General features: G+C 41.6%; 86 protein-coding genes and 3 tRNA genes (2 of these 89 running past the window's edge). 59 read left to right on the top strand and 30 right to left on the bottom strand.

Annotated elements, in window-relative coordinates:
* The 10 genes from QEP08_RS18275 to QEP08_RS18230 all read left to right on the top strand — a co-directional run.
* Positions 1 to 2,639, top strand: partial view of a SusC/RagA family TonB-linked outer membrane protein gene (locus QEP08_RS18275; RefSeq protein WP_285060079.1) — the 3' portion only. The gene continues 913 nt to the left of window position 1, outside the view; the window shows 2,639 of its 3,552 coding nt (coding positions 914–3,552); its start codon lies beyond the left edge, outside the window; it ends in the stop codon at positions 2,637 to 2,639.
* Positions 2,640 to 2,650: 11 nt separating this feature from the next.
* Entirely contained in the window at positions 2,651 to 4,018 is a 1,368-nt protein-coding gene (locus tag QEP08_RS18270; RefSeq protein WP_285060078.1) for a RagB/SusD family nutrient uptake outer membrane protein, read from the top strand.
* Positions 4,019 to 4,036: 18 nt separating this feature from the next.
* Entirely contained in the window at positions 4,037 to 5,311 is a 1,275-nt protein-coding gene (locus tag QEP08_RS18265) for a TlpA family protein disulfide reductase (RefSeq protein ID WP_285060077.1), read from the top strand.
* Entirely contained in the window at positions 5,308 to 6,450 is a 1,143-nt protein-coding gene (locus tag QEP08_RS18260; protein ID WP_285060075.1) for a TlpA family protein disulfide reductase, read from the top strand. The genes QEP08_RS18265 and QEP08_RS18260 overlap by 4 nt, the downstream gene beginning before the upstream one ends.
* Positions 6,447 to 6,896, top strand: coding sequence for a protein-disulfide reductase DsbD domain-containing protein (locus QEP08_RS18255; protein ID WP_285060074.1), 450 nt, complete (start codon positions 6,447 to 6,449; stop codon positions 6,894 to 6,896). The genes QEP08_RS18260 and QEP08_RS18255 overlap by 4 nt, the downstream gene beginning before the upstream one ends.
* A gap of 55 nt (positions 6,897 to 6,951) precedes the next feature.
* Positions 6,952 to 9,435, top strand: coding sequence for a zinc-dependent metalloprotease (locus QEP08_RS18250; protein WP_285060073.1), 2,484 nt, complete (start codon positions 6,952 to 6,954; stop codon positions 9,433 to 9,435).
* A 113-nt stretch (positions 9,436 to 9,548) separates the two neighbouring features.
* On the top strand, positions 9,549 to 9,677 hold the full coding sequence (locus QEP08_RS18245) for a hypothetical protein (protein ID WP_285060072.1): 129 nt from the start codon (positions 9,549 to 9,551) through the stop codon (positions 9,675 to 9,677).
* The gene (locus QEP08_RS18240; RefSeq protein ID WP_285060070.1) at positions 9,674 to 9,865 is read left to right on the top strand and encodes a hypothetical protein; all 192 of its coding nucleotides are present in this window, start codon (positions 9,674 to 9,676) and stop codon (positions 9,863 to 9,865) included. Before QEP08_RS18245 ends, QEP08_RS18240 begins: the two co-directional genes overlap by 4 nt.
* A gap of 467 nt (positions 9,866 to 10,332) precedes the next feature.
* Positions 10,333 to 10,671 carry a hypothetical protein gene (locus QEP08_RS18235; protein WP_285060069.1) on the top strand — a complete coding sequence of 113 codons (339 nt, stop codon included), beginning with the start codon at positions 10,333 to 10,335 and terminating at the stop codon, positions 10,669 to 10,671.
* 204 nt (positions 10,672 to 10,875) lie between these two features.
* Positions 10,876 to 11,511: a Crp/Fnr family transcriptional regulator gene (locus tag QEP08_RS18230; RefSeq protein ID WP_285060068.1), complete on the top strand. Its 636-nt coding sequence runs from the start codon at positions 10,876 to 10,878 to the stop codon at positions 11,509 to 11,511.
* 235 nt (positions 11,512 to 11,746) lie between these two features.
* Here the strand turns inward: QEP08_RS18230 and QEP08_RS18225 are convergent, their stop codons facing one another.
* Positions 11,747 to 12,235 carry a hypothetical protein gene (locus tag QEP08_RS18225; RefSeq protein WP_285060067.1) on the bottom strand — a complete coding sequence of 163 codons (489 nt, stop codon included), beginning with the start codon at positions 12,233 to 12,235 and terminating at the stop codon, positions 11,747 to 11,749.
* 405 nt (positions 12,236 to 12,640) lie between these two features.
* Between QEP08_RS18225 and tcmP the strand changes: the two genes are divergently transcribed.
* From tcmP to QEP08_RS18205, 4 genes are all read left to right on the top strand, one after another.
* Positions 12,641 to 13,759, top strand: coding sequence for a three-Cys-motif partner protein TcmP (gene tcmP, locus QEP08_RS18220; protein WP_285060066.1), 1,119 nt, complete (start codon positions 12,641 to 12,643; stop codon positions 13,757 to 13,759).
* The gene (locus QEP08_RS18215; RefSeq protein WP_285060065.1) at positions 13,760 to 14,521 is read left to right on the top strand and encodes a DUF5131 family protein; all 762 of its coding nucleotides are present in this window, start codon (positions 13,760 to 13,762) and stop codon (positions 14,519 to 14,521) included.
* Between the two features lie 115 nt (positions 14,522 to 14,636).
* Complete coding sequence (locus QEP08_RS18210) at positions 14,637 to 14,999, top strand: hypothetical protein (protein WP_285060064.1); 363 nt, start codon at positions 14,637 to 14,639, stop codon at positions 14,997 to 14,999.
* Between the two features lie 65 nt (positions 15,000 to 15,064).
* Positions 15,065 to 15,709 carry a DUF6266 family protein gene (locus QEP08_RS18205; protein WP_285060063.1) on the top strand — a complete coding sequence of 215 codons (645 nt, stop codon included), beginning with the start codon at positions 15,065 to 15,067 and terminating at the stop codon, positions 15,707 to 15,709.
* A gap of 278 nt (positions 15,710 to 15,987) precedes the next feature.
* On the opposite strand, the gene QEP08_RS18200 is transcribed toward QEP08_RS18205, so the two are convergent.
* From QEP08_RS18200 to murQ (QEP08_RS18190), 3 genes are read right to left on the bottom strand one after another with little or no spacing between them, the layout of a single operon-like run.
* Positions 15,988 to 16,749 carry a Bax inhibitor-1/YccA family protein gene (locus QEP08_RS18200; RefSeq protein WP_285060061.1) on the bottom strand — a complete coding sequence of 254 codons (762 nt, stop codon included), beginning with the start codon at positions 16,747 to 16,749 and terminating at the stop codon, positions 15,988 to 15,990.
* A 49-nt stretch (positions 16,750 to 16,798) separates the two neighbouring features.
* Entirely contained in the window at positions 16,799 to 17,368 is a 570-nt protein-coding gene (locus tag QEP08_RS18195) for a hypothetical protein (RefSeq protein WP_285060060.1), read from the bottom strand.
* A 10-nt stretch (positions 17,369 to 17,378) separates the two neighbouring features.
* Positions 17,379 to 18,185 (bottom strand): N-acetylmuramic acid 6-phosphate etherase, encoded by an 807-nt coding sequence (gene murQ, locus QEP08_RS18190; RefSeq protein WP_285060059.1) that lies wholly within the window; start codon positions 18,183 to 18,185, stop codon positions 17,379 to 17,381.
* A gap of 367 nt (positions 18,186 to 18,552) precedes the next feature.
* Between murQ (QEP08_RS18190) and QEP08_RS18185 the strand changes: the two genes are divergently transcribed.
* On the top strand, positions 18,553 to 20,130 hold the full coding sequence (locus QEP08_RS18185) for a S41 family peptidase (RefSeq protein ID WP_285060058.1): 1,578 nt from the start codon (positions 18,553 to 18,555) through the stop codon (positions 20,128 to 20,130).
* A gap of 2 nt (positions 20,131 to 20,132) precedes the next feature.
* Here the strand turns inward: QEP08_RS18185 and der are convergent, their stop codons facing one another.
* Positions 20,133 to 21,434, bottom strand: a complete 1,302-nt coding sequence (gene der, locus QEP08_RS18180) for a ribosome biogenesis GTPase Der (protein WP_285060057.1) — start codon at positions 21,432 to 21,434, stop codon at positions 20,133 to 20,135.
* Between the two features lie 47 nt (positions 21,435 to 21,481).
* Positions 21,482 to 22,360: a GTPase Era gene (gene era, locus QEP08_RS18175; protein ID WP_285060056.1), complete on the bottom strand. Its 879-nt coding sequence runs from the start codon at positions 22,358 to 22,360 to the stop codon at positions 21,482 to 21,484.
* Positions 22,361 to 22,470: 110 nt separating this feature from the next.
* On the opposite strand from era, the gene QEP08_RS18170 reads away from it, so the two are divergent.
* The 6 genes from QEP08_RS18170 to QEP08_RS18145 all read left to right on the top strand — a co-directional run bounded on the left by QEP08_RS18170 (position 22,471) and on the right by QEP08_RS18145 (position 25,671).
* A tRNA-Met gene (locus QEP08_RS18170) sits at positions 22,471 to 22,543 on the top strand.
* 44 nt (positions 22,544 to 22,587) lie between these two features.
* Positions 22,588 to 22,659, top strand: a tRNA-Glu gene (locus QEP08_RS18165).
* 311 nt (positions 22,660 to 22,970) lie between these two features.
* The gene (locus tag QEP08_RS18160; protein ID WP_285060055.1) at positions 22,971 to 23,822 is read left to right on the top strand and encodes a helix-turn-helix domain-containing protein; all 852 of its coding nucleotides are present in this window, start codon (positions 22,971 to 22,973) and stop codon (positions 23,820 to 23,822) included.
* Positions 23,823 to 23,885: 63 nt separating this feature from the next.
* Positions 23,886 to 24,719 carry an NAD-dependent epimerase/dehydratase family protein gene (locus QEP08_RS18155; protein ID WP_285060054.1) on the top strand — a complete coding sequence of 278 codons (834 nt, stop codon included), beginning with the start codon at positions 23,886 to 23,888 and terminating at the stop codon, positions 24,717 to 24,719.
* Positions 24,720 to 25,000: 281 nt separating this feature from the next.
* On the top strand, positions 25,001 to 25,246 hold the full coding sequence (locus tag QEP08_RS18150) for a DUF6364 family protein (RefSeq protein WP_285060053.1): 246 nt from the start codon (positions 25,001 to 25,003) through the stop codon (positions 25,244 to 25,246).
* Positions 25,247 to 25,263: 17 nt separating this feature from the next.
* Positions 25,264 to 25,671, top strand: a complete 408-nt coding sequence (locus tag QEP08_RS18145) for a PIN domain-containing protein (RefSeq protein ID WP_285060051.1) — start codon at positions 25,264 to 25,266, stop codon at positions 25,669 to 25,671.
* A 254-nt stretch (positions 25,672 to 25,925) separates the two neighbouring features.
* Here QEP08_RS18145 and QEP08_RS18140 read toward each other — a convergent pair whose 3' ends face one another.
* Complete coding sequence (locus QEP08_RS18140; protein WP_285060050.1) at positions 25,926 to 27,053, bottom strand: formylglycine-generating enzyme family protein; 1,128 nt, start codon at positions 27,051 to 27,053, stop codon at positions 25,926 to 25,928.
* A 109-nt stretch (positions 27,054 to 27,162) separates the two neighbouring features.
* On the opposite strand from QEP08_RS18140, the gene QEP08_RS18135 reads away from it, so the two are divergent.
* The 3 genes from QEP08_RS18135 (at position 27,163) to QEP08_RS18125 (ending at position 31,471) form a co-directional block, all read left to right on the top strand.
* Entirely contained in the window at positions 27,163 to 27,882 is a 720-nt protein-coding gene (locus tag QEP08_RS18135; protein WP_285060049.1) for a 3-keto-disaccharide hydrolase, read from the top strand.
* A gap of 19 nt (positions 27,883 to 27,901) precedes the next feature.
* Positions 27,902 to 28,882, top strand: coding sequence for a GlxA family transcriptional regulator (locus tag QEP08_RS18130; RefSeq protein WP_285060048.1), 981 nt, complete (start codon positions 27,902 to 27,904; stop codon positions 28,880 to 28,882).
* Between the two features lie 117 nt (positions 28,883 to 28,999).
* Positions 29,000 to 31,471: an ATP-binding protein gene (locus tag QEP08_RS18125; protein WP_285060047.1), complete on the top strand. Its 2,472-nt coding sequence runs from the start codon at positions 29,000 to 29,002 to the stop codon at positions 31,469 to 31,471.
* On the opposite strand, the gene QEP08_RS18120 is transcribed toward QEP08_RS18125, so the two are convergent.
* Entirely contained in the window at positions 31,456 to 32,784 is a 1,329-nt protein-coding gene (locus QEP08_RS18120; protein WP_285060046.1) for a sigma-54-dependent transcriptional regulator, read from the bottom strand. The two genes, QEP08_RS18125 and QEP08_RS18120, sit on opposite strands and share 16 nt — an antisense overlap.
* A gap of 154 nt (positions 32,785 to 32,938) precedes the next feature.
* Here QEP08_RS18120 and QEP08_RS18115 point away from each other — a divergent pair, with 154 nt between their 5' ends.
* The 3 genes from QEP08_RS18115 to QEP08_RS18105 all read left to right on the top strand — a co-directional run bounded on the left by QEP08_RS18115 (position 32,939) and on the right by QEP08_RS18105 (position 35,829).
* Positions 32,939 to 33,445 carry a GbsR/MarR family transcriptional regulator gene (locus QEP08_RS18115; protein WP_285060045.1) on the top strand — a complete coding sequence of 169 codons (507 nt, stop codon included), beginning with the start codon at positions 32,939 to 32,941 and terminating at the stop codon, positions 33,443 to 33,445.
* A 208-nt stretch (positions 33,446 to 33,653) separates the two neighbouring features.
* A complete protein-coding gene (locus tag QEP08_RS18110; protein WP_285060044.1) occupies positions 33,654 to 34,091 on the top strand; it encodes an RrF2 family transcriptional regulator in 438 nt (145 codons plus the stop codon).
* A gap of 142 nt (positions 34,092 to 34,233) precedes the next feature.
* Complete coding sequence (locus tag QEP08_RS18105; protein WP_285060043.1) at positions 34,234 to 35,829, top strand: S8 family peptidase; 1,596 nt, start codon at positions 34,234 to 34,236, stop codon at positions 35,827 to 35,829.
* 60 nt (positions 35,830 to 35,889) lie between these two features.
* On the opposite strand, the gene QEP08_RS18100 is transcribed toward QEP08_RS18105, so the two are convergent.
* A complete protein-coding gene (locus tag QEP08_RS18100) occupies positions 35,890 to 38,418 on the bottom strand; it encodes an NACHT domain-containing protein (protein WP_285060042.1) in 2,529 nt (842 codons plus the stop codon).
* Between the two features lie 303 nt (positions 38,419 to 38,721).
* Between QEP08_RS18100 and QEP08_RS18095 the strand changes: the two genes are divergently transcribed.
* The 4 genes from QEP08_RS18095 to QEP08_RS18080 all read left to right on the top strand — a co-directional run bounded on the left by QEP08_RS18095 (position 38,722) and on the right by QEP08_RS18080 (position 50,670).
* Entirely contained in the window at positions 38,722 to 47,079 is an 8,358-nt protein-coding gene (locus tag QEP08_RS18095; RefSeq protein ID WP_285060041.1) for an Ig-like domain-containing protein, read from the top strand.
* A gap of 57 nt (positions 47,080 to 47,136) precedes the next feature.
* Positions 47,137 to 48,132, top strand: coding sequence for a PorP/SprF family type IX secretion system membrane protein (locus tag QEP08_RS18090; protein WP_285060039.1), 996 nt, complete (start codon positions 47,137 to 47,139; stop codon positions 48,130 to 48,132).
* Positions 48,133 to 48,164: 32 nt separating this feature from the next.
* The gene (locus QEP08_RS18085) at positions 48,165 to 50,165 is read left to right on the top strand and encodes an OmpA family protein (protein WP_285060038.1); all 2,001 of its coding nucleotides are present in this window, start codon (positions 48,165 to 48,167) and stop codon (positions 50,163 to 50,165) included.
* A 151-nt stretch (positions 50,166 to 50,316) separates the two neighbouring features.
* Entirely contained in the window at positions 50,317 to 50,670 is a 354-nt protein-coding gene (locus QEP08_RS18080) for a hypothetical protein (protein ID WP_285060037.1), read from the top strand.
* Positions 50,671 to 50,697: 27 nt separating this feature from the next.
* Here QEP08_RS18080 and QEP08_RS18075 read toward each other — a convergent pair whose 3' ends face one another.
* A complete protein-coding gene (locus QEP08_RS18075) occupies positions 50,698 to 53,919 on the bottom strand; it encodes a DUF8693 domain-containing protein (protein WP_285060036.1) in 3,222 nt (1,073 codons plus the stop codon).
* A gap of 157 nt (positions 53,920 to 54,076) precedes the next feature.
* Here QEP08_RS18075 and QEP08_RS18070 point away from each other — a divergent pair, with 157 nt between their 5' ends.
* Entirely contained in the window at positions 54,077 to 54,217 is a 141-nt protein-coding gene (locus tag QEP08_RS18070) for a PID-CTERM protein-sorting domain-containing protein (protein ID WP_285060035.1), read from the top strand.
* Positions 54,218 to 54,220: 3 nt separating this feature from the next.
* Here QEP08_RS18070 and QEP08_RS18065 read toward each other — a convergent pair whose 3' ends face one another.
* From QEP08_RS18065 to QEP08_RS18050, 4 genes are read right to left on the bottom strand one after another with little or no spacing between them, the layout of a single operon-like run.
* Positions 54,221 to 55,075, bottom strand: coding sequence for an N-acetylglucosamine kinase (locus tag QEP08_RS18065; RefSeq protein WP_285060034.1), 855 nt, complete (start codon positions 55,073 to 55,075; stop codon positions 54,221 to 54,223).
* A gap of 17 nt (positions 55,076 to 55,092) precedes the next feature.
* Positions 55,093 to 56,412 carry a TolC family protein gene (locus tag QEP08_RS18060; RefSeq protein ID WP_285060033.1) on the bottom strand — a complete coding sequence of 440 codons (1,320 nt, stop codon included), beginning with the start codon at positions 56,410 to 56,412 and terminating at the stop codon, positions 55,093 to 55,095.
* A 10-nt stretch (positions 56,413 to 56,422) separates the two neighbouring features.
* Entirely contained in the window at positions 56,423 to 59,527 is a 3,105-nt protein-coding gene (locus QEP08_RS18055; RefSeq protein ID WP_285060032.1) for an efflux RND transporter permease subunit, read from the bottom strand.
* Positions 59,524 to 60,603 (bottom strand): efflux RND transporter periplasmic adaptor subunit, encoded by a 1,080-nt coding sequence (locus QEP08_RS18050; protein WP_285060031.1) that lies wholly within the window; start codon positions 60,601 to 60,603, stop codon positions 59,524 to 59,526. Before QEP08_RS18050 ends, QEP08_RS18055 begins: the two co-directional genes overlap by 4 nt.
* 222 nt (positions 60,604 to 60,825) lie before the next feature.
* Between QEP08_RS18050 and QEP08_RS18045 the strand changes: the two genes are divergently transcribed.
* Together QEP08_RS18045 and QEP08_RS18040 are read left to right on the top strand one after the other, a co-directional pair.
* Positions 60,826 to 62,577, top strand: a complete 1,752-nt coding sequence (locus tag QEP08_RS18045) for a M61 family metallopeptidase (protein ID WP_285060030.1) — start codon at positions 60,826 to 60,828, stop codon at positions 62,575 to 62,577.
* A gap of 4 nt (positions 62,578 to 62,581) precedes the next feature.
* Entirely contained in the window at positions 62,582 to 62,719 is a 138-nt protein-coding gene (locus tag QEP08_RS18040) for a hypothetical protein (protein ID WP_285060029.1), read from the top strand.
* On the opposite strand, the gene QEP08_RS18035 is transcribed toward QEP08_RS18040, so the two are convergent.
* On the bottom strand, positions 62,716 to 63,180 hold the full coding sequence (locus QEP08_RS18035) for a hypothetical protein (RefSeq protein WP_285060028.1): 465 nt from the start codon (positions 63,178 to 63,180) through the stop codon (positions 62,716 to 62,718). The genes QEP08_RS18040 and QEP08_RS18035 overlap by 4 nt on opposite strands.
* 492 nt (positions 63,181 to 63,672) lie before the next feature.
* Here QEP08_RS18035 and QEP08_RS18030 point away from each other — a divergent pair, with 492 nt between their 5' ends.
* The 7 genes from QEP08_RS18030 (at position 63,673) to QEP08_RS18000 (ending at position 72,976) form a co-directional block, all read left to right on the top strand.
* On the top strand, positions 63,673 to 65,448 hold the full coding sequence (locus QEP08_RS18030) for an AMP-dependent synthetase/ligase (RefSeq protein WP_285060027.1): 1,776 nt from the start codon (positions 63,673 to 63,675) through the stop codon (positions 65,446 to 65,448).
* 156 nt (positions 65,449 to 65,604) lie between these two features.
* Positions 65,605 to 66,063 carry a MarR family winged helix-turn-helix transcriptional regulator gene (locus QEP08_RS18025; RefSeq protein ID WP_285060026.1) on the top strand — a complete coding sequence of 153 codons (459 nt, stop codon included), beginning with the start codon at positions 65,605 to 65,607 and terminating at the stop codon, positions 66,061 to 66,063.
* Entirely contained in the window at positions 66,041 to 68,404 is a 2,364-nt protein-coding gene (locus tag QEP08_RS18020) for a 3-hydroxyacyl-CoA dehydrogenase/enoyl-CoA hydratase family protein (RefSeq protein WP_285060025.1), read from the top strand. Before QEP08_RS18025 ends, QEP08_RS18020 begins: the two co-directional genes overlap by 23 nt.
* A gap of 22 nt (positions 68,405 to 68,426) precedes the next feature.
* Positions 68,427 to 69,605, top strand: a complete 1,179-nt coding sequence (locus tag QEP08_RS18015) for an acetyl-CoA C-acyltransferase (protein ID WP_285060024.1) — start codon at positions 68,427 to 68,429, stop codon at positions 69,603 to 69,605.
* A gap of 40 nt (positions 69,606 to 69,645) precedes the next feature.
* On the top strand, positions 69,646 to 71,436 hold the full coding sequence (locus QEP08_RS18010) for an acyl-CoA dehydrogenase FadE (RefSeq protein ID WP_285060023.1): 1,791 nt from the start codon (positions 69,646 to 69,648) through the stop codon (positions 71,434 to 71,436).
* Positions 71,437 to 71,558: 122 nt separating this feature from the next.
* On the top strand, positions 71,559 to 72,053 hold the full coding sequence (locus QEP08_RS18005; RefSeq protein ID WP_285060022.1) for an FKBP-type peptidyl-prolyl cis-trans isomerase: 495 nt from the start codon (positions 71,559 to 71,561) through the stop codon (positions 72,051 to 72,053).
* Between the two features lie 53 nt (positions 72,054 to 72,106).
* The gene (locus QEP08_RS18000; RefSeq protein ID WP_285060021.1) at positions 72,107 to 72,976 is read left to right on the top strand and encodes an FKBP-type peptidyl-prolyl cis-trans isomerase; all 870 of its coding nucleotides are present in this window, start codon (positions 72,107 to 72,109) and stop codon (positions 72,974 to 72,976) included.
* A gap of 10 nt (positions 72,977 to 72,986) precedes the next feature.
* Here QEP08_RS18000 and QEP08_RS17995 read toward each other — a convergent pair whose 3' ends face one another.
* Positions 72,987 to 73,895 (bottom strand): TIGR01777 family oxidoreductase, encoded by a 909-nt coding sequence (locus QEP08_RS17995; protein WP_285060020.1) that lies wholly within the window; start codon positions 73,893 to 73,895, stop codon positions 72,987 to 72,989.
* A 152-nt stretch (positions 73,896 to 74,047) separates the two neighbouring features.
* Here QEP08_RS17995 and QEP08_RS17990 point away from each other — a divergent pair, with 152 nt between their 5' ends.
* From QEP08_RS17990 to odhB, 4 genes are all read left to right on the top strand, one after another.
* Complete coding sequence (locus tag QEP08_RS17990; protein ID WP_285060019.1) at positions 74,048 to 75,325, top strand: DASH family cryptochrome; 1,278 nt, start codon at positions 74,048 to 74,050, stop codon at positions 75,323 to 75,325.
* Between the two features lie 77 nt (positions 75,326 to 75,402).
* Positions 75,403 to 76,281 (top strand): MerR family transcriptional regulator, encoded by an 879-nt coding sequence (locus QEP08_RS17985; RefSeq protein WP_285060018.1) that lies wholly within the window; start codon positions 75,403 to 75,405, stop codon positions 76,279 to 76,281.
* Positions 76,282 to 76,346: 65 nt separating this feature from the next.
* On the top strand, positions 76,347 to 79,142 hold the full coding sequence (locus QEP08_RS17980) for a 2-oxoglutarate dehydrogenase E1 component (RefSeq protein WP_285060017.1): 2,796 nt from the start codon (positions 76,347 to 76,349) through the stop codon (positions 79,140 to 79,142).
* 19 nt (positions 79,143 to 79,161) lie between these two features.
* Positions 79,162 to 80,391 (top strand): 2-oxoglutarate dehydrogenase complex dihydrolipoyllysine-residue succinyltransferase, encoded by a 1,230-nt coding sequence (gene odhB / locus QEP08_RS17975; RefSeq protein WP_285060016.1) that lies wholly within the window; start codon positions 79,162 to 79,164, stop codon positions 80,389 to 80,391.
* Positions 80,392 to 80,462: 71 nt separating this feature from the next.
* On the opposite strand, the gene QEP08_RS17970 is transcribed toward odhB, so the two are convergent.
* Both QEP08_RS17970 and QEP08_RS17965 read right to left on the bottom strand, forming a co-directional pair.
* Positions 80,463 to 82,121, bottom strand: a complete 1,659-nt coding sequence (locus QEP08_RS17970; protein ID WP_285060015.1) for a M1 family metallopeptidase — start codon at positions 82,119 to 82,121, stop codon at positions 80,463 to 80,465.
* Between the two features lies 1 nt (position 82,122).
* Positions 82,123 to 84,000, bottom strand: a complete 1,878-nt coding sequence (locus QEP08_RS17965) for a CocE/NonD family hydrolase (protein ID WP_431844619.1) — start codon at positions 83,998 to 84,000, stop codon at positions 82,123 to 82,125.
* A gap of 156 nt (positions 84,001 to 84,156) precedes the next feature.
* Here QEP08_RS17965 and lpdA point away from each other — a divergent pair, with 156 nt between their 5' ends.
* The gene (gene lpdA / locus QEP08_RS17960) at positions 84,157 to 85,563 is read left to right on the top strand and encodes a dihydrolipoyl dehydrogenase (protein WP_285060014.1); all 1,407 of its coding nucleotides are present in this window, start codon (positions 84,157 to 84,159) and stop codon (positions 85,561 to 85,563) included.
* 19 nt (positions 85,564 to 85,582) lie between these two features.
* Here lpdA and QEP08_RS17955 read toward each other — a convergent pair whose 3' ends face one another.
* The 6 genes from QEP08_RS17955 to QEP08_RS17930 form a co-directional block, all read right to left on the bottom strand.
* The gene (locus tag QEP08_RS17955) at positions 85,583 to 86,404 is read right to left on the bottom strand and encodes a hypothetical protein (protein WP_285060013.1); all 822 of its coding nucleotides are present in this window, start codon (positions 86,402 to 86,404) and stop codon (positions 85,583 to 85,585) included.
* A 96-nt stretch (positions 86,405 to 86,500) separates the two neighbouring features.
* Positions 86,501 to 89,692 carry an efflux RND transporter permease subunit gene (locus QEP08_RS17950; protein WP_285060012.1) on the bottom strand — a complete coding sequence of 1,064 codons (3,192 nt, stop codon included), beginning with the start codon at positions 89,690 to 89,692 and terminating at the stop codon, positions 86,501 to 86,503.
* A 6-nt stretch (positions 89,693 to 89,698) separates the two neighbouring features.
* Positions 89,699 to 90,760 carry an efflux RND transporter periplasmic adaptor subunit gene (locus QEP08_RS17945; RefSeq protein ID WP_285060011.1) on the bottom strand — a complete coding sequence of 354 codons (1,062 nt, stop codon included), beginning with the start codon at positions 90,758 to 90,760 and terminating at the stop codon, positions 89,699 to 89,701.
* Positions 90,757 to 92,118: a TolC family protein gene (locus tag QEP08_RS17940; RefSeq protein ID WP_285060010.1), complete on the bottom strand. Its 1,362-nt coding sequence runs from the start codon at positions 92,116 to 92,118 to the stop codon at positions 90,757 to 90,759. The genes QEP08_RS17945 and QEP08_RS17940 overlap by 4 nt, the downstream gene beginning before the upstream one ends.
* A 17-nt stretch (positions 92,119 to 92,135) precedes the next feature.
* On the bottom strand, positions 92,136 to 92,741 hold the full coding sequence (locus tag QEP08_RS17935; protein ID WP_285060009.1) for a TetR/AcrR family transcriptional regulator: 606 nt from the start codon (positions 92,739 to 92,741) through the stop codon (positions 92,136 to 92,138).
* 111 nt (positions 92,742 to 92,852) lie between these two features.
* Complete coding sequence (locus QEP08_RS17930; RefSeq protein WP_285060008.1) at positions 92,853 to 93,461, bottom strand: TetR/AcrR family transcriptional regulator; 609 nt, start codon at positions 93,459 to 93,461, stop codon at positions 92,853 to 92,855.
* 156 nt (positions 93,462 to 93,617) lie between these two features.
* On the opposite strand from QEP08_RS17930, the gene murB reads away from it, so the two are divergent.
* From murB to QEP08_RS17915, 4 genes are all read left to right on the top strand, one after another.
* A complete protein-coding gene (gene murB / locus QEP08_RS17925) occupies positions 93,618 to 94,634 on the top strand; it encodes a UDP-N-acetylmuramate dehydrogenase (RefSeq protein WP_285060007.1) in 1,017 nt (338 codons plus the stop codon).
* A 171-nt stretch (positions 94,635 to 94,805) separates the two neighbouring features.
* Complete coding sequence (locus tag QEP08_RS17920; protein ID WP_285060005.1) at positions 94,806 to 95,336, top strand: RNA polymerase sigma factor; 531 nt, start codon at positions 94,806 to 94,808, stop codon at positions 95,334 to 95,336.
* Positions 95,337 to 95,486: 150 nt separating this feature from the next.
* Complete coding sequence (locus QEP08_RS20925) at positions 95,487 to 96,119, top strand: lycopene cyclase domain-containing protein (RefSeq protein ID WP_431844618.1); 633 nt, start codon at positions 95,487 to 95,489, stop codon at positions 96,117 to 96,119.
* 8 nt (positions 96,120 to 96,127) lie between these two features.
* Positions 96,128 to 96,364 carry a cytochrome b5 domain-containing protein gene (locus QEP08_RS17915; RefSeq protein WP_285060004.1) on the top strand — a complete coding sequence of 79 codons (237 nt, stop codon included), beginning with the start codon at positions 96,128 to 96,130 and terminating at the stop codon, positions 96,362 to 96,364.
* A 77-nt stretch (positions 96,365 to 96,441) separates the two neighbouring features.
* On the opposite strand, the gene QEP08_RS17910 is transcribed toward QEP08_RS17915, so the two are convergent.
* Complete coding sequence (locus QEP08_RS17910; RefSeq protein ID WP_285060003.1) at positions 96,442 to 97,362, bottom strand: PfkB family carbohydrate kinase; 921 nt, start codon at positions 97,360 to 97,362, stop codon at positions 96,442 to 96,444.
* A 131-nt stretch (positions 97,363 to 97,493) separates the two neighbouring features.
* Here QEP08_RS17910 and QEP08_RS17905 point away from each other — a divergent pair.
* A tRNA-Asn gene (locus tag QEP08_RS17905) sits at positions 97,494 to 97,567 on the top strand.
* A 566-nt stretch (positions 97,568 to 98,133) separates the two neighbouring features.
* Here QEP08_RS17905 and QEP08_RS17900 read toward each other — a convergent pair.
* Positions 98,134 to 99,156 carry a GntR family transcriptional regulator gene (locus QEP08_RS17900; RefSeq protein WP_285060002.1) on the bottom strand — a complete coding sequence of 341 codons (1,023 nt, stop codon included), beginning with the start codon at positions 99,154 to 99,156 and terminating at the stop codon, positions 98,134 to 98,136.
* 161 nt (positions 99,157 to 99,317) lie between these two features.
* Here QEP08_RS17900 and murQ (QEP08_RS17895) point away from each other — a divergent pair, with 161 nt between their 5' ends.
* The 5 genes from murQ (QEP08_RS17895) to QEP08_RS17875 all read left to right on the top strand — a co-directional run bounded on the left by murQ (QEP08_RS17895) (position 99,318) and on the right by QEP08_RS17875 (position 109,063).
* A complete protein-coding gene (gene murQ, locus QEP08_RS17895; RefSeq protein WP_285060001.1) occupies positions 99,318 to 100,136 on the top strand; it encodes an N-acetylmuramic acid 6-phosphate etherase in 819 nt (272 codons plus the stop codon).
* On the top strand, positions 100,133 to 101,428 hold the full coding sequence (locus tag QEP08_RS17890; protein ID WP_285060000.1) for a sugar MFS transporter: 1,296 nt from the start codon (positions 100,133 to 100,135) through the stop codon (positions 101,426 to 101,428). Before murQ (QEP08_RS17895) ends, QEP08_RS17890 begins: the two co-directional genes overlap by 4 nt.
* A 77-nt stretch (positions 101,429 to 101,505) precedes the next feature.
* Complete coding sequence (locus tag QEP08_RS17885) at positions 101,506 to 103,740, top strand: alpha-L-fucosidase (protein ID WP_285059999.1); 2,235 nt, start codon at positions 101,506 to 101,508, stop codon at positions 103,738 to 103,740.
* Positions 103,741 to 104,004: 264 nt separating this feature from the next.
* Entirely contained in the window at positions 104,005 to 107,292 is a 3,288-nt protein-coding gene (locus tag QEP08_RS17880; RefSeq protein WP_285059998.1) for a SusC/RagA family TonB-linked outer membrane protein, read from the top strand.
* A 1-nt stretch (position 107,293) separates the two neighbouring features.
* Complete coding sequence (locus QEP08_RS17875; protein ID WP_285059997.1) at positions 107,294 to 109,063, top strand: RagB/SusD family nutrient uptake outer membrane protein; 1,770 nt, start codon at positions 107,294 to 107,296, stop codon at positions 109,061 to 109,063.
* 145 nt (positions 109,064 to 109,208) lie between these two features.
* On the opposite strand, the gene QEP08_RS17870 is transcribed toward QEP08_RS17875, so the two are convergent.
* From QEP08_RS17870 to QEP08_RS17855, 4 genes are all read right to left on the bottom strand, one after another.
* Positions 109,209 to 110,807, bottom strand: a complete 1,599-nt coding sequence (locus QEP08_RS17870) for a sialidase family protein (RefSeq protein ID WP_285059996.1) — start codon at positions 110,805 to 110,807, stop codon at positions 109,209 to 109,211.
* A gap of 260 nt (positions 110,808 to 111,067) precedes the next feature.
* Positions 111,068 to 111,406 (bottom strand): hypothetical protein, encoded by a 339-nt coding sequence (locus QEP08_RS17865; RefSeq protein WP_285059995.1) that lies wholly within the window; start codon positions 111,404 to 111,406, stop codon positions 111,068 to 111,070.
* Positions 111,407 to 111,428: 22 nt separating this feature from the next.
* On the bottom strand, positions 111,429 to 111,650 hold the full coding sequence (locus tag QEP08_RS17860) for a hypothetical protein (RefSeq protein WP_285059994.1): 222 nt from the start codon (positions 111,648 to 111,650) through the stop codon (positions 111,429 to 111,431).
* Between the two features lie 344 nt (positions 111,651 to 111,994).
* Positions 111,995 to 112,498 carry a DUF6265 family protein gene (locus QEP08_RS17855; protein WP_285059993.1) on the bottom strand — a complete coding sequence of 168 codons (504 nt, stop codon included), beginning with the start codon at positions 112,496 to 112,498 and terminating at the stop codon, positions 111,995 to 111,997.
* 100 nt (positions 112,499 to 112,598) lie between these two features.
* Between QEP08_RS17855 and QEP08_RS17850 the strand changes: the two genes are divergently transcribed.
* From QEP08_RS17850 to QEP08_RS17840, 3 genes are all read left to right on the top strand, one after another.
* On the top strand, positions 112,599 to 113,828 hold the full coding sequence (locus QEP08_RS17850; RefSeq protein WP_285059992.1) for a hypothetical protein: 1,230 nt from the start codon (positions 112,599 to 112,601) through the stop codon (positions 113,826 to 113,828).
* The gene (hisD, locus tag QEP08_RS17845) at positions 113,821 to 115,098 is read left to right on the top strand and encodes a histidinol dehydrogenase (protein WP_285059990.1); all 1,278 of its coding nucleotides are present in this window, start codon (positions 113,821 to 113,823) and stop codon (positions 115,096 to 115,098) included. Before QEP08_RS17850 ends, hisD begins: the two co-directional genes overlap by 8 nt.
* Positions 115,099 to 115,189: 91 nt before the next feature.
* Positions 115,190 to 115,343, top strand: partial view of an RNA polymerase sigma factor gene (locus tag QEP08_RS17840; protein WP_285059988.1) — the beginning only. Its footprint extends 401 nt past the window's final position; the window shows 154 of its 555 coding nt (coding positions 1–154); the start codon lies at positions 115,190 to 115,192; its stop codon lies off the right edge, out of view.

Here is a 115,343-nt window from a genome sequence, read left to right as displayed (position 1 = left end):
ATAATATCAACCCCAACGATGTGGAAAACATCACCATTCTACGAGATGCAGCGGCAGCCTCCATCTGGGGGGCCAAGGCTGGTAATGGTGTAATAGTAATTACAACCAAGCAAGGAAAGTACAGCCAGAAGGCACAAGTGTCATTGACATCAAGCATTGGTTTAGCTGGTAAACCTGATCTATTTAAATTACCAATAGTATCTACAAGTGAAATAGTGGATTTGGAACAATTCCTATATGAAAAAGGAACCTATAACTTTTCATTAAGCGATCCCATGACTCCTGTATCAAAAGTAGCCATGATTTTGGATCAACAAAAAAAAGGTATGATATCACAGGAGGAATCAGACCGGCAATTAGATATATTAAGGAATACAGACGTAAGAAATGATTATTTAAAATACGTTTACCGAAACTCTGTTAATCAAAGCCATGCCTTGAACATTTCTGGAGGAACCAGTGTCATTAAATATTTTATATCTGCCGGGTATAATAATGATCTAGGTTCACTTAAGCGCAACGACAATACCCGTTTTACACTAAGTTCTAACAATACTATTCAATTGTCGAAAAAATTGGAAATTCAAACTAGCGTTAATTTTAGTAATAGTCTTGTTTCAAACAATAATTTCCTTGCCTACAGTTCTCTAACAATCCCGAATTATTACAATCTGGCCGACGCCGAGGGAAATTCACTATCGTTACCCCGTTACTTTAAGCAGTCTTTTACAGATACAATTGGAGGCGGAAAGTTGTTAGACTGGAATTACAGACCCTTAGAAGATGATCTTAAAAATCAAAATAACACCAACAAAAGCCAGCGTTTTTCAGGCCGAATAGGCTTAAATTATGACTTAATAACAGGACTGAAAATTAATATAGACTATCAATATTCAAAAGCGACTGGGCTAGGAAGAATCTATAATTCCATTGAATCTTATTATACCAGAGATCTAATTAATTACTATACCAATTTAACACCAAACATCCCGCTTAATAAAAGATATCCCGTACCTATGGGAGGAATTCTTGATCTGAGAAATACTGAACTATCTGATCATAAGCTGAGGTCTGGTTTTAGTTTTAGTCAGGACTGGAATAATAAACATCAAATTAATGTTACCGGAGGAGCCGAGATGAGTGAAAAGAAAACCAGTTATAACGCGAGTAGGAATTATGGTTACACTGATGAATTATCGACAACTACTTTGGTTGACAATGTGAATCCATATCCGGTTTATCTGTATAGTGGATTTTCAGAACGCATTCCGGATCTTACTAATAATAAAATCAATAATCAGAATAATAGATTTACCGCATTATATGCCAGTGGGTCGTATACTTATAATAGTAAATATATAATCTCAGGAAGCATTAGAAAGGATGCTGCTAATGTACTGGGTGTAAATACAAATCAAAGAGGTCGGCCATTCTGGAGCTCTGGAATATTATGGAAAGTAAACAAAGAAAATTTCTATGCATTAGGATTTTTACCTTCTCTTAATTTAAGAGCGAGTTTTGGAAATGGTGGTAATACTAGCTTCAATACTTCTGCCAATCCCTTAATCACTTATTTTCCCTCCTCATTTAATCCGATTGTTAATTTGCCATATGCACAAATTTCGTATGTAGGGAACCCGGATTTGAGATGGGAAAAAGTCCGCACAGTAAATGTTGGCATTGACTTTGGAATTAAGAATGATCGGATCAGTGGTAGCATTGAATATTATAAAAAGCAATCTACTGATGTTTTGGCTTATCTACCACTTGATCCGACCATGGGTTATGGCTTTATTCTAGCGAATTCAGCAAGTATAAAGGGAAGTGGTATTGATCTCAGTGTCAATTTTAAAATTATCAAATCCACATCTTTCAATTGGAATTTATTAGGCGGTTTTAGCACAGCAAAATTCATTGTTCACGAATACCTGTTTGAGCAAAATTTAAATGCATTTGGAATTTCAGAAGGGAACCTTTCTCCTATTAAGGGTTATACTCCGTATTTATTAACAAGTTACAAATGGATGGGATTAGATCCTGCAAACGGTGACCCCAAAGGAGTAGTTAATGGACAGGTCAGTAAGGATTGGAACTCCATAACTAATTCAACACCTTGGGATGAATTGGTTAAACATGGCTCTTCAGTGCCTGTATCCTATGGCAATTTTTTGAATAACATCTCCTACAAGGGCATTACATTGTCAGCTAATATAATATATAAATTTAACTATTATTTCCGAAGACCGTCATTCTCCTATTTCCAAAATCAAGTACAGGCCGGGATATCTGGGCTTAGTAGCGAATACAACGAAAGATGGAAGGTGCCAGGAGACGAAAAACATACGAATGTTCCCTCATTCTCTTACCCTTTCTCGGTCAGCAGAGATATATTTTATGCAAGTTCAGAAGCTAGGGTCGAGAGAGGAGATCACATAAGGATTGATGACTTCTCATTGTCTTATGGCATTAATAGCTTGAATTTTAAACGGCTACCATTTAAAAACATGAGCTTAACTGCTAATGTCGGTAACCTAAATTTAATTCTGTGGAAAAAAACGAAAACAGACTTAGATCCTGAAAATCCTGCTGGGAACATTGCCGGCAAAAGAATTTCTGTAGCAGTTAATTTAACTTTTTAAGAGATCAGACAATGAAAGGAATAATAAAAATGAGAATTATACTAGTAGCGGCATTTCTACTATGTTTGTCATGTAAGAAATTTTTGAACGAAAAGCCTGATTCGTCATTGGCAGTGCCAACCACTATTATTGACCTGCAATTATTGATGGACAACTACTCGGACCTAAATACTAAGTATCCTGTAAGTGCAGAGTTTCAGGCAGATGATTACTATACTAATGCATGGAATTATTTGCAAGAATATCAGCGAGACCAGTACATATGGGGAGGTAAGACATTTGATTTCGATCCTTCATGGCAGTTGTCATATCAAGCGATTAACACCTGTAACGTTGTACTCGAAAATGTAGATAAGGTTTCCTATAAAAAGAATGAAGTTGCACTAGTAAGTCAGGTAAAGGGAAGTGCTTTATTTTTCAGGGCATTTTATTTTTATGGCCTAGTACAAATTTTTTCAAAACCCTTTGATCCAAATACAGCAAAAGATGATTTAGGTATTGTATTACGTTCTACATCCGACTTCAATGTGCCATCAGTTCGAAGCAATAATGAAGTTACATATCAAAGGATCATTTCAGATCTTAAAGTAAGTTCTGAATTACTTCCTGAAACGCGGATTAGCCCTAATCGGCCAACAAAAGGCGCGGCTTATGGTTTATTGGCTCGCGCTTATCTAGGCATGAAGGATTATACCAATGCTGGCATTTATGCTGAAAAAGCGTTGAATTTGAAAAATCAACTCATGAATTTTAACGAATTAGATGCAACAAGTTCTGCACCTATCGAAAGATTTAACCAAGAAGTTATTTTTCCTATGACAGCAGGAGGAAGAATAGCATCATTTTTAGCGTTATTCGTAGATTCTACCCTATTCGATTTATATCACATAAATGATTTGAGAAGAAATTGTTTTTATCACCCTGGTGCTAATAACGTAACCTATTTCAAAGGTGATTATGATGGGACTGGTTATATTTCATATGACCCTAGCGCATATGTTTTTGCTGGTATAGCTACTGATGAAATTTTTTTAATAAAAGCCGAGTGCCTTGCCAGGGCAGATAAAGTAAATGATGCCATGCGGATATTAAATGAGTTGCTTATTACCCGGTGGAAAACGGGTACGTATATACCCTTCTCAGCGAATAGTATCAATGAAGCGCTAACCCACATTTTAAGGGAACGGAGAAAGGAATTAGTTTTCAGAACCCTGCGATGGGAAGATCTGCGCCGTTTGCAAAATGATCCTATCTTTTCAGTTACACCTAAGCGATTAGTAAATGGACAGGAATATACTTTGCAGCCTAATAGCCCTCGATATGTAATGAAAATCCCATTAGCGGTTATCCAGCGTTCTGGAATTCCACAAAATCCATAAATTTTAATAAACACACATATGAAAGTAAAATTAATTTACCTTGTTGCCATAGTGGCGACAAGCCTGCAAAGCTTTGCACAAAACTCTCTAAAGATCGGGCAGCAACTGCCCGATCTAGAGATCAATAAGATCTTGTATCACAAGTCAGAAAAAGTAAAGTTATCTGATTTTAAAGGAAAACTGATTCTCCTAGACTTCTGGTCAACAGTATGTGGACCTTGCATTGCAGGAATGCCAAAAATGGATTCGTTACAAAAGCACTTTGGTGACAAAATTGCAATCCTACCTATTTATCCAGATTTGAAAGGTGGCATGGATAATAAGCTTGTTACAGACCTCGACTCCTTCTGGCATTCAAATGATATTCTATCAAAAACTTCTTTACCCTCCATTCTAGATGATGAATTTGCTAGACATTTTCCCGCTAGAGTAGCGTATCAGGTTTGGATTGATAGCAAACGGGTAGTCAGGGCTATAACCTCTTCTGAATATGTCAATAAAAAAGAAATCCAAAAAATGCTGGATGGTATTTATCCAGATTGGGAAACTGAAATTTATACTTTTTATGATGATAAGCATCCTATTTTTAAAGAAACTCGCAATTATTTAAATAAGGACCAGTTCCATTCTGAATTCTCAGGCTATATAGGTGGAATTAATGACAATAAGGATAGAATTAATGGTTATCAAGGAATTGTTGACGACAAAGTAAGCTCTAGTTTAAGATTCAGTGCACTTAATATGGATATCGTCTACCTATACCGTAGTCTTATTTCAAAATTAACCGGAAATATAAGTCTTTCAAATAGCAAAGTAATTGTTGAGACAAGTGATTCTTCAAAATACTTTATAAACACTTATATGAATGAGTGGTGTAGAAAAAATACTTACTGCTATGAAGCTGTTTTTCCAAAGTCAGAAAGCAAGGATAAAGTACAACAGAAGATGATAAAAGATTTAAACAGCCGCTTAGGATTGAATGCAAGGTTCGAAAAGCGTTTGGTGAACTGCTGGACACTTAAAAAAAACTCGGCGTTTGGAAAGCGACAATACCAGGAAAAAGGTTCAAGTTACGAGAAGATGAAAGACCTGGTTTCAGATGTTCAATATATAACAGGATTAAAGGTATTTGATGAAACATCCATTAAGGACAAAATTGATGTAAAGCTGAATGATACGACAACTGATCAAATTATTTCCCAGTTAAAACAACAAGGCCTTGATCTGGTAAAAGAGCAGCGGTTGTTAGAGGTATTTGTAATTACTGATAAATCTTTTAAAAGCACCATATGAAAGTGTTGTTAATTATTACTTGTATGATCGGTTTTTGCTGCCCAGACCTTTGTTTAGGGCAGGCAAAAACCTTATCTATCACTGGAAGCCTAAAGGGCTTAAGTGCTGCATCTGAAATTACCATAACTCATTATTTGGGCTCAAAGATAGATGCCTTGGCAAAAGTAAAAACGCGGGCAGGGACCTTTACTGCAAGTTGGACTTCTTCCAGCAATCCAGAATTTTACTTTTTAAAGGTTGCTGGAATTCCAAGCTCGCTTACGCTGTTTGTAGGAAGCGGAAAAATTACCTTGACAGGAGATTTAGCGCAATGGCCCAAAGCTAAAGTTAGTGGCTCAGAAAGCCACACTGCCTATCAGGAATATCAGGATGTTATTGCAGATGAAGAAGCTAAAGGAAGGAGTCTAACGCAACAATACAATTCGTTAATTGGTTCAACAGACAGTACTGCGCTAGCAAATGTGCAGCAGCAATTGAGTGAAAGCATTGTTAATTATGAAAAACTACAACAAGATTTTGTTGCCAAACATCCTGAAGCCTTTTACAGTGCTGTAATCATAAACAATTCTAAATGGAACTGGCTAATTAAGAGAAAAGCATACGAGGAACTATCCGCTTTCATAAAAGCTAGCAAATATGGAGTTATCCTTGCCGAAAACATTGCAAAATGGAAGAAAGAATCGGGCTTGCTGGAAATTGGTGACAATGTTCCAGACTTTACAGCTCCTACGGGGAGTGGTGCCAGTTTATCTATACAAAAAGAACTGGCTGGTAATAAACTTACTCTTATAGATTTCTGGGCATCCTGGTGTGTGCCTTGCAGACAGGAAAATCCTAATCTGCTGCAGGTTTACCGCCAGTTTAAAGACCAAGGATTTAATATTGTGGGTATTTCGTTAGATGAAAAGGGGGCTGATTGGAAGCTGGCTATTGAAAAAGATGGATTACCCTGGGCACAGGTTTCAGATTTGAAGGGTTGGGCTTCGCCAATTGCTAAGCTTTATTTTGCCGGTATGCCTTTCAATTTTATTCCCCAAAATTTTTTGGTGGATAGCAAAGGTAAAATACTGGCAAGGAACTTACGTGGAGATCAATTGAATAAAAAGGTTACGGAACTTTTAAAAGGAGGAAATTTATGAAAAGATTAATGGTATTGTTTTGCTGCATGATAATGGCTTTTGCAGTACATGCGCAAATAGGTAAAAAAGCAAACTGGAAGTTTACCGCAAAAAAGTTAAAACCAGGTTTATATGAGGTTCACTTAGCAGCTGAAGTTCAGGATGGCTGGAACATTTACAGCCAATGGACACCCAAGGGCGGGCCACAGCCCACCTTAATTACATTTAGCCCCAATGCCAATATATTGCTGGGAGGAAAAGCCAAAGAGGTTGGCCGAATGCGAATTAAACATGAAGAGGTATTTGGGGTTGACGTACACTACTTTACCGGCTTGGTAGATTTTGTACAGGTGATAAAACTTAAAATAATAAGACCAGATGTGATTAAGGGAAGAATAAGTTATATGACCTGTGATGATAGTCAATGCATAACTAATGAAATGGAATTTAGTATTGTTATAAAGTAAAAACATCCAATAATTAAGGCTGTAAAAAACCATAAAATAGCACACAAATAATCAAATGAAATATTCGAAATTTATCATTTTGTATGGCCTTGTCATGGTCTGTTTTTCCTGCCGGATTTTTAAAAAGCCTCAAAAAAAAGCACCTGTTGCTTCAGCTGCTACTACAAAAAATCTTGCTGATACCACAAAGGAAGCTGCCCCGTCAAAATTGAAACCCTACGAGGAGGTGATCACCAAAAAAGCCGTAACTGGCATAGGTTTGATCAAAGTACACCGGGTGGAGGAAAAGTATTTTTTCGAAATCCCCAATTCGCTCCTGGAAAAAGATCTGCTGATCGTGAACCGCATTTATAAAGGAGCTATTGGCGCCAGTGCCGGGATGCTGGGATATCGCGGAGACCAGATCAATGAAAAAGTAGTTCGCCTAGCCAAAGGCCTGAACTACAAATTATTTCTCAAGAGTATGTCCTATACCGAACGTGCTGCAGACAGCAGCGATAATGGCATGTATCGTTCCGTACGTAACTCCAGCCTGCAACCCATAGTAGCTGCTTTTGATATCAAAGCCGTAAACAAAGATTCTACAGCTTCGGTAATAGATGTAACCGATTACTTAAACGCAGATAATGAAGTGCTGTTTTTTGACTCGAAGGTAAAAACTGCTTTAAAGCTGAGCGGGCTGCAGGCCGATAAATCTTACACCACAGCTGTGAGAACTTTTCCTGAAAATGTAGAGATCAGGACAATGAAAACCTACAGTACCGCCGAACCAGGTAAAAATGCAACCTATGAGCTGAACAGTTCCATTATTCGCTTGCCGGAACAGCTCATGCTGCCAAGATCATTTGATGAAAGAGTGGGCTATTTTGCTACTGGTTATACCGATTTTGACAGCAACCCCCAGGGTGTGGCAAAAACCAGCATGATTACACGCTGGAGGCTGGAACCGAAAAAGGAAGATGAGCAACGTTACCTGAAAGGGGAATTGGTAGAGCCCAAACAACCCATTGTGTTTTACATAGACCCTGCAACGCCAAAAAAATGGGTGCCTTATTTAATACAGGGGGTAGAGGACTGGAACCAGGCTTTTGAGGCTGCGGGATTTGAAAATGCAGTTATAGCTAAAGAAGCGCCCGTTAATGACAGTACATGGAGCATGGAAAGTGCCAGGCACAATGTAATTGTGTATAAGCCCTCGGCTGTGCCTAATGCCAGCGGCGCACATGTGCATGACCCAAGAACCGGGGAAATATTGGAAACGCATGTGAACTGGTACCATAATGTAATGCAGCTGCTGCGCAACTGGTATTTTATACAGGCGAGTACCGTAGACCCTAAGGCCCGGAAAATGAAATTTGATGATGCACTGATGGGGCAATTGATCCGCTTTGTATCCTCACATGAGATTGGACACACCCTTGGCCTGCGCCACAACTTTGGCTCTTCATCAACCGTACCTGTTGAAAAACTGAGGGATAAAGCATGGGTAGAGGCCAATGGACATACGCCTTCGATAATGGATTACGCCCGGTTTAATTACGTGGCCCAGCCGGAAGACGGCATCTCTGAAAAAGGAATTTTCCCCAGGATTGGCGATTACGACAAATGGGCCATTGAATGGGGCTACCGCTGGCATCCGGAAATGGATAAAGCCAAAGAAAAGATCTTTTTGAACAACTGGATCATTGCTAAAACTTCGGGTAACAAGCGGCTTTGGTTTGGAACGGAAACAAACACCAGCGACCCACGTTGCCAGAGTGAAGATCTGGGAGATAATGCAACGCTGGCAAGTGCTTATGGGATTAAGAACCTGAAAAGGATACTCCCTAACATCCTGACCTGGACAAAGGAAGAGAACGAAGGATACGACAATGCAAAAATGATGTATGGAGAGCTGTTGCAGCAATATGACATGTATTTGGGCCATGTGGTAAGAAATGTTGGTGGTATCATGTTTAACGCCAAGGTGGTAGAGAGCAAGGGCGATTTTGTGAATTTTGTTCCGAAAAACAGGCAAAAGGAAGCTGTGCGGTTTATAAACCAGCAATTGTTTAATACCCCGATGTGGCTTTTGAACAAGGATTTGTTTAAGAATACCGGTGCTGCCGGTTTGCCTGGTGTGATTAGCAATGCGCAAAACAAAGTGCTGGTTAAATTATTGGATATGGGAACGCTATCTAATATGCATCAGTCTTTGACACTTTATGGCAAGAATGCATATGGCCCGGCCGAAATGCTTCAGGAACTACGCAACAACATTTTTAATGAGTTATATACTGGAAAGGCGATCAGCATATACCGGAGAAATTTGCAGAAAAGTTATCTGGACAGATTGATGCAGGTGCTTAAACCGAAAAGCCCTCCGTTTCCGGGCACCGGGCCAGAATTGAATGATGTTTCTACCATTGTAAAAATGGAGATCAGGAGTTTGCAAGGTTTGTTTAAGAATGCTGTGGCTAAGACTGGAGATCGAATGAGCAAAGCGCACCTGGTGGATTTGGATGAAAGGATAGAAGATTTTTATAAGGACAAGAAGTAATATAACTAATAAAGTAATGGCAGGTTAATGCTCTATTTGTCAAATCCGTTGATGGGGAGGGATTGTGTCGTTACAGCCTCCCGCATCAGCAAAACAAAAATTAAAAGACATTAATGGAAAAGATCATAAAATTAACGAACAACCCTTTGTTTCAAATGTTCATTGGCGACAAAGCATTTAGGGTGTATAAAACTGAAGTCGATGGCCGTCTCGGTATGCCGGGATTATCAAACTGGTCGTGAAAGCTACCGGTAATGCGCTTAACGAGTCGGAAGCATACATTTTCTGCATTCGCAATCAGAACGCTGTTAAAATACTTACAAGAGATCACCGAAGTACCAGTATGGTGGAGGTGTATGATGAAAATGCTGTAGGGATAAAACAGGAGTGTAGGGAATTTGGGTTCATGGAAGGAAAAGCAAATGACTAGTAGAGCGGATACTTAAATATGTGAACAGTGCTTTTATACCTGTGATTGATTATAAGAGTATAGGGGTGGCTGGTTCAGTACAACAAAAGTAAATAGGAGCTAAGGGGGAGGTTTCAATTTAAACCCGGGAGTTGAATTGTTGATCAGCCTCTCCCAACGCTTTTTTTTGTTATAAATAGCATAAGTAAAAGATCTCTCAGGAGGTTCGAGATGACGAAAGAAGAACTGGCTGAACTTAAATGATATAAAACATTAAAAATATTGCCGTTGTGATCCGGTGGTGATTTGCAAATGTCGAAGTCTGGGGGAGTTTGTACTTTTTCTCCCCTGGCTTTATTTAGATCCTTGCTATTCGCTGTGGATGACAAGAGGAGCTCGCAAGGACCAGGTTTATGGTCCGGACCGGAGTGCGGGCATATGCAAACTGATATGGAGGAGCATGGTGCAATAAAAACAAATAAAAATAAATGAAGAATCAATTTCAGGCTATAGGTATGCTGATAGGCGACCTGCGTAACGGCCGTAGTTTATTAACAGAAGGAATAGTTGAAGATCTGCAGGACAACTTCAGGGACATACTGATGCAGCTGGGTTATGCCTGGTATCAGAAGGTGGAGGGACTGGAGTATTTACTTGATTTCCACATCGCCGAAGCAGCGAGACTCCGTGAGTTTGTGGTACATGAGGAGGGAAGGGACTATCCTGTTTTAAGGATTTTTTTGTACGATGAGCTGACTGTGCTGATCATAAGGCTGAACATGCTGGTGAATGGTGAAGAGGATCTGCTGACACAAGCGGGATTCTAAAGCAGCTAAAAATTTAAAATATATCAGAAATACCTGCTCTCTACCGATGGCAGCACCGCATCCTGCGGCATTAAATTAACGCAAAAAAAGGGAAAGTCTTCGCGAAAACAAACATTGCCCGACCGGCAGTCCCGGGCTTTAAGACCGTGATATTTTTATCACATGGGACAAATAGTACCCTAACTTTTAAAAACAACGATTTTAATGTTAAACGATGAAAAAACCTTTGAAGAATTAATTATTGCAATACAAAATGTAAATACTGCTATTCCACTGCCGCTGGCTTTAAGGCCTAAACTCTGGAACAGAATGGAGGTACTGGACCGCTGCAAGGATGTGAGCGTGCTGGAACGGGAGGGAGAGGTACCTAAAAATGCTTATTATGTGGTGAAAGGCTTTGCTATGGTCTATGGCTATGATGAGCGAACGGATGAGTATGTTTGGCGGATATACCGCCCGGGCAGTATTGTTGCGCTCAACTGTTTTATGCACCGGAAAAAGTCAATGTATACGATCAAGGCAAGCAAACGGGCTTTGCTATGGAGCGTAAGTGCTGACGTGATGAAGGAGATCTATAAAGAAATGGAGGGTATGCGCGAGTTTGCCCTGCAGACTTCTGCTGAGTATGACAATAGAACGGAGCGGGGGCGTAACTTGTTACTGGCACTGGAACTGGATGACAGGGTGCGGAAGTTTTATAAGTATTATCCTGGTCTGCTGCCTGCGAGAAAGAGTCCGGTGCCGGATGATGCGGTTGCCAGTTTTTTGGCGATCAGTAAGTATCAGTTGCAAAGGACGCGCAATAAGTTAATTAGGGCAGGGATATTGAGGGTGGGGTGATCGTCATCTCGGTACTGACCTGGAGCGAAGCGGAAAGCTACTAAGTAAAACAAGTTCAGTTATAATTAACCGGATAATCACCGACCAACTATTTATGTTCAGTTATCTTTGAGTATTGGACCTGGTTTATGGATATAAATGTAGTTGAGGATGTAATAGGTATTCTAACGGATAGCAAAAACCCAAAGCAGTATATTAAATTCTGGAGGAAAGCAGAAAATGGGATGTGCTGAGCCTAATTACCTGGTTGCTCTTCTTTGATGGGAGTTCTTTTTTTTCTGGTGAGCCGCCTGATTAAGAGTATAATTCCTACGACAACTGCGCCAGCAAACATAAAAGATAGAATTATCCCGGTTATATATCCGGCCATAAATAGAGTTGAACCGTCTGATCCATGGGTCAATGTTGTTTTATCGGCTATTATGGTCAGTGAATTAAAGAATCTTGTCTTTGCAGAGTGGGTCGTTTGTCTGTTTTCTGATGAGGTCCAGAAATTTATTATAAATACGGTGTTGTTAACTATTAATATACGCCGAAACCTTAAATCTGGTAGATTCGGATTAGCTGTTGTAACAGATTCCAGATCTATTCCCTTTAATCCCTCGATTTCAAACTGCTTTTTACTGATCACTTTGCCTTGGGATACACTTAAAATTCCTTTTATGAAATTGTCGTAAGTTTCTGAAATCCGATCACTTTTGATGGTCGTCTTGCTCTGGTCCAATTCCCTGGCAATTACTGTAGATAGCTGACGAGTCTGCAAACTGATACGTCTTTTGTCCGAGGGTATCAAGTACCTCTGGTTTTTGAGGAAAGCTGAGGGATATCAGTTCTGCAATGTTTTGCTTATAGCCAGTTTGACCAAATAATTGGAGAACACCAAGCAGGAGTAATATTGAACACAGGGTCTTTTTCATAAAGCGTTAAGAGGTAAGCGTAGCTAAGGTAATAACTCTGTTTATTATTTTGATTTTCTATCCTAATTTAATGTGTTTTTAAAAGATATTTTGGATGTTTTTTAAATTTATTGTGCTGATATTCAAATAATTGTGTTTATTTTATTTTGGTTTTATAGTGCTAAATTGTTTGGGAAATATTAAGTTTGCCCATGACGAAATAAACAAAGCAAATGGCAAAAAAAATTGACTCTCAAAAAGTAATGCTCGACCATTCTCTCATAAAGGTTAAATTGCTGGGTAGGTATCTGGATAAATACCTAAATATTATAGCCAATGATGGCTACACAGAAAAGATCACAATACTTGACTTATTTTGTGGAGAAGGAATTTACGAAAATGGAGGAAAGGGTAGCCCTGTGATAATTTTGGAGAACGTTAAGAAGCTACTTCATATAAACAGTGGTAAAATTGCTAAAATGCCACAGATTAACATTGTGCTAAATGATATTAAACAAGAGAAAATTGAGAAGGTAAAATCTATAGTAGCAGTGAAAGACTTGCATGTTCGAGGCTCAGGCGACCTTAAATTTACAAACTTGGATTATAAAGACCTAATGCCAAAATTAATATCCTTTGCTAAAAAGCTTAAAAATGAAAAAGCTTTTGTTTTTATTGATCCCTATGGCTACAAGGAAATAAGGGCAACGGAGATAAAAAGTATACTGGAAACAAAGAAGACTGAAGTATTGTTGTTTTTGCCAACCCAATTTATGTACAGATTTGATGATTCTGGAACACCAGAGTCATTAATAGACTTGCTGGATGATCTGGTAGTTTACGAAAACTGGGAAAGGAATGATTCGGTCATTCAATTCATAGATCAATTTAAGGAGGGTTTTAAAAAACATCTGGGACCTGAGTATTTTGTTGATACCTTTACAATCTTAAAAGACAAGAAAACCATGTTTTGTTTATTTTTCTTCTCAAGCCATATCCGTGGATTTGAAAAAATGTTGGAAGCAAAATGGGACATCGATAGGGAAGAAGGCCGGGGATGGACTTATGAACAGAGTGGAAATTTGTTTTCAGCGTTTAAAACGAACCCGCTTGAAGGCGGCTTGCTAAAATATTTAGTAGAAAAGCCCAGAAATAACATAGAAATTTATAATTTTACACTTCATAAGGGCTTTTTGCCTAAACATGTAAATGAGGTTTTAACACAATTGCAAGTTGATCAGAAAATAGATGTTAATCTTCCTGATGGAATAAAAGCCAGAAAAGGAGCTTTCTACATCAGTTATGACCATTACAAATCAAAAGAGTCTAAGGTTCTAATAACACTAAAGTAAATGGCACAATCAAACATAGAATGGACTGAACTGACCTGGAATCCTGTTACGGGATGTAATAAGATAAGTCCTGGTTGTAAAAATTGTTATGCTGAGGTGATGACCAGGAGGTTAAAATCTATGGGCATAGAGAAATACAGCAAAGGCTTTAAGATCAGAACGCATCCTGATACTTTATCGACTCCGTTTACGTGGAAGAAATCAAAGGTTGTATTTGTAAATTCTATGAGTGACTTATTTCATCCGGAGGTATCATTAGATTATATAAAAGCTGTGTTTGCTGTCATGAATCAAACTCCTCAGCATACCTATCAGGTTTTGACAAAACGATCTGAGAGATTGTTGGAAGTGGCTAATGAACTGAGTTGGACTGAAAACATCTGGATGGGCGTATCGGTTGAAAACGAAGAGTACAGCTATAGAATTAATGAACTGGCAAGAACTCCTGCTAAAATAAAATTCCTTTCGATAGAGCCACTTATTGGAGCCGTTAAGACCGTCGACCTGAGAAATATAAACTGGGTAATTGTTGGCGGTGAATCCGGTCACAAAGCAAGGCCACTAAAAAAGGAGTGGGTGGACGATATAAAGATCAAATGTGAAGAATTCAGAGTGCCTTTCTTTTTTAAGCAATGGGGCAAGCCGAAGTTTAATGTGAACCAAAACGATCCGACTATTGATGCGAAGCATCCTGATCATGCGAAAGGCGGCTGCCAGTTGGATGGTCAAATCTATCGTCAGGTGCCGGTAAAGGCGGCTTAATGGGGTTCATAATGGGCTAAAGGAGTTTCTGTAATTTTTAGCCGGCTAACGATCCGTTATTTTGCTTTATTTCCCCCTTCTTACTTTTGGTCTATCAAATATAACGTAATCATTTATGGGCAAAACAAAAACGGGAAGGCGGGATCGCCTCTCGGTAAGCATTTTCAGAAAGAAGGACAACAAAGCGGGCTTAGTATTTAAACACAAAGACATGTTGTACAGGATCAGCGCAGTGCTGGGTTATTGCAAACTGGTCAGCGAATTCAAAGCTTGTGCTGATCCGGGTTCCAGGATCGTGCAGCTGCAAAGTCCGAAAAACAGAAAGTGGGCGGTAGAGGTTGTATCGGGTGAGGGGGATGGAAGCGGCAGGGCCGCGCTGGTGGTTTGGGAACTGATGCAGGATGGCAGGAGCCTGATGAAGTTTGCATGGCTGGGTACCGCTAAAGACATTAACGCTGTCTTCACGCCTTTTCAATAGGCATCTTTTTTCCGGATTCCCGGGATGAGGTAAAACAACAATGAACCATCTAAAAACAAGAAACGATGGGATTTTTAACTGGAGGTATCGACTATGACCTGATTGGCAGGGTCGGAAACCACGTGGGCCGTAGGGTTCGCGGAAAAAATGTGCTTGCTATGCGACCTGCAAGGGGCAACAGAACGCCGACTGAGGCACAGCTGGCTACTCAGCTGAAATTAACTTTAATGACTGGCTGGCTAAAGAGGATGGGCCCTTTTATCAGGTTCGGGTTTGAGGACTATGATGCGAAGATGAGTGCCTGGAATGCTGCGGTGAAGTACAATCTGAACAACGCGGTGACGGGTGTGGCGCCGTTGTTTACCATCGATTATGCGAAGGTGCTGTTCAGCCGTGGTAACCTGGCTGAGGCTGCAAGTCCTGTTTTGGCAACGACTGTGGATGCGCAACTGGACTTTTCGTGGTCGGCGGCTATTCCTGCGACTTTCAAAGGCGAGCCGACTGATCAGCTGGTACTGATTGTGTACAACCCGGCGAAGCAGGGCTGGGCGGTATCGGTTGGTGATGCGGTAAGGTCTGATTTGTCTTATGACCTGGCTGTACCGGCGATGTGGAGTGGTGATACGGTGTATCCGTATTTGTCATTTTTGAGTGCTGATCAAAAGGATGTAAGTACGAGTCAGTTTCAGCTGGCGACGGTTGTTCAGTAATTTGTGAAAAACCGGGCATTACTCTTCGAAGACTGGGCCTAGCGCGCTGACCATTGCGAAGCAATAGCTACATCACCGATGAAAAAAAATCAAAGAACAGATGTAAACTGCGCACAGAGTCCTATGTCTTCTCTGAGAACGCCTGGTTTTTCTCTAACAACAAATTGAGAACAACAATTCGCCCGATGAAACTTGGGGAAGGGGGGAAAGGACAGAAAAAAGGCGGCTACCCGATTAAGGTGCCGCCTTTTTATTGGAATTTTATTTTATCCCTTCGCTTATTTCCTTCCTCCGAAGATTCTCAATAAGAACAGGAAGATGTTGATAAAGTCAAGATACAGGGAAAGTGCACCCATGATGGCCAGTTTTCCACTTTCTGCTGCAGCAATCTGGCTTCCGTTTTCTTCAATGCCTGCACCAATGCGTTTCAGTTTCTGAACGTCGTATGCGGTTAAAGCCGTGAAGATGGCTACACCGAAGAAACTCATGATATAGTCAAACTGGGCACTTTTGAGGAACCAGTTGATTACACTGGCAATCACCAGCCCGACAACTCCGACCATCAATATGGGGCCGAATTTACTCAGGTCTGTGTCTGTTGTATATCCCAGGATAGCCATGATGCCAAATATCCCTGCAGCTGCAGCAAAACAAGCCACTACTGATCCGGCGGTGTAAATTAATAAGATAGTACTCAAACTGATCCCCAATAAAAGTGAGAACAGGATAAATACGCCCAGCAATGCACCGTAAGAAAGACGGCTGAACCCTGCGCCCATCAGAAGCACAAGTCCCAGTGGGGCAAAAGTCGCGATATAGCCCAATGCTGTCATTCCGCTTTTGCCAAATTCATTGGTCCTTACAATATAATCCATAGCAGCGGGAGTGTTTGCCATGAATACTGCTGCTAATGTAGATATGCCTAAAGCGACGAACATCCATAAAAACACGTTTGCAAAGAATCTTTTAGCAACACCACCTGTTTGTTCCTGTACAAAAACAGATTTTTGTGACCAGTCAAAATTATTGTTGTTATCCATTTCGTTTAAAATTTATTTAAAGATAGTAATACTTTGACATCTGCAAAAGCTATGCCCCTAGTCTTTTTGTCAGGATTTCTTCAACTTTTTTGAAGAATTGAAGCGGTTTGAGCGCACGCCATGCCAAATCGTCAAGCTGGCCGCCAAAGTTAATGTAGTAATCGATGTTGTTGTTCCTGAATTCATTGATGACGTGTTCCTGGAAGTTGATGCCTGTAATCCAGCCTTCGTCCACGTCCTGAAACCATTCTTCGTAATAGCTGTCTTCCGAGGAATGGAAGTTGAGGACATTTTCACCGATCAATATAAATTTGTTGATGCCCTCGTCTATCATCAGCTCGATGATCTCCCTTTTGAGCATCATGATGTCATTGCTGATGGCGTCATTCCATTCGCCAATAAGCTCGATAATGGCATAATTGCGGTCATAATCGGCATACAGCACTTTGATGTACATGGTGCTGGAGCCAAAGTCGTCCCATTGGGGGTGGATCAGGAAATTATAGAGCTGCTTGTCGAAATAGAATTCAGAATACTCTGTATTGTAAAAGGGCGAACGCTCATCCTCTGCTGCTATATAATCATCCCTCCAGAGATAAAAAGGTTCTATTTCGTGCATAAAAAAAAGTCTATTTATTGCTGGCTTCTACTGCCTTTCGTACACTTCCGTAGCGGATCAGCAGGTCGGCGGCATGGTCATGGTCTATGTTCAGTTCGTCCATCACCATTTGCGTGCCGCGGTCTACCAGTTTATGATTGGTCAGCTGCATGTCTACCATTTTGTTTCCTTTTACACGGCCCAGTCTGATCATTACGGTAGTGCTCAGCATATTCAGCACCAGTTTTTGGGCTGTGCCTGATTTCATGCGGGTTGATCCTGTCAGGAATTCGGGGCCTACGACTACTTCAACCGGGAAGTCGCTTTCTTTGGCGATGGGCCCGCCTTCGTTGCATACGATACATCCTGTGAGGATGCCGTGCTTACGTGCGGTATTCAGGCCGCCTATAACGTATGGAGTAGTGCCTGAGGCAGCCAGTCCGATCAGGCAGTCTTTCTCATTGATCTTAAATTCCTGCAGATCGGTCCATGCCTGTTCTGCATCATCTTCTGCGTTTTCTACTGCCTTTCTGATCGCGGTATCGCCGCCGGCAATGATACCTACCACCCAGTCAAACGGTACGCCGAATGTAGGGGGGCACTCTGAGGCGTCTACTACACCCAGACGGCCGCTGGTGCCGGCTCCGATATAAAATAACCTGCCGCCACTGATCATTCGCTCTGCTACTGCTGATGCCAGTTTCTCTATCTGAGGGATCACTTTCTCTACAGCCTGAGGTACGGTCTTGTCTTCATCATTTATGCCTTTCAGAATTTCCAATACAGACATTTGGTCTATGTCGTTGTACTTCGACTCTTGCTCGGTTACTCTTATCATCGTTCTATTTTTCCTTGGTTAATATTTACTTGCTAGGAAGCCATTGTCTGCAAATTTATCTATTTGTAATTTGTAAAGCTTATAATGGTTTGTTAAAATTCGTTATTTTCTTTTTAAAGGAGAAATAATAAGAGAATCAGTTAGTTTTTGGTGATTTAGGGATAGTTTTAAAATGATTAATTATCCATGACCTTCGATCCTGAAACAGCGCTTTTTCGACTTGAGAAAAGAGAATTTGCCCCTGAAAAGATCAACATCAGGTAATATTTGGTGTAAAAGCCGTAAAAATTATGAAACAATTAAAAATCATAGGGGTTAATTAATTAAATGAGCCTGTAATTACTTAACTTTACAGTGCTTTTGATCCATGAAAAAGAATACCCGTTATAATATCCTGATTGCGCTCACTTATTCCATAACACTGATAGGCGGGATGTTTATGGGCTACCGGTTTTTGAAGGACCAGGGTTATCAGTTTAAAAGCGAACGGTACGCAGACAATAACGCTGAAAAGGTGGATGAAATTATCCATATCATCAATAAAAACTACGTTGATGAGGTAAATGCAGATAGTCTCAACCATTTGCCTATTGACAGTTTGCTGCACAAACTGGATCCGCACAGCGTCTATTTACCTCCTGCAAAAGCCAGTGAACTCAAAGAAAGCCTGGGCGGAAATTTTGATGGGATAGGGATAGAGTATTATATTCTGAAAGATACTTTGCTGGTTACTGATGTGATCAAAGACGGACCGGCTTATGCGGCGGGTATTAAACAGGGTGACAAGATCCTGAAAATAGACACCATTTTTGTTAGCGGAAAGGCATTGCCGCGGGAACAGATGGTTGGAAAGATTAAGGGTAAGAAGGGGACTCCGGTGAAGCTGACCATCATGCACCCGGGAAATAATGAAGCGGTGGTACTCACTATAAAACGCGACAGGGTGAAGGTGAGCAGCATTGACGCTTCGTATATGCTGGCCAATGATGTAGGTTATATCAGGATCAGCAAATTTGGTGCGGAGACAGATAAAGATTTTGTTGAGTCTATCAGGTCATTGAAAGTGAACGGTATGAAAAAACTGGTGCTTGATCTGCGTGACAATGGTGGCGGATACCTTACTGCTGCAACCGGCCTGGCAAACCAGATCCTTCAGGAAAATGCGCTGATCGTATATACTGAAGGCAAGCATGAACCGCGCACGGATTATGTGGCTACCGGCGGGGGTGAGTTTGAGGAAGGTAAGCTGGCGGTGCTGATCAATGAGAATTCGGCTTCGGCAAGTGAAATACTGGCCGGGGCTGTACAGGACCTGAACAGAGGGATCATCATAGGAAGGCGTTCATTTGGAAAAGGTTTGGTGCAGGAACAGTTTCCTTTTGGGGACGGATCGGCCCTGAACCTGACCATTGCAAGGTATTATACGCCATCGGGCCGGAGCATTCAGAAATCCTATAAAAGTGGATATAAGGCCTATCAGGATGAGATCGGGAACAGGTACAGTGATGGGGAGATGACCAATTCAAAGAGGCTCGCCGGAAAGGACAGTATAAAAAGCAAAGCTTTTGTAGGCGGCGGCATCCAGCCGGATATTTATGTGAAAGTGGATACTGCGGGATACAACAATTTTTATGCTAAACTGGCTGAAAAACGGGTGCTTCCGGATTTTGTATATGATGTCCTGGCAAATAGATACACGGCTTCTTTTATAGAGCAGAACCTGGCCGGTTTTGCAATCAATGAGACTGACTTCAGGGATTTCGTGAAGTACGTACAACGGGAGAACATTATCGTGGATGCAAAGCAGCTGCTGTCCTCAAAGACGGTGATCTTAAACGACCTGAAGGTTCTTTTATGTAAGTATCATTTGGGAGAGGCAGGCTATTATAAGGCGGTCAACCTAAGTGATCCTGTTGTAAAGCAAGCTTTAACAAGCTTGCAATAGTATTATTTCTGTCTGAAATAGATCTGGATCGGTACTCCGCTAAAGTCAAAGTTCTCTCTTAGCTTGTTTTCTATAAACCGTTTATATGGTTCCTTGATGTATTGGGGAAGATTGCAGAAGAAAGCAAACATGGGTGAGGTTCCGTTGATCTGGGTGATGTATTTTACTTTGATGTATTTTCCTTTTAATGCCGGTGGCGGATACTTTTCAATGATCGGCAGCATCACATCGTTCAGCCTGGAGGTAGGGATCTTCTTGCCTCTGTTCTTAAAAACTTCCAAAGCCTTTTCTATAGCCTGAAAAATACGCTGTTTGTTGACTACTGAGGTAAATAGGATCGGCACATCGGTGAAAGGCTGTAGTTTTTGACGGATCTGCTCTTCAAATACGTTGATGGTCTTGCTATTCTTTTCGACAAGGTCCCATTTGTTGACCAAAATGACAATTCCTTTTTTGTTCTTTTCTGCGAGGTGAAATATATTGACGTCCTGCGATTCCAATCCTTCCATGGCATCTACCATCAGGACAACCACATCGGCTTCCTCCAGCGCCTTAATAGTCCGCATAACGGAATAAAATTCAATGTTTTCTTTTACTTTGGTCTTTTTGCGCAGACCTGCAGTGTCAATGAACATGAATTCATGACCAAATTGGTTGTAGTGGATATGAATGGAATCACGTGTTGTTCCGGCAATGGGAGTCACGATATTTCTGTCCTTACCGATCAATGCGTTGATCAGGGAAGATTTACCTACATTGGGACGGCCAACAATCGTGATCTTTGGTAAAGCATTCTCTTCTTCCGGGAGGTCTTCAAAATGGGTGATGACGTCGTCGAGCAGGTCTCCTGTACCAGAACCTGTCATGGAAGAAATGGGGTAAATCTCTCCCAGGCCAAATCCGTAGAACACTGCTGCCTCGTTTTGCAATTGGGTATTGTCTACCTTGTTTACAATGGTGAAAACCGGCTTTTTACTCCTCCTTAACAATTGGGCAATTTCATCATCGAGGTCTGTAATGCCTGTGGTTACATCGACCATGAACAACAGTACTGTTGCTTCTTCGATCGCTATGATTACCTGTTCACGTATGGCAGTTTCAAAAACATCTTCAGAGTTTGCTACATAGCCTCCGGTGTCGATCACTGTAAATTGTTTGTCTGTCCATTCTGCGGAGCCATAATGACGGTCGCGTGTAACACCGCTAAAATCGTCAACGATGGCTTTACGGCTTTCAGTTAAGCGGTTAAAGAGGGTAGATTTGCCTACGTTTGGTCTTCCGACGATTGCAATTATGTTACTCATGGTGTATTGTGAATGGTATTAATTATTAAGGGGTTGCAAAGGTAAGCTTAATTTTCGTACCCGAAACCTTTTAAGTAGTTCTTTTTGCTTCTCCAGTCGGGGATCACTTTTACAAAAGTCTCTAAAAATACTTTTTGGTCCAGGAATTTTTCGATGTCTTTGCGGGCTTCGGTACCGACTTTTTTAAGGCTGGCCCCGCCTTTGCCGATCAGGATATTTTTTTGAGAGTCGCGTTCTACGATGATCTCGGCACTGATGCGGGTAATAGTTTCTTCTTCTTTAAATGCAGTGATGACCACTTCGGTGCTGTATGGAATTTCCTTTTGATAGTTGTTGAAGATCTTTTCGCGGATGATCTCTGATACAAAGAAGCGCTGGTTGCGGTCTGTCAGGTCTTCTTTGTCGTAAAAGGGAGCGTGCTCGGGCAGGTAATCCAGTACAATGTTCATGATGCCGTCCAGGTTGTATTTCTGCAAAGCCGAAATGGCAAAGATGTGTTTTGGGTTTAACTGCTCTTGCCAGAAGTTTATTTTTTCTTCTACCTGTTCCTGTGTCGCATTGTCAATTTTGTTGATCAGTACAATGAGTGGAATGGTGGTGTTGATGATTTTTTCCAGTACGTCGTTTTCGTCGTATTGTTCGTTAATGTCTGTAACAAAGAGGATTAAATCTGCGTCGGTTATTGAGCCTTTTACAGAACTCATCATAGAATTCTGGAGTTCGTATCGTGGTTTTATGATTCCCGGCGTGTCAGAAAAAACAATTTGATAGGCGTCTTCATTGACAATTCCAAGAATACGGTGCCTGGTTGTCTGCGCTTTAGGAGTGATGATGGAAAGTTTTTCGCCCACCAGGGCATTCATTAAGGTCGATTTCCCTGCATTTGGCTTACCGATGATACTTACAAAACCTGCTTTATGAGACATAAAAATATTTTTTAAAATAAATTTGCACCACAAAGAAACGAATTATATCTTTGCATTCCAATTCGGAACAAGAGTTAAACATTTAACGAAACAAAACGAATTGTATATAGTGCGGGGTGGAGCAGTTGGTAGCTCGTCGGGCTCATAACCCGAAGGTCATCAGTTCGAGTCTGGTCCCCGCTACCTAAAAAGGTTCGCAGTTTTAACAGACTGAGGCAATCTTAAATGGCCCGTTCGTCTAGGGGTGAGGACGCCAGATTTTCATTCTGGAAACAGGGGTTCGATTCCCCTACGGGCTACATAAATTATAAAAACCGTTAATAACTTGATTATTAGCGGTTTTTACGTTAAAATGGATTATTTTCCAAATAGCTTAAATTTCTGCAAATTTATCAAATAACTGAAAATCAATAAATTAAAGCGCTTTTGAGAGTTCAGTTCTCATTCACCCCAGATCGACATTTTTGAATAAAAATTGATGCCTTCATCGGCAAAAGAATAGCATGATTTTTCAGAAATGTATCGGAAAAACCGGACCTGAAAAAGGTTCGCTGGTAACTTTACCGAGTTCTGGCGTGATATAAAAAGTTTGATTTCTTAACTTTGTCAGATGGAAACAGGAATTCCCGGATTGAGTTGGGAAGAGTTAAAACTAAAGGGTTTTAAAGTGCATGAGCTATCCGCGTCGATAGATGTACCGGTGAGGGCCGGCCGGCGTGATTTTTATAAAATGGGCCTGGTGAATGGTGACATGACGATCGACTATGGCGGCCAACTAGTAGAAATCAAAGGAACCGTCCTCTTTTTTGTCAATCCAAAAGTTCCTCATTCCATTGTTCGCCGCGTTAACCGCACCAGTGGCTACGCGTGCATATTTACCGAAACATTCATGAACAGCCGGGAAATACAGGACTCGCCACTATTCAGTGTCGGAGATAATCCGGTCATCCCCCTCAATGATGAACAAGCCACGTTTATACGCAGCATCTTCCGTAAAATGCTGACCGCCTACAACGGAGACTACCCTCATAAAGCCGATCTGATCAAAAGCTGTATCGCATTGGTCATTCACGAAGCCTTACGGATACAACCATCACAACAAACTGCGCTATTTAAAAATGGGGCGAGCCGTATCACGCACCTGTTTATGGACCTGCTGGAAAGGCAATTTCCAATCGAGCGCAGTAACGATCCGTTGCGGTTACGGACAGCGCAGGATTTTGCGGCCGGGCTTTCGGTACATGTAAATTATTTAAATCGCGCTGTAAAAGCAGTAACGGGCAAACCTACCTCGGCACATATTGCCACACGTATCACAGCTGAAGCAAAAGCACTTTTAAAGCATACAGAATGGAGTGTAGCCGATATCGCTTATGCCTTAGGTTTTGAGTACCCGGCTTATTTCAATAACTACTTTAAGCGGATTACCGGAAGTACACCCAGTTATTTTCGAAAGGTTTGAAAATCATAATTATTGGTTTGATTGTCATTAACAGAGCTCCTTTTTTAACCTGAACTTTGCTTTATGAAAATTTTAGTTACAGGAGCAACAGGAAAGGTTGGGAGCAGGTTTGTTCCCCATTTGATAGCGAAAGGTTATGACGTTACTATATTGGTAAGGGATGCGGCTAAAGCATTACCGGGAGCTAAAGTGGTAGTTGGCGATCTCTATGACCCAGACACTTTGCCACCTGCAGTAGCAGGTATAGACGCGGTGATTCACTTAGCAGCTTTATTCCGGACCTTTACAGATAACGAAGGCATCGTCAAGACCAATCATACCGGCACGGTCGCTTTAGCCCGGACTGCAATAGCAGCAGGTGTTAAACGATTTGTTTTTGTAAGCACCAGCAATGTCTATAGTTCAGGTTATGACCATCCGGCCAAAGAAGACGATATCGTTGATATTAATGATCCCAGAGCTTATTCGTCCAGCAAGATAGCTGCAGAACAAGAATTGCTAAATCTTGACCTGGATGTACGCGTACTGCGTTTAGGTTTTGTTTATGGAGATAATGACCCTCATATTGAAGAGATTATGCCGATATTGAAAAACTGGAAACGCCACCCCGGTTCGAGGATGCACATGGTGCATCACCTGGATGTAGCGCAAGGATTATTCTTATTATTGAAACAGGAGGGACTTAAAGGCGAGATCTTTAATATTGCGGACGATGCCCCGATCACTTTATATGAGTTAGCAGATTCTGTAGGAAAGGCCACCGAGATATTTGACGGAAACGCTGGCTCGCTCGCCGATCCGTTTGAGGGCATTATGGATGTTTCGAAACTGCGAGAAATTGGTTTCAGGCCACTGGTGCCCAGCTATTATGTAGCCAGAGATCTGGATATTTTATAAACGCACTTGATCAGGAAGTTGAAATTTTCGTTTACTGACGATACTATTCCTTGTCATTGAATGATAACCTCGTTCACGATATCTGAAAAAAAGGCAGAAAGGTGAACAAATGTTCAAAGAATTTCCCGGGCACGCTACATAATCTCCCACCTTGGGAACAACATGGGAGTCTATTTCATGAAAATTATTAAGAGAGCCTTCAGATTTCTGAAGGCTTTTTTATTTACACATTCCTTTTTGAAATTAAAACACGTATATTTGATTTATTAATCACACGTGCTATGACGACTAAGCTCACATTAACAATAGAGGATACAGTAATTGATTCAGCTAAAAAATATGCTCGTCAAAAAGGAAAAAGTTTATCCGATATCGTAGAAAATTACCTAAAATCTATCAGTGCCTCCGAAGAGCCTAAACAGGCATTGTCACCAAGGGTTGCCAAACTAATGGGATCAGTTAAACTACCTGAGGATTTCGATTATAAAAAGGAGCTTGGTAAGGCATTGATAAAGAAGCACGGTTGAGCATGAAACTTATTTTCATGGACACCAATATTGTTATTGATTTTTTGGCAAACCGGCAGCCTTTTGCTATGGATGCTGCTAAAATTTTTGATCTTGCTGTAAATGGAAAGGTTAGGATTTTTATTGCTGCTGTTTCCTATAATAACATTTACTATATTCTTCGTCAATCTATGACTGGAAATGCCACGTTGAAATTACTGGAAGAACTGGCTGAGATTACGGAAATAACAGACGTGACAGATTCGGTTATTCGCCAGTCGCTTAAAACGGACTTCAAAGATTATGAAGATGCCATACAATATCACAGTGCATTAAGTATTCCAGATTTGGATTTTATTGTGACTAGAAATACCAAAGACTTTAAAAAAAGTAAGCTTGCTGTTTTTACACCTGCTGAAGCGCTAGCTAGCTTGAGCGGTTTGTAGCATTTAGGTCGTTGGATCATCTCCAATAGCAGCCAAAAGCATTAAATCGTCCCGAAAAGTGTTCGACAAGTGTAACGCTTGGGCTACGACAAGGGAAAGAGGTTTTAAATCACCTTCTTTCCCTTTTTTTATGCCTTCCATTTCTCTATAATCAATAAGGTGGTGTCAACGACAACATTAGATTTAGGAGTTCTATATGTCAAACAGTCAAATGCAAATTTTCGGGGTATAGTGAACCCTCAATAGGATCTGGCTTAATTTGGATTTGCCGATACTACGCAGCGGAAGCCGGTATTTTCCAATCCGGTATCTGCTGATGATTTCATTCTGGAGCTCACCCGGTAACCTTTGCAGTAAGATGAATGACACATAAATGAACCGCCTCGGACCACTCTTTTTGGAATCGCCGGTTCCATTGGATCAAAACTGCCCGCTGGTCCGGGAGGGTTTATACTCGTTTTGCCTTCATCGGTTTTGTAATAATCGGGTCTGTACCAGTCACTGCACCATTCCCAGACATTACCGGACATGTCATAAAGGCCATAGCCGTTTGCTTTAAATTGCATGGTCGGGGCAAGCTCGTAAAACCCGTCCCAACTTGTGTTTTTGACCGGAAAGTTGCCCTGCCAGGTATTGGCTTTGCTTGCGCCTTTTTCTATATCCTCATTTCCCCATGGATAGGCTGCATCCGGCAAGCCACCGCGGCTTGCATACTCCCATTCAGCTTCCGTAGGTAGTCTTTTCCCGGACCATTTACAGTAAGCCATTGCATCGTCCCAGGAGATATGCACGACCGGATAGTTGTCTTTGCCTTTGATACTGCTGCCGGGGCCCTTAGGATGCTTCCAGTCAGCTCCCTTCTGCCATTTCCACCATTGTGAGACGTTGTCCAGATCGCTGATTTTTCCGGGCGCTTTAAAAACAAGTGAAGCGGCAACCAGGATACTGTCATGTGGTTTAGGGGTGCCCGGGGGAACCTGTTTTTTGATTTCTTCCCAATCCGGCTTGCGCTCTGCGGTGGTAATGTACCCCGTGGCTTTAACAAATTTGCTAAAACTGGCATTGGTTACTTCTGTGGCATCTATCCAGAAAGCAGACAATTGCACTTTGTGCTGCGGATACTCGTCAGTTCTGCCGTCATTGTCTGAAGCTCCCATTGTAAACGTTCCGGCAGGTATGAGGACCATGCCTTTGTAACTTGCTTTATTTGAAGTAACGCTGGCCTGATCCGGAACACTTCCATAGCGTTTTGGAAGGTTGCTGGAGCAGTTCGCCAGAGAATCGGCTTTGCCTGCCGATTGCATTTTTTCTTTCGCGTTTGGCTGGCAGGAAAGAACTGACGTTAAAGGGAACAAATAAAAAAACAGGTATATATTTTTCATCGCTTAAGGAAGATATAGTTAGATTCTGAAGGGAGTTAAAAAATCGATTTAGTATCCATCTTAGGAATTAGATTATTTATTACCTTAGTACGCACAAATTATGAAATTTATGAAAAAAACACTAATTGTTTTTACTGCTTTTGCATTGCTGAGCGGTGCTGTTGTAGCGCAAACGCCGAATACCCTGACCAAACAAGAAAAGAAACAAGGCTGGAAATTATTATTTGACGGCAAAACTACTAAGGGCTGGCACACCTATCTGAGGGATACTGTTGGCTCGAAGTGGCAGGTGGTCGACGGCGCACTGGTGTTTGACCAGACGAAACCAAGGAGTGGTGGCGGTGATATTGTCACCAATGATATTTACGAAAACTATGAACTCAATTTGGAGTGGAAAGTTGCTAAAGGAAGTAATAGTGGTATCATATTCAATATTCAGGAAGATCCTAAATACGGGGCAACTTATTTAACAGGGCCGGAGATGCAGGTGCTGGACAATATTGACGCAAGTGATAATAAAAAAGAGAACCACCTTGCAGGCTGCTTGTACGACATGTCCGGGGATGCTACAGTTTCCAAACCAGTACCAGTGGGAGAATGGAATAAAGTCAGACTGATCCAAAATAAAGGGCACCTGACGTTTTATTTAAATGGTATTAAAACTTTTGAAGGTCAGATAGGAAGTGAAGAATGGAATAAGCTGGTAGCTAACAGCAAATTTAAAAGTCCGGCTTTTGCTGATTTTGCTAAGGTGGCCAAAGGAAAAATTGCCTTGCAGGAGCATCCGGGTTCCAGTCAATGGAGAAATATTAAAATCCTGCCGTTGTAATAGTTAGTAAACAGAATTTATGAAACACATTTCAATCCTTGTTCCGAAAGGAGCTATATTGGGTAGCCTTGAAGGCTCAAGGCAGTTGTTTAGTCAGGTTAACGAATTTTATAAAGCTAAAGGTCAGCCCCCGTTGTTCAAAGTTCAGCTTGTCGGATTGTCTAATGAAACCTTGGTAAGCGGCGGATTGTTTACTGTAAATACTGATGTTACAATAAAAGATGCAGGTAAAACGGACTTGATTATAATTCCTGCAATTGATGGTGAAATTAATGAAGCTATTGAGAAAAATAAAGATTTTATTCCATGGATCGTAGCCCAGTATCGTGGTGGATCAGAGGTGGCCAGTCTTTGTCTCGGGGCTTTTTTGCTTGCTTCGACCGGTTTAGTAAACGGACGTAAATGTGCTACTCACTGGTTGGCTGAGAACGATTTTAGAAGAATGTTTCCGGATGTGACGCTTGTTACAGAGAAAATAATTACGGATGAACAGGGTATTTATTCTAGTGGTGGTGCTTTTTCTTATTTGAACCTGATCTTATACCTTATTGAAAAATATGCCGGGAGAGATATCGCAGTGCTCTCGGCTAAAGTTTTTGCTATTGAGCTTGATAGAGAAAACCAATTGTCTTTCACCATTTTCCAGGGCCAGAAGGAACATGAAGATGAACCGATAAAGAAAATCCAGGAATTTATTGAGAATAATTTTAAGGAGAAAATTACTATTGATCAGCTGGCTGCAATGCAGGCCATAGGGAGAAGAAACCTGGAAAGACGATTTAAAAAAGCGACCTCGAATACAATTGTAGAATATATTCAGCGCGTAAAAATGGAGGCGGCGAAGGTTAGCCTTGAATCTTCTCGTGAGAATGTCAACGAGGTGATGTACAAGGTTGGTTACACCGATACCAAGGCTTTTCGCACCACATTTAAGAGAATTACGGGGCTTTCTCCAATTCAGTACAGAACAAAATATAACCGCGAAATCGCTGTATTGTAACTCCCCGGGTTTAACTGATTTAAAAACAGTTGACCAGTTTCACTGTTCCTGATATTGATGTGCAGAAATCAATGTGGTAATATACATTGAAACTTATCGTTATATGGAGAAGTTTAAATGACCAGCGCCCCCAGAAATAGTTTTGTAAAGGCAACAAAAAGCAAAGTAATCATTGCCTTACTGCTTGCCTGTTTTTCCCTATTCATGGCATGGGGGGTAAGTAAGGTAGCATTTAATGAAATGCTGGAAACAGTTGAAAATATTTCAGCTCCCAGTGAAAGATTGCGGATTGTAAATGTCATATCCCGTAAAATCGGCACTCTTGACCAACTTCAAAAAGGTCAGGCACTTAATAATCCGGAGAGTTATCGTAGAGGCTTTAAAGAGTCGGGCCAACTAAAAAGGGTCTTGGATACTCTTGGATTTCTCTATGCTCATGATTCGGTTCAGCTGGCACGTATAAAGGTAATCAAAAGGCTTTTAGCCGAAAGGGACAAACAGTTCGCGAATTATTTAAAAGTCAGAGAACGCCTGATTAGTAATAAGTCTTTTGCTGAACAGGTAAAAAACATGAATAGTATCGTAGCCAAAAGAGCAGCCCAGGCAGATAGTACTTTGCTGGCTACGGAAGAAAAAACCTCTACTACTACAATTTACCCTACAGAAGAAAAATCAAGAAGTTTTTTTGGTAAAATTTTTGGAAGGAAAAAGTCTGAGGGTGATAAATCAATTAAAATTGTCAGTGAAGAAAAGATCAAGCGCGACACCATTGCATTGTCTGCTGAGGATACTATGGCTAAAAATCTGGAGCAGTCAATTCAGGTGATTGCAGATGAACAGCGGAGAAATAACGCCAGCTTTCTAAACAGGGAAGCTGAGCTGGCAAATGCGAATAACGTCCTGATCACTCAAATGCTTGATGTGCTCAGAAAAGTTGAAAATGAAGTCCTTAGTCAAATTGAAATAAGCGGTGGCCAGGCGAAGAAAGTTGTGACTACCGGGATCACAACAATTGGTATAATTATGCTGGTCTTTGTGGTTTTAACTGGCTTACTTTTATATTTGATCTTAACTGATATTGCACGAAGCGGACGCTATAGAAATGAGCTTGAACGGGCCAAAGATGAAGCCGAATATCATGGTAAGGCGAAGCAGCGCTTCCTGTCCAACATGAGTCATGAGATCAGGACCCCTCTTCAATCAATAATTGGCTACGCAGATATTATCAGACATGACGAGCAGCCACAGCATAAACATATCGAGGCTATATCCCGGTCTTCTGAACATTTGTTACAGATCGTAAATGAAATTTTAGACTACAACCGGATCACCTCAGGAAAATTTACATTTTCCAATGCCCCTTTCGATATCAGGAAACTGATGGATGAAGTGGTTTCAGGCATGCGTGCGCAGGCGGAATTAAAGTCGCTGAATTTGGTCACGGATTTTGACTTCAAAGGGATTGACTATGTCAATGGTGACCAATTCAGACTCAAACAAATATTATATAACCTGCTTAGCAACGCCATTAAATTTACCCATTCAGGTGAAGTTGTATTGTCATCATTTTACAAAAGGAAAAATGATGATCTGCATTTTACATTTAAAGTAAAAGATACCGGTATTGGACTTTCTGAAGCAGAATGTGAGCAAATTTTTAATGAATTTGAACAGGGCGGCGCAATTCAAAATGATGAAGCAAGCCACAAGGGAACAGGGCTGGGGTTAACAATTGTCAAGTCTCTTATTGAGAGTCAGGGAGGCCGTATTTACGTGAAAAGTAAATTGGGGATTGGAAGTGTGTTCACGGTATATCTTACTTTTACCGCGGCCGGAGATTCTGATGCCAGGGCTATACAGATTTCAAAACCTAAGCTGCCATCGGGAAAGGTCTGGATCGTAGATGACGACCAGTTGATACTCGATCTGTGCGGAATTATTCTCAGAAAGAATAAAATAGATTATAAGAGTTTTAATGCGCCTTCAGCACTTTTAAACGAGCAATGGGATGATTCTGTAAAATATATTTTGATGGACATCAGAATGCCTGAAATGGATGGAATTAAACTTTGCCGGGTTCTTAGAGAAAAGATCAAAGATCCGGTAAAAATATTTGCCATCACTGCGCAGGTATTGCCTGATGAAAGAGAATTCTTACTTAAGAACGGTTTTGATGGATTGGTGATGAAACCTTTTAGGGAAGTAGAGCTTTTGTCTGCTCTTTCTGCGGGTACGGATGAAGACCAACCGGCTTACCAGGGTCAGGATCTTGATCTCACTGCACTGAGAAAGATGACCTATGGGGATGAAGAGCAGCTTAATAAAGTGCTTTTGAGATTTAAGGAGGACTGTAATAGTGATGATATAGAAATTAAAAAAGCTTTAGCAAAGTCTGATGTGGACATCATCCGGTTAATTATTCACAGACTTGCCGGAAGAATAGCTCAAATCGGGTCAAAGGACCTGTCTGCTGCCTTTAGAATGTGTGAAATAGAATTGGGACAAAGTGTTATTTTAACCGATAAGCTGAAGCAGGATATTTTGCTGCTGTTGAAGAAACTTAACCAATTGTGCTACTCAATTTCATAGCGTTCCATTTTACTATAAAGTGTCTTTCTGTCAATGTTTAACAGCTTAGCGGCTTTTGATTTGTTGTACCTGACTTTTAAGAGTGTTTCCAGAATTAAGGCTTTTTCATTAATCTCATTAATTGCTTTGAGATCAGAGCCAAGAGGCCGGGACTCTTTGTGCACCGCGATGATCATTTCATCCGGCAGTGTTTCGATATCTGCAGTGTCACCAGTTGTAAGCAGCACCATTCTCTTAATGACATTTTTTAATTCACGCAGATTGCCAGGCCAGTCATATTGTAGGAGAAGCTCCATTGCAGATTGAGAAATGTGCTGAACATTTTTTTGCAGTTCTTTGTTTGAAAGTGATACGAAATGCTTAATAAAGAGATCCAGGTCCTTTCCACGGTTACGTAATGCCGGTAATTGTATTTTAAATTCATTCAGTCTGTGGTAAAGGTCTTCTCTGAATGTTCCGTTACTTACATTTGTCTTAAGGTCATCATTAGTTGCTGTGATGATACGGACATCTGCCTTTATAGATTTGGTACTGCCAACCGGCTGTATGGTTTTCTCCTGCAGAGCCCTCAGAAGTTTTACCTGGACCTCATAGCTCAAATTCCCCACCTCATCAAGAAATAATGTCCCTCCGCCTGCAACTTCAAATTGTCCTTTTTTATCGGTTAAAGCTCCGGTAAATGCACCTTTAACATGGCCGAAGAGCTCGCTGGCAGCAAGCTCCTTTGAAAGTGCTCCGCAGTCAATGGCCACAAAGGGCATAGATTTTCGTTTGCTTTGCATATGAAGGGTCCTTGCGGCATATTCTTTTCCTGTGCCGCTCTCGCCTTGTATAATAACAGACATATCTGTAGGAGCTACCAGGTTGATGTGTTCATAGAGTTTATCCGCGATAGCGCTTTTACCTTTGATCGCGTCACTGTTTTCAATTGTTTTGGAATTATTTACCGGTTTTCGTTTATCTGTTGCCTCCTTTATGATCATCAGCAGTTCATCAGGATTTACAGGTTTAGTGATGTAATCAAATGCTCCCATCTGAATTGACTTTACAGCGGTTCTAACATCATTAAAGCTTGTCATAATGATCATTGGCTGTGGCAGGCCATTTTCGCGGAGATAGGAAAGCACATCAAGCCCTGTGCCATCAGGTAAACGGTAATCAACAAGTAGAAGATCGGGATGTTGGCTTTCAACGATTGCTAAACTCTTCTTTACGTCGTTACTTAGCATAGTCTTATACCCGTGTTTATTTAAAAAGCCCTCCAATATTTGGGAGAAAGTCAGGTCATCTTCAATAATGAGTATTTTAATCATAGGGACTTTGTAGCTGATTAACAAAAGTACAAAAAGGGTAGCTAAAAATATCAGGATTACATCATTAATCCTTTACTGTCAAAACGAATTAACATAAATATAATTGTTTATTCAGTAGTTTTTGAAAGATTAGTATTTCGCTATATATTTGGATATGGAATTGGCTGAAGGAAAATTGAAATTTATTGAAGCATGGGGTAAACTTGGATCCGAATGGGGTATAAACAGGACTATGGCCCAGGTCCATGCATTATTATTAGTGTCTGCGGATGCCCTTACCACTGAAGATATTATGTCAGAACTAAATATTTCCAGGGGTAATGCGAATATGAACCTGAGGGATTTGATAGGCTGGGGACTTATAGAGAAACAACATAAGCCTGGTGAGCGGAAAGAATACTTTTTTGCGGATAAAAACACATGGAACATTGCAAGACAGGTGGCAAAAGAGCGTAAAAAAAGAGAGCTGGATCCTATAATTAAGCTTTTAAATGAATTGTCAGAGGCTAAAGGTGACGACAAAAGTCGTGATTTTAAAACTTTTAAGACTACCGTTAAGGACATTAATAAACTGGCTAAAAATGTGAATAAAACACTTGAAACAATGCTCAAAGCGGAAGAGAGCTGGTTTTGGAGCTCGATTTTTAAGATTTTTAAATAGTTTTCAGTGTATTTTGAAAGTTTAATATTTCTTGGTATTCGGATCACCGGATACTATATTTAACGATAAATCCTGAAGAAAGAAGGAGGTAAGATCTTTTGCCAATAAAATGATTCAAAAATGAATATTTGATTTTAGAATTATTAAATTGACCTGTAGTGATATGTTTTTTATTACTAATACCTAAATCTTTTCTTAAATTTGTTAGATGCTGTCCAAGAAAACAAAATATGCGATAAAAGCTTTGGTCGCCCTCGGTAAAAACACCGGGAATCCACCTATGCAAATAGTAAGACTGGCTCAACAGGAAATGATACCCAGAAAATTTCTGGAACAAATTTTACTGGATATGCGTAATGCCGGATATCTATATAGTAAAAAGGGAGCAGGGGGCGGTTATAGTTTGAATAAAGACCCTAAGGATATTTTTCTGGCGGATATTTTAAGGATAACGGATGGTCCGATTGCTATGGTGCCATGTGCAAGTCTAAAATTTTACCGAAAGTGCGATGAATGTCATGATGAGGTGACCTGTGGCATTAGAAAGACGTTTATTGACGTAAGAAACGCAACCCTTAATGTTTTGTCCGCCACCTCTATAGCTGATGTAATTTCACGGGAAACAGATAATGTGCAAACGAATTAAATGCTTTAGAATTAGAAATTCATATTGTACAAAGCCAGATGTTTATCTTATCTGGCTTTTTCATTTCTTAATGGTGATTATCGCTTATTGTTATTTTACTGTTTGATGTTTATTTCATTAACTTTGTATAAACTTATTAGATATGATAGATAAAAAAACGAATATTTTTAGAAGTAAAGTATTGACATTTTGTTTAGTTTTCGGTCTTCCTTTTTTATCAGTTGCGCAGAAGCCAAATTGGCAAAACCTGGATTTAAAAGCAGATTCCTCTTTTGGAATCAGTACTGAAAAAGCGTATGCTGAATTATTAAAAGGTAAGAAATCTGCAAAAGTAATTGTAGCTGTTCTTGATGGAGGAGTTGATGTTGGCCATGAGGATCTTAAATCTGTAATCTGGATTAATAAAAAAGAAAAACCAGGTAATGGTAAAGATGAAGGGAGAAATGGCTATGCAGATGATATTAACGGATGGAATTTTTTAGGATCCGCTAAAGGATCCATTAATTATGAAACTTTGGAACTAACCCGCCTGGTTCGCCGCGATAGTGCAAAGTTTGCCGGCTCGGACGCTACATCTGTAGCTCCTGCGGACCTTACTGCATTTGAAGATTACAAAAAGAACAAAGCTGAACTTGAGAAAGAACTAGCAGAAGCTAAGGGTGGTCTCGAGCAGTTTTCGGGTATAAAGATGGCTATAGATGAACTGGTGAAAAAAATGGGTAAGGAAAATCCAACACTCGAAGATTTTAAAGCCCTTAAACCTGCAGATGCAAAGGAGGAGAACTTGCAGCGGATAATGTTACAGCAATTGCAGAAATCTACTTTCCAGGATTTTTATAAGGCGCAAATCTTAGCTGGCTATGAACATTATAAATCACAGGTTGATTTTAATTTAAATACCGGGTACGACCCAAGGCCAATTGTAGGAGATAATCCAAACGATAGCAAAGAGAAATTTTACGGGAATAATGATGTAAAGGGACCGGATGCGAGGCACGGCTCTCATGTTTCGGGAATTATTGGGGGCATACGTAATAATGATCTGGGGATAAAGGGTGTAGCTGACAATGTAGAGATTATGGCCGTCAGATGTACTCCAAATGGTGACGAGAGAGACAAAGACGTAGCCAATTCAATAAGGTATGCGGTGGATAACGGAGCAAAGGTAATAAATATGAGTTTTGGTAAGTCTTATTCCTGGGATAAGGCCGTAGTAGACGAAGCCGTAAAATATGCAGTATCGAAAGATGTACTTCTCGTACATGCCGCCGGGAATGATAACAATAATTTGGAAGTCGAGAAAAATTTCCCTGATCCGAGATATCTTGATGGTGGAGTTGCATCTACCTGGATTACCGTTGGCGCTTCGGGATGGTTGAATGATGGAAGTATAAAAGCAAGTTTCTCGAATTATGGAAAGACAACAGTAGATGTATTTGCTCCGGGAGTAAATATAAATTCAACTGTTCCTGACTCAAAATATGAGAAGTTTAACGGAACGAGTATGGCGGCACCGGTTGTTGCTGGTCTTGCGGCGTTAATCCGCTCATATTATCCGAAACTTAAGGCCGCTGAAGTGAAGGATATTATCATGAAATCAGTTGTTAAAGTTGAGCAGCCGGTTACTATAAAAGACGATTCGGGGAGTAAAACAGTTTTGTTTTCAGATTTATGTGTTTCAGGAGGTATCGTTAATGCATTTAATGCATTGAAGCTAGCTTCGGAATACAAGAGGTAGCCCGCAGGTTAATCTTTTTCGGGCTATCGTTAATTAATTATTTAATGAACGATAGCTCGTTTAAAACTTCTTTGGTTCGTTTGTCAGAATGTAGAACTTGTTGGATATTTTATTGTCTTCAATAAAACACAACATGTCATACTTATAATCATTGGCTTTTGTCACATCTCCCAGTTCGGTAAAGATCTCAATTATTAAATTGTATACATAAATGCAATTGAGATTTAAATTATTCCTTTTAAAGATTTGAAGGCAATCGAGGCAATATTGATATGATGTGGTGTAGTCTTTTTTTATTTTCAATTGATTTGCCTGAATTAATTTTATAATTACTTCGGTGTATTTATTAATTCTATATCTGGACTTGTCCTCATCTAACATCGCCAATATATTTTCAAGCTGATCTGTTTTTTTTCCTGGGTTTGATATGGAATTAGTAAAAGCCAGTATACTGATCATGAATATTGAAAACTGAGATCTGTTTGTGAAGATTTTTGGATGCTGATTTGAGATTAATGTAACGATTTTGATCGTTTCTTCCTGGTAATCATAGAACAAGCTTAAAAGAATCATTAGGACATAGGAGATGGCCTGTTCGATGGTTATTTCCTCTGAAGTTTGTGAGGAAATCAATTTTTGGATGTCATTCAGAAAAGATTCGTTTACCTCATTAGTCCCGGTTATTTTATTGTAAACTAACTGACTGATCCGGTGGGGGGGGACTAACCAATTACCGGATGATAGCTTAGACAGAATGGCAATTCTATTTTTGATCTGATCCGTATTTAAACTTAGCATATCAAACATAGATAATAACGAATTATAGATCAAAAGATTTTCCTCATCATCTGTGATCTTAATCAGGACTGAAACCGCTTCTTTATAGAATGAATCAACAAAATCAAAGTTCATCAGTTCTTTGATTATTGTATCATGAAATTTATGTTCATGCAGTATGCTGTTTGTCTCGGGATTATTTTTAGACCTATAATGTAAGTTTTCTGCAATAAATAAAATTAGATAGTTTCTTTCATAATTATTCAGCTCGAGATCAAAAATTAGTGGGAGAGATTTGAAGTCACCTATTCTTACAATGAATCTAATCGTCCATTGTAATAATTGAAATCGGGTAGTCTCATTTTTATATTCACGGTTAATAAAGTCAAAATAGGAGCGATCGATTTTTAAATTAAATTTTTCCAGTATTTCTATGAATAGGAAATATTCAAAGATATGCGGGTGAATAAATTTTACATGCTCTTTGGGATGAAACTCTTCGTTACTTTTTTCCTCCATCAATATTCCGTCAGATAATAACTCCATATAGGCATTCTTAAATGCCAGCAAGTCACTGATCAGGTCATCCTTTAATACTGAACTTCCGTTTTTCCCAAAGTCTGTTAGTAAGATAACCTTTTTTAGAAATAAGATTTTTTCAGTGTAGTAATTTGCCCGATAGATTTGATTCTGGATGAGTCTGAATATCAGTTCATAAAATGTAATGTTTGTTGAGTAATGAAAATTTGGATCTTCTTTTTTTAATTGATAGTATAACTGTATATGAAATGGAAATTTTAATTGATCTTTTAGCTTTGGATTTATTTCAGTTTCACGTAACGGGATGATCTTTGAGATGATCTGGTCAACTTCCTTTTCAGTAAGTGGCGGAACATTGGAAAGTTCGTTTAAATTGAAATAACTCCCGGGAAACCATTTTGTTTTAAGATAGGCAGAATGCCTTATCTCATTATAAAACCGGACCCAGGTTGTGGATCTCATACTCATCACCAGTTTTATGGCCTTATTGTTTTCAATAGCGCAAATGAAATTAATAATGCTGTCAAATAGCTGCTTTTTAAGATCCCTTTTCAATTCAATATCAGAAAAGCCATCAAGAAAGATTACTAATTTTCCTCCTGATAATTCATAGTTGTCGGCAGCATAAGTAATCAGACTATCTTTAGGCTGGATGCCAAGCTGAGCTTTAAGTTGATCCTCAAAATTTAGCGAGATTTTTTCGTTGGTATAAAGCGTACTTGTGGTAGTGAATAATAGGGTAGAATCATTGAATAACGAACGATCATTGCTCATCAATTTTTCTCCTAAATGACTTAACAGGATACTTCTGCCATAACCCGGCTGAGAAATGTAACTGGTGAAGCTATAGTCACTTTTATAAAATATCTCAAAGTCGTGTTCGCTGAATTTCCTGCTTATAGTCATTTCATAAGGCATTCCTGAGCGGTTCTTGATGGCCTTTATCGTGAATTCAGAAATCTTGCATGCTTTATCATGTATGTCTTTCCAGCTCCTGGGAGTATTATGTGTTATACCTGTATTTGCCACGCTGGTTTCCAGGTATTCGTCATTTACATATTCTGAAAGAGTTGTTAAGGTGAACTTTGAAAAGTTGTGCTTAACCATAGCAAAACCAAATAGTCTTTTAATTGTCGTTTCGCTTACATTCTTATTTAATGTTTTGCTAATCTCAATAGATATTCTTTTACAATCAGCAGGAGTAATCGTTTTAATTCCTGTTTTTGTAAGAATTAAGCTTTTAAGTTCATTTAAGATAAATGTTTCATCCATACAGCATTGCAGTTGAGCGTTAAATTCTTGAACATAACGAATATAATGCTTTAAATAAGAAGATAGAAGGCTAAGATATTGGTCAAAAATGAATGAAGAGAGGAATGAGTGGTTAATCAGCTTATTTACAGATGATTATCATTTAGCCCGCCTCGGATCTATAGGTTGCCCCTGTAAAAATGAATAAAATGAATAACGAGCTGAATGGTCGAGGGCTTAAATGAACAATTCGAACGGAGATTACCTTCCAATCTATGATTAAAATTGTACCAAGTATATTTTGATAAATTCAATCCCTCTCCTATGAAATGGACATCTACCTTACCAGGAAATTTTAAAAAGTCTATTATTATTCTAATTAGTCTGATAAGCGTAACGCTTATTAGCACTAAATCGTATGCGCAATCCAGAATTTATGCAAATCAGGTTACTATTGGAACCGCTGCAGGTGATCATGTAGACAACCCGGGAAATGCTATTTTGACTGACGATAGCTTTGCTACTGTTAAATCTTATGGTGGACTGGTATTGGGAGCGGGCAAATACAATGGCCGGCTGGAGCTTAAATTTCCGGGTACATTGCCTGCGGGCACTACCTCATTTCTCAGAATCGATTTTGATCCGGATGTTTTAAATGCATTGTTAGGCGGTAATCTTGGTGGAGCGCTTGCTGATATTGCGGGAGGTCTTATACTTGGTAATCATTATTTTAATATTGAAGCCAGGAATGGTGGAACTGCTGTATTATCAGGAAGCAGTTCCGGCGCATTTACCAATTCTAATTTAAAATTGATCAAAGACGCGAATGGCAATTTCTATGTTGCCTTAACGCCAGCTCTCGCTTATGACCGTATATATATACAAGATGTTACGGATGCATTATTGTTGGGACAGTCGAACGAGACTAAAGTTTATAACGCATTTTATACAAACGGCATTGATCCGTGCGCTCAGGCCTTCGCTACTAGTTTTGAAGGAACAGGTCTTACCGTAGATCTTTTAGGACTAGGTAAGGCCGGCGTCAAAAATCCAGAATATGCTATTGATGCGAATCCGAATAATTTTTCTGAACTGAGCCTGGGAATCTTAGGTGTAGCCGGAACGATAAGCCAGAATATATATTTTGAAACATTGTCAAATCCTACAGATGATATTAACATCAAGATTCAGGCTGATCCTGCTCTTTTAAACGTTGGCTTGTTGAACAATGTTTCAGTTACCGCGTATAACGGAATCACTGCCGTCGGAAATACAAATATATCCGCGCTGCTTAATTTGGATCTTCTGGGGCTGCTGAATAGTGGTCAGGCAGTATCCATTCCTTTTGCTCCTGGCTTGCCATATGATAGAGTAAAGGTGACGATGTCATCATTATTGAATGCAAGTTTAACACAGACATTAAATTTATATACTGTTACCCGTTCAGCGGGCAGGCCAACCTTTACAGCTCCTGCATCTAATGCAGTGGCAATTTGTTCTGGTAATGCAGCAAGCCTGAAGGCAACAACGGCAGCAACAAACGAACTTCGCTGGTATGATTCGCTTGCCGGGGGCACGGCGCTAGCAACGGTAGCATACAATGCAGCATTCGTTACACCAGCTTTAAATGCCAGTAAAACTTATTATGTTGCGGCGAGAAGAATTGGATGTATTGATGAATCAGTACGTGTACCTGTTGTTGTTACTGTTACCGCAACGCCAATGGCCCCAGTTGTGACAGCAGTTGCACCGATTTGTGCCGGATCTACAGCGACTTTGTCGGTGACGAGTCCGGCAGCCGGAGTGGCATACAGATGGTATACAACCCCAACCGGTGGAACGGCCCTGGCAACTGGGAATGATTATACTACATCAGCTTTATCAGCACCAACAACATTTTATGTTGAAGGGGTAACCGGAACATGTGTAAGTACAAGCCGGACTGCGGTTGTTGTCAATGTAAATCCTCTTCCGGGATTGCCTTCTGTCGTGACTAATAATGAAACAATCAGTTCAGGACAGACAGCAACCTTACAGGCTACAGCAACGGCCGGTAATACTATTAAATGGTTTGCGGGTCCGACTGGCGGTGTAGCGTTAGCAACCGGGCCAAGTTTTACTACTCCTGCGTTGACAGCCACTACAACTTATTATGTAGGAACTGAAAATGCTTCTGACTGCAGCAGTGCAACAAGGGTACCTGTTACAGTAACTGTAATCGGCGGTCCTGTCAATCCGAATTGTAATGCAGCGGTTGCACAGCAGACAGGTATAGATGGTATATGTTTATTATGCAGTATCGAAGGTGCCGGTAATTCAACAGATGCCGATCCGGCTAACTTTACAAAAATAAATCTGACTGTAGGTGTTTTGGCTACAGGTTATCAGAGACTTATTTTCGCAAATGGCGGCGTAGCAACAGACAGCATTCGTCTGGACCTTGCAACTCCGGTTGGTCTGGCTGATCTAAGTGCACTCGGTGGTGCAACGATAAGAGTAATGAACGGAGCTGACGTCGTAAGTACTTACGCGCTTTCTTCAGCATTGATAGATTTAAAATTATTAAGCGGAAACAGGTTCAAAGCTACTTTTCTGGCCGGTGGATTATTTGACAGGGTTGAAATCAGATTTGGAGCAGTCGTTGCTGCATTGAGTAATTTAAGTATCTATGGTGCTGAGATCATCTATCCTAATCCAACGGTATCGGCTGCAGGTCAGACCATTTGTTCTGGAAGCGCTACTACACTTTCTGCCTCAGCCAACGGCGGAACAACCCTTAGATGGTACACTGCTCCAACTGGAGGCACACTGTTGCATACTGGCGAGAATTTTACCACTCCGGTTTTAACCGCGACAAGAACATATTATATAGAAGTAAGTAAGGGCAGCTGTGCTAACGTTCAGCGCATACCTGTTACGGTTACTGTGACTACTCCTCCTGCAGTTCCGGTTGTGGCAGCAGTACCTCCTGTTTGTTCCGGATCCGGAGCCGTGATTTCTGTAAGTAGCCCGGTTAGCGGAGTAACTTACAATTGGTATACCACTCCGACGGGCGGGACACCAGTATTTAGCGGTTCGACTTTTACTACACCTGCACTGACTGCAAATACAACTTATTATGTAGGTGCAGCAAATGGCAATTGTGTAAGCGCATCGCGTAAAGCCGTCGCCATTACCATATCTCCACTTCCAGTTCTGCCGCAGATACTTGCTTCAGCTACGACTGTAAATCCTGGTCAGACAGCAATGCTGACCGCGACGTCCACGGAAGCAAATGTTACTTTTAACTGGTATACTTCCGCAGCTTCAACAACTCCTGTATTTACAGGCCCAACTTATATTACCCCTCCGCTTACAGTTACTACTACTTATTATTTAGAAGCTAAATCAAATGTAACCGGTTGTTCAGCTGCGAGCAGGGTACAAGTTACCATAACAGTTAACGGCGGAGGTGGCCCGAATCCGGTCCCTTGCGAGGCTCCAATTGCCCAGATAAATGGCGTAACCGGAATCGCATTGCTGGCGGGTGTTTTCAATCCTCAGCTGGCTATAGACAACAACACTACAACAGCGTCTTCATTGGTGATGCCGGTTGGCTTGCTGGGAGCGTCTGTTTACCAACGCCTTACTTTTGCAAACTTATCAAATGTAGGTGATACTGTCCGGGTATTGTTAACTGCCCCTGGTAAATTACTTTCACTGGGACTTTTGTCAAATATCCGTGTGAGTACCTATAATAATAACACCAGCAACAATGATGGTGTAAGCCTTAACGATCCGTTGATCCGTTTGGAACTGCTTAGTGGCAATACCGGAGCACTGATTTCTTTTGTGCCAACTCAGCAATTTGATAAAGTTGAGGTGAGATTAAATTCAGGTCTTGCAGGTGCATTGACCACTATTGATTTGAACTATGCGCAACGGGTAGCTGTTGCTCCTGAAGTAGTTTCGTCAAATGTAGCAGCTTGTGCTACTCAAACAGCTGTTTTAACGGTTAAGAACCCTAAAGCTGGTATTACCTATAAATGGTACAGCGCAACAGGTGTTTACCAGACTGGTAAAGACGGAGTGACATTTACCACTCCGGCACTAACCACCAGCACAAGATATTTTGTAGAAGCCAATACCGCTTCCGGATGCGCAAGCTATAGAACCCCTGTTGATGTTACTGTAACTCCAACGCCGCTAACTCCTGCTCTTGTGTCTGCGACCATAAATACCTGCGCAGGCAACAGCGTTGTTCTTGAAGTGAAAAACCCACTGGTGGGTGTTACTTACAAATGGTATAATAGTGCGGGTGTGTATCAAACCGGAAAAGACGGGGTAACATTTACTGTTGCCAGTGTTGCAGGTACAACTACTTATTCAGTAGAAGCTGTAAACAATTGTGGAATTGCTTCTGCTGCAAAAGCTACTGCTACCATTAATGTCGGAAACCTGGATATTCCAGTAATTACTCCTGCTGCGGTTACTGTAAGATCTGGTTCGCCTGCAGTTTTAACTGCCACATCAAGTACTTCAGGGGCTGTATTCCGCTGGTATGCCACTGCAACCAGTCCAGTAGTTCTGTTTACGGGTCCGAGAGTAGTAACTCCGCCATTAGTTAATAACGGCACCGCACCTATAACGGTAACCTATTACGTAGATGCAACAGTACCGGGAGGATGTCCTGCCTCAGGCCGTGCCTCAGTAGTGGTTACTATCATACCTAATGGCAGTCCGACTGATGTTCCTTGTGAGCCGGCAACTGTTTCAGTAAGAGCAGGTGTTGATGGAGTTGCGTTACTTGCGGCTGTGTTTAACGAAGGCCTTGCCGTTGATAACAATACAGAAAGTGCATCGTCATTCGTAATGCCGGTCGGAGCTCTGGGTGCGTCAGTTTATCAGCAAGTTGCTTTTAACGGTTTGTCAAATGTCGGTGATGCTGTTCAGATACGTATCAGCTCTCCTGGTAAACTGCTTTCTTTAGCTGTTTTGCCTTCAATAGAAATAACAACATTTAAAGGAGCTGTGAGCAATAACGATATGGTTGTAGCAAGCAATCCTATTATAAATCTGGAACTGTTAAGCGACAATAGCGGCGCTATTATCACCTTTGTTCCGCAAAAACAATTTGACGGGGTAGAACTTAGATTAAGGTCTGGCTTAGCTGCGGTTCTGACCACGCTTGATTTTAACTTCGCAAGACGCATCATTGCTGCTCCAAAAGTTTCAAGTGCAGCAGTTACCGCCTGTGCCGGTACATCCGCAATGTTAGCAGTGAGTAATCCTGTCGCAGGTATTACCTATAAATGGTACAGTGGAACTACGTATTTAAGCGGTAACGATGGTGCAGCACTGACTACCGATCCTGCACTTCCAGCCGGCACTTATGATTATTTCGTATCTGCTACACGCAATGGGTGCGAAAGCGCAAAAACAAAAGTTACAGTGACGATTTTGGCTGCGCCGCTGCCACCGGTTGCTGCTGCGGGAAATCCTGCAACAACATGCCTGAATACTTCAGTGAACCTAAGTGTTAATGCAGTGACTGGCGTAACATTTAACTGGTACGACGCCCTGACAGGAGGTAATCTTCTGGCAACAAATACCAACACATATGCAACGCCTGCAAGTCTGCCGGTCGGTGTACATAACTTTTATGTGGAAGCTGTAAATGGTAATTCTTGTACAAGTACAGCTGCAAGAACTAAAATAACTTTGACGGTAAATCCGACTGCGCTTGCATCTGACATTACTGTTACCGGAGCAACAGCACCATTCTGCGCAGGGGTGACCGCAACTCTGACAGCAAGCACCACCACTGTCACCAGTCCAGTATTCACCTGGTATACTGACGCAGCGCTCACTAATGCTGTATTTACCGGACCAGTGTTTATTACGCCGGTGCTGTCAGCATCAAGAACCTATTATGTAGCTGTCAGAGGGGCAAATAAATGCGCAAATACTGCTGCCAACGCTAAGGTGGTTGCATTAACTGTAAATCCTCCTTCAACAGCTGCTGATCTTGATGTAGCAGGAGCTGGCGTTACTTTCTGTTCTGGAACAACTGCTAAACTTACGGCGTCGACAACGACAGTAACTAACCCTGTCTTCACCTGGTATACAGACGCCGCCTTAACTAACGCAGTATTCACAGGTGCGATATTTACTACACCTGTATTGACCGCGAAAACAATTTACTATGTAACTGTGAAAGGTTCTAACAGGTGCGAAAACCTTGCTTCTGGTGCTGAAATTGTAACCCTGAATGTAAATCCGCCGGCATTAGCTACTGATGTGACCGTTGCAGGTGCAGGCACACCGTTCTGCGCCGGAGCAAAAGCAGCACTTACTGCTACAAGCACTACGGTTACAAATCCGGTATTCACATGGTATACAGATGCAGCATTGACCAATGCAGTCTTTACCGGTGCTCTATTTAATACACCGGTATTAACCGCTACAAGAACTTACTATGTAACTGTAAAAGGCACTAATAAATGCGAAAATACCGCAGGGACAGCTAAAACAGTAGTGTTAACAGTGAATCCACCGGCAATAGCTATTGATGTAAATGTTGCTGGTGCGGGCGCGCCGTTCTGCGCCGGTACTTCAGCACGGCTTACTGCATCTAGTACAACTGTAATCAATCCTGTGTTTACCTGGTATACTGATGCAGCGTTGACCAATGCGGTCTTTACCGGTGCAATATTTGATACACCGCTGCTTACAGCGTCAAGAACTTACTATGTAACTGTAAAGGGTGCTAATAAATGTGAAAACCTCGCAGGAACTGCCAGGGCAGTAATTTTAACTGTTAATCCGCCAGCTGTTGCAACAGATATTACTGTGACAGGTGCTGGTTCACCGTTCTGTGCAGGCGTATCAGCGAAATTAACCGCTACAAGCGCCACGGTTACAAACCCGATATTTACCTGGTACAGTGATGCTGCTTTAACTAATGTAGTATTTACTGGGCCAGTATTTGATACTCCGGCGCTGACCGCTAACAAAACTTATTACGTAACTGTAAGAGGTTCTAATAAATGTGAAAATAATGCCGCAAACGCGAAAATTGTCACGGTGATAGTTAATCCTCCGGCACTGCCGTCTGATATAGTCATTGCTGGTGCAGGTGCTCCGTTCTGTGCGGGAAATAAAGCCACACTGACTGCAACAACTACTACAGTTTTAAGTCCGGTGTTTACATGGTATTCTGATGCAGCACTGACAAATGCAATATTTACCGGTGCTGTATTTGAAACACCTGTATTAACAGCCACAAAAACTTACTATGTGACAGTTAGAGGAACGAATAAATGTGAAAACACTTCAGCTACCGCCAGAGCAGTTACGCTAACGGTTAACCCGTTGCCTGAGACACCTGTAATATCAACTGCAGGGAATAGCATCTGTAGTGGTGAAAGTACAATACTTTCTGTTCAGAATGCACAGGCGGGAATTAGCTACAGATGGTATAATGCGGCAACCGGAGGAATACTATTGCATACCGGTGCTCAGTATACAACTTCAGTTCTAAATGCTACGACAGACTTTTATGTGATGGCTGTCAGTGCTTCAGGCTGTGGAAGTGCAACTGGAAGAACAAAAGCTACTGTGAACGTCTCACCAAAACCACTTACGCCGGTGGTAGTATCGGCTACGGTTAACGCATGTATAGGAAGTACTGCTGTGTTGAGTGTTTCAAATCCTCAGACCGGTGTAATCTACAGCTGGTACTCTACATCAACGGGAGGTACCGCACTGGGATCAGGTCAAAACTTTACAACGCCGGTGATAAATGCGAATGCTATATTTTATGTAGGAGCTTCGGCAGGTACATGTATCAGTGCATCACGTACTGCGGTTACTGTTAATGCTGCGCCATTGCCATCCGCACCGCTATCAATTTCAGGGGCAGGCGGGCCACAGTGCTCTTCTGGTACTACAGTGCTTTCAGTAGACAATCCTGATGCTCTGCTCACCTATAAATGGTATGCGGTTCAGACTGGTGGTACCTCATTGGCTGATGGCAATACATTCACCACTCCAGCCCTTAACGGCACTACTAGCTATTATGTTGAAGCAGTTAATAAAACTACCGGATGTCCGAGTGCAACCCGTACAGCTGTTGTTGTAACTGTCCTGGCAAAACTGGATGCACCTGTGGTTTCAGTTCAATCTGTTACAGGAACAAGCATTACATTCCAATGGAATGCCGTACCAGGAGCGACTGCTTACGAAGTTTCAATTGACAATGGTTTAACATGGATCGACCCTACCAGCGGGCCTGCGGGAACAACATATTTATATGGAGGGCTGCAGCCGGATCAAACAGTAACCATTAGAGTTAGAGCTAAGGGGCAGTTAGACTGTCAGCTAAGCGATGCTACAACATTCAATGGCAAAACTGATAACCCATTAGGCAATACCATTTTTGTCCCTAATACATTCACTCCAAATAACGATGGTAAAAATGATGTTCTGTATGTATACGGAAATACAATAACCAAAATTAAGTTTAGGGTATATAATCAGTGGGGCCAATTCCTGTATGAATCATTGAATATTCAAAATGGCTGGGACGGAACTTACAAGGGTGATATGCAGCCAAACGGGGTATATGTTTACTATCTGGATGCTGACTTTAATGATGGAACAAAAACAACTAAAAAGGGTACCATAACATTATTAAGATAGAAGATGTCTCCAGTTAATTTTAATCATTTACCTAAAAACTCGAAAAACAAATTTGTTATGAAGAAACTAATAAAAATAATAGCAGTAGGAGCGTTTCTATGTTTGGGAGCAGTAAGGGTGGTAGCACAAATTGATCCCCACTTCTCTCAATATTATGCGCACCCCCTTTGGTTAAACCCTGCTCTGACCGGTGTTACAGATGGGGAATATAGAGTCTCCCTGAATGCTAAACAGCAATGGGGTACAATCTCTAATTCATTCCTGACGGGAGGAGCATCATTTGATATGGCGCCTGTGAAGAATCTTGCATTTGGCGCAATGGTATTGAACCAAAATGCCGGAGATGTAAGCTACAATCATCTCAGTGCCCTTGTTTCAGGAGCATATCGTATCCACTTTGGTAAAGCGGGACTGAATATGATCAACTTCGGTTTACAAGCCGGTATTTTAAACAAAAGTTTTGATCCTTCAAAAATAACGTTGGGAACACAGTTTAATCCTGTAACAGGATATGATCCAAATTTTGGAATAAACGAATCCTTTGCTTCTTCAAATACACTTGTCCCTGATGTAAATGCGGGCATTATGTATTTCGATGGAAATCCGGGTCAGGCCGTTAACGTCTTTGGTGGTGCCATGGCGGGACATTTAACCAGGCCGGTAGATAAGTTTTTAGGGAATAGCGTGCGTATGCCAATCAGATATGCAGTACACGGGGGGGCAAGAGTACGGGTTTCAGAAGTTTTGGACATCACACCAAATGCACTTTACATGAAACAAGGCAATGCCCGTGAAATCGCGGCTGGAGCTTATGCACAGTTTATGCTGAATCAGGAATCTGATTTACTTTTTGGATCTAATTACCGGGTTGATGATGCAGCCATCGCGTTTTTTGGACTGCGTTTGAAGAGCATGACTTTTGGAGTGAGCTATGACTTTAATACATCAAATTTAAACCGTGCCACGCGAAGCCAGGGCGGGTTAGAATTGTCTATCTCATTTACCAGCAGGAAAGGAATATTAGGACCTAATTTCTTTTGCCCAAGATTATAAACTAACGCTATACTTTAACAAATCATTTAGAGATGAAACTGCTTAAAACGATACTGATCCTGTGCCTATTTACTACTGTTGCCAACGCACAGTTTGTTACAAATAGTAAAAGAGCAGCCGATGTTTACTTTCAAAATAAAGAATATTATGCTGCTGCAGAATATTATAAAAGATCATTACAAATTTCTGCAGATAGTGCAGGTTTTGTTGTACCCTACGGTTTTGAAAATAAAATAAAGCAAGAAAGTCCGAAAAACAATGACTATGAATACAGCGTATTTCAATTGGCTGAGTCATTAAGGCTTTATAAAAATTTTACTGATGCAGAAAAATGGTATGCAATTGCAAATGGGTTCAGCAATCCAAAATATATTTTAAGCTCATTCTGGTATGGTGAAGCATTACGCGCAAACCAAAAGTATACAGAAGCAATAGAAGCATTTAATACCTTTTTGGGTAAATATAAGACAAATGACGGGTATGTTGCAAAGGCAAAATCCGAAATCGCTTCCTGCCAGTTCGCACTTTATGAACTACGTTACCCGAGGCTGTTCAAGCTAAGCAAACTTAAAAGCAGTATCAATCAAAAAGGATCAAACTATACTCCTGTTTTAAAAGGAACGAGCCTTTACTTTACATCTTCAAGACCAGGTACCGTTACCGGAAAAAGGGAAATATTGACAGATAAGGACAATGCAAAGGTTAGCAAGACCGAAACGCCTTTCCTTAATGCAGTTTATGAGGTTTTAGGAAACCCGCTTAATGAAAATGTAACCATTAAAAAGGTGATCACAGATGCCAGGAACAGAGAATCTGCAGCTCCGGCATTCCATCCCAACGGAAAAGTGATGTATATAACGAGCTGGACTGGAAAAGGCGATAAGAAAATATATCAGGTAAATGCAGCAGCGGGCACAGCAAGCGGTTGGTCAGAACCACTGGAACTTGGGGGCCAAATTAATGTCAAAGGCTTTAATTCCATACAACCATTTGTAACCAAAGATGGACACTATTTAATCTTTTCCTCGAATAAACCTGGCGGATCCGGAAAATATGACCTATGGTATTGCCCTCTGCGCTCTGATGGTTCATTAGGGCAGTCAGTCAACTTAGGATCTTCTGTAAATACCCCGGAAGATGAGCAGGCACCATACTACAACAGTCAGAGTAAAAAATTGCTGTTCAGCAGCAACGGACGAGTAGGAATGGGAGGATATGATTTTTACGAAAGTGAAGGTGATTTTGCTTCCTGGTCAGAGCCGAGAAACGTGGGCTATCCATTCAATTCTTCTAAAGATGACATGTACTTCACCCCATCAGACGATACGGACACAGAGGGGTATATCAGCTCAGACCGGGAATCTTTATGCTGCCTGGAAATATTTAATATCAAACGTGAATACTTAAATGTTAAAGGAATAATATTGGATTGTAACACCTTAAAACCATTAGCTAATGCTAAAGTTTCACTGGCGGATTCATTGCAAACACTTACAGTAACTACAGATGAGTCGGGAGCTTACAGCTTTAAGATTAACTCCAACCGTAAATTAAAGATCACAGCAGAAAAGGATAAGTATTTCACTAAGATACTCAACTTCACACATGAGGAAATTGCGAAAAGAGACACTTTATTCAGTCCTGATATTTGTCTGATCCCTTACGAGATCGACAAGCCAATTGTATTGAAAGACGTGCTTTATGAATTTGATAAAGCAACCTTAACCGAGGATTCTAAAGGCAAACTGGATTATCTTTATACAATTATGGTCGACAATCCGAGCATAGAAATAGAATTGAGTGCTCATACAGATAGTAAGGGATCGGATGTTTACAATCTTGATCTCTCTAACAGACGGGCAAAAGCTTGTGTTGACTACCTGATCTCAAAAGGAGTCTCCATTTCCAGGATGATCAGCCGTGGTTATGGTGAAACAAAACCGGTTGCACCGAATACTTTGGCAAATGGAAAAGATAACCCGGCAGGAAGGGCCTTAAACAGAAGGACAGAGTTCAAGGTGACTAAAAAATAATTTGTTCTAAATCAATACTCTTCATAAAAGCCCTCAGGATGTAAATTCTGAGGGCTTTTAGATTATTATCCAGGCCGGGTTTTTAAAATAAGTGACTGGATAATTTGGCTTCTTTGAGGCAGACTATATAGATTTCTGAAAAATTGTTTTTATGATTAATGATAGACTTTGTGCCTGCTGTAATATGAAGATCAAAGGCAGGCCAGATAAAAAATTCTGCAGTGATCAATGCCGTAGCCGTTATAACTATACCTATAAGATGAGCGAAGCTAAGGATTCATTTGACAATATTGACAAGATACTTAGAAATAACAGGGCAATACTTAGCATGTTATACAGCAAAGGCAAGAAGAGAGTGAATAAGAATTTCCTGATTGCTAAAGGGTTTGATTTTGAATACTATACCAATATTCGTCTTACGGAAATGCAGAATTTATATTTTTCATGTTACGATATTGGATACTCAATCATAAACGATTTGGAAGTGCTATTAATTAAGCCGTAGTGGTAAGCGGATTTTGCCTACTCAGAATTATTCCTTCACAACTTTAAAGGTTTTTATGATTTTATGGCTTTTCTGTTCATATAGTTTCATTAAATAAAGACCCTTTGATAAATTTGAGCAATCTATTGAGGGTTCAACGTGTGCCCATTCTATTTTCTGTGCAGCAACTATTTTACCTGATACATCCGTAAGTATGAGTTGTGCGTTCTTTGTATTTTTGCCAAGAGATTTGAAATAAAGCCTGTTTGAGACAGGATTAGGATATATAATAACTTCATCTCTGTTGTCAATGGAAGCCTCATCTTGCTTACTGGATTCCAGTTTAATTACAAAACGGTTATCTTGTGTTGCCTGTATTTTGGTATCAATTTTAAATGCATAACCTTTAATGGAGTCCTGCAATTTTATTTCCTGTTTCAGGTAATTATCTGTCAATGTAATTGCCTTAGCCTTTATGAGCGCCGCCGAGGCTTTCACGTCAATGGTGTAAGTTCCGCTTTCCCAGCCTGTGACATAAAGATCAATTTTTTGAATGTCCTTAGATGAGGATCTTTGTTCAATAGCTAATCTGCTGTTCCCGATCACACTTGAAATATTGATATACCCTTCTCCCAATTTTATGGCGTCATTATCATCCAGGTCATCATTTCCATTTTCATCAAAATTTAAACGGTATTGCTGACTAAAGGCTTTTCTGCTTACAAGCGCTGTCATATTTAATTCGCCGCCATTGCTGGTTCCGGAATGCACATTTAAATGAGATAATTTTGGCCTTGATTTGAATTCATTAAAGGCGGCAACACTGCTGACGGCAGTTTCAGCAGCAGGAGCTTTTGCACTTTCTGAAAACGTAATTGAACCTGAAGACTTTCCTGAAAGAACCTTTACAAAAAATCCAGTTCCTATGGGAATCTTTGTGTCAGGGCCGTCACTAACAATGTAATCTCTGTTTAATGGATCATATTGCCAAACATATGGACTCAGATTTACTTTTATAAGATTACCCCAGAGTAGATTCCCCGGATATGGATTTCCAAGCAAGTTAAAGCCTTCTCCCTCTGCTCCGGCATTTTTATTATCTAACTGGAAGCTTAACTCTCCTGTATACACCTTACCAGTATGCGTCAGGTAGTATCCGTCAGGATTCGAAAAGGGAGCTTGCTGGATTTGATTGAGGTAGGCCTCTGGTGCCGTTCGCGATCCCCTGGAAAAAATATAAATTCCTTTTCCTAAGGCTATTTGCGCATTAATATCATTTATGGAGGTATACTTTTGTGACAAATTCCCGGACAAAGATTGATCGTGCAGATACACGGTTCCGCTGTTTAGGGGTGATGCATCAAAACCATTTGACACTCCTCCTGGCCCGGTGATGAACATGGCATTCCTGAAAGCAGAGATATTATAGTATTTTGAACCGGAGGCCGTGTCACAATATACAGGAGAGGCGAGTAACCTCCAGTTCCTTGCTGTTGCGGGAGCGGGGTAATTGCCGGAAATATACTGTTGTACATTTATGTTGCCAATAATACGGGCGTCATTCAGCGGTACGGGCAATATTGACGCCGAACCGGATTTGTCATCGGCCAGCAAAGTGAGGTTGCCGTTGCAGTTGAGTATCCCTCTTTTTAAGCTTACATAACCTGATACCCCGATCTGAGTATTCAGAATCAGCTCACTGTTCATAAGAACCTGGTCATTCTCCAGCCCGTGTATACTTGTTGTCCCATTGCCAGAAAAAAGCTGTGTGCCATTACGCCCTGAAAAAACCAATGTCCCTGTCGTGTGGTTTATCGATATATTTCCATTGTTGATGACATTTCCATTGCACTTTAGAACGATTTGATCGTCTAATTTAATAGCAGCGCCGATGTCTGTCTGCAAAGCGCAATTTATTTCAAGATCATTACTTAACTGAAGTTGAGCGCCTGCTTTGATCGTCAGGGTATTGACTGCTGCCGGGCTGCTCCCGGAAATGCGAACTGATTTTCCTGGAGGAATTATAACATTCGAACCTGATGCGGGTATAAATCCGTTACTCCAATTTGCCGGCAGGGTCCATGATCCGCCTGAAGGACCAATAAATTTTGAAAATTCAGACGGATTGTATTCTTCTTCGGATATTGTGAAGAAAATTGAAGGATTATCCTGGTTGACATATTGTGTTTTCAGCCACTCCATGGGCTTCACTATTTTTTGAATCCGGAGCTCGTCAATAGATCCGGAATAATATCCATTATTTTGTTTGCCGCTACCTATACGTATTGAGCCCCCGTTTCCCAGCATTACGTCGGTTTTGCCGCCCACCTTTAATCCGTTTAAAATAAGAGAGACCTGAGTTCCTGAGATTAAAGCGACTACATGATACCATTTGTTGGGGGTCAATATCGCCGAAGAAGTGGAGACATGAGCGGTCATGCTCCTGTAAAGTTCCACAACGAGTTTCCCATTTGCGTTAACTTTGAATACATACCCATTTCTAAATTGTCCGTTGACGCTGTCATTAGCTATAATCACCTGTTCTGTCCCGATACTGTTTAAATTGATCCAGGCAGAGAGCGTGGCGGTGCTACTGGTATCCATACCGGAATAAAATGTGCCTGTGGACCCTTCCAGCCGGAGACCTGTCCCGATCTTCGAAGGAATAAAATTGGTTTCGTCTACACCGGCGCTGCCGGTTATATCCTGAGCTGTAATACCAGACGATTGTGCATCTTTACTTGTCGCGGGTAATACATCGCATTTAAGATGCCATACCCGGCTGAAATCTCCGGACCAGACGTTTATGCCATTGAATCCAAAAGGATCGTGTAGCAAGGCCGATCCGTAGTATAAATAAATAGAAGTAGCAGCAGTTGCAGTTCCGTTTGCTGAAAGTGAGCCGATTCTGACCCAGCAGGTTAATTTTCCCTTTGCAGGATCATAATTCTCCAGCTCGAAGCTCAGCGGGGTGGAAGGGACACCGCTTAATGCAAAAGAAATATCCCTTCCTTCCACATTTCGCATTTTGTTCCCGCAGGCTCCCGGGACATGGATCAGGTCATCATCCTGAATTTCAATCAGTACAGGGAAGTTTGGTAGATCCTGCTTTATAACGGAAGCGCCGGCACTTATTTCTATTGCCTGAACCTTAGATTTGTTAATCGTAATTTTTTTTCTGTAACTATAGCCGTCCAACCATTCCTGGGCTGCGGCATCATGAACAAAACATAACCATAGAGCCGCAATCAGATACCACAGTGCTTTCATAACAACAATCAATTTTGGCAAATATGATCATTGTGTGCGCAGTTAGCCGGTGATTATCCGGTTAATTGCACAAGTGTTTTTGTTATTTATGGCTGTTTACATATCATTGGCAGATATGAAAAAATATACCTTAATAATTTGTTTTTTTTTAACGGCTATGAATGCATGTGCGCGGCAGGGAGATCCCGGGATGCCGGGCGGAGACCCTGATGTTCCTATTGATGGCGGTACCAGCTTACTGTTATTAGCAGGAGCGGCCTATGGTGTCAAAAAAATAAAAGATATCATTCGCCGGTAAAGGCTATACCAGGATGCCCTCTTTCTTTAGGATATAATTGTAAATCCCTTCAATAGGTTTTTGCAGTATTTTGCCAACTCTTACCTGGTTATTCAGGCAGACCTCTTTCAATACATCCTGATAGTAGAATGCAATCGAGCCTACAAAATGAGTGTCCAGGCTTTTATAATTGGGATAGTCTTTAATATTGGAGTCGACAAACTCCTGGAAACCTTCCCGAAGTATACCCAGAATAAAAGGGTGGTCTTTATGAGCAGCCATAAATTTGCTGATCGATGCGAGATAGATGTTTGGTGCCGGTTTCTGATAAACATTCGTAATCACCGATTCCTTGTCGATCTCATAATCTGCAGCGAATTCAACCCCCAGGTCCGCAGGCATTTGCCCGTAAAGATAGGCTGTAATGAGTTTGCGGCCAAAATAAGTCCCCGAGCCTTCATCGCCCAGGGCATAACCTAATCCGTGTGAACCACTATGAACTTCTGTGCCATCAAAATAAGAAATATTTGACCCTGTACCCAGTATGCAGGTCAGTCCTTTTGTATTTCCACATGTTGCATATGCAGAGCCAATAAGATCATGCTCTACAGACACATAAGCATTTGTGAAAAAAGACGAAATCCCATTAGATATTACTTCTATCTTATCCGGAGAAGAACACCCTGCTCCAAAAAAATAAATTTCCCTTACTTTTTCGGCATAAGCAGCGATCTCCTTCTTTTTGGAAAAAAGCTTGAAGATATCGTGCGCATTTAAAAAGTAAGGATTAATTCCCTGTGTGCTAAAGCTAATCGTTTCGGTAGGACTGTACCCCATCCAATCGGTTTTTGACGAACCACTGTCTGCTACTAGAATCATGAGCTAAAAATAGCAAATTATTGGAAATTTAAAGTCCCGCTGAGCTCCTTTAAACTAATTTCTGTAAGTTTTGCCTGATATTGCGCTTCAAGGTGCCTTGAAATGGCGTCAATCGCATTTCTTTGCGCTTCTCTGAACTCTAAAGGAGCTATGCTGCCTAGTCTGTATTTCGTAAGTGTTATATCCAGGCTTTGTTTTGCGATCTCTACATTATTGCCCTCTACTTTAAGCAAATCCAGGCTGGTCTTATAATTCTGGTAAGCCGAAATTAGCTGCGCGTTAATATTCTGTTTTGTCTTTTCAAGAGTAAGTTCAGAGGAATTGACCCCGATCTTAGCATTTCGCTCGTTCTGGCGCTGTAAAAAGCCATTAAAGATATTCAGGCTCGCTGTAATTCCATAAGTAAAGCCAGTTGCCCGCTGCTGAATATTGAAGCCAGTAGGACTGCTGCTTTTCTGATACTCATACCCACCGTTTACACCGATCACCGGATATCGCTGACCTTTAATTTGCTTTAGATTCAATTCTGCTATTTTTTTGTTGATGAATGCATTCTGGAGATCCGGGTTCATTTGCTCCATTTGCCCTGCCAGCGTGGCATAATCGAGTCCGGTGTTGATGTCAATAACCTCATCAACCTGAAAGTCGGTATTAAGGTCCCTTGCCATGACCAGGTTCAAGTTTGTTTTCGCATTTTTCAAAAGATTTATTTCTTGCAGGTACGACGAAGTATCCGTATTATAATCGACCTGGGCCGTGATTACATCCAGCCTGGAGCCCCTGCCTATAGAAAGTTTATTGTTGGCAATCCTCAGCCTAAGCAGTGAGATATCGAGGGCACTGTCTCTCGCTGTCACCAGTTGTTGCTCTTTCAATACGGTATAATAAGCATTAATGACGCTGCTAATGGTGGCCAGGATCGTGGCTTTAGCACTAACCTCGCCTTGTTTCTGCAGCTCCTTTAATCTTTCATAATTGGTAAACATCTGCATCCCGTCAAAGATTGTCCAGCCCAGATCCACCCCATAACTCATATTGGAGTTCCTGACCCCGGTCAGCGTTTGTTGATTACCATTGCTTTGCGTACGCGTGGTATTTTGACGGCTGCCGCCTTCAGCAAAGCTGCCATTCAGACGCGGCAGCAAACCGGCATTCCCGGGATTGACATTATTTTTGGCGATTTGAACTTCATTGTTCACCAGTTTAATGTCGTAGTTATTTTTAAGCGCAGTGGCAACAGCATCCTGCAACGATAATTTTTCCTGGGCAGCCAGCTGGAATTTGCTAAACACCAGCAGGAGCGACAGGCAAATCTTTATGATAGTAATGATCTTCATTATTCCTAATCTAAGCTTTTTCTTCGGCCAGTACAGCCTTTAAAGATCGCTGTAGTTCCGTATTTGTTTTATGTTCTTTCGACCAGTATGAATAGATGGCTGGAATCACAAAAAGTGTCAGTATCAGAGAGAACATCGTTCCTCCGACAATCACAATACCCATACCCATACGGCTTTTCGCAGCTGCCCCTAGTGCCATAGCGATCGGAAGCGCACCAATTGAAATTGCGAGGCTCGTCATTAAGATAGGTCTTAACCTTGATACGGAGGCTTCCCTGATTGCCTCATGGACACTTTTGCCATTTTCCTTAAGCTGATTGGCAAATTCTACAATCAAAATGCCATTTTTTGTGACCAGCCCGATCAGCATAATGGTGCCGATCTGGCTAAAGATATTCCAGCTCTGACCAAAGAGCCACAAAGAGAGGAACGCTCCTGCAACAGCCATAGGTACAGTCAAAATGATAATTATAGGATCTTTGAAGCTTTCAAACTGAGCAGAAAGTATCAGATAAACAAGTAACAAGGCCAGGCCAAACGCGAACATTGTATTTGACGAACTTTCCTGAAAGTCCCTTGATTCTCCGCTTAGATCTGTAGAAAATGTATGGTCCAGTACCTTATCCCTGATCCTGTCCATTTCTCCAATTCCGTCACCAATGCTTTTGCCTGGTGCCAGGCCGGCAGAGACCGTAGCGGCAATAAACCTGTTGTTCCGGTACAATTGAGGTGGACTGCTTTCTTCCTTTGCCGTGATCAGGTTATCAAGTTGTATCAATTCGCCCTTGTTGTTGCGTACATAAACCGAACTCAGGTCCAGCGGATCCTTACGGTCACCACGGTCAAATTGTCCAATAACCTGGTATTGTTTTCCGTTCATAAAGAAATAAGAAAATCGCTGCCCGCTCAATCCAAGCTGCAGGGCCTGTGCGACATCAACCACTGAAAGCCCCAGGTTTTTTGCTTTTTCACGGTCTATAGTCAGGTTGATCTCCGGTTTGTTAAACTTCAGGTTCACATCGGCCATGCTAAATACAGGACTCTTACTAACTTCGTCCATAAACAGAGGCACTTTTTCTCTTAATTTCTCAAAGTTTTGAGCCTGGATAATATAACTTATGGGCAAGCCCCCCCGTCTTCCTACAGAAATGGTCGGCTGCTGCGTGACCACAGTTTTTCCCTCTGAATATTTTTTGGTGATTTTGGTAATATCCGCCGCGACTTCTTGCTGTGTCTTTTCACGATCTGCCGGATCTGTGAGGCCCAAACGCAAGAAACCTGAATTGGTAGACCCTGCACCGCCAAAGCCCGGAGCAGTAAGTGTCAGCATGACCCTTTTTTCCGGAATTGAATCGTTGATCATATCAGTAAGCTTCAAAATGAAGCGGTCAGTATATTCATAGGAAGCGCCTTCTGGTGTAGACACATTCACATTTACCGCACTCCGGTCATCATAAGGTGCCGTCTCTTTAGGCAGCAATTTCCAGAAAAGCACGATCAGGCCGATACATACCAGTATAATAGGTGCTGCCAGCCATCTTCTTTTAAGAAATTTGTTGAGGTTGGCAGCATAGCTGTCATTCAGTTTTACAAAGTAAGGCTCGGTCAGGGTATAAAATTTAGATTTCCTGGATCCCGTCTTCTTCATCAAATATGCATTGAGCATTGGCGTCAATGTGAGCGATACAAACGCCGATATCAGAACCGCTGAACCGATCACGATGCCAAACTCCCGGAACAGCCGCCCTACAAATCCCTCCAGAAATACGACCGGCAGAAATACTGCAGCCAATGTCACTGAAATAGAGATTACCGCAAAAAATATTTCGTCAGACCCTTTGATCGCAGCCTCAAACGGGGACAAACCTTCCTCCACTTTTTTAAATATATTCTCTGTCACGACGATACCGTCATCTACTACCAATCCAGTGGCCAGCACAATAGCCAGTAGCGTGAGGACATTGATGGAAAAGCCGCAAATGTACATGATAAAGAAAGTAAATACCAGCGAAACAGGAATGTCGATCAACGGCCTGATGGCAATGGCCCAGTCCCTGAAAAATAGATAAATGATCAGAATAACCAATACCAGCGCAATGATGATAGTTTCCGCCACCTCCGTAACAGAACGCTTGATAAACAAGGTATTGTCCATTGAGATGTCCAGTTTAATATCCCTGGGAACATTCTCCTTCAGCTCATCATAGCGCTTGTAAAACTCCTTTGCGATGTCAAGGTAATTGGCCCCCGGCTGCGGTTGCAGGACTACAGCTACCATTGGCTTACCCGACTCCCTCAATATTGTCTCCTCATTTTCGGGGCCGAGTACCGCAGAACCTATGTCCTGGAATTTTACGACGCTGTTGCTGTCGCTTTTGATGATGAGGTTGTTGAACTCCTCCTCATTGGTCAGCTTTCCTAACGTCTTTACCGTCAGTTCTGTGTTTGCACCTGTGATCTTTCCCGACGGAAGTTCAACATTCTCCTTATCCAGTGCTGTCACTACATCTTGCGAGGTTAATCCATAAGCCGCAAGCTTATTGGGATTGATCCAAAGGCGCATGGCAAACTTCTTCTGGCCCCAGATCCTTACACCACTCACACCCGGAATCGTCTGCACGCGCTCGGCGATAACATTTTCAGCATAATCACTCAGTTCAAGTTGGTTGCGTTCATCACTTCGTACCGTCATTGCGATGATGGGATCATCATTAGCATCTGCCTTACTGACCACAGGAGTACCGTCAATATCTTTAGGTAAACTCCTTGCCGCCTGGGACACTTTATCGCGCACATCATTTGCCGCCGCCTCGATATCCTTGTTCAAGTTGAATTCTATAGTAATATTGCTGCTGCCCTGATTGCTTGATGAAGAAATGTTCCGCACACCATCTATACTATTGATTACTTTTTCAAGAGGTTCAGTAATCTGTGATTCAATGATATCAGAATTTGCGCCCGGGTAGGAAGTCCTGACAGAGACAACCGTTGGGTCAATAGTAGGATATTCCCTGATGCCCAGGAATGTGTAGCCGATGACGCCGAATAAAAGCAGCATCAGGTTCATGACAATAGCCAGAACCGGCCGTTTTATGCTAATCGTTGATATACTCATCTTTTAATCAGTTTTACTTTTACAGGGGCATCAGGTTTTAAGGACATAGCACCAGTGGTCAGAACAGTGTCTCCTGTATTTAACCCCGAAGTAATCACAATGTCCTTACTCGTCCTCGTACCTGCAGTTACTTCCACTTGTTTTGCCTTGCCATTCTCGCTTATAAATACCGTTTTTCCTTTCAGTACAGGGATTACCGCCTCATTGGGTATCAGTATCGCATCATCCATGGTACTTAAAGCCAGCTTGATCTTAGCGAAAGACCCGGGCAACAGTTCATTGTTCGGATTTTGTGCCAGCGCTTTGATATTCAGTGTTCTGGTCTGTGCATTTATACCCGGCTCAATTGCAAAAACTTTGCCTTTATAAGACCTGGCAGATCCCCCGGCAGTAAAATTAATTTCCGAATCCAGCTTAATTTGTGAGGCATATTTTTCCGGAATGGAAAAATTAATCTTTATCGGATTTGTACTCAACAAATTGGCAATTACCTTTGAAGGCGTAAGGTATTCGCCTGTGGAGATGTTTCGAAGCCCGATCCTGCCACTAAAAGGAGCATAAATAACGGTACGGGCCAGCTGAGCACGGATCAGTTGAACCTGGGCCTTCAGCGATTCCAGATCAGCAACAGCCGTATCGTATTCTTCCTGACTTATTGCGCCTTTGGCCAGCAACTGTTTGGCGCGGCCTTCATTTGCTGCTGAAAGTTTTTGTCTGGTCTGCGCTTCCAGCAACTGCGCCTGTATGTCTCGGTCGTTGATCTTGACTAGTAATGTGCCTTTAGCCACATTACTCCCTTCTTTAAAATAAATGCCCGTTACCAAACCTGCTACCTCGCTTTGCAGCGCCACGGATTCATTAGGTTCTATACTTCCCGAGATCTCCAGATCATTGTTGAACTTGGTTGGAGTGACAACAATTCCTTCGACCTGCATAGCTGGCGCCCCTGCTTTGCTACCTGCGGGAGCCTTACCGCCACCCTGGCCCTCTATTTTTTTATTTGCAGAAATCCTGTAATAAATTAAATAAGCAAGCCCTAAAATAATGACGGCGTAAATGATATATCTTAACTTCATATCTGGTATGTCCTCGTTAGCTGAATGCAAAAATATTCAAATATGCCGCCTGCAATTGCTTGTATTAAGGATGTTACAGCCTGAATTGCCAACTTCATGCTTAAAGTTACATAAATCCAAACTTTACCCCGCGCGGTTTTTCAGAGGGCATAAGATCAATAAAATTATTTCTAAGTTTGTGACATGAAAGGATCGTTAGCAGGTTTATTAATTTTATTAGCTATGAGTATGACAAGCAAATCCCAAATAAAGATACAATTTGAGGTGAGCTTTATTGAGCCTCAGGCACATTATGCAGAAGTAGAGATGAACATCTCCGGATTGAACAAGGAGTATGTTGATCTGAAGATGCCAGTATGGACACCGGGATCATACCTGGTACGTGAATTCGCTAAAAACGTGGAAGGATTTAAGGCAAACACAGGGGGCAAGTCCCTTAAATTTGAGAAAGTAAGGAAGAACACATGGCGAGTCTACACTGGCAAAGCAAAAACATTTGCAGTTCAGTATAGAGTATATGCCAATGAGCCGTCCGTCCGTACTGCGTTTATAGACGATACCCATGCATTCTTATCCAGCGCAAGTATATTTATGTATCCCGATGGGATGATAAATTTGCCGAGTACAGTAAAGATCAAGCCATTTGCAGGATGGGAAAAGGTGTCTACAGGACTGGAGCCGCTATCCGGCGAAGCGTTTACATACACAGCACCGAACTTCGACATCTTATACGACAGCCCGCTTGAAGTAGGCAACCAGGACATATTTGAATTTACCGCTTCTGGCATAAAACACGAAGTGGCCATGTATGGCGGAGGCAATTATGATAAGGAGCGTCTAAAGGTTGATATGGCTAAAATAGTGGAAGAAGCTACGGCTATTTACGGTGAGAATCCAAATAAGCATTATACGTTCATTGTACACAATTTCTATTTGTCGGGCGGCGGTCTGGAACATTTGAATTCTACAGTTTTAGGCGCTACACGCGATGCCTATACCGATGAAAAGAAATATAAAGGCTTTTTGGCCCTGGTCGCCCACGAGTATCATCACCTGTGGAATGTGAAGCGCTTGCGTCCTTTTGCCCTAGGGCCTTTTGACTATGACAATGAAAATTACACGACAAACCTTTGGGTTGCTGAAGGCTTTACCGCTTATTTTGAGCATAAACTGATGCTGAGAGCAGGTTTCTTTGGCGAACAGGAAACTGTCCAGGCGCTTGCCGACGCGGTTTCTGTGGTCATGAATACACAAGGCGCCAAAGTGCAGTCGGCGGCTGAGGCCAGTTATGATGCCTGGATCAAGTACTACAGGCCCAATGAGAATTCCGGCAACTCAACCATTTCTTATTACAATAAAGGGGAGGTTATTGGACTACTTATGGACCTTGAGATCTCCAATGCGACTAAAGGGGGTAAGAATCTTGATGATGTCATGAGTGCAATGTACCATGAATATTATAAGAAAAAGGGCAGAGGTTATACCGATGCTGAATTTAAAGCCATGGCAGAAAAGATCAGCGGAATCAGCTTTACTGATTTTTGGAGGAAATATGTAAATGGAACTGATCCGATCGAATACAAAAAATACCTGGGTTATGCGGGTATCAGTGTTAAAGATTTGTTTGATGGAAATAAGACACCTTATCTCGGTGCAGCCTCCAAAAAAATCGAGGCCAGTATCATCATCTCCGCCGTTGTCCGTGGCAGTGCAGCCTGGACCAGCGGTCTAAATTTCAACGATGAGGTTTTGTATGTTGACGGAGTTCCGGTGGAAGCCGCTATAGATAAGATGCCAGCAATCACAGGCAAAAAAGCAGGCGATGATGTGGTGTTTACGATAAGAAGAGACGGGTTAATAAAAACGATTACTGTGAAACTAAAAACAAATCCTAATGTGAAGCTGGAGGCGACTATTGATGCGGATGCAAGCGCGGGGAAAGCTGCCGTCAGGGCGAAATGGTTGCGAAAATAGCCGTATGCTTATCTCTTTTCAGCCTGAGCGATTTTTGGGGGAAACAGGACGTGCGTACAGAAACAGAAACGACAAAGGCCCTGGTATTACCAGGGCCTTTGTCGTTTCAATAGCGATAATTGATGATGTCAATTATTTCTAAAATGCGTAGCGCAGTGATATACCAAATCTGGCTGCGGTAAATTCTGTTCCCTGATTTAAGGTGAACATTGGGCGCCAGTCAAACGCAAAATCAAGTGGTGCGCCCGGAACCTTAAAATCCAGACCTGCAGTCGGTCTCAATTGTACTGCTGTTGAATGTTTTCCAAACAGGAAGTTTGGGCCAATGCCGACATACCAGTCCAGACCTTTAGCCCCGGTAATCCTGTCGTTGTATTGAAACTCTGCTCCAAGTCCCACAACATTACCGTCAAAAAAGATCAGGTTGGCATCTACCGCACCATTGCTGGAAAAAAAGTGCTTTACATTGAAGCCGACACCTGTTGATCCGTCGCCGGCATCGATGCGCATACCCAATGCGGTTTTATAGTTTTGAGCCTGAGCTGTATTTGTGAACAAAAACAAGCCTGTGCAACCAATTAGCGTAAAGAGTAATTTTTTCATAATCATATGTATTTGTTTAATTTTTTATAGATAAGCGATTCTCAGCAACTATTGTGCCGATAGCAGTTGTCACTGATTTTCCGCGTCATTGTGTTATAATTTAGTCAAATGAAACGCATGGAATGTCTTTTGAAGTATATAAACGCATGCAGGCTGTATTGCGCACATCATACACAGCAATAATCTTAGCTGCGTTACATTTGATTTATCAATAGAAAAACTAAAATATAATACAAACTCTAAAAAAACTCAACTACGGCTAAGGAGAACCAGGTGTCAGTTAGGTATCAACTAGGTGTCAGTTAGGTGTCTGGCAGGTCTGCACACCTATCTGACAGGGAACTTTAACCTAGGCAGCAGCCAGAACAGTCAAAATTGCGTACGGCGGTAACGGAAACAATGGAATCTAAGGTAAGTGCGGCTATGAATATGGGTGTTTTTTCTTATATTGCTTACATTCATTATTGAATCAAATTCTAATAAAATGATGTTATGGCCGAGACGATAACAAGGGTATTCGATCTGCTCAAGTACAATTTAGAGCGTTTTCCGAAAGAAGAATTTATCAGTGGTAAAGTAAACGGTGAGTGGAAAAAGTATAGTACCGCAGATTTTTGTCGTATTGTAGACGATTTGAGTCGCGGACTGACCAGTATTGGTGTTGCCAAAGGTTCCAGGGTGGCGGTAATGTCTCACAACAAGCCGGAATGGAACATTACTGATTTTGCGATCATGCAATTGGGAGCCTATCAGGTGCCGCTTTATCCCACCCTTGCCGAACATGACATTAAGTTCATTTTAGAAAACGCGGAAGTCAACCTGATCTTTGTGGATGATGAAGCGATATATGCCAAAGTAAAACCGGTTTGTGAGGAGCTAAAACGCGACATTAAAATCTATTCATTCAGCCAGACAAAGGATATACCGCACTGGGAGGAACTGTTAAAAGCCGGAAAAGGTCTGACGGTGGACCTGGACAGTTACAGGACGCAGGTAAAGCCGGATGATATTTTGACTTTAATCTATACCTCAGGTACAACAGGCACACCTAAAGGAGTGATGCTGACTCACGATAACCTGGTCAGGAATTTTGAAAACTCGGCGGTATTGTTGCCTGAAGGAATCAAAAAGGGACTGAGTTTTCTGCCCTTGTCACATATTTTTGAACGCATGGTAGTTTACCTCTATATGTACTGCGACGTTGCTGTATATTATGCGGAGAGCATGGATACCATTGTTGCCGATATCCAGTACGTAAAACCTAATGTTTTCTCTACGGTGCCGCGCCTGCTCGAAAAGGTTTATGAAAAGATTATGGAAAAAGGCAAGGCGCTTACCGGAATTAAAAGAGGATTGTTCTTCTGGGCGGTTTCCCTTGCAGAGAAATTTGAATTTAAAAAGGGCTGGTTTTATAAGTTTGACCTTGGCATTGCCCGTAAACTGATCTTTAAAAAATGGCAGCAAGCACTTGGGGGCAATGTTGTGGTCATCATTTCGGGAGGGGCTGCATTGAACCCAAGGCTGGCAAGAATCTTTTGGGCAGCGGGTATGCCTGTATTTGAAGGATATGGCCTCACCGAAACTTCTCCGGTGATTACTGTAAATCATTTTGGAAATACCATGTTTGGAACCGTTGGCCCTGTAATAGAGGGCGTTGAAGTTAAAATAGCTGCGGACGGAGAGGTGCTGGCACGCGGGCACAACATCATGAAAGGTTACTACCTGAGGGATGACCTGACTGCTGAAACCATTGATAAGGACGGCTGGTTCCATACCGGAGACATCGGGCAGCTCGTCGATGGAAAATTTCTTAAGATTACTGACAGGAAAAAGGAAATTTTTAAAACCGCGGGAGGCAAATACATAGCTCCACAAATGCTGGAAAACAAATTTAAGGAGACGCCGCTGGTGGATCAGGTGATGGTGCTCGGTGAAAACCGGAAATTTCCTGCAGCCTTGTTTGTCCCCAACTTTCCGGCGCTGAAATTATGGGCGCAGAAAAAAGGGATCAATTATACTACTGACCAGGAAATGACCAAAGATGAACAAGTATTGGTCAAGTTTGATCAGATCGTAAAAAATACCTGTAAGGATTTTGGAAAATGGGAACAGGTGAAGCGCTTTGCATTGCTGGACAAGCCCTGGAGTATAGACGGAGGTGAACTTACGCCGAAGCTAAGCCTGAAGAGAAAAGTAATCCTGGAGAAAAATAAGTCTTTAATTGAAAAGATTTATGCGGACGCCGAAAATTACAAAGTGCCTGAATAAAATCTAAGCATACAAAGTTCAGTCTGAAATAGTATTTAGTTTAAAAAGCCGTTCAAATTATTTTTGAATGGCTTTTTTGCGTAATAAAATTTTAATGATTGTGCTTGCAAACTAATTATTAATTCGATAGCTTTGTTATGCAAGCATAGTATTTAAATGAAACAGCAGGAAACAGTAGATTATTTTTTGAAGGTAGTTTGGCAGAATGTGGCTAATACTTATAACCAGATCGCTTCTGGTTTTGGAATAACCCAGGCAATTGGTTATGTCCTGATCAATATTGATAAGGAAGGCACAGCTGTGACACAACTTGCGGGTCTGCTCGGTGTAAAGGCTACCAGTTTATCCCGGATGTTAAACAATATGGAAGAACTGGGGTTAATATACCGTGAGGCATCATTGGGCGATAAGCGCTCAGTAAAAGTTTACCTGACGGAGTTTGGTGTGGAAAAGCGACACCTGGCCAAAGGGGTCGTGATTTCTTTCAATGAATATCTGAATGCCAATATGACCATACCTGAAAAAAATAACCTGATCAATACTTTACAGAAACTCAACAAACTCACTTTAGCATATCCAATCCCTATTCAAGATGAGGAACAAAAAAATAAATAAAGTTGCGGTGTTGGGCTCGGGCATTATGGGCTCCCGTATCGCGTGTCACTTTGCCAATATAGGTGTGGAGGTGCTGCTGCTGGATATTGTGCCCAAAGAGGGCCCAAGGAACAGTATTGTTGACGCCGCTTTGCAAACCGCTGTAAAAACCAATCCTTCCCCGGTGTATTCTAAAAAAGTGCTGGGTAAAATCAGTACCGGTAATTTTGAAGATGACATGGCGAAGATCGGCGGCTATGACTGGATCATAGAAGTTGTGGTGGAAAACCTGGACATCAAGAAAAAAGTGTTTGAACAAGTGGAACAACACCGTAAACCGGGTACTCTGGTTACTTCTAATACCTCCGGGATTCCAATTCACCTGATGTCTGAGGGCAGAAGTGATGATTTTAAGGCAAATTTCTGCGGCACGCATTTCTTTAACCCGCCGCGTTACCTGAGGTTGCTGGAAGTTATCCCTACAGCAGATACCAGACCCGAGCTGGTCGATTTCCTGATGCATTACGGGGATAAGTTTTTAGGGAAAACTACTGTTTTGTGTAAGGATACACCCGCCTTTATTGCCAACAGGGTCGGTGTATATTCCATTATGGCATTGTTGCATCTGGTAGAAAAAATGGACCTTACGGTGGAGGAGGTAGATAAATTTACCGGTCCGGCACTGGGTAGGCCCAAGTCCGCGACCTTCCGTACGACTGATGTGGTAGGGCTGGATACGATGATTAAGGTGGCTAAGGGACTTTATGACAATTGCCCGGATGACAAAGCGCATGATTTGTTTAGGCTTCCCGTATATGTGGAGAAAATGGATGCCAATAAATGGCTGGGTGATAAAACAGGCCAGGGATTCTATAAAAAGACCAAAACGGCAGATGGGAAGACAGAGATACTCGCGCTGGATTTGAAAACCCTGGAATACAGGCCTCAGGTCAAAGTAAAATCTGCTACACTGGACCTGACCAAATCCATCGATAATGTAAGGGAGCGGATGAAGGTATTTGCAACAGGTAAGGATAAGGCAGCAGAGCTGTTCAGGGCCTCTTTTTTTGGTCTGTTTGAATATGTGTCTGACCGTATTCCGGAAATAGCAGATGAACTGTACCGCATTGACGATGCGATGCGTGCAGGCTTTGGCTGGGATCTCGGTCCGTTTGAAGTTTGGGATGCTGTTGGGATAGCAGAAGCCGTGGAAGGTATGAATAAATATGGACATGAGGCTGCTGGCTGGGTCCATGAAATGCTTGCTGCAGGAAATTCATCTTTTTACAAAGTGGAAGATGGCATTCGAAAATATTATGACATTCCTTCTAAAAGTTATAAAGCGGTACCTGGTACTGAGGAGTTTGTCATCCTTGACAACCTGAGGGCCAACAAACTGATTTGGAAAAATTCCGGAGCTTCTATCATTGATCTGGGCGATGGAATCATCAATGTGGAGTTTCATTCTAAAATGAATACCATTGGGGGTGATACTTTGCAGGCGATCAATAAAGCCATTGACATGGCGGAAAAAGATTACCGGGGAGTAGTGATTGGGAATGATGGAGCTAATTTTAGTGCTGGTGCCAATGTGGGCATGATCTTTATGATGGCGGTGGAACAGGAATGGGAAGAACTGAACATGGCTATAAGGTTGTTTCAGAATACGAGTATGCGGATCAGGTATTCTTCCATTCCGGTTGTTGTGGCACCACATAATCTGACACTGGGAGGTGGCTGTGAGTTTAGCCTGCACGCTGATCATGTGCAATTGAATGCGGAAACTTATATGGGGCTGGTTGAGTTCGGTGTGGGTGTAATCCCCGGTGGTGGGGGTACCAAGGAATTTGCGTTGCGTGCTTCTGATGAGTATAGAGATGATCAGATCGTTCAGCAGGTACTTAAAGACCGCTTCCTGACCATAGGGATGGCTAAAGTTTCTACCTCTGCTGCGGAGGCCTTTGAACTGGGTTATCTGCAAAAAGATAAGTATTCTATTACAATGAACAGGAGCAGGCTGATCGCCGATGCGAAAGCTAAGGCGATAGAGCTGGCTGATGGGGGTTATACCCGCCCGGTACAAAGAAAGGACATTAAGGTACTGGGCAAGCAGGGCCTGGGTATCGTATACGCCGGAGCGAATACCATGTATTCGGGAAACTATATCTCTGAGCATGATAAAAAGATCTCTGAAAAACTTGGCTGGGTAATGTGTGGCGGTGATTTGTCTTCACCAACTGAAGTAACAGAGCAATATTTACTTGACCTGGAAAGGGAGGCGTTCTTGTCATTGTGCGGTGAGCGCAAGACCCTGGAGCGTATACAGAGTATTGTGACCAAAGGGAAACCTTTAAGGAATTAATAGCTAATAAAAAGATACTGACATGCAGGAAGCATATATTATAGCAGGATATCGTACTGCGGTAGGCAAAGCCCCCCGTGGTGTATTTCGTTTTACGAGGGCGGATGACCTGGCTGCGGAAGTCATCAGGCATTTGGTAGCCTCAGTGCCTAATCTGAATAAGGAGGAGATTGACGATGTGATCGTAGGCAATGCCACTCCTGAAGCGGAGCAGGGTTTGAATATTGGCCGTATGATCTCATTGATGGGATTGGATACCGATAAAGTGCCCGGGGTGACGGTTAACAGGTATTGTGCCTCTGGTCTGGAAACCATCGCGACTGCCGTGGCCAAGATCAAAAGCGGAATGGCCGATTGTATTGTGGCAGGTGGGGTGGAAGTGATGTCCGGTATGCCTTTTGGCGGCTGGAAAATAGTACCCAATCCTGATGTTGCCAAAAATAACCCGGACTGGTACTGGGGAATGGGGTTGACAGCGGAAGCAGTAGCCAGGGAATATCAGGTAAGCCGTGAAGACCAGGATGCGTTTGCTTATCGGTCCAATATGAAAGCGGTGGAGGCGATTAAAAACGGCCATTTGAAGGCTGGTGTATTGCCCATTACCGTAACGGAGAACTACCTGGATCCGGCCATGAAAAAACAGAGCAGGACTTATGTGGTGGATACGGATGAAGGTCCAAGAGCAGACACTACTTTGGATAAGCTGGCCAAGCTGAAACCTGTATTTGCGGCTGATGGCTGTGTGACCGCAGGCAATTCTTCTCAGACTTCTGATGGTGCGGCTTTTGTGCTGGTGGTGTCTGAAAAGAAAATGAAAGAGCTGGGTGTGAACCCTATCGCGAGATTGGTCAGCTATGGTGTAGCTGGTGTGCCTCCGCGAATCATGGGGATTGGTCCAATCGAAGCAATACCCAAGGCCCTGAAAATGGCCGGGATGACGTTGGATCAGTTGAACCTGATAGAACTTAATGAGGCTTTTGCTTCGCAATCTCTGGCCATCATTCGCACTTTGGGCCTGGATACTGATAAGTTGAACGTAAACGGAGGAGCGATAGCATTAGGTCATCCATTGGGCTGTACAGGCGCTAAATTATCAGTACAGTTATTTAACGAATTAAAAAGAAGGGGACAGAGATACGGGATGGTAACAATGTGTGTGGGTACCGGACAGGGTGCGGCCGGAATTTTTGAAATGCTTTAATTGGTAGCTATCAGCTGCCGTAAAATTTATACCAGAGACTATGGAAACTACAGATAAAAAGGCAATTAAGGGTGGGGAGTTTTTAATCACAGAAACAGCTTATCAGGATGTATTCATTCCGGAAGAATTTGATGAGGAACAAAATATGATTGCTCAGACCTGCCGTGATTTTTTGGCTGCGGAGGTTTATCCCAATCTGGACAGGATCGATGCCCAGGAGGAGGGGCTAATGCCTGCTTTGATGGATAAAGCAGGCGAACTCGGAATTCTGGGTGTATCTATTCCCGAAGAATACGGCGGTTTTGGCAAAAATTTTAATACTTCAATGCTGGTCGCTGATGTGATCGGTGCCGGACACTCTTTTGCTGTTGCGCTTTCTGCCCATACAGGTATTGGTACTTTACCGATCCTTTATTATGGAAATAAGGATCAAAAAGATAAATACATTCCTAAACTGGCCACAGGTGAATGGAAGGCAGCTTATTGCCTGACCGAACCCAATTCGGGTTCTGATGCCAATTCAGGCAAAACCAAGGCAAAGCTCACTGAGGATGGAAAGCATTATTTGATCAATGGTCAGAAAATGTGGATCACTAATGGTGGTTTTGCAGATGTTTTTATTGTGTTTGCCAAAATAGATGATGATGCCAATTTAACGGCCTTTATCGTAGAACGTGAATTTGGTGGCATTACCATGAATCCGGAAGAGCATAAGATGGGCATCAAGGGCTCATCAACCAGGCAGGTGTTTTTTAATGACTGCCCGGTGCCGGTGGAGAACATGCTGTCTGAAAGACAAAACGGTTTCAAGATCGCTGTAAATATTTTAAATATTGGCCGGATAAAATTAGCTGCTGCTGCTATCGGTGCGTCTAAATCGGTAATTGATACGGCCATTAATTATTCAAACGAACGCATCCAGTTTGACAGGCCAATCTCGAAATATGGGGCTATACGTTATAAACTTGCTGAAATGGCATCGAAGGTATATGCAGTTGAATCTGCCAACTACCGTGCCGGACAAAATATAGATGATGCTTATGATACGCTGGTAGCCGGAGGAATGGATGAAGGAAAAGCAAAATTGAAGTCAACTGAACAGTTTGCTGTGGAATGTGCCATTTTGAAGGTCTGGGGCTCCGAAGTGCTGGATTATGTGGTAGATGAGGGGGTTCAGATTTACGGTGGTATGGGCTTTTCTGCCGAAGCGCCGATGGACAGGGCTTATCGTGATGCCAGGATCAACAGGATATTTGAAGGGACTAACGAGATCAACAGATTGCTGACTGTAGATATGATGCTGAAGCGGGCGATGAAAGGGGAACTGGACCTGATGACACCTGCGACAGCTGTGGCTGCTGAACTGATGTCCATCCCGGACTTTGGCGAGGAAGATGATACGCTGTTTGCAGCAGAAAAGAAGATCATCAAAAATCTGAAAAAGGCAACGCTGATGGTGGCAGGGGCTGCGGTACAGAAACTGATGATGAGCTTGTCAAAAGAGCAGGAGATCCTCATGAATATCGCAGATATGGCCAGCTATGTTTATGTGGCAGAATCGGCTATGCTAAGAACAGAAAAATTGGTAAGCCTGAAAGGAGCTGAAGCCTGTGAAGGACAATTGAACCTGATGCGGATCTATTTTGTAGAGACCCTGGATGCCGTGCAGAAAGCAGGGAAGGAAGCATTATGGGCTTTTGCAGAAGGCGATGAACTAAGAATGATGATGGTGGGATTGAAAAGGTTTACAAAATCTGAACCTTTTAATGTAAAAGAGGTCAGGCAGAAGGTGGCGCAGCAATTGATAGCGGCCAACAGATACTGCTTTTAATTAATAATTCATAACTAAACTGGGCGCCCGTATTTTAATGCGGGCGTTTTTATTTGCGGTAGGAATTGTTAAAATTGGTTAAAAATTGCGCCATCTCTAATAAAAGACTACTTTTGTCCATTATGTTAAAAAATAGACTTTTACCCGGGTTAATTTTCCTGATCGGTGCGTTTGCCGCTTGTGAAAAACCTGAAGTCTATGATCCTGCGGAACGTTTTGCAATCGAAGAAGACAGCATTAAGCTTTGGGGGAATGCAAATGGTATTGAGCTTACCAAACATGAAAGCGGGTTGTTTTATCATATTGATACCGTCGGAGACGGAGCCAATGCAATTGAACTGACAGATACGCTTGAAGTGGAATATGTATGCAGATTGCTGAGAGATACTGTAGTGAGCCGGGTTGACGGCGGTTCGGTTTATAAGTTTGCGCTTGAAAAGGGTATACCGGGATGGCAATCCGGGCTTCCTTTGATCAGGGAAGGTGGACAGATCCGTTTGCTGGTGCCTTCGCCTTTGGCTTACAGGAACGTGGCAGTCGGGATCATACCTGCTAATTCGCCCCTGGATTTTTTGGTCAGAATAAGAAATGTTATAAAAAAGAAAAGAATATTTTAAAAGGAAAATAAATAAATATGTTAAAAAAGATATCCTCATATACCCTTATGCTAATGGCCCTGACAGTCATATTGAGTTCGTGTGAAAAGGAATATGAGACTGCAGAAAATATTGATGGTGCAAAGATTGAAGAGTATCTGAAAAAGAATAACATTAACGCCGTTAAAGACCCGGAAGGTACGGGGTATTATTACCAGGTGCTTAATGCCGGAATGGGAAATGTTTATACAAATACCGATTCAGTTCGTTATAATTATTCGATCAAGTCCTTACTGACCGGTCAGGTTTATTTTGCTTCGCCAGATTTTTTGAATCTTGGGACCTTTGTGGGTTATTCGAGCCAGGTTTTAGGAATTAATGTAAAAGGAATTGTACCCGTACTGAACCAGGTGAAGGCGGGTAGCAGCTTCAGGATTATTCTTCCTTCCTCCCTGGGCTTTGGTAAAAATGGAAATGCGAGTCTGAATATCCCGCCTAATGAAATTCTGGAGGTTGCCGTGACCACTTATGCAGAGAGCCAGTCAGCGCTTGATGAGAAACAGATTGCTAAGTTTGTGGCCAATCAAAAACTGACTCCGCTAAAAGATCCTGAAACAGGGGTTTATTACATTCTGACGCAGGAAGGTACGGGTGAAGTGCCAATCACAAATACCGCTACAATAACGGCTAATTTCACGGGCCGGTATCTGGACGGAACAGTGTTTGACTCCTCTACTGACGGAACATTTAAGAATGAACTCGGATACCTGCTGCCGGGATGGGGCTTGCTGAAGAAATATAAAAAGGGCACCAGGATCAGACTGATCTTTCCTTCTGCGCTTGGTTATGGGGCTAATGGTGTCCTCGATGAAAATGGTAATCTAAGAATTTCCAGAAATGCCTGTCTGGATTTTGATGTAGAAATCTTAGATGTAACTCCTTAATCTTCATTTTTCATTTACTATAAATGTCTGCCAAAGCATCTTCCAAATGGGTATATTTAAATTTAAAACCTTCATCCAGCAATTTCTGCGCTGAAGTATTGTTGCTGATGAGCACCACATTGCTCATTTGACCCAGGATCATCTCTAATACTTTTTCGGGTACATGGATGGGCCATACCGGCCGGTGCAATGCTTTAGCTACTGCTCTGGTCAGGGTTTCATTGGTTATCGGAAATGGAGCACAGGCATTATAAACTCCACTAATTGATGGTTCGTCAACGGCCGCTGCAAACATGGATACGATGTCATCGACGTGCGCCCATGGAATCCATTGCCTTCCGCTGCCCAGAGGAGCGCCCGCAAAAAAGCGAATCGGTTTATCAAATGCTGCCAATGCCCCTTCTCCCCTGGCCATAATAAAGCCGATCCTGAATTTAACGACCCTCATGCCAAGAGATTTTCCTTTGTTTGCTGCATCTTCCCATAGTTTGCAGCATTCGGCCAGAAATCCATAACCATTGGATGAGCTTTCAGTCAGGATTTCATCACCGCAATCACCGTAGTAACCGACGGCTGACGCTGAAATGAAGGTTCTCACAGGCGCGTTGGCATCTTTTATAAGTTTGTAAATCAGCTGCGCTGATATGACACGGCTGTCAATGATCTTTTGTTTACGCTCTTTGGTCCATTTCTTTTCCGCAATGCCCTCACCGGCAAGGTGTATAACCGTATCCACCCCCTGGATGCATGAAGGATCAATCTGATGCTTGTATACGTTCCATAAATGAACGGTAACATTCTTAATTTTACCGCGTTTCCTGGCAAGAACAGAAATAGTATGCCCCTTTTCCTGCAATGCATGGATCAGCTTTTTACCAATCAGGCCGGTAGCGCCGGTAATTAAAATATGCTTCTTCATAGTAAAATAACCTCCGGTACTGGTTTTGGTTTTTATAAAATGAGTTATTAAAGTTTTTTTGTTTTGCTTATGTAAATATTGCATTAGTCATTCGAACTAAGCTATTAATTCGTATATTTTTGTAATCTATAACAAAACTCAGCTCAAAACTAATGAAGTCAAAGAAGATATTGGTTTGGTTTAGAAATGACCTTCGCCTGCATGATAACGAAATGCTGGTAGAGGCGATAGCTAAATCGGACAGTATTTTGCCTGTCTATTTTTTTGATCCGAGATACTTTGGAGATACCCGCTTTCAAACTGCAAAAACGGGCTCGACCAGGGCTCGGTTTTTGATAGAAAGTATTCATTCTCTTAGAAGGGCTTTTCAGGACTTTAGGGGTGATATTCTGCTGATCCAGGGCAGGCCAGAGGATCATATGCTGGATCTGGTGGAAAGATTTGAAATTTCGGAGGTTTACCATCACAGGGAAGTTGGTCCGGAGGAGACCGGTATATCTGCTCATGTTGAGGATGCTTTGTGGAAACAAAAGATCAACCTCAGGCACTTTATAGGTCATACGCTTTATAACAAGGAAGACCTGCCTTTTCCAATAAAGGATATCCCTGATGTTTTTAACCAGTTTAAGAAGAAAACGGAAAGAGATGCGATAGTGAAGTCGTGTTTTGAAGCTCCTGTACAGATTTCATTTGTAGAAAATAGCGAATGGGGGCAGATACCTGGTCTTGAAGATTTGGGCTTTGATGTGGATGAACCTGTTGGTGGAGAGCAGTATGCTAAAGGTGGTGAAACAGCCGGATTGGCACACCTTGAAGATCTTTTGAAACATGGCTCAGAAATCTATTCAAAAAACAGTAGTAAAGTAACTCCGGATAACCCCGGGTTTTCATCTAAGCTTTCGGCCTGGCTTGCCCTGGGTTGTTTGTCGCCACGCAAAGTATACTGGCAATTTAAGGCTGCAGAAAATGAGTTTGGTGGCAATTCAAATTTCAATCAGGTGTTACTGGGTTTGCTTTGGCGTGATTATTTTAGATTTATGTTTAAAAAACATGGTATCAGATTCTTTCAGGAACCGGATTTTGAACGGCTGATCGTGACGCCTGTGGAGGAAGATTCGGATCTGGTAAAAAATTGGAAAGCCGGACAAACCGGACATTTGCTGGTGGATAGATATATGCAGGAGCTAGACCGCTCCGGATTTATTCCACATGCGGGCAGACTGATCGTAGCAACTTATCTCATCCATATTATAAAAGCGCACTGGACTAAAGGAGCGGCGTATTTTGAAGAGAAACTAACGGATTATTCCGCCGCAAGCAACTGGGGTAACTGGGCAAATGTAGCGGGTGCAGGCCTGTCGGCCGGGTCAAAAGGAGGGTTTGATCTGGAGAAACAATTCAAAATTATGGATGTTGTAGTTTTATATTAATTGCTATCTTCGACGAATTGTTAAACAATTATTATTCTGTAAACAAAGCTGTTTAACTTTTGTTATTAATCAATAGCGTGAAAAAATTTTCTATAAGTGACATAGAGAGCCTGATCGGCGTAAAAGCTCATACCATAAGGGCGTGGGAGATCAGATACAATCTTGTTCCTCCTAAGCGTACACCAACGAACATCAGATTTTATGATGAAGACGACCTGAAGATGTTGCTCAACATCGTGACACTTAATGAAAATGGGTATAAGATCAGTAAAATCGCTGGAATGAGCCAAAAGCAAATAACAGACCTGGTGGCGCAGCTTAAAACCGACTGGAACAACGATTCTGTTCAGATGCTCAATTTGTCGAATGCGACAATTGAATATGATGAGGAGGTATTTTCAGGAATATTGGCGGGCTGCATTAAAGAGATGGGCTTGATTAACGCAATGGATGTCATGCTGTTTCCATTTATGAAAAGAGTTGGCATGCTGTGGCAAACCGGAGCTATCGATCCGTCGCACGAGCACTTTGCTGCAAACCTGATCCGGGACAGACTGATCGTGGAGATAGATCAGCTTGAAATGCCGGATAAGCCAGATCCTAAAAGATTTTTGCTGTTCCTGCCGGAAGCGGAGATGCATGAGACAGGATTGTTGTTTGCCCGTTACCTGTTAAAAAAATGCGGACAGCATACTTTATATCTCGGTCCTGAAATTCCTTATCAGGATCTCAAAAAAGTAGCAGAATCTTACAAGCCTGATTATGGTTTTATTGTACTTACCTCACTAAATTTGGGTAAAAACGTAAATAAAATTATTGGAAAAGTCATGGACAATCTCAATGTCCCCTTGCTGGTGGCAGGGAGTTTGATATCGGAATTTGACATTCTGGTTAAAGATCAGCTTACGCCTCTAAAAAATGTTTGTGATATGGTTGAATTTCTTGAAGATTTATAGCCGCGTTTACCTGTTTTTTAAGGTAAAAAAACCTAATTTTGCAATACTTACGCAATTTACATATAATGGATAATTTATCTTATCTCAATGGCGCAAACGCCGAATACATAGAATCCCTATATCAATCGTATAAAGAAGACCCTAATTCTGTAGAATTTGGATGGCAGAAGTTCTTTGAAGGTTTCGATTTTGGCAGAAACTCGTCAGGAACGGCCGTCAGCTCAGAAGCCCCTGAACACTTTTTAAAAGAAATCAATGTCCTGAATCTAATTAATGGCTACAGACAGCGCGGCCACTTGTTTACCCGGACTAATCCGGTAAGGGAAAGACGCCAGCACCTGCCTACACTGGAAATTGAAAATTTTGACCTGTCAAAGTCAGATCTGGATACCGTATTCAATTCAGGTATTGAAATAGGAATTGGTCCGGCAAAGCTGGGTGATATCGTTGCTTTTTTAAAGCAGACCTACTGCCACTCTATTGGTGCAGAATATAAATACGTTCGTACTCCTGAAGTCCTTGGGTGGATTGAAAAAAAGATGGAGAGCGTACGCAATACACCAAGTTTCTCTATAGATGAGAAAAGAAGGATATTGAAAAAATTAAACGAGGCCGTGAGCTTTGAAAATTTTTTAGGGACTAAGTTTCTTGGCCAGAAAAGATTTTCTCTTGAAGGCGCTGAGGCGCTGATTCCTGCTTTGGATTCGGTAATTGAAAAAGGGGCAGCACTCGGTATTGAAGAGTTTGTGATCGGTATGGCGCACAGGGGTCGTTTAAACGTCCTCGCCAATATCATGCAAAAGACTTATAAAGATATTTTTGCTGAGTTCGAGGGCAAAGGTTATAGTGCCGAATCCCCTTTTGGTGGCGACGTAAAGTATCACTTGGGTTATTCAACTGACATCACAACAAACGACGGTAAGAACGTTCACCTTAGCTTATGTCCTAATCCCTCACATCTGGAGACCGTAAACGGCGTGGTAGAAGGAATGACCCGTTCTAAAATAGATTTTAAATATGGCGGTGATGATGCGCGCATCGCACCGATATTGATCCATGGTGATGCGTCAGTGGCTGGACAGGGCATTGTGTACGAAGTAATTCAGATGGCTGGTTTGGATGGTTATAAAACTGGAGGTACTATTCACCTGATCATTAACAATCAGATCGGTTTCACTACAAATTATAAAGACGGCCGTACCAGCACTTATTGTACGGATATTGCAAAGGTGACGCTTTCCCCGGTATTTCATGTGAACGGTGATGACGTTGAAGCATTGGTTTATGCCATTAATCTGGCTATGGAGTATCGTCAGCGGTATAAGAATGACGTGTTCATCGATATTTTATGCTATCGGAGGTTTGGTCACAATGAGGCCGATGAGCCTAAATTTACACAGCCGTTATTGTATAAGACGATAGAGAAACATGCCAATCCGCGTGACATTTATATTCAGCAATTGATCTCTGAGGGGAAACTGGAAGCAAGTCTGGCAAAAGAAATGGAAAAGGAGTTTCGAGGCATTTTGCAGGAGCGCCTAAACGAGGCTAAGGAGCTTACCTCAACTTATCAGGATGTAAAATTTGGAGGTGCATGGGCAGATATGCGTATTGCGACGCCGAAAGATTTTGAGGAATCGCCTAACACGGCTGTTAAAAAGACAACCTTATTGGAGATTGCTAAAAGAATCAGCTCTTTGCCTTCAGATAAAAAATTCTTTAAGAAAATAGAGAAGCTTTTTGAAGAACGCAGTAAGATGGCGAATACTACGCATGTTTTTGACTGGGCGATGGGGGAGCAGCTCGCTTATGGAACTTTGCTTGCTGAAGGCAAGAGAGTTCGTCTAAGCGGACAGGACGTGGAACGTGGTACATTCTCTCACCGGCATGCAGTAATTACCCTTGAGGATTCTGAGGAAGAGTACATCCCACTTGCAAATATATCTGAACAGCAGGCTCCTTTTGATATTTACAATTCACATCTTTCGGAATACGGTGTCCTGGGTTTTGAGTATGGATATGCAATGGCCAATCCCAATGCATTAACCATTTGGGAAGCACAATTTGGAGACTTCTTTAACGGTGCGCAAATCGTGGTTGATCAGTATATCGCCAGCGCAGAAACGAAATGGCAGCGTGAAAACGGACTGGTGTTGCTGCTGCCACATGGTTATGAAGGCCAGGGCCCTGAACACTCTTCGGCACGCATTGAGCGTTTTATGGAGCTTTGCGCGGATTATAACATGCAGGTAACCAATTGCACTACTCCTGCAAACTTTTTCCATGCTTTGCGCAGGCAATTTAAGCGTGATTTCAGAAAACCTTTGGTGGTATTTACGCCTAAAAGCCTTTTACGCCATCCTGCTTGTGTCTCCGCACTCGAAGAATTTACAGAAGGTAAGTTTCAGGAGGTAATCCCGGATAAAAATGTGAAGGCAACTGATATAACCCGGGTATTGTTCTGCTCTGGGAAAATCTATTATGAACTGCTCGAAAAACAACAAAAAGATCAGATCAAACATGTAGCTATAGTAAGAGTTGAGCAGCTGTACCCTACGCCATTGGCACAAATGGAAGCCGTGTATAAAAAATACAAAAATGCTGAAGAAGCGTTGTGGGTTCAGGAAGAACCGGAAAATATGGGGGCGTGGCCGTATTTGCTTCGCAGATTAAGAAAAACTATCTTTAATGATATCGAAGTGATCTCGAGAAAAGAAAGTAGCAGTACGGCTACGGGATTTGCAAGACAACATGCAGACCAGCAAGCATATATTTTAGCAAAAGCCTTTGAAACACAGGTCACTGCGCAGGATCAAAAGATCGCTAAAAAGTCTGTGAGTAAAGTATTTAATGTAGATTAGAATAAAATAATACACCGTTATGAGTATAGAAATAAAAGTTCCGCCGGTTGGCGAGTCGATAACCGAAGTTGTTTTATCCCGCTGGGTGAAAAACGACGGTGATGCAGTTGAAATGGATGAGGTAATTGCTGAATTGGAATCTGATAAGGCAACATTCGAATTGACTGCTGAGCAAGCAGGAACTTTAAAAACAGTAGCAGCTGAGGGAGATACTTTAGCCATAGGCGCTGTAGTTTGCAAAATTGAAGATGGTAGAGCGGCTCCAAAAACTACGCCTGCAGCAGTTAAGGAAGAGAAGCCTGTGGTAGCTGAAGAGAAGGCCGCGGCCCCTGTGGCAGAAAAATCGGGTGAGAGCTATGCAAGTGGAACACCTTCGCCTTCAGCTGGTAAAATACTGGCCGAAAAAGGGATTGCTGCGGATGCTGTTAAGGGCACCGGCGTTGATGGCAGGATTACCAAAGAGGATGCACAGAATGCTGAAAAAACAGCGCAGCCTGTTGCTAAAACTGAAGTGCCTAAAGCAGCAGTTGCTGTGCCTGGTGCAGGATCAAGAAATGAGCGCAGGGAAAAAATGTCGCCGTTGCGCAAGACTGTGGCAAAACGCCTGGTAACGGTTAAAAATGAAACCGCAATGCTGACCACCTTTAATGAGGTGAACATGAAACCTATCATGGATCTGCGTGGAAAGTATAAAGATCAGTTTAAGGAAAAGTATGGTGTTGGTCTGGGTTTTATGAGCTTCTTTACAAAAGCTGTTTGTGAGGCGCTTAAAGATTTTCCGGCAGTAAATGCACGTATAGATGGAGAGTCTGTTGTTTATAATGACTTTGCTGATATCTCCATAGCAGTTTCTGCTCCAAAGGGCCTGGTAGTGCCTATTATAAGAAATGCTGAAAGCATGAGTCTGGCCCAGATCGAAAAAACTGTTATTGAGCTGGCTACTAAGGCACGCGATAGCAAACTGACCATAGAAGAGATGACAGGCGGAACATTTACCATTACAAATGGCGGTGTTTTCGGGTCAATGATGTCAACTCCGATTATCAATGCGCCGCAATCTGCAATTTTAGGTATGCACAATATCATTGAACGTCCGGTTGCAGAAAAAGGCGAGGTGGTCATCCGTCCGATGATGTACGTAGCCTTATCTTACGATCACCGGATCATTGACGGAAGAGAATCTGTTGGTTTTTTGGTAAGGGTAAAACAATTACTGGAAGATCCCGCAAGACTGCTTTTAGGCATATAGATAGCCTGCAGAGGAATAAAAAAAGAGGACGCTTTTTAGGTAGAGCGTCCTTTTTTTATTTGATGATCTATTTAATTGACCCTTCTTGTCAGAATGTAAAAATTAGGATCTGCCTTAAAATTTTCATTGGCAAGTTCCTTGTTCACGGCCATCTTTTTCCAGTTTGTTGAGGGTCTGATCCACGCATAAACGTCTTTTTTCAAGGTTACTTTCAGGGGCATGTTGAAGTCTTTTACTACTTCAGTCCATCTGTAGCTCAACTGACCATTGGCTATTTTATATTCAAGTACAGGAATCTGTGTATGACGCAGGTACTGGTCGAAGATCTTGTCGAGTTTAATGCCCGATTGTTTTGCTATATAAGCTTCAATTTCCTTTGTGGTAACCGTTTTGTGGTAAAAAGTCTTATTGAGTCCACGCAGGAGCATCCGGAATTTCTCATCATTAGCCATAAGCTGCCTGATGGTATGTATTAAATTGGCTCCTTTGTAATACATGTCCCCGGAGCCCTCTCTGTTCACATTGTATGGGCCAATTACAGGAATGTCATTCACGATCTTTTTCCTAACGCCAATGACGTATTCCGAGCCTGCAGTTTTACCATATTGAGATTCTGTAAATAAAGTTTCTGAGTAATTTGTAAAGCCTTCATGCACCCACATGTCTGCGATATCTTTAGTGGTGATGTTGTTTCCAAACCATTCATGGCCACTTTCGTGAATGGTTATAAAATCGAATTTCAGTCCCCATCCAGTTTCTGAGAGATCTCCGCCGAGGTATCCCATTTTAAATTTATTACCGTATGCCACTGCGCTCTGATGTTCCATTCCCAAGTGGGGTGCCTGTACAAGTTTGTATCCGTCTTTGTAAAATGGGTAAGGGCCAAACCAATGTTCAAAGGATTTGAGCATCGGTTTTACATCCGCGTCCCAATGGGGGCGGGCTTTTGTGCTGTCCTCTTTTAACGACCAAAAGTCTAAAGAAAGGCTACCATTTTCACCTTTATAATGATCAGTCCAGTGTGCATATTTGCCAATATACAGACTCACATTATAATTGTTGATAGGACTGGAAACAAACCAGTTGTACTGGGTATCGCCACTGGGCTTTTGAACGATGCTGCGAAGGCGTCCGTTGGCGATAGTCTGCAGGTCTTTGGGTGCAGTTACGCTAATCAGCAAGCTATCAACCTCGTCACTCTGGTGGTCCTTGGTAGGCCACCAGGCACTCGCCCCCAGGCCCTGGCATGCCACTGATACCCATGGGTTGCCAGATGTATCTTTTGTAAAGATAAATCCTCCGTCCCATGGCGGGTTTACAGCCACAACCGGATAGCCTGAGTAAAATACAGTGAAACGTTCCTTAGCCCCCTTTTTGATTTCTTTGGGAAATGTCACCAATACCGCATTAAATGTCCTTTCAAAAAGCAATTCGCGCCCGTCGTATATGACCTTCTCTACTTTCATATTGCTGAACAAATCGAATTGAAGTTTGCGGAAGTTCTGCGCAGCAGTAAACACAAATTCATTGCTGCCGCTGATGAACTTATGCCCGATATCTATTTTAACATCTAAATGGTAATAGTCGATGTTGTAACAGGTCCGCAGGGGTGTGAGCATGCCCCTTAGCGTATCCGCCTTCGTATAACTGTTTTTTTCGCTGATCAACTGAGCTCTGGACTGAACAAACAGGCAGAAAAAGAGAACAGTTAGGAGCAGGAGCTTTCTCATGCTATGGTTTTAATATAGTGATGGTTAATGCGGAAGAATTGTGTACGTCATGAAAGATGCGATGTGTTGCTTTTTGAAAATCGACCGGTTCCGCCTGGTAGATGTCCATGAATTTTTGAGGGTTTCTGTCTGCCAGCGGGAACCAGGAATTTTGGACCTGTACCATGATGCGATGACCTTTTTTAAAGGTATGGGCGACATCGGGCAATGTATAATTTATCTTAGTAATTGCTCCTGGTACAATCGCTTCCGGTTTCTCAAAGCTATTGCGGTATTTGCCACGCATAATCTCCCCCCTGACCAGCATTTGATAGCCACCCATGATGATATTTTTAGGATTCGGGGCTGGATCTGCAGCATCTTCAGGATAGACATCAATAAGCTTAACGACATAATCAGCGTCTGATCCTGTCGTTGATACTACTAGATTGGCCATAAGCGGGCCTGCCAGTGTAATGTCTTCCGTTAGCGCTTCCGTCTGGTATACTTTAACGTCGGGACGACGGGCCGCAAAGCGCTGATCATCTATCATGTATTCACGCGTTCTTTTAGCCTGTACGCCATCCTGATAAGGCACCGGCTGATTTGGGTCACTTATATATTCATCCCAGCTGTCTGTCCTGCCCACTTTTTCAAAACCGAGCTTTCCGTTTGGCTGCAAATAAAGCGTCTTTGTTTCTGTTTCTTTCGGCGGCCAGGCATCAAATCCTTTCCATTCATTGCTTCCTGTCACAAATATATTCGCTTCAGCGGGTTTAAAATCTCCTTCACCTTTGAGGTAATATTTGAAGAAAGGGAGTTCAAAATTTTTCTGGTAATCAATGCTGGTTGGCTGTCCAAACACTATATCGCCAAAACTGCTCCCGGCGCTGCGCACCCATCCGCCATGGAACCACGGCCCCATTACGAGGATGTTATTGGCATTGGGATTTTGTTTTTCTATACTTTTATAGGTGGCAAAAGTTCCATACACATCTTCCGCATCAAAAAAACCTCCTACAACCATAACGGCAGGTTTTACGTTGGTCAGGTGCTGCCGGATGTCTCTCGCCTGCCAAAAGGTGTCCAGATTAGGATGTGCAAAAAGGTCATTCCAGAATTTAATGCTGTCTGCAAAATATTTATCTTTCAAGTTTTTAACAGAACCGGATTCGAGGTAAAAGCGGTAGTTGTCTGCAATTGGAAACTGGAAATTTTTGGGCCCTTTGTCTGGAGTGATCGGTTTAAGCCTTGGTACTCCAAACGTACTCATGAAACCAAAAGCATCCATCAGGAACAGTGCCCCGTTGTGGTGAAAGTCATCACCCCTGAACCAGTCTGTAACAGGCGCCTGAGGTGAAACTGCTTTTAAGGCAGGGTGGGCGCCCGGCAATGAGGTGGTGGAGTAGAAACCAGGATAAGAGATGCCCCATATCCCTGCTTTACCATTGTTGTTCTTTATGTTTTTGACCAGCCAGTCGATGGTATCATAGGTATCGGTGCTCTCATCAATATCCTTTTTACTTTTCTTGCTGGTAACCTGTGGCCTGATGTCATCGAAAGTGCCTTCGCTCATCCATTTCCCTCTGACGTCCTGATATACAAAAATGAACCCCTCCCGCATCATTGCCGGGAAATTGCCCAGACTTGTTTTGAATTTGTCCGCACCATAAGGGGCTACCGTGTAAGGCGTCCTGTTGATTAGAAAAGGATATTTTTTTGACTGATCTTTTGGGATGTAAATTGAAGTAAACAACTTAATACCATCCCTCATCGTAATCTGCTTCTCTAATTTAGTGTAATTTTCGAGCACATAAGCAGAATCAGTGGTCTGGGCGAGAGCTGGAGCTGCAAAAAAAATAAAAAAAACAGTGAACCAGCGAAGTTTTAAAGGGGCCATGAGTAAATAATAAGATTTAAAGTTTAAATATAGCAAATGCAAATGTCTAGTGTTAAAAATGGCATTGAAATGGTCAAAGAAATTACAATCTTTTTAATTAGCTAAGTATTTCAACATAGGTTTTATTAACTTAGTGCCGTAAAAAAATTCCTTAATATGCAATACGATGTAGTTGTAATTGGCTCGGGTCCGGGCGGTTATGTAGGAGCAATAAGATGTGCTCAGTTAGGTTTGAAGACGGCGGTTATAGAAAAATATAAAACATTCGGGGGAACCTGTTTGAACGTCGGATGCATTCCTTCAAAAGCATTATTAGACTCTTCTGAACATTATTACAATGCAGCACACAGCTTTGGAACACATGGTATCGATGTCAAAGACCTGAAGGTAAACATGCCCCAGATGATTGCGCGCAAAAATGATGTGGTGGCACAGAATACTGCTGGTATACAATATTTATTTAAGAAAAATAAAATTGATGCTTTTGAGGGAGTAGGATCGTTTACGGACAAGAATACCATCAAGATCACCAAAGATGACGGTAAAACTGAAACCATAACGGCAAAAAATGTCATTATAGCCTCCGGATCCAAGCCGACTGCACTGCCTTTTTTACCTATAGATAAAAAACGGATCATTACTTCTACTGAAGCCCTCAACATCACGGAGGTGCCAAAGCAAATGGTCGTGATTGGAGGTGGCGTGATTGGACTCGAGCTGGGATCGGTATACGCCCGTTTAGGGACTAAGGTATCTGTAATTGAGTTCCTGCCCTCGATTATCGCAACCATGGACGGAGGCCTGGGAAAAGAGCTTCAGCGTGTACTGAAAAAATCTCTGGGCATGGAGTTCTTTACGGGGCATAAAGTGACCGGGGCAAGTGTGAAAGGCAAGAAGGTTACCGTTACCGCTGACAATTCAAAAGGCGAGAAGGTGACATTTGATGCTGATTACTGCATCGTGGCCGTTGGCCGTACAGCTTATACCACTGGTCTGGGGTTGGAAAACATTGGTATCAAAACCGAGGAAAGAGGAAACAAGATCCCTGTTAATGAGCACTTGGAGACTGCCGTTCCAGGAGTCTATGCTATAGGTGACGTGATCAAAGGCGCTATGCTTGCCCATAAAGCAGAAGATGAAGGTGTATATGTTGCAGAACGAATTGCGGGACAGAAGCCCCACATCAACTATAATCTGATCCCCGGTGTAGTTTATACCTGGCCGGAGGTTGCGTCAGTTGGCCAGACAGAAGAGCAATTAAAAGAAAAAGGAGTACAATATAAGTCAGGCTCATTTCCTTTCAAGGCGAGTGGCAGGGCGAAAGCCAGTATGGATACTGACGGATTTATCAAAGTACTTGCTGATGCCAAAACAGATGAAATCCTGGGTGTGCATATGATTGGTCCGCGTGCAGCGGATATGATCGCAGAAGCTGTAGTTGCAATGGAATTCAGGGCGTCTGCTGAGGATATTGCCCGTATCTGTCATGCTCACCCGACTTATACGGAAGCGTTTAAAGAAGCTGCGATGGCGGCAACTGACAACAGGCCTATACACATTTAGCAGCAAAGAAGGCGGCAGATCATTCTGTCGCCTTCTTTGCTAAATTCGAATAAGTCTCGTACAAGACCTTAATAGCGATCTCGATGAGCTGCAAATGTTCATACTGATGTCCATGTTGCACTTCTACATTGATATAGGGGATCTTATTTTCCATCGCATATACAGAAAGCGAGCCATCATCAGGACCTCTGTCAGATTGCAGGATCACATTTACATTCTTTTTCTTAAAATTATTGAAAAGAGCAAGGTCAGTAACCAGGATCAGGTCGTCTGAATCTGCCTCAAAGTTAATGTGTACAGAATCGGCGGTCTCTTCAAGCTCATAGCCTTTCAGATAAGAAGATATTCCAAATCCTCCATCGGCATTATTGTGCAGGGTAAACATATAGCCCAGCTTTTTGGCATTGTAATAATTAAGGATCATTTTAGAGGCATCTTCCAATTGTCTGATCACATCGTCGTTGTCTGTGTTGTCATATTTATCCAAACCCATTACCCTCCCCCCATAGGAGTAGATGCTGTTAGGGTCTGTTTGAAAATCTATCCCCTTGTGCCGGAACTTATAATTTCTGGTGCCTCCGTACTGACAATCAATTATGGAGCCACCGCTAAACCTGATGTATTCAAATGCTGCCTTAACTCCAGTGTCTTCATCATCATGAATCACTAAAAAGCTGATCTTAGGTTTGCCATAGCTATATTTGACGAGGTTAATATCAAGATCATTTAACTTTACAAAAGCAGTATCTGTTATCATTCCTTCAAACACCGGAGGGTGCTGGGCTTTTGAGCGCAATGAAAAACTGTAAAACAAGATAATTAAAGTGATGTATCTCAGCATGACGCAAATAATACAGCAAAGTAATTATAATTGTTTGGACAATAAAAAAAAGAGGGACTTTTTAGGGTCCCTCTTTTATACATCAGTTCATGAATGTTAATGAGTATGGTCTATGTCGTACTCATGTACATCTTTATGTTTATATGGCTCAGCTATAAGCTCTTCCATTGATTTTCCTTTTTTGTCAAGACCAAAATAGTGTAACATATTGTCAAATGCCTGATACATTACCGGGACAACGATTAAGGTCAGGAACAGAGAGCTGGTAAGTCCGCCCACGATGACCCAGGCCAGACCGTTTTTCCACTCTGCACCGGCACCACTGGCCAATGCAATAGGAAGCATTCCGATCACCATGGCAATAGTCGTCATTAGGATCGGTCGTAAACGTGCATGGTTTGCAAGTATCAGCGCTTCATGTGTTGTTTTACCTTCCGCTTTCATCTGGTTTGTGAAATCGACCAGAATGATGGCATTTTTAGCTACCAGACCAATGAGCATAATCAAACCTAAAATGGTGAAAATACCAAGCGACTGATTATTTAATGCAAGAGCGAGTAAAGATCCGATTACCGAAAGCGGAATAGAGAACATTACGACCAGCGGATAAATAAAGCTGTCGTAAAGCGCAACCATGATCAGGTATACCAGGATAACAGATGAAAGTAAAGCAATACCTAATGTGCCAAACCCTTCGCTTTGATTTTCCTGATCACCAGCCCATACGTAGCTAACACCGACAGGTCTTTTAAGCTTGCCATCCTTTTCCAGGGCTTCAAGTTTTGCCTGAAAGTCAGCTACTACAGAACCCGTTGCTCTACCTATTGACTGGGCCTTTACAGAAACAGAGGTACTTTTATCTCTTCTTTCCAGCTGGCTTGGGCCGGCACTTTCTTTAATATCTGCAAATTGTGACAACTTAACCTGCTGGCCGGTAGCATTTACAAAGATCAGATTCCTTACATCGTCAATGTTTTTGCGGTTAAACGCCTGATAACGGATGTTGATGTCGTACTCATATTCCCCTTTACGGAATTTACCATCTGTATTGCCACTAAATGCAGTTTGCATCGTGGTACCTACGGTTTGCAGGCTCAGTCCCAATGCGGCCATCTTATCACGGTCTACCTGGACATTGATCTCAGGGCTGCCTTTTTCTACGGATAACTTCACCTCTGCGGAACCTTCAACTGTTTGTAATACTTTCATGGCCTGTTCAGCATAGTTTAGCGCGCTGTCCAGGTCCGAAGCCATGATGACCATATCAATAGGGGCATTTTCGGCAATACCGAGGATACTGATCGGAACCGTTTTTACTTTTGCACCTACCAGATATTTTGAAAGTTCGCGGCTTACCTTCGTCGCATAAATACTCGATTCATCCTTACGGTCTTTGCGGTCCACCAGTTTTACATTGATCTCGGACTTGTATGCCGTAGCCTGGGTTCCACCAAAGTCACCACTGGACTGACCCACAGTTGTAATCATCTGGGTGATCTCTTTCTTTTTAGAAAGAAAATCCTCTGCTTGCTGTGTAACCTGGTTTGTCTTTTCAATAGATGCATCTTTCGGTAGCTCTATTTGCACAAGGAATTCTCCTTTATCACTTTTAGGAAAGAATTCAAAACCTATAAAACCTCCAATGGTCAGGCCGCATGAGCTCAAAAGCAGCAGGAATACCCCAATGATGGTAATTGCTTTATGGCGTAGCGTCCAGGTCAGAATACCGGTGATCCAAAGTGTGAATTTATGGAGCTGTTTTTCAAACCAGAGAATAAAACGCCCGAATATATTTTTTCCTTCAATCTTTTCAAGTTTACCAAAGCGTGAAGACAATAGCGGAACGATAGTAAATGACGCGACCAGGGAAAGCAGCGTAGCGATGATTACCACTACGCAGAACTGACGCAATATATTTGATACCAGGCCTGTACTAATTGTAATGGGGAAGAATACTACTACGATCACCAAAGTGATTGATACAACTGTAAATCCAATCTCCCGGGTAGCATCATAAGCAGCACGTGCACGATTTTTCCCCATTTCCATGTGCCTGTAGATGTTTTCAAGTACCACAATGGCGTCATCCACAAGGATACCTACCACAAGGGATAACCCCAGTAAAGACATCAGATTTAACGTATACCCAAACAGGCTGATTCCGATAAAAGTAGCAATCAGAGAGGCTGGAATGGACACCATTACAATAGCGGCATTACGTATACTGTGCAGGAAGAAAAGCATAACAAAAGCCACCAGGACGATTGCAAGAATCAAATCATGGATTACTGCATCCGCGGATTCCAGTGTGAAAATCGAACTGTCGTTTACAATTTTGATTTTCAGGTCGTTTGCCTTATAATCGGCCTGTAAAGTCTCAATTGCTTTGTGCATCAGCTTACTCACTTCAACAGCATTGGCATCAGTTTGTTTAACGATCTGTATCGCAATTGCACCTTTTCTGTCAATCCGGGCAATCTTTTCTACTTCCTTTTGGGCATCCTGAACATCTGCGACGTCGGTCAGCCTGATCTGTGCTCCGGCATTGCTGGTTGCCACCACCAGGTTTCTCAGCTCATCAACGGTTTTGTACTTACCTGATAAACGGATCAATATGTCAGAATTGTCAGTTTTCACACTTCCGGTAGGGAAATCAAGGTTTGAAGACAGGATCGCCTGCTGGATTTGAGGTACTGACAGACCATAACCCTGAACCTTGTCAGCATCAAGTCCGACTACAATTTCACGTTCCTGGCCGCCGACAAGGTTTACCTGAGCTACACCTGTTACCCTTGACAAAATAGGGGCTATACGTTTATCGATCAGGTCATAAAATGTAGCATCATCCATTTTTGCAGATGCCGACATAGTGATTACCGGAAGGTCATCCAGAGAAAATTTATTCAGGGAAGGTGGCTTAACATCGGTAGGCAGATCTGCGAGGATAAAGTTCACCTTTCTTTGTGCGTCATTTAAGGAAAGGTCAATATCAGCCTGGTCATTTAAAGTGATTGTCACAACAGACAAACTTTCATAAGAAACTGCATTCAGTTTTTTAATATTTTCCATGGACGATACCGCATCCTCTATTTTCTTGGTTACGGTATTTTCCACCTCATTTGGTGAGGCCCCGGGATATATTGTTGATATTGAAACTACATTGTTTGAGAATTTTGGCAATAGCTCATAACTCAGGGAAAAGTAGCTCAGTAGCCCCATCAATGTTAGCACAGTAAAGACCACGATAACGAGACTGGGGCGCTTGATAGAGATTTCGGTTATTTTCATAATGTCTTATTTTACCGGTACTACGGCACTGCCGTCTACCAAATTGATTTGTCCGCTTGTAATTACAGTTTCGCCTTCTTTTAAGCCGTCTATGATCTCTACATTTTCACCCAGGATCCTGCCGGATATCACTTTGCGGACTCTGGCTTTCCCGTTTTCCATCACAAATACCTGGTTGCTGCTTACACTGCCTACAAATGATCCGCGCGGGATTGTCAAAGCAGGCGCCTGAGCAGGGAATTTAAATATAGCAGTTCCATACATACCCGCTTTAATGTCATGTTTGCCATTGTTTGCAACCTCAATTTCAATAGGAAAGTTTAGTGAATTGTCTGCCTTGGCAGCAATAAAGGTGATCTTTCCACTATAGTCGTCTGCTGGAAAAACATTAGATTTGATCTGGACTACATCCCCAACTTTAAGGTTAGCAACCTGGCTTTCATTTACACTCACTTTCAGTTTCAGTTTAGAAACATCTACCAGTTCAAACATTTGGGTGCCCTGTGTATTTACAAAAGCACCTACCTCGATGTATCTTTTATTGACGATGCCATTTATAGGTGATTTGATGTTCGCATCGCTTACCCTTCTTGATGCACTTTGCAATCTCAGGCGCGCATTTTGAACCGTAAGTCTGGCCTGATCAAGTTGCTGCTGGGTTACACCTCCCGTCTTAAACGAGCTCGCATACCTGGCTTCATCTTTAATTGCATTCTGCAAAGTCGCCTCGGCAGTTTCTTTATCTGTATTGATGATCTCTGCGTCGATGCGGGCAATGACTTGTCCTTTACTTACACGGTCCCCTTCATCTACAAAGATCTTGCTTACGCGGCCTGCATTTTCAGACAGAAAATTGAGCTCCTGATTGGGCGCAAAAACTCCATTAACACTAAAATCAAGATCAATTGGCGCTTTTTTAATGGTTGCGGTACGCACACTCACAGCACCACCACCTTGCGCAACAAGTGCAGTTTTAGCTGCATTCTTTTTCTTATTGCTGTTCAATACAAATGCAATTGCTGTCCCCGCAACTATAATTACCAGTATCGTTATAATTATTCTTTTCATTGTAAAAGTGATTTTATATTTCCGTTTGATTTGATTAATTGTATTTCGGCAATTTTGTAGTTCAAAAGCGCCTGATTATAATTGTTTTGTGCTTCTGTTAATGAATTTTCAGTCTCCAGAAGATCGGTTAGGTTTGCCAGACCGTTATTATAGTTGTTTTGGGTGCTGGTATAAATCTCCTGTGCCAGTAAAACATTCTTACGCTGAGCATTGATGGTATTCATGTTGTTCCTCAATCCTATCTTTGCATTTTCATAGGCCAGATTCAGGGAATTTTTTGTTTGTCTGATGTCTTCCTCCACCTTTTTTAGATTTACATCTGCCTGACGTACCCTTGATCGTGTAGCAAAGCCATCAAAAATCGGGATTTTAAGCGTTACTCCCACAGAAGCGATATCAAACCAGTTGGCAGTTGTATTTCCTCCTTTGAAAAGATCAAATTTATTACTGACGCCACTGTAATTATAGTTGCTGTTTAGGGCCAGGGTCGGGTAATATTCCGATATCTTTGCCTTTCTGTCCAAAGAATAAAGGTCTTTCTGGACACGTGCTATCTTCAGTTCAGTACGGTTATCCAGATTTATGCTTTCAGACATTGCAGGCAATTGCGATACTTCAGTTAATTCGGTAGAAGGCAAAACAATGGCCGTTTCCACTGGCATCCCCATTGAGAACTTCAATTGATTCTCCAATTGTCTGATCGCATTTAGGATCTGCTCTCTCTGTGTCAGCAAATTCGTCATGTTTACACTGATCCTGTCTACATCTATTTTTTTTGCCAGTCCGTTCTTGTACTGGTTTGCGATGATCTTTTCTACCACCTGAACATTTTTGATATTGGTGTCTATAACATTCAGCTGCTGCCTGTTCACCAGTACCGAATAATAATTGTTGGCGACCATCTCTATGATTTGTTCTTCGCTAAGATCAGCGCTTAATTTGTAATAGCTTTCACTTGTTTTAGCGGCTTTAAGTCCCGTGAAAACAGTTTGATTGAAAAGTTGCTGGTTTAACTGAACACCGGCGCCGGCGTTGTATTTGGTGCCTGCTTTGGTAACAATCACCTCGCCCGGCCTTTGAATGATTTCACCAGGCAAAACAATGCTCTGAATGATAAGATTGTCCGTTAAACTTGCGCTGCCTGTTATTTGCGGTAGAGCCTGAGCTCTAATTTCTTCAGTTTTGTATTTCCCGGCATCTATGTCCAGCTTGGCCTTACGTATATTAACACTGTTTTGCACCGCATAATTGAGCGCCTCTTTAAGAGTCAGCGATTGCTGCGCATTCACTCCATTTGATAAAGCTAAACCAAGAAGCAGTAAGGGTATTCTTTTTATCTGTTTAATAATCGTATTCATATGATATAATTTGTAGTCTATTGAAGTCCTTTGATAAATATTTTAGAAAGACTAAGTTGTTTTTCCAGCATGGCCTTCATTTCTTTTTTACTTGGGAAAAGCTCCTTATTGCCATGCATGATACATAGCGAAGTAATGCCTGCAAGACTTTCCAGATACAGTTCCGCGATCTTGTTTACGTCCGTAGGCGCTATTTCTCCATTTTCCATAGCCCGCTCAAAGATTTCGGCATGAAAATCCTCGTTCTTCTTTTTCATCTTCATGAAGTGGGCTCTAAGCTCATCGGAATTTAAAGACGAATCCGGGCTTCCGCCCGATAAATGAAGCATGTAATACTTCTGAAAGAACCGGTGCTTGACTTCTATAAAAATGCCCAGACGGTCTTCAAGGGAGATGTCCGAAGACTTGTCCTTTTCGATGATTTCAAAATAATCGGTGAATATTTTATCGATGACGCCCAGCACCAGGCTGTTCTTGTCCGGGAAATAGTAATACAAAGAGGGTTTAGATACCGATAAATCCTCAGCTATCTCATTCATAGTGGTTTTGTTAATTCCATAATGCATGAAACGCTTGATCGCTCCTTCTATAATTACATCCCTTTTTTTATCTGTTTCTACCATTTTACTTTTTTACTTTCTGACTTTTTTATTCTAAGGGTCAAAAGTAAGGCCATAATCCTGCTTAAGGAATTTTATTGCTAAAATTTCTTAAAACTGACGGATAAATGACAATTAATGCTTGGATTGCAGTCCCGAAAGGAAAATTTCTGCAAACATCCGCTCTTTCATAAAGATCTGTTTAAACTGCTCTTTGGCGGGGTGGATATTTTTGTCTTTGGTAAGGATGTTAAAATGTATTCCGGACAGGGCATCTATAAAAATGTCAGTAGCAAGTTTTGGATCTTCCATAGCCAGTTCACCGCTAGCTATTCCCCTGCTAAAAAGTGAACTTAAAATGATCGTTTCAAAAGTTCTTGCACGTTGAAATTTCTCGTTGAGGCCTTTTGGCAGATCATTGCCAATAATTTGATTGGATTCAAAAAGATTATAGTATTTCTGGATATAGCTCTGCCGTTTTTGAAGAAGCTTAAGTACTCCTTCCGTTGAGGTGGTGGTTTTGTCAATTGACCTGACCAGGTCCCTGCTCATGATCTGCATCAGGTATTCAATGGTGCTAACATACAGGCTCAGTTTGTCAGGAAAATAATAATATAAGAGTGCTTTTGAAAAAGAGATATCCTTAGCGATCTCGGTCATCGTGGTTTTGGAGAGGCCGTAGTGAGCGAACCTCTTTAGCGCTGCTTCAATAATTAATACTCTTTTTTTATCCTGATTTTCCATATAAACAATAATGTGCCGCTTTTTGACATCCTTACACCCTCAGACATCTTTACAATAGAGCCGAAAAATAGGAATTTTTTTTAAATATTATCTTTATCATGTTTATTACACCCCTGTTATCAGTTACATTTGCACAATTATCAATCTGTTCATTCTATGTCGGTACTGCAAGAAAGCATATCTCTAAAGCCATACAATACATTCGGTATACCTGTGAACGCAAGGTATTTTGCAGAAATCGTTAATGAAGGTGATTTGGTGCAATTGCTAAATTCCGACCTTATCGGGGAACAAAAACTTTTGATTTTGGGCGGCGGAAGTAATATCCTGTTTACCGAAGACTTTAACGGGCTTGTGATAAAAGTCAGCATCCCGGGAATAAAATCAATAGAAGATGGAAATGATGTCGTCGTTACAAGCGGAGCAGGTGTGGTGTGGAATGATCTGGTTCAGTATTGTGTTCAGCAGGGTTTTGGAGGCATTGAAAACTTAAGTCTTATCCCTGGAACAGTGGGCGCGTCTCCAATTCAGAACATAGGAGCATATGGCGTCGAACTTAAAGATGTATTCGAATCCTGCGTTGCCTATGAGATAGCAACCGCGAAAACTAAAGTCTTTACCTATAAAGACTGCCAGTTTGGATACCGGGATAGTATTTTCAAAAACGAGCTAAAGAATCAGTACATCATCACATCCGTTAGTTTGAGGTTAAATAAGATTCCGGATGTCAACATTCAGTACGGAGCAATTAAAGATGAACTGGCCAATAGGAATATATCATCACCAACTATATCGGATGTCTCGGCTGTGGTATCAGACATCAGGGTTAGCAAATTACCCGATCCCTCAACTATAGGAAATGCAGGCAGTTTCTTTAAAAATCCCATAATTGACCAGACCCAATTCGATCTGATACTTAAACAATTCCCTGAAATCGTCCATTATCCTGCTCCGAATGGCAGGGTAAAGCTTGCCGCGGGTTGGCTTATAGAACAATGCGGATTTAAAGGAATAATAAGTGGAGAAACGGGAACCTGGAGAAATCAGGCACTGGTTCTAGTAAATCATGGTCATGCTACCGGTCAGGAAGTGTATAGTTTTTCAGAACAGATCGTCGTTGCAGTGGATGCCAAATTTCATGTTAAGCTTGAAAGAGAGGTAAATATTCTGTGACATCCGGCAAGACATAGCCCTGAGCCGCGAAAATTAATTTGACAATACCAGAAGTGATTTTTGGTATACCAATTGTGTATGTTTTAGTAATATAAGTTTAAACAAACTGATAAGCGCCACTTATAAAACTCTTTTTGTTTGCCTTTTTTTTAACCCTAAAACTTAAACATTATGACAAAAAATGAATTCAACCTCCAGCTAAACGACCATTCGGTTTCTTTGCAGTCATTCGCTTTAAATTTTACCAAAGACATAGAAGATGCAAACGACTTAGTACAGGATACCATGTTGAAGGCAGTGACCTATTACAGTAAATTTAAAGAAGGTACAAATTTGAAGGGTTGGTTATTCACCATTATGAAAAACACCTTTATTAACAATTATAGAAGACTGGTGAAAACCAATTCGTTAATTACCCAATCTGATGATATTTCTTCAGCCAATCTGCATTATAGCGCGGCTAAAAACAGCAGTGAAAGTAAATTTGTGATCAGTGATATCAATAAAGCCCTGGCTACTTTACAACCAGAGTATTATGTGCCCTTTATCAAATATTTCGAAGGATTTAAATACCATGAAATTGCCGATGAGCTGAATATTCCGATTGGGACAGTAAAAACCAGGATCCATGTTGCACGTCAGATTTTAAAGAAATATCTAAAAACATATTCCAAAGACATTCTCGGTGCAGATATCGTATAAAGCGGATAAATCTTTGATAAAGGGATGCCATTGCGGCATCCCTTTTTTTATTGGAGGATTTTAGTTTGCTGCATGTGAAAGATGATATTGCGCCTGAGGAGGCTTAATGTAAGGTTAAAAGCATACTTTTGAAGCTGAAATTTTGGATACATGAACTACACCTATTTATCGGTCAGCATAGTACTCCTGCTACCGCCTTTATTTCTTTTGTTTGGCAGGAGAAAAAGGTATTTTAGCGGATGGAAGCTTGCACTCCCGGCTGCGCTGATTCCGTCCATATTACTTATTGCTGCCTCTCACTTGCTTCGGCTGTCAGGTTTTTTGACTTTTGATCCACGTTATATTACTGGTCTCTATCTTGGAATCCTACCTTTGGAAGAATGGTTGTTTTGTCTCTTAATGCCCTTTACGGGACTATGCATTTACAACTTTCTGAACCTGACCTTCCCAGACGACAGACTGCAAAAATTCAGTCTTACAGTTAGCAACTTATTACTGGGGCTGTGTATAGCCATGCTTTTCTTTGCTTATAGATCCGGAAATATATATAGCATAGTTTTCAATGTCGTTTTAGTGCTCTTGCTTATCTATATTGAATACTTCAATAAATTGAGGTTCATGTACAGATTTTATCGTGCTTACCTGGTGTATATGGTTTTGATTTTTCCTGTTTACTTTATCCTAACAGGCTTAGCTCAGATTCATTTCTATTTTATGATCATACTTCTGGCAAGTATATATCTGTTCGAGGTTTTTAACAGTAAAACAACTTCAGCAAAATAGTGCGTAATATGACAGATCAGCCTCTTTATACCAAACAGCAGCTGGCATTGCGCAACGGGCAGGACAAGCCGCAAATCTGGGTAGCCTACAAAGGGCTGATCTATGATGTAACCGAAAGCAGGCTCTGGAGAAATGGAAAGCATTATGAGCATTGGGCAGGGCAGGACCTCACAGACGAATTGCCGGACGCACCGCACACCGAAACTGTATTTGAGAAATTTACTGTTATCGGCAAATTAAAATAAACAACCACTCAGGCATAAACGGGATGCCAAATTAATTTCCGACATCCCAACTCTGTGCTTGCCTTTCTAAAACTTGTTTAAGCCTCGATAGTAAATGCACTCAGGCTCACAAATTCCTGTACTCTTGCAGCAACTTCAATATCCGTTAAGTTGAGGATCTTTTCCGTGCCAAATTTTTCTACGCAGAATGAAGCAAGTGCCGATCCGAAAATAATCGCATTTTTCATATTATTGAAATTCACCGTTCCAACTTTTGCCATATAACCGATAAATCCACCTGCAAATGTATCCCCGGCGCCGGTTGGGTCAAAAACATCTGCTAAAGGAAGCGCAGGGGCTGAGAAAACTTTGTCTTCATGGAAAAGCAATGCACCATGCTCACCTTTTTTGATGATCAGGTACTTCGGCCCCATAGTTAGTATTTTCCTGGCTGCTTTCACCAGAGAGTATTCACCGGAAAGCTGGCGCGCTTCAGCGTCATTGATGGTCAGGACATCTACCATTTTAATCGTTTCGAGCAGGTCAGGCATCATGATGTCCATCCAGAAGTTCATCGTGTCCAGTACAATCAGCTTTGGGCGCGTTTTAAGGCGTTTAATAACCGTAGACTGTACAACAGGAGTCAGATTGCCAAGCATCAGGTATTCGCAGTCCTGATAGTTCTCCGGGATGACCGGATCAAAAGCTTCCAATACATTCAATTCTGTAATCAACGTATCGCGGCTGTTCATGTCGTTATGGTACTTGCCTGACCAAAAGAATGATTTTTCTCCTTCTTTTATTTGTAACCCTTCAGTATCAATTCCGTGTTCGGTAAAAATATCAATGTTGTCCTGGCCAAAGTCATCACCTACGACGGAAACTATTTTTGTCTTGTCATAAAAGTAAGAAGCAGCCAAACCTGCATAGGTTGCAGCGCCGCCAACTATTTTATCGGTCTTTCCGAAGGGTGTTTCGATAGCATCAAAAGCTACGGTTCCTATGATTATCAGGCTCATATATTTTTTTTAATATTTTTTTACTGCAAATATTGCATAAATAATTTAAAAGCCCTAATATTGCATTCCCAAAACGGACAAAGCTTTACGTTCTTAAATGAATCAAAAAGCCCGTTTTGGTAGCCGGATACTCCTTCTTAGCTCAGCCGGTTAGAGCATCTGACTGTTAATCAGAGGGTCGCTGGTTCGAGCCCAGCAGAAGGAGCTCGAAATCAATGATTAAACCCTACTCTTCCGAGTGGGGTTTTTTATTTGCACACATGTGTATTTCGATAAAGTAACCCATTCATTTTGCTCCAAACTGGCCACGTGACGAATTGCCGAGTGGTAAATAATTGCTCCCTGGTTCCAATAGTTAGCATATTTCCCTCTCAATGGCGTCCGAAATCAATCTCAACATGCTTTAAAGGCTGTTTTGGCGCCTTCCAAATCCTTATTTGACTTGATTTTAGACGATTCAGACCAAATTGAGCAAAAATTTCTGCCCTAAGCCTATGATCAGATCAAGTGAGTTATACCAGTTGCATTGTGAACACGCCCCATATGCGCTTATTCGGCTTAATCCATAATAAGAAATCGAAACATACATTTACAGAAAACACGGTTTGAGGCCGTTAAAGGACAATTTTAATTGAAATAAAGCGTCAGTTTAGCACGGAACAACACGTCAGGTTAAATGCGGAATGATCGAACACTTTCGCTGAAATACCCACTAAATATCACTGTCCTATTGAATATTTATTAAGTGCGGAACAAGTGGTTGTTTCCGGTTTAGAAAGAACTTCGTTCAATAGTCAGAAATGGATTTTCTATCTTTTCCCTCTTGTTGTTCAAAACCATCTTCGCCATGTCCCTGCCCATTTTGCCGAAATCGCTCGTTATTGTAGTAATTCCTTCTGCAATTACACTTTTTAGCGGGGTCTCATTGTAGGAAACTATTCCAACATCCCTTCCAAGAATCCATCCATTTGATTTTGCTCCATTGATGATATTAACTAAATCACCATCGTCATTGATAATGTACAAGTCACCTTTCCTGAATTTGAAGGTCAATGTTTTCTTTTCTACAATACCAGGTATAGCTGAATTTTTAAAAAAAGTTTCAAAACCGGTTATAACATCATAAGACCGGGAATTACTAGAGAACAATAAAACCACGCGCTTATACTTCGTCAGCCGTTCTTTATAGCTTTCCAGAAAAGTATAAATGTCTTTTTCATAGTTTTGGCACACATAGGGATACTTGCTTCCAAGTTCCTTCATTCCCGAATCGAGAAGATATAACCGCCTTTGATCAAGTTCAGTTAATATCTTCTCTGAATCTTTATGCAGCACAGGCATGACAATAAAAGTATTATAGTAGGCTGAATGATTTCTAACCAATGTCTCAAAAACTTTAATGTTATGGTGATGGAAATAAATGTCAACTGTTGCTTTGGTTTTTATCTCATCAATAAAAGCGTTGAATAAAACCTCTCTGTAAGGGTTAAACGTACTTAACAACAAAAATATATTTTTATCAGTATTAATGTTGTCATTAGTTACGAAGTACCCTTTCCCTGGTATGGAATCTATAGTGCCGTTGTTCCGAAGATCGTTATAAGCTTTAAAAATTGAGCCCCTTGCAATCGAAAATTCTGCTGCAATATGATTAACTGAAGGTAATAGATCTCCCTGTTTAAGTTTGCCAATGGCAATAGATTCACGAATGGACTGCACTATTTGTTTATAAATAGGTTTAGATTCCTGAGGATTGATTTTAATTAAAGATTGCTCTTCTAAAGCGGTTTTCATGGGCCAAATATATAACATCTAAACACTTATGATAAAAAAATATTTTAAGAACCAGCAAAAAAACTTTGGAAATATGTTTTTTATATCTAATATTGTTTTATGTACCAGTATATACTAGTACATAATTTGGGGCTAGCAATTACTTAATTTTATATCATTATATGAATTCCGAAAGAATTACTGAAATGCCATCGAAATACAGGCACGTAGAAAAAATGTCAACGGTTGAAGTATTGAGTAATATCAATATGGAAGATGGTACGGTCGCTGATTCGATAAAACAACATATACCGCAGATTGGTAATCTGGTCAATATAATCAAGGAAAAACTTTTAGCAGGAGGAAGGCTTTTTTACATTGGTGCAGGTACCAGCGGACGATTGGGAGTACTGGATGCCAGCGAATGCCCACCAACTTTTGGGGTTTCATCTGACGTAGTTATAGGTATTATGGCAGGTGGTGATGAGGCATTAAGATTCGGCTTCGAGGATGCAGAAGACAGTGAAGATATGGGATGGGCAGATTTGAATAGGTATGAGCCGACTGTGAACGATGTGGTTATCGGTATCGCAGCCAGTGGAAGTACCCCTTATGTAATAGGGGCATTAAAACAAGCGCAAAAGAGGGGAATTGTAACCGGATCAATTGTATGCAATATAGAAAGTCCTATTTCCGAATTTGCTGATTTTCCAATAGAAGTGGTTGTTGGTCCTGAATTTATAACCGGGAGCACGAGGATGAAAAGTGGTACTGCCCAAAAATTGATCTTAAACATGATATCCACGGCTACCATGATCGGTATTGGAAGGGTTCAGGATAACAAGATGGTAAACATGCAAATCAGCAATCAGAAATTGATTGACAGGGGAACAAAAATGTTAATGGAAAAGGCAGGTATACAGGATTATGAAAAAGCAAAAGCAATGTTAATAGCATATGGAAGTGTTCAGGAAGCTTTAAAAATAACTCAGAAATTATGACAAGTGTATCAATACCGTTGAATCCCTTGAAAGAGAAAAGTTATATGGCTCAGATAATCACGATAGGAGGATTCTTCTTCATATTTGGGTTTTTAACGTGGGTAAACGGTACATTAATTCCTTACCTGAAAATTGCTTGTGAACTGGAAGAGTGGCAGGCTTATCTCGTGGTTTTTGCATTTTATATTTCTTATACAGTAATGGCTTTGCCATCCGGGAAGCTGCTGGAGCGTACGGGAATGGTACGCGGGATGAGGATCGGCCTGCTTATAATGGCATCTGGTTGTCTTCTTTTTGTGCCCGCTGCACTGACAAGAATGTTTCCTCTGTTTCTTTCGGGTCTATTTGTTGTCGGGGCAGGATTAACGTTATTGCAAACTGCAGTTAACCCTTACATTACCTTGCTCGGGTCGCCAGAAAGAGCTGCCCAAAGAATCAGCATAATGGGAATATGCAATAAGTTTGCAGGTGTTATTGCGCCGATAATTTTAGGAACGATCCTGCTCAATAAATCAGACCTTCTTGTCACCGAATTAAAAGCCCTTACTGGTTTAGCAAAACAAGAACGATTGGATGAACTGGCGCAGGGTGTAATCTTACCTTATGTGATTTTGACATTGATTTTAGTATTGATTGCATGGCTTTTGAAACATGCCAACCTTCCGCTTCTGCCAGTTGAAAATTCCGCAAAAAAGGACATCGAACAGCCACTGACAAGCCAACAGCTTAAAAGTTTTTCATTGGGATTTCTGGCTATATTTTGTTCTGTTGGTGTTGAGGTTATTGCGGGCGATACAATAGGGAATTATGGTCTTTATCATAATTTCAGTTTGGATATCGCCAAGAGTTTGACCTCCTATACCCTCGCAGCGATGATGACTGGTTATATTATCGGTGTGATCGTTATTCCCAGATATGTAAGCCAGGAAAGGGCTTTTCTGATATCGAATGTTTTGGCGATTATTCTTACGCTGGTCGTCCTTTTTACTCCAGGCATAATTTCGATCGGCGCAGTGGCATTATTAGGATTCGCTAACGCATTATTGTGGCCGGTTATTTGGCCAAAGGCCCTGAAAACACTTAAAGGGAAGCAATTGAATAAAGCATCTGCGGTATTGATCATGGGCATTGCGGGAGGCGCAGTATTGCCTTTGCTCTATGGCTGGATATCTCATGCTTATAATAACCAGGTTGCATACCTTATTGTCATCCCCTGTTATCTTTTTAATATTCTTTATTCCTTTATCACCCAACAAAAAATTCAGTCGGGAAACTTAACGATTAAAATTTAGAACCATAAACATGAAATCTAACATTAGTAAAAGTCATCCATTTTAAGCTATAGAACGATATCATTAACTCAACTCAAATGAAAAAAATATTTATTGCAACTACTTTAATGGCAATGCTTTATTGGAAAACAGAAGCACAAAGCGATGGAATAAGGCCGAAAAGCACAATTGCCGTTTCTACAGACGATTCCAAGGCTACGATTATAACCAAGGCAGCACATGTAGTACCAACTCCTAACCAGCTTAGTGCGTTAAAAAATGAATTTATTGCTTTTATACATTTTGGCCCTAATACTTTTACACGGATGGAATGGGGCAATGGGAAAGAAGACCCTGAAATTTTCAATTTAAAGGAACTACATACCGACCAGTGGTGCCAGGCGATGAAAACAGCGGGCATGAAAATGGTAATTATTACTGTGAAACATCATGACGGATTTGTCCTTTGGCAAAGCCGTTATACTAATCATGGCATTATGTCCACAGGTTTTAAAAACGGGAAAGGCGATATTTTGAAGGAATTATCAGCATCTTGCAAAAAATATGGCTTAAAGCTTGGCGTTTATTTATCTCCTGCTGATCTATTTCAGATCGAGAGCCCTACTGGTTTATACGGTAATTTAAGTAAGGTAAACAAACGCACCATTCCCCGTCAGGTTTCCGGAAGACCCTTTGCCAGCAAGACCAAATTTGAATTTGAGGTTGATGATTATAATGAATATTTCCTAAACCAACTATATGAATTGTTAACAGAATATGGTCCGATTGATGAAGTCTGGTTTGATGGTGCACATCCAAAAACTAAAGGTGGTCAGAAATACAACTATGCTGCCTGGAAAAGACTGATACATACTTTAGCTCCTAAAGCTGTTATTTTTGGACGTGAAGATATTCGTTGGTGTGGTAATGAGTCAGGCGTAACACGGGATACTGAATGGAATATAATTCCCTATTCTGAGAACCCACACACAATAAGCAACTTCCCAGATCTAACGCAACAATCTTTGGGAAGCAGAGATGACCTATACCAGGGAAAATATTTGCATTACCAACAAGCCGAGACAAATACCTCCATACGCGAGGGGTGGTTTTATCGCGATGATGAGAAACAAAAAGTACGCAGTGCTGATGACGTTTTTGATATTTACGAAAGAGCCGTTGGTGGTAACTCTACTTTCTTGCTCAACATACCCCCCAACAGACAAGGTAAATTCTCTTCAGAGGACGTAAAAGTCTTGTCCGAAGTTGGCAAGCGCATTAATGAAACTTATGGCAGGAATCTGTTTGCTGGTGCAAAAGGATCAACACCGGTATTGGATAGTAGTTTAGATACCTATTTATTGCTAGATAAAGCAGAAAAAAGTATTGAAATTACTACAATCAAGCCGGTTACTATAAACAGAATTGTTTTGCAAGAAGCAATAGCCTCTCATGGTGAGCGGGTAGAAGAGCATGTAATTGAGGCTTGGATAGGAAACAATTGGCAAAAAATTGCTTCAGCAACAAATATTGGTTATAAACGTATATTGAGGTTTCCAGAGGTTACCACGTCAAAATTCAGGTTGAAAGTTCTTTCGTCGAGAGCCGATCCAGCTATTGCTACAATTGAAGCACATTATTACTACACAAAACCACCTCAATTACAATTTGCGAGAGACATTAATGGGCTCTTAACTATATCTCCAAAAACACATGAGTTTGGATGGAAACCGCATGGACAGAATGCAATAGAAAATTTAAGTAAAGACATTGAAATTTATTATACTACCGACGGCACAGAGCCTACTACATTATCAAAAAAATATACAGGTCCATTTTCAATGGCGACGGGTAAAATTAAAGCGGTTGCGATGGCACACCAAGATAAAGGGAGCGTTACTGCAGAAACATTTGGCCTGATAAAGAAAAGCTGGAAATTATTAGCCGTAAGCAATGAGGCAAGTAAAAATAAAGGAGTCATGGCCTTTGATGCTGACAAACAAACTTACTGGCTTTCTGGACTTGACGATCAAAAACGTCAGATTGCTGTCGATTTGGGTGCTAATACAAGTCTAACAGCCTTTATTTATACCCCGCCAAGAGATTTTTTAGATGGTATGATGGAAAAAGGTGTGATTCATGTTAGCAATGATGGTAGAAGTTGGACGATGGTAGAGAGCTTTGAGTTTGGTAATCTGATTAATGACCCAACACCCAGAACGCACTATTTTAAAAAAGCAATATCAACAAGGTATATACAAATACAAGCAACAGGTATTGCATCAAACAAGAAATCTTTGGCTATAGCTGAGCTGGATTTTTTATATAAATAAGCAGTAAGTATTCATTAATTAATCAAATAACCAAACTAACTAAAACAAACCAAAATGAGAAGACCTGGAAAAGTACCTTAGGACAGACTAGAACAGAGACCATATAAAAATCAGGAGCGTCGCAAGCGCTCCCGACTTGAATCTCTGATAAACCAAAAATGAGTATTGAATTCTTTTTTTTATCTAAACAGAAACCAAATGTATAGAAATTACTCTGATAATTTATATCTGCCAAGTTGGCTAATACCAAAAACTCTGTTAATTATGAAACTAACAATGGTTTTATTTATAGCAACTACAATGCAGGTAAGTGCAACGGATTTTGCACAAAAAATAACAATTAAAAAAAATGACATTTCTTTAGAAACACCGTTAAATGAGTTTCTAAGAAAATCTTTTGGAAATCAAGCCTTATCCTACGGGGCGGAAAATAGAACGATTATTATTGCCAAGTTAAAAAAGACTTTGATTAATAGTAATACGGGGCTTTATTCTGCTATTGATGTTTCTGGCAGGGTTGTAGATTCCGAAGGGAACCCTCTCCCGGGAGCATCTGTAAAGGTGAAAAATACTACAAAGGCTGTGATTACCGGTGCAGATGGCGGTTTTCAATTGAAAGGGGTTGACGAAGGAGCTGTATTGGAAGTTTCGTTTATTGGATATGTGAGTGAAGAAATAAAAGTTAAAAAAGATTTAGGAAGTATTGTATTAAAGACAGCTGATTCAAGATTGGAGGAAATAGTAGTTGTAGCCTATGGAACCCAAAAGAAGGTGAATTTGACAGGGGCAGTTTCTGTTATCAATAGTGAAGCTCTCAAAAACAGACCTATCACCAATTTAGGCCAGGGTTTACAAGGACTAATTCCTAATCTTAACATTAAATTTTCCGACGGTGCTGCAGGTGCTAGTGCGTCTTTTAATGTTCGTGGTTTTACTTCTACAAACGGCGGAGGTCCATTGGTCCTTGTTGACGGAGTAGAGATGAATCCTAATTTGCTTAATCCAAGTGAGGTAGAAAGCGTTTCTGTATTAAAAGACGCCTCGGCTGCTGCTGTATATGGCTCCAGAGCTGCTTTTGGAGTGGTACTTATCACTACTAAATCCGCAAAAAAAGGACAGAAATTAAACGTCTCCTACAGTACAAACTATTCCTTAAATAAACCTACAGAAATTCCGGATCTTGTTGACTCTCGCGAGAATATCCAGTTCAGAGAGGAAAAAGCAAAGAATCTTGGAGAGGGTCCTCCTTTTGATGCAAAAACAAAAGCGCTTTTACTGGCACATTATAATGATCCTGCCAATAACCCATCGGCAATAATTAATCCGAATGATCCTACCAAGTACCTTTATTTTGCCAATACCGATTGGTTTGATGCTATTTTTAAGAAAACCAGTCCAATGAGGTCGAATAATGTCTCGTTGAGTGGCAGTAATAAAGATATATCTTATTATTTATCGGCGGGTTTACTGGGTCAGGATGGGATTTTGAAGTATGGTAATGATAGCTACAGCCGTTCAAACATCAGGGGGAAAATGGATATTGAAGCAACGAATTGGTTGAAATTTGATGTAAATACCGTTTTAACCAGTACACGACAAGATAATGTATATACTTATAGTGGTGTAGGGACTTTATGGCATGATCTTACTAGAAAAAGCCCTTTTCTTCCCCTTTTTAACCCCGATGGGACCAATACAGAGTCTCCTCTGGCTCTCTTAAAAGATGGAGGAAGAGATAAGCGTGCGGCAACAGATTCGTGGATAACTCTTGGAACTACATTAAAACCTTTTGAAGGGTTTCAGGTAAGAGGTTCATATTCTTATAATAGTTTTTATAATGAAAGGAAGCAGCATAAGAAAAAAGTGGAACGCTATGAAGGGCCGAGTGAGTTGTCAGCTAGCAGTACCGTTCATACTACTCCAACAGGAGTATTCTTAGATAATACCAGAAATGACTACTATGCCATTAATGTTCATGGAGAATATGAAAAGAAATTTCTGGAAAAACATTATTTGAAAGCTACATTAGGATACAATGAGGAACGGAAGCGGTTCCATTTTACGAGTTCAAGTAATCAGAATCTTCTTACTGACGAACTTCCATCTCTAAACCTTACAACAGGTACACCTGTTGCCTCAGAAAGAAGTACGGCCTGGGCGTTACAAGGGTACTTTTATCGCTTGAATTATATCTTCATGGATAGATATTTATTCGAATTTAACGGTCGTTATGATGCTACTTCTCGTTTTCCTAAAGCAGACAGATGGGGTTTCTTCCCTTCCGTGTCGGCTGGATGGAGGGTTTCTCAAGAGCCTTTCTTCCAGGCGTTGAAACCTATCGTTTCAGAATTTAAAATTAGAGGTTCTTATGGGGAGTTAGGAAATCAATCCGTAAATGATGAAACTTCCAACAGTCTGAACTTCTCTTATCTTCCTACATTAGGATCTTTCAGACCAGGCGCTATTTTAGGCAGCGATCGCCCGCTTTCGGTGCGTAATCCTTTATTGGTAAGTAGTACATTGACTTGGGAAACGGCAATTTCCAGTAATATAGGAGTAGATGCAGAAATGTTTGCTTCCAGACTACGGTTTTCATTTGATTATTTTCAAAGACGGGTTAAAGATCAGCTTGGACCAGGTTTAGCAATTCCTGCAACTTTAGGTACTGGTGCACCAAGAGCTAATGCGGTAGAATCAGTTACGAAAGGATGGGAATTGGAAGCTTCGTGGAGACATAAAGTAGGTGAGGTAAACTATAACTTAGGCTTCAATATTGGAGATTCACAGGCAGAAATAACAAAATATAATAACCCAACCAAAAGTTTATCAGCGGCTTTCTATGAGGGACAAAAAATAGGTGAAATATGGGGTTTTAAAACCAATGGGTTGTTTGAATCTAACGCTCAATATAAATCATCAGGGTTAAATTATTCTAATAGAACAGGGCTGCCTATTGCGGGGGGTGATGTATGGTACCGAGATCAGGATGGAAATGGAATTATTGACAGAGGTACTGGAACGGTAAATAATCCGGGTGATTTAGTAGTCATAGGAAATAATACGCCGAGATATACTTTTGGAATTAATCTGGGTGCTGAGTGGAAGGGCTTTTCTATCGATGTATTCATGCAAGGTGTAGGCAAAAGAGATATGGCATTATATGGCGGATTATTTTGGCCGGATGAAAGTGGAACCCCTCAAATTAATCATTTAAACTATTGGACTGAGATCAATAAAGGTGGGTACTGGCCAAGGGTTTTAGGTAGCCAGGGAGGGTTTAATTATGAAAATTCGGATAGGTACCTACAGAATTTCGCTTACCTAAGAATGAAACAATTGACCCTGTCTTATAGTTTGCCATCAACTTTATTGGAGAAGACATTGTTTCGATCAGCAAGTATTTATTTTACCGGACAGAATTTATTTGAAAAAGATAAAATCATTAGTGGATTTGATCCTGAAATCTCATCGGATGGATTCAATGGTTGGGGCCCGGGAAAGAGTTATCCATTTCAGCGGTCATACTCTATAGGCTTAAATATTACTTTTTAAAATGGATTTGCATTTAAAAATAAATAAAATGGAAAAATACGTATATAAATATCAATGGATGCTCTTATTGGTACTCGCCTTAAGTTCATGCACTAAAGTATTGGATTTAACACCGGAAAGTGACGTCACAGCAGTAAACTTCTTTACTTCTGAAAGCGACTTTAGAGTTTATTCTAACCAGTTTTATGATTACTTTCCTAAGGAAGGCCGTGGTTTTAGTGATTTTGTCTGGACTGCAGATAACGATAGCGATAATCAAATTGCCAGTGGAAACGGTAATATTTTTGCTCATGGGACCAATACTGTTAATGACAATCCTCCGGATTACGGAGGCGGGGGCTGGAATTTTGCTAATATAAGAACAGTGAATTATTTCCTCGACAAATTGGAAACCTCTTCATTAACTGATGCCGCAAAAACTCGTTGGAGAGCTGAAGGCCGTTTTTTTAGAGCTCTTCTCTATTTTGATAAGGTTAGAAAGTACGGAGATGTACCTTGGTTTGATAAAGCTCATGCAGAAACAGACCCCGAAATTTATAAACCAAGAGATCCCAGAGCAACTGTAGTTGCCAACATTATTGCCGATTTAGATGCCGCTATTGCCGGCCTGCCACAACAAGTTGGCAATAAGGAGTATATAGACGTTTATGTTGCGCATGCCCTTAAAGCACGAGTTGCCTTGTTTGAAGGGACTTACAGAAAATACCATAAAACCACAGCACCAGCAGGTGACTTGCTTAACCAGGCTGTAAAGTCGGCTGAAGCGATAATGAAAGCCCCATATGTTCTCCATACTGAAGGAGGCCCTTCGAAAAGTTTTTATAATTATTTTGCTTTGGCACAACCGGCAACGAGCACTGAAACAATCCTGTCAAGAACTTTTTCTACTGCTTTGGGTGTTACAAGCTGGTCTCAACGCTTTATCGTTGGGCAGGCAATGACAGGTTTTTCTAAATCATTTGCGGATGACTTTCTTTGCAAGGATGGACTTCCAATTTCGTTGAGCCCCTTATTTGACAAAACAAAGGATTATGACCACATAGAGGACGAAATGGAAAATAGAGATCCAAGAATGACCCAGTCGATATGGAATAAAAAAGATTTGGTATTGGCCAGTCCCGATATGTATTTTAATGAAGACAATGGATTTGTGCCGCCTTTAAACGCTAATTTTCCAACTGGATATGGTATAAAAAAGTTTAGTAAAACTGATAGGGCACTACAGGTGCCGGATGCTGCAGGCGACGGCGTGCCAATATTTCGTTTAGGAGAAATTTATTTAATATATGCGGAAGCCAAGGCAGAACTGGGAACACTTACTCAAGGTGATTTAGATTTATCAATAAATAAATTAAGAGATAGAGTAGGAATGCCACACATGATGATAGGAAATTTAGTGCGCGACCCTGATTCTGATTTTGATGGTAGCATTGTGGAAGTCCCGGCAATTTCAGTACTTCTGGATGAAATACGCAGAGAGAGAAGAGTAGAGCTTGGGGCTGAAGGAATGAGAAGAGATGATCTCATGAGATGGAAAACCGGACAATTTCTAGCACAAACACCTTTGGGTGCAAAATTCAATCCTTTAGTTTATCCGGCGGCTGTAAATCAACCTTTTGCCAGAACTAACGCTGAAGGCTTTATTGAACCTTATAAAGGCTTGACATTTGTAAGGCAGTTTGATGAACGTAAAAATTATCTCTACCCAATTCCTCCAAGCCAGATTGGCTTGTATCCTTCAGGAGTATTGACTCAAAACCCTGGTTGGTAATGTATTTATGTGTATTGTCTGTTGATACCAGACAATACACATAAAATACTGGATTGCTTTTACAATCCCCCGTTCCATTTTCTTTAACCAATTTTGCAATCTTGGACGTGAAACATTCTTTATGATTTGTTTCTAGCTGAACTGGTCAGAGCAGTTCATTTATTTTTACAGTCTGAAATACCATATCGGCCTGACTGCTTTCATATAAAATTCCGATGGTATTATTATCTACACTGGTCAAGCAGGAATATCCCCTGCTTTTGCCTTCATCCAACAGAATCTTTTTATCTGCGGGCCACGTCTTGCCGTCATCATAACTTACTTTAATGGTTATATTTTTACGTGTCGTTTTAGAATCAGGATTAGAAAAGAGTAATACAGATTTTTTTTGTCCGTTCTGTATAAAATCATGCCTGATGACACTGGCCATACAAGTTGGCTCTGGCAAGGCATTATGCGATGTGGCGTGTATGGTCCAATCTTTCCCGAGATTTTTGGTTATTGCAATGGCTCTTCCATTGGTGCTGGTAGTATCATGGCTGTTGGCATTCGAACGCATGTTTAACATTAAAGTACCATCAGTAAGTTCCACAACCATGTTTTCAGTAGTTGCTTCCTGGGCTGCGGCTTTACTTGTTTTCCAGGTATTGCCACCATCTTTGCTAAAAGTAATATTGGAAAAAGGTTTCCCTTCAGCATCCCTTCCCTGCGTAGGAAATATGAGCGTGCCGTCCTTTAAGGTGATTCCCTGTCCGGGTGCAGGGGCCCATAGCCACCATTCTTCCTGTTTACACATTTTGGTCAGATTTATTGGTTTGCCCCAGGTCTTGCCGTTGTCAGTACTTTTTACGATCAGGAACTGAGCGGTTTGCTTAACACCAAATCCCGGCTGTGAGCCTTTAGTTATCCATTGATGGTTCCAGTCCTTACTTTCTTCGTTCAGGCCCTCTACCCATTTGCCTTGGTCATTAATCACACCATACATCCAAAGACCTGCTATAAAAATGGTTCCGGTATTTTTATCAACCAGGATATTTGCATCAGAAACTCCATTAAATTTTTCGGGAAGGTCACCCCAGGTTCCCATATCCATTACAATTTGCATAGGCTGCCATGTTTTACCTTTATCAGTGCTTCTGGACAGACCGATATCTATGTTTCCCTGCAGATCTCTTTCACCATCATAACGGACGTCGTAAGTTGCCAGTAAAGTACCATCACTAGCTGTTGCAAGGCCTGGAATCCGGTAAGTATGCACATTGTCCTGCGTATGCTGCCTCAAAGCAATACCCAGCCGATTGCTGTAATTATCAGGTGCTATTTCCAACCGACCGGTGTTTAGTTTCACGCTGGTTGCATTTATATTTAAAAATGCGCCGGCGTCAGCAGATTCCTTTAAGGTAAGGGCCAGCCGAAGGTATGTAGTACCTTTTTGAAGAGGCAATGCCCCTGTGAAAGTATTACTTTCTTTTATGCTCCCGGTTTCCGCAAATAATGTTATAGGTTCTTTATTTTTTATTATGTCTATGGCCATTGAATCTCTGCTGGCAAGCAGTTTAACACTTTTGATAGCATCCAGCGATACTGTTCCCGTGGTCAGAATATCAACCTCCTGTAAGGTAGCAGTCTCTTTAAGATCAATTTTAATATGTAATACAGTATTATTCTCTTTTCCTATGACCAGGGGGATTCTGTATTTCTTTTGTGTAGCTTGATTTGCCTGTGCCACCAGGATTACAGGCATCAGACAACATAAAATATTAAGGTTAAAAATTCTTCTTATAGCTTTCAAGGTCAACGTGTTTGATTATTTTGATAACGATAGTTCCTAATTACTTATGTAGTACATAGCAAAATGGCAAGTATTTTTGGTATCGCCAAATTATTTATCTGATAAAGTACAATAAGCCCTTTATTTAGAGTTTTTTATGCATTCATAATCTGGATATAATTCGGCAAAGCTGCCATCCTAATGAAATATTTAGTGCCAGTGATACCCAATATTTAATCCACTTTTTTCGGTCGACGCCTGATCCAGGCAAACATCTTTCTTTGAAGCAGGTAATCCGGGTTGTCGTCATTCGCATAAGCCTCCACTTCAAAACAAATATTGCGGTAGGCTTTATCATGATCCCGGTAGATGAGCAGGTTGAACAGATAGTTTAAGAAATAAAGCACATAAAAAGGCAAGACCAAGAGTTCCAGCTGCTGGTGAAAATGGATGAGTTCATGCCGGATGATCCGGCTGATGACACTTGCCTTCTGGTTTTTGAAAATCATAAATGGATATACCGCCATTGCCGTCGCGGGTAATTTGCTGATGACAATAATCCAGTATCTCATCGTATACAATAAGTAGGTTTAATCAAGCCTGTTCCAGACCGTCAATATACGCGCCGATGGCAACCACGTAACACTGCTCCAGATAATCTTCCGTACGTTGAAGCCATTCTGAGCCAACTTTATAGAGCATGATCTCTTTTCCGTTGTTAAAATTAAGCTTCCATACTTTAAGCTTTTTATACGTAGTGGCAAAGATTTTAACGATCTGGGTAGTGCCGTCTGACAACTTGATTTTGTAATCCATTTTGACGATTGAATAATGACCAATTTAGTACTTATTTATTCATAAATGTAACAATTTCAAAAATCTTACATGAGTAAGACGATGCTTTAAGAGACTGCCGTGCCGAGCCTGCGGATATGGACAAGGTGCGGGAAAAAAGCTTTCGCACCTACTTCTGATACCTATATGCTGCTATATCTTTATAACCACTTCTCAACCTTTGCCAGGGGGTTGCTAGGGGGTTGCATGATCCCCTGGGTTATACAACTATGTCAGAACCTCCTACCTGCACCCATGACAAGTACAATCAGATATACTATCACAAAAGTAACAATAAGGGAAAAGAGCCTTATAGGCAGCTATTGCTATTTTAAGCGGTTAAATACAAACAGATCCTTGTATACCCATTTGCCATTCTCCTCATTGCCCCTGGCAATAACAAATTGATTGGCAGAGCGTTTTTCATATAAAATGCGCAGGCCACCACCTTCTTTCTGGAAAATCGCACGGTCCTTGGCAGCTTCCACAAAAATATAGCGGTCTTGCTTGTCTTTTTCTTCCACTCCGATCAAACCTGGTTGAAAGTGTTTTACCATGGAGATCAGTCCCTGTTCAGATTGTTCGTATGCCAGTATTTCATAGAGGTCCGCCTTACCACCCTTCATCATGCGCATGAAACCAAGTATATTTTCGCCTTCCGGTGCCAGCCAGACGCCTTCGATAGATTGCCCCCCGGGGGTAATTGCTTTCCATTGTCCCTGGATAAAAGCAATGTCAGCAACAGAACCTTTGGGCTGTGTCTGGGCATAAGTTTTCGGCAACAGGCCAATAAATAACAAAAGCAGCAGAAAAGTATAAGTGTGTTTCATAACAAAGATTAAAATGAAATATTTAAGAATTAAATATAATCATCATTTTAATCATCAGCAAAGCTTTTAGCAAACGGAATGCAGATTTAATTCGGGGCAAATGAATAAAAGTATTATGAATGTAAAAGATCGTAGCGTTGTTTCTGAAAATGCCGCAATAAATTTGATCATGGCAAAATATCTTTTCATCTTCTTCTTTCTTCATCTGTATAGTTCTGACTGTGTAAAAGCGGCTGAATTAAAATATAAGGACACGGTGACTGTAACAAAAATCTGGGACAAGGGCGGCCACCAGGCCTTCACCGATCTCATGCAGTTTAAGCGTGCATTTTATTGTTCATTCAGAGAAGGTGAAAGTCATGTTGCCGCCGGAAGCAGCGGAAAGATCCGGGTACTCAAGTCAAAAGACGGATCAAAATGGGAAAGCATAGCCTTGCTGGAAATTGACAACCTCGATCTGCGTGACCCCAAGCTTTCGATCACACCCGACAACAAGCTGATGGTCACCCTGGCCGGTGCGGTATTTCAGAATGGCGTTCCAACAGTGATGGTACCAATGAGTGCCTTCTCTGATCAGAACGGCACGAACTTTTCGACACCCGTAAAATGTGTTCTCGATCCAGCCATCCATCCGGTCCAGGACTGGATATGGCGGGTCACCTGGTACAAAGGAGTAGGATACGGCGTCAATTACCAGCTAAAGGAAAACGCGAAAGACCGGACAACCCTAAACAAAGACGCCTGGGTTCCTTATCTGATGAAAACCACTGATGGCATAAACTTCAAAAATATAAAGAAGCTGGAGGTCTATGACCTGCCAAATGAATCAACCATCCGCTTTGATCATGAAGGAAAGATGCGCATTCTGATCAGAAGAGAAGCCGGCGACAGGATGGGAGTACTTGCAGAAAGTATGCCACCGTACAAACAATGGACCTATACCAAACTGGACTACAGGCTTGGCGGCCCTAATTTCATATTTTTTAATCAAACAAGACTGCTTATCGGGACCAGGATATATGATGAGGGCCCCTCTACCGGGCTTTATGTTACAGACCTCAAAGGCAAAATACTTAAAACCTTAAAATTGCCGAGCTCGGGCGATACCAGCTATCCGGGAATGCTGATCGTAAAAAATGAACTGTGGACATCATATTACTCCAGTCATGAAGGAAAAACGAGCATTTACCTAGCTAAAATTCCATTGCGTAAACTTTCGAATTCGCAGGCAAACTCCGGAATTTTATACAATAATACCACTAATGGAGAGAAAAGTAGTACCAGTCTCCTTCACAGAAACCGAAATTTGGACAAAAATTATCATGGCTAGATTTATAAAAACAGGAAAAAGCGAAATCGAACTTAAAGAAGCAGACTCGGAAATCAGAGAAACCGTTAGCCGCATCATCAGGGATATAGAAACGCAGGGAGATGCCGCAGTCAGAAAGCTGTCAGAACAATTTGACAAATGGTCTCCCGTTTCCTTTCGTTTGAGCGAATCAGAGATCAGCGAAATCGTAAGCTCCCTGCCAAAACAGGTCATCGAGGACATTAAATTTGCCCAGGAACAGATCCGTTTTTTTGCTGAAAAGCAGAGGGCATCCATTACAGATATTGAAGTAGAGACCAGGCCCGGCGTTTTTCTCGGGCACAAGAATATCCCGATCAACAGTGCGGGGTGTTATATTCCGGGTGGGAGATACCCGATGGTGGCCTCTGCGCACATGAGCATCCTCACCGCCAAGGTTGCAGGTGTTAAAAGGGTGATCGCCTGTACTCCGGCCATACACGGAAAGATACCGGCGGCTACCGTTGCGGCAATGTTCCTCGCAGGTGCCGATGAAATTTACATACTTGGCGGCATTCAGGCCATGACTGCAATGGCCATTGGTACAGAGACCATTCTGCCGGTAGACATCATTGTTGGTCCGGGTAATGCTTTTGTAGCCGAGGCAAAACGTCAGCTTTACGGAAGGGTAGGAATTGATCTGTTTGCGGGACCAACAGAGATCCTGGTGATTGCAGATGAAACGGCAGATGCAGAAATGGTTGCCTGCGACCTGCTGGGTCAGGCCGAGCACGGACCGACATCACCTGGAGTATTGATCACCACTTCAGAAAAACTGGCACATGAAACCATTAAAGAAATAGAGCGCCAGCTTGAAACCCTGCCTACAGCAGACATTGCCGGGGTGGCCTGGAGAGACAACGGTGCCATTATCCTGGTTGAAAGTGAAGATGAAGCCATAGCAGAGGCGGATAAATTAGCCTATGAACACGTTGAAGTACTCACCAGGGAGCCAAATGTTTTTCTGGCCAGAATGACCAATTATGGTGCATTATTTCTAGGACCGGAGACCAATGTCGCTTATGGGGACAAGGTCATTGGCACCAATCATACCCTTCCCACCATGAAGGCGGCCAGATATACGGGCGGGCTTTGGGTCGGTAAATTTTTGAAAAACTGCACTTACCAGCGCTGCACACCAGAGGCAAGTGCCGAAATCGGGAAATATGCCATGCGCTTGTGTGAAATTGAAGGATTCATGGGGCATAAAGAACAGGCGGCGCTGCGTGTACGGCGCTATGATAAAAAATAATAGCACGGGGCAGGCTATTGGCATACGAATTCGGCAGATAGTAATTTTATCCGCAGATTTTCTTAACATTGCGATAACCTAAACCAAACCAATGGACAATAAGCTTGTACATCATTTATTGTGGGAACGCATACGTACAGGCGATAGAGACGCATTTTTCGATCTTTATAAAGCACTTTACTATGAGCTTGTCAATTTCGGCATCCGGGTCTGCGGTGATGCCGAAACATCAGGTGAAGCAACAG

The sequence above is a fragment of the Pedobacter ginsengisoli genome (assembly GCF_030244015.1).
Lineage (GTDB): Bacteria > Bacteroidota > Bacteroidia > Sphingobacteriales > Sphingobacteriaceae > Pedobacter > Pedobacter ginsengisoli.
The sequence above is the reverse complement of the archived record's forward strand: the minus strand, read 5'-3'. Positions and strand labels throughout refer to the sequence as shown.

Coding starts and splice junctions, on each gene's coding strand:
- QEP08_RS18155 (WP_285060054.1), top strand. CDS start 23,886: ATGAAAATTTTAGTTACAGGAGCAACAGGAAAGGTTGGGAGCAGGTTT.
- QEP08_RS17865 (WP_285059995.1), bottom strand. CDS start 111,406: ATGAGATACTGGATTATTGTCATCAGCAAATTACCCGCGACGGCAATG.
- QEP08_RS17980 (WP_285060017.1), top strand. CDS start 76,347: ATGGATAATTTATCTTATCTCAATGGCGCAAACGCCGAATACATAGAA.
- QEP08_RS18015 (WP_285060024.1), top strand. CDS start 68,427: ATGCAGGAAGCATATATTATAGCAGGATATCGTACTGCGGTAGGCAAA.
- QEP08_RS17990 (WP_285060019.1), top strand. CDS start 74,048: ATGAAGTCAAAGAAGATATTGGTTTGGTTTAGAAATGACCTTCGCCTG.
- QEP08_RS18120 (WP_285060046.1), bottom strand. CDS start 32,784: ATGATTAAAATACTCATTATTGAAGATGACCTGACTTTCTCCCAAATA.
- QEP08_RS18135 (WP_285060049.1), top strand. CDS start 27,163: ATGAAAAAAACACTAATTGTTTTTACTGCTTTTGCATTGCTGAGCGGT.
- QEP08_RS18075 (WP_285060036.1), bottom strand. CDS start 53,919: ATGAAAGCACTGTGGTATCTGATTGCGGCTCTATGGTTATGTTTTGTT.
- QEP08_RS18025 (WP_285060026.1), top strand. CDS start 65,605: ATGAAACAGCAGGAAACAGTAGATTATTTTTTGAAGGTAGTTTGGCAG.
- QEP08_RS17950 (WP_285060012.1), bottom strand. CDS start 89,692: ATGAAAATAACCGAAATCTCTATCAAGCGCCCCAGTCTCGTTATCGTG.
- QEP08_RS17920 (WP_285060005.1), top strand. CDS start 94,806: ATGACAAAAAATGAATTCAACCTCCAGCTAAACGACCATTCGGTTTCT.
- QEP08_RS18195 (WP_285060060.1), bottom strand. CDS start 17,368: ATGCACGAAATAGAACCTTTTTATCTCTGGAGGGATGATTATATAGCA.
- QEP08_RS17880 (WP_285059998.1), top strand. CDS start 104,005: ATGAAACTAACAATGGTTTTATTTATAGCAACTACAATGCAGGTAAGT.
- QEP08_RS18235 (WP_285060069.1), top strand. CDS start 10,333: ATGAAGAATCAATTTCAGGCTATAGGTATGCTGATAGGCGACCTGCGT.
- QEP08_RS18000 (WP_285060021.1), top strand. CDS start 72,107: ATGGCCCTGACAGTCATATTGAGTTCGTGTGAAAAGGAATATGAGACT.
- QEP08_RS17970 (WP_285060015.1), bottom strand. CDS start 82,121: ATGAGAAAGCTCCTGCTCCTAACTGTTCTCTTTTTCTGCCTGTTTGTT.
- QEP08_RS18050 (WP_285060031.1), bottom strand. CDS start 60,603: ATGAAGTTAAGATATATCATTTACGCCGTCATTATTTTAGGGCTTGCT.
- hisD (WP_285059990.1), top strand. CDS start 113,821: ATGGCTAGATTTATAAAAACAGGAAAAAGCGAAATCGAACTTAAAGAA.
- murQ (WP_285060001.1), top strand. CDS start 99,318: ATGAATTCCGAAAGAATTACTGAAATGCCATCGAAATACAGGCACGTA.
- QEP08_RS18145 (WP_285060051.1), top strand. CDS start 25,264: ATGGACACCAATATTGTTATTGATTTTTTGGCAAACCGGCAGCCTTTT.
- QEP08_RS18100 (WP_285060042.1), bottom strand. CDS start 38,418: ATGGATGAAACATTTATCTTAAATGAACTTAAAAGCTTAATTCTTACA.
- QEP08_RS18105 (WP_285060043.1), top strand. CDS start 34,234: ATGATAGATAAAAAAACGAATATTTTTAGAAGTAAAGTATTGACATTT.
- QEP08_RS18030 (WP_285060027.1), top strand. CDS start 63,673: ATGGCCGAGACGATAACAAGGGTATTCGATCTGCTCAAGTACAATTTA.
- QEP08_RS18095 (WP_285060041.1), top strand. CDS start 38,722: ATGAAATGGACATCTACCTTACCAGGAAATTTTAAAAAGTCTATTATT.
- QEP08_RS17875 (WP_285059997.1), top strand. CDS start 107,294: ATGGATTTGCATTTAAAAATAAATAAAATGGAAAAATACGTATATAAA.
- QEP08_RS18020 (WP_285060025.1), top strand. CDS start 66,041: ATGAGGAACAAAAAAATAAATAAAGTTGCGGTGTTGGGCTCGGGCATT.
- QEP08_RS18085 (WP_285060038.1), top strand. CDS start 48,165: ATGAAACTGCTTAAAACGATACTGATCCTGTGCCTATTTACTACTGTT.
- QEP08_RS17940 (WP_285060010.1), bottom strand. CDS start 92,118: ATGAATACGATTATTAAACAGATAAAAAGAATACCCTTACTGCTTCTT.
- QEP08_RS17945 (WP_285060011.1), bottom strand. CDS start 90,760: ATGAAAAGAATAATTATAACGATACTGGTAATTATAGTTGCGGGGACA.
- QEP08_RS18005 (WP_285060022.1), top strand. CDS start 71,559: ATGTTAAAAAATAGACTTTTACCCGGGTTAATTTTCCTGATCGGTGCG.
- QEP08_RS18160 (WP_285060055.1), top strand. CDS start 22,971: ATGGAAACAGGAATTCCCGGATTGAGTTGGGAAGAGTTAAAACTAAAG.
- QEP08_RS18110 (WP_285060044.1), top strand. CDS start 33,654: ATGCTGTCCAAGAAAACAAAATATGCGATAAAAGCTTTGGTCGCCCTC.
- QEP08_RS17930 (WP_285060008.1), bottom strand. CDS start 93,461: ATGGAAAATCAGGATAAAAAAAGAGTATTAATTATTGAAGCAGCGCTA.
- QEP08_RS18125 (WP_285060047.1), top strand. CDS start 29,000: ATGACCAGCGCCCCCAGAAATAGTTTTGTAAAGGCAACAAAAAGCAAA.
- QEP08_RS17935 (WP_285060009.1), bottom strand. CDS start 92,741: ATGGTAGAAACAGATAAAAAAAGGGATGTAATTATAGAAGGAGCGATC.
- QEP08_RS18215 (WP_285060065.1), top strand. CDS start 13,760: ATGGCACAATCAAACATAGAATGGACTGAACTGACCTGGAATCCTGTT.
- QEP08_RS18250 (WP_285060073.1), top strand. CDS start 6,952: ATGAAATATTCGAAATTTATCATTTTGTATGGCCTTGTCATGGTCTGT.
- QEP08_RS18115 (WP_285060045.1), top strand. CDS start 32,939: ATGGAATTGGCTGAAGGAAAATTGAAATTTATTGAAGCATGGGGTAAA.
- QEP08_RS18130 (WP_285060048.1), top strand. CDS start 27,902: ATGAAACACATTTCAATCCTTGTTCCGAAAGGAGCTATATTGGGTAGC.
- QEP08_RS18060 (WP_285060033.1), bottom strand. CDS start 56,412: ATGAAGATCATTACTATCATAAAGATTTGCCTGTCGCTCCTGCTGGTG.
- QEP08_RS17915 (WP_285060004.1), top strand. CDS start 96,128: ATGACAGATCAGCCTCTTTATACCAAACAGCAGCTGGCATTGCGCAAC.
- QEP08_RS18245 (WP_285060072.1), top strand. CDS start 9,549: ATGGAAAAGATCATAAAATTAACGAACAACCCTTTGTTTCAAATGTTC.
- QEP08_RS18205 (WP_285060063.1), top strand. CDS start 15,065: ATGGGATTTTTAACTGGAGGTATCGACTATGACCTGATTGGCAGGGTC.
- murB (WP_285060007.1), top strand. CDS start 93,618: ATGTCGGTACTGCAAGAAAGCATATCTCTAAAGCCATACAATACATTC.
- QEP08_RS17965 (WP_431844619.1), bottom strand. CDS start 84,000: ATGGCCCCTTTAAAACTTCGCTGGTTCACTGTTTTTTTTATTTTTTTT.
- QEP08_RS18035 (WP_285060028.1), bottom strand. CDS start 63,180: ATGAAAAAATTACTCTTTACGCTAATTGGTTGCACAGGCTTGTTTTTG.
- era (WP_285060056.1), bottom strand. CDS start 22,360: ATGTCTCATAAAGCAGGTTTTGTAAGTATCATCGGTAAGCCAAATGCA.
- der (WP_285060057.1), bottom strand. CDS start 21,434: ATGAGTAACATAATTGCAATCGTCGGAAGACCAAACGTAGGCAAATCT.
- QEP08_RS17870 (WP_285059996.1), bottom strand. CDS start 110,807: ATGCCTGTAATCCTGGTGGCACAGGCAAATCAAGCTACACAAAAGAAA.
- QEP08_RS18185 (WP_285060058.1), top strand. CDS start 18,553: ATGAAAAAGAATACCCGTTATAATATCCTGATTGCGCTCACTTATTCC.
- QEP08_RS18055 (WP_285060032.1), bottom strand. CDS start 59,527: ATGAGTATATCAACGATTAGCATAAAACGGCCGGTTCTGGCTATTGTC.
- QEP08_RS17955 (WP_285060013.1), bottom strand. CDS start 86,404: ATGCTGAGATACATCACTTTAATTATCTTGTTTTACAGTTTTTCATTG.
- QEP08_RS17855 (WP_285059993.1), bottom strand. CDS start 112,498: ATGAAACACACTTATACTTTTCTGCTGCTTTTGTTATTTATTGGCCTG.
- QEP08_RS18140 (WP_285060050.1), bottom strand. CDS start 27,053: ATGAAAAATATATACCTGTTTTTTTATTTGTTCCCTTTAACGTCAGTT.
- QEP08_RS18265 (WP_285060077.1), top strand. CDS start 4,037: ATGAAAGTAAAATTAATTTACCTTGTTGCCATAGTGGCGACAAGCCTG.
- QEP08_RS17860 (WP_285059994.1), bottom strand. CDS start 111,650: ATGGATTACAAAATCAAGTTGTCAGACGGCACTACCCAGATCGTTAAA.
- QEP08_RS18150 (WP_285060053.1), top strand. CDS start 25,001: ATGACGACTAAGCTCACATTAACAATAGAGGATACAGTAATTGATTCA.
- QEP08_RS17995 (WP_285060020.1), bottom strand. CDS start 73,895: ATGAAGAAGCATATTTTAATTACCGGCGCTACCGGCCTGATTGGTAAA.
- QEP08_RS18045 (WP_285060030.1), top strand. CDS start 60,826: ATGAGTATGACAAGCAAATCCCAAATAAAGATACAATTTGAGGTGAGC.
- QEP08_RS17910 (WP_285060003.1), bottom strand. CDS start 97,362: ATGAGCCTGATAATCATAGGAACCGTAGCTTTTGATGCTATCGAAACA.
- QEP08_RS18210 (WP_285060064.1), top strand. CDS start 14,637: ATGGGCAAAACAAAAACGGGAAGGCGGGATCGCCTCTCGGTAAGCATT.
- QEP08_RS18010 (WP_285060023.1), top strand. CDS start 69,646: ATGGAAACTACAGATAAAAAGGCAATTAAGGGTGGGGAGTTTTTAATC.
- QEP08_RS17900 (WP_285060002.1), bottom strand. CDS start 99,156: ATGAAAACCGCTTTAGAAGAGCAATCTTTAATTAAAATCAATCCTCAG.
- QEP08_RS18070 (WP_285060035.1), top strand. CDS start 54,077: ATGAATGCATGTGCGCGGCAGGGAGATCCCGGGATGCCGGGCGGAGAC.
- QEP08_RS18255 (WP_285060074.1), top strand. CDS start 6,447: ATGAAAAGATTAATGGTATTGTTTTGCTGCATGATAATGGCTTTTGCA.
- QEP08_RS18090 (WP_285060039.1), top strand. CDS start 47,137: ATGAAGAAACTAATAAAAATAATAGCAGTAGGAGCGTTTCTATGTTTG.
- QEP08_RS18270 (WP_285060078.1), top strand. CDS start 2,651: ATGAAAGGAATAATAAAAATGAGAATTATACTAGTAGCGGCATTTCTA.
- lpdA (WP_285060014.1), top strand. CDS start 84,157: ATGCAATACGATGTAGTTGTAATTGGCTCGGGTCCGGGCGGTTATGTA.
- tcmP (WP_285060066.1), top strand. CDS start 12,641: ATGGCAAAAAAAATTGACTCTCAAAAAGTAATGCTCGACCATTCTCTC.
- QEP08_RS18200 (WP_285060061.1), bottom strand. CDS start 16,749: ATGGATAACAACAATAATTTTGACTGGTCACAAAAATCTGTTTTTGTA.
- QEP08_RS17850 (WP_285059992.1), top strand. CDS start 112,599: ATGAATAAAAGTATTATGAATGTAAAAGATCGTAGCGTTGTTTCTGAA.
- QEP08_RS18080 (WP_285060037.1), top strand. CDS start 50,317: ATGATTAATGATAGACTTTGTGCCTGCTGTAATATGAAGATCAAAGGC.
- QEP08_RS18230 (WP_285060068.1), top strand. CDS start 10,876: ATGTTAAACGATGAAAAAACCTTTGAAGAATTAATTATTGCAATACAA.
- QEP08_RS17890 (WP_285060000.1), top strand. CDS start 100,133: ATGACAAGTGTATCAATACCGTTGAATCCCTTGAAAGAGAAAAGTTAT.
- odhB (WP_285060016.1), top strand. CDS start 79,162: ATGAGTATAGAAATAAAAGTTCCGCCGGTTGGCGAGTCGATAACCGAA.
- QEP08_RS17885 (WP_285059999.1), top strand. CDS start 101,506: ATGAAAAAAATATTTATTGCAACTACTTTAATGGCAATGCTTTATTGG.
- QEP08_RS18065 (WP_285060034.1), bottom strand. CDS start 55,075: ATGATTCTAGTAGCAGACAGTGGTTCGTCAAAAACCGATTGGATGGGG.
- QEP08_RS20925 (WP_431844618.1), top strand. CDS start 95,487: ATGAACTACACCTATTTATCGGTCAGCATAGTACTCCTGCTACCGCCT.
- QEP08_RS18040 (WP_285060029.1), top strand. CDS start 62,582: ATGCTTATCTCTTTTCAGCCTGAGCGATTTTTGGGGGAAACAGGACGT.
- QEP08_RS18260 (WP_285060075.1), top strand. CDS start 5,308: ATGAAAGTGTTGTTAATTATTACTTGTATGATCGGTTTTTGCTGCCCA.
- murQ (WP_285060059.1), bottom strand. CDS start 18,185: ATGATAAGAGTAACCGAGCAAGAGTCGAAGTACAACGACATAGACCAA.